Source organism: Longimonas halophila (genome assembly GCF_002554705.1).
Taxonomy (GTDB): domain Bacteria; phylum Bacteroidota; class Rhodothermia; order Rhodothermales; family Salinibacteraceae; genus Longimonas; species Longimonas halophila.
Genome location: NZ_PDEP01000005.1, coordinates 115343 through 230685, shown reverse-complemented (window position 1 = coordinate 230685; position 115343 = coordinate 115343). Strand labels below are relative to the sequence as shown.

General features: G+C 60.7%; 94 protein-coding genes and 1 tRNA gene (2 of these 95 running past the window's edge). 30 read left to right on the top strand and 65 right to left on the bottom strand.

All coding sequences use genetic code 11. The features are described 5' to 3' along the window. The 3 genes from otsB to CRI93_RS07220 all read left to right on the top strand — a co-directional run. Positions 1-455 carry the 3' portion of a trehalose-phosphatase gene (otsB, locus tag CRI93_RS07230; protein WP_098061956.1) on the top strand. 247 nt of this gene lie to the left of the window's left edge, so the window shows 455 of its 702 coding nt (coding positions 248-702); its start codon lies off the left edge, out of view; its stop codon occupies positions 453-455. 176 nt (positions 456-631) lie between these two features. After that, positions 632-1510 (top strand): sulfurtransferase, encoded by an 879-nt coding sequence (locus tag CRI93_RS07225; RefSeq protein WP_098061955.1) that lies wholly within the window; start codon positions 632-634, stop codon positions 1508-1510. A gap of 47 nt (positions 1511-1557) precedes the next feature. After that, on the top strand, positions 1558-2010 hold the full coding sequence (locus tag CRI93_RS07220) for a SufE family protein (protein WP_098061954.1): 453 nt from the start codon (positions 1558-1560) through the stop codon (positions 2008-2010). A gap of 1 nt (position 2011) precedes the next feature. On the opposite strand, the gene CRI93_RS07215 is transcribed toward CRI93_RS07220, so the two are convergent. After that, positions 2012-2674: an NUDIX hydrolase gene (locus CRI93_RS07215; RefSeq protein ID WP_098061953.1), complete on the bottom strand. Its 663-nt coding sequence runs from the start codon at positions 2672-2674 to the stop codon at positions 2012-2014. A 291-nt stretch (positions 2675-2965) separates the two neighbouring features. Next, complete coding sequence (locus tag CRI93_RS07210) at positions 2966-3412, bottom strand: Hsp20/alpha crystallin family protein (protein WP_098061952.1); 447 nt, start codon at positions 3410-3412, stop codon at positions 2966-2968. A 475-nt stretch (positions 3413-3887) separates the two neighbouring features. Between CRI93_RS07210 and CRI93_RS07205 the strand changes: the two genes are divergently transcribed. Next, a complete protein-coding gene (locus CRI93_RS07205) occupies positions 3888-4463 on the top strand; it encodes an outer membrane beta-barrel protein (protein WP_176521757.1) in 576 nt (191 codons plus the stop codon). Between the two features lie 289 nt (positions 4464-4752). Here the strand turns inward: CRI93_RS07205 and fahA are convergent, their stop codons facing one another. Next, a complete protein-coding gene (fahA, locus tag CRI93_RS07200) occupies positions 4753-6078 on the bottom strand; it encodes a fumarylacetoacetase (protein ID WP_425436967.1) in 1326 nt (441 codons plus the stop codon). 32 nt (positions 6079-6110) lie between these two features. Beyond that, positions 6111-7118, bottom strand: a complete 1008-nt coding sequence (locus CRI93_RS07195) for a hypothetical protein (protein ID WP_098061949.1) — start codon at positions 7116-7118, stop codon at positions 6111-6113. A 314-nt stretch (positions 7119-7432) separates the two neighbouring features. Between CRI93_RS07195 and CRI93_RS07190 the strand changes: the two genes are divergently transcribed. Together CRI93_RS07190 and CRI93_RS07185 are read left to right on the top strand one after the other, a co-directional pair. Further along, positions 7433-8701 carry a tetratricopeptide repeat protein gene (locus CRI93_RS07190; protein WP_098061948.1) on the top strand — a complete coding sequence of 423 codons (1269 nt, stop codon included), beginning with the start codon at positions 7433-7435 and terminating at the stop codon, positions 8699-8701. Between the two features lie 224 nt (positions 8702-8925). After that, on the top strand, positions 8926-10092 hold the full coding sequence (locus CRI93_RS07185) for a cystathionine gamma-synthase (protein WP_098061947.1): 1167 nt from the start codon (positions 8926-8928) through the stop codon (positions 10090-10092). Positions 10093-10351: 259 nt separating this feature from the next. Here CRI93_RS07185 and CRI93_RS07180 read toward each other — a convergent pair whose 3' ends face one another. After that, on the bottom strand, positions 10352-10981 hold the full coding sequence (locus CRI93_RS07180) for a porin family protein (protein ID WP_098061946.1): 630 nt from the start codon (positions 10979-10981) through the stop codon (positions 10352-10354). A gap of 274 nt (positions 10982-11255) precedes the next feature. Here CRI93_RS07180 and bshA point away from each other — a divergent pair, with 274 nt between their 5' ends. Continuing rightward, complete coding sequence (gene bshA, locus CRI93_RS07175) at positions 11256-12404, top strand: N-acetyl-alpha-D-glucosaminyl L-malate synthase BshA (RefSeq protein WP_098061945.1); 1149 nt, start codon at positions 11256-11258, stop codon at positions 12402-12404. Positions 12405-12520: 116 nt separating this feature from the next. Here bshA and mnmA read toward each other — a convergent pair whose 3' ends face one another. Next, positions 12521-13696 carry a tRNA 2-thiouridine(34) synthase MnmA gene (mnmA, locus tag CRI93_RS07170; protein WP_098061944.1) on the bottom strand — a complete coding sequence of 392 codons (1176 nt, stop codon included), beginning with the start codon at positions 13694-13696 and terminating at the stop codon, positions 12521-12523. 282 nt (positions 13697-13978) lie between these two features. Here mnmA and CRI93_RS07165 point away from each other — a divergent pair, with 282 nt between their 5' ends. After that, positions 13979-14359 carry a RidA family protein gene (locus CRI93_RS07165; protein WP_098061943.1) on the top strand — a complete coding sequence of 127 codons (381 nt, stop codon included), beginning with the start codon at positions 13979-13981 and terminating at the stop codon, positions 14357-14359. 66 nt (positions 14360-14425) lie between these two features. Here CRI93_RS07165 and CRI93_RS07160 read toward each other — a convergent pair whose 3' ends face one another. The 28 genes from CRI93_RS07160 to CRI93_RS07030 all read right to left on the bottom strand — a co-directional run bounded on the left by CRI93_RS07160 (position 14426) and on the right by CRI93_RS07030 (position 51168). Then, positions 14426-15025, bottom strand: coding sequence for a hypothetical protein (locus tag CRI93_RS07160; RefSeq protein WP_098061942.1), 600 nt, complete (start codon positions 15023-15025; stop codon positions 14426-14428). Between the two features lie 123 nt (positions 15026-15148). Continuing rightward, a complete protein-coding gene (locus CRI93_RS07155; protein ID WP_245850383.1) occupies positions 15149-16384 on the bottom strand; it encodes an N-acetylmuramoyl-L-alanine amidase family protein in 1236 nt (411 codons plus the stop codon). 51 nt (positions 16385-16435) lie between these two features. Further along, positions 16436-17062 carry a DUF1684 domain-containing protein gene (locus CRI93_RS07150; RefSeq protein WP_098061941.1) on the bottom strand — a complete coding sequence of 209 codons (627 nt, stop codon included), beginning with the start codon at positions 17060-17062 and terminating at the stop codon, positions 16436-16438. A 101-nt stretch (positions 17063-17163) separates the two neighbouring features. Beyond that, positions 17164-17832, bottom strand: coding sequence for a hypothetical protein (locus CRI93_RS07145; RefSeq protein ID WP_141491609.1), 669 nt, complete (start codon positions 17830-17832; stop codon positions 17164-17166). A gap of 87 nt (positions 17833-17919) precedes the next feature. After that, positions 17920-18582, bottom strand: a complete 663-nt coding sequence (locus tag CRI93_RS07140; protein WP_098061939.1) for a hypothetical protein — start codon at positions 18580-18582, stop codon at positions 17920-17922. 109 nt (positions 18583-18691) lie between these two features. Further along, positions 18692-19315, bottom strand: coding sequence for a sigma-70 family RNA polymerase sigma factor (locus CRI93_RS07135; protein WP_098061938.1), 624 nt, complete (start codon positions 19313-19315; stop codon positions 18692-18694). Positions 19316-19530: 215 nt separating this feature from the next. Then, positions 19531-21786, bottom strand: a complete 2256-nt coding sequence (locus CRI93_RS07130; RefSeq protein WP_098061937.1) for a sensor histidine kinase — start codon at positions 21784-21786, stop codon at positions 19531-19533. A gap of 188 nt (positions 21787-21974) precedes the next feature. Further along, positions 21975-22337, bottom strand: coding sequence for an FxLYD domain-containing protein (locus CRI93_RS07125; RefSeq protein WP_098061936.1), 363 nt, complete (start codon positions 22335-22337; stop codon positions 21975-21977). Between the two features lie 217 nt (positions 22338-22554). Continuing rightward, positions 22555-23685 (bottom strand): CAP domain-containing protein, encoded by a 1131-nt coding sequence (locus CRI93_RS07120; RefSeq protein ID WP_141491608.1) that lies wholly within the window; start codon positions 23683-23685, stop codon positions 22555-22557. 279 nt (positions 23686-23964) lie between these two features. Then, the gene (locus CRI93_RS07115) at positions 23965-24732 is read right to left on the bottom strand and encodes a porin family protein (RefSeq protein ID WP_098061934.1); all 768 of its coding nucleotides are present in this window, start codon (positions 24730-24732) and stop codon (positions 23965-23967) included. Between the two features lie 388 nt (positions 24733-25120). Beyond that, positions 25121-29146, bottom strand: a complete 4026-nt coding sequence (locus CRI93_RS07110) for an ATP-binding protein (RefSeq protein ID WP_176521754.1) — start codon at positions 29144-29146, stop codon at positions 25121-25123. 298 nt (positions 29147-29444) lie between these two features. Beyond that, entirely contained in the window at positions 29445-32141 is a 2697-nt protein-coding gene (locus CRI93_RS07105; RefSeq protein ID WP_098061932.1) for a valine--tRNA ligase, read from the bottom strand. A 181-nt stretch (positions 32142-32322) separates the two neighbouring features. Further along, positions 32323-33378: a serine hydrolase domain-containing protein gene (locus CRI93_RS07100; RefSeq protein ID WP_176521753.1), complete on the bottom strand. Its 1056-nt coding sequence runs from the start codon at positions 33376-33378 to the stop codon at positions 32323-32325. A gap of 119 nt (positions 33379-33497) precedes the next feature. After that, positions 33498-34055, bottom strand: a complete 558-nt coding sequence (locus tag CRI93_RS07095; RefSeq protein WP_098061930.1) for a hypothetical protein — start codon at positions 34053-34055, stop codon at positions 33498-33500. A gap of 100 nt (positions 34056-34155) precedes the next feature. Beyond that, complete coding sequence (locus CRI93_RS15355) at positions 34156-34299, bottom strand: cupredoxin domain-containing protein (RefSeq protein ID WP_176521752.1); 144 nt, start codon at positions 34297-34299, stop codon at positions 34156-34158. An 88-nt stretch (positions 34300-34387) separates the two neighbouring features. Next, positions 34388-34765 (bottom strand): hypothetical protein, encoded by a 378-nt coding sequence (locus CRI93_RS07090; protein WP_141491607.1) that lies wholly within the window; start codon positions 34763-34765, stop codon positions 34388-34390. A 43-nt stretch (positions 34766-34808) separates the two neighbouring features. Beyond that, positions 34809-35864: a hemin-degrading factor gene (locus CRI93_RS07085; RefSeq protein WP_098061928.1), complete on the bottom strand. Its 1056-nt coding sequence runs from the start codon at positions 35862-35864 to the stop codon at positions 34809-34811. Between the two features lie 19 nt (positions 35865-35883). Then, the gene (locus tag CRI93_RS07080) at positions 35884-36720 is read right to left on the bottom strand and encodes a heme ABC transporter ATP-binding protein (RefSeq protein ID WP_098061927.1); all 837 of its coding nucleotides are present in this window, start codon (positions 36718-36720) and stop codon (positions 35884-35886) included. 67 nt (positions 36721-36787) lie between these two features. Continuing rightward, complete coding sequence (locus tag CRI93_RS07075; RefSeq protein WP_342752080.1) at positions 36788-37855, bottom strand: FecCD family ABC transporter permease; 1068 nt, start codon at positions 37853-37855, stop codon at positions 36788-36790. A 163-nt stretch (positions 37856-38018) separates the two neighbouring features. Beyond that, a complete protein-coding gene (locus tag CRI93_RS07070; protein WP_098061925.1) occupies positions 38019-38852 on the bottom strand; it encodes a class I SAM-dependent methyltransferase in 834 nt (277 codons plus the stop codon). Between the two features lie 22 nt (positions 38853-38874). After that, complete coding sequence (locus tag CRI93_RS07065) at positions 38875-39759, bottom strand: heme/hemin ABC transporter substrate-binding protein (RefSeq protein ID WP_098061924.1); 885 nt, start codon at positions 39757-39759, stop codon at positions 38875-38877. A gap of 339 nt (positions 39760-40098) precedes the next feature. Further along, a complete protein-coding gene (locus CRI93_RS07060; protein ID WP_098061923.1) occupies positions 40099-40761 on the bottom strand; it encodes an HmuY family protein in 663 nt (220 codons plus the stop codon). A gap of 60 nt (positions 40762-40821) precedes the next feature. Beyond that, positions 40822-42942, bottom strand: a complete 2121-nt coding sequence (locus CRI93_RS07055; protein WP_098061922.1) for a TonB-dependent receptor plug domain-containing protein — start codon at positions 42940-42942, stop codon at positions 40822-40824. Between the two features lie 607 nt (positions 42943-43549). Then, positions 43550-45328 (bottom strand): PepSY-associated TM helix domain-containing protein, encoded by a 1779-nt coding sequence (locus CRI93_RS07050; protein ID WP_098061921.1) that lies wholly within the window; start codon positions 45326-45328, stop codon positions 43550-43552. A 263-nt stretch (positions 45329-45591) separates the two neighbouring features. After that, positions 45592-47997, bottom strand: a complete 2406-nt coding sequence (locus CRI93_RS07045; RefSeq protein WP_098061920.1) for a TonB-dependent receptor — start codon at positions 47995-47997, stop codon at positions 45592-45594. Positions 47998-48133: 136 nt separating this feature from the next. Continuing rightward, positions 48134-48643 (bottom strand): iron transporter, encoded by a 510-nt coding sequence (locus tag CRI93_RS07040; RefSeq protein WP_176521751.1) that lies wholly within the window; start codon positions 48641-48643, stop codon positions 48134-48136. A 344-nt stretch (positions 48644-48987) separates the two neighbouring features. Continuing rightward, a complete protein-coding gene (locus CRI93_RS07035; protein WP_098061918.1) occupies positions 48988-49785 on the bottom strand; it encodes a VOC family protein in 798 nt (265 codons plus the stop codon). A 144-nt stretch (positions 49786-49929) separates the two neighbouring features. Continuing rightward, complete coding sequence (locus CRI93_RS07030) at positions 49930-51168, bottom strand: FAD-dependent oxidoreductase (protein ID WP_098061917.1); 1239 nt, start codon at positions 51166-51168, stop codon at positions 49930-49932. 415 nt (positions 51169-51583) lie between these two features. Between CRI93_RS07030 and CRI93_RS07025 the strand changes: the two genes are divergently transcribed. Then, complete coding sequence (locus tag CRI93_RS07025) at positions 51584-52744, top strand: hypothetical protein (protein WP_098061916.1); 1161 nt, start codon at positions 51584-51586, stop codon at positions 52742-52744. Between the two features lie 356 nt (positions 52745-53100). Here the strand turns inward: CRI93_RS07025 and CRI93_RS07020 are convergent, their stop codons facing one another. The 5 genes from CRI93_RS07020 to CRI93_RS07000 form a co-directional block, all read right to left on the bottom strand. Next, positions 53101-53742 (bottom strand): carbonic anhydrase, encoded by a 642-nt coding sequence (locus CRI93_RS07020; RefSeq protein ID WP_098061915.1) that lies wholly within the window; start codon positions 53740-53742, stop codon positions 53101-53103. 129 nt (positions 53743-53871) lie between these two features. Then, on the bottom strand, positions 53872-54243 hold the full coding sequence (locus CRI93_RS07015; RefSeq protein WP_098061914.1) for a P-II family nitrogen regulator: 372 nt from the start codon (positions 54241-54243) through the stop codon (positions 53872-53874). A gap of 48 nt (positions 54244-54291) precedes the next feature. Then, the gene (locus tag CRI93_RS07010; protein ID WP_098061913.1) at positions 54292-56751 is read right to left on the bottom strand and encodes a DUF2309 domain-containing protein; all 2460 of its coding nucleotides are present in this window, start codon (positions 56749-56751) and stop codon (positions 54292-54294) included. Then, positions 56741-58162 (bottom strand): proton-conducting transporter transmembrane domain-containing protein, encoded by a 1422-nt coding sequence (locus CRI93_RS07005; protein ID WP_098061912.1) that lies wholly within the window; start codon positions 58160-58162, stop codon positions 56741-56743. The genes CRI93_RS07010 and CRI93_RS07005 overlap by 11 nt, the downstream gene beginning before the upstream one ends. Positions 58163-58430: 268 nt before the next feature. Beyond that, positions 58431-58799, bottom strand: a complete 369-nt coding sequence (locus CRI93_RS07000; protein ID WP_098061911.1) for a Na-translocating system protein MpsC family protein — start codon at positions 58797-58799, stop codon at positions 58431-58433. 266 nt (positions 58800-59065) lie between these two features. Here CRI93_RS07000 and CRI93_RS06995 point away from each other — a divergent pair, with 266 nt between their 5' ends. Beyond that, a complete protein-coding gene (locus CRI93_RS06995) occupies positions 59066-60571 on the top strand; it encodes an SLC13 family permease (protein WP_098061910.1) in 1506 nt (501 codons plus the stop codon). A 384-nt stretch (positions 60572-60955) separates the two neighbouring features. On the opposite strand, the gene CRI93_RS15115 is transcribed toward CRI93_RS06995, so the two are convergent. The 9 genes from CRI93_RS15115 to CRI93_RS06950 form a co-directional block, all read right to left on the bottom strand. Continuing rightward, positions 60956-61126 carry a nucleotidyltransferase domain-containing protein gene (locus tag CRI93_RS15115; RefSeq protein WP_141491605.1) on the bottom strand — a complete coding sequence of 57 codons (171 nt, stop codon included), beginning with the start codon at positions 61124-61126 and terminating at the stop codon, positions 60956-60958. Positions 61127-61214: 88 nt separating this feature from the next. Next, complete coding sequence (locus CRI93_RS06985) at positions 61215-61649, bottom strand: hypothetical protein (protein ID WP_098061908.1); 435 nt, start codon at positions 61647-61649, stop codon at positions 61215-61217. 872 nt (positions 61650-62521) lie between these two features. Beyond that, complete coding sequence (locus CRI93_RS06980; RefSeq protein ID WP_425436970.1) at positions 62522-64111, bottom strand: phytoene desaturase; 1590 nt, start codon at positions 64109-64111, stop codon at positions 62522-62524. A 242-nt stretch (positions 64112-64353) separates the two neighbouring features. Continuing rightward, the gene (locus CRI93_RS06975) at positions 64354-66273 is read right to left on the bottom strand and encodes a hybrid sensor histidine kinase/response regulator (protein ID WP_245850381.1); all 1920 of its coding nucleotides are present in this window, start codon (positions 66271-66273) and stop codon (positions 64354-64356) included. After that, complete coding sequence (locus CRI93_RS06970) at positions 66270-66728, bottom strand: response regulator (RefSeq protein WP_098061905.1); 459 nt, start codon at positions 66726-66728, stop codon at positions 66270-66272. Before CRI93_RS06970 ends, CRI93_RS06975 begins: the two co-directional genes overlap by 4 nt. Then, entirely contained in the window at positions 66721-68685 is a 1965-nt protein-coding gene (locus CRI93_RS06965) for a PAS domain-containing sensor histidine kinase (RefSeq protein ID WP_176521750.1), read from the bottom strand. Before CRI93_RS06965 ends, CRI93_RS06970 begins: the two co-directional genes overlap by 8 nt. A gap of 619 nt (positions 68686-69304) precedes the next feature. Further along, positions 69305-70507 carry a chorismate synthase gene (aroC, locus tag CRI93_RS06960; RefSeq protein WP_176521760.1) on the bottom strand — a complete coding sequence of 401 codons (1203 nt, stop codon included), beginning with the start codon at positions 70505-70507 and terminating at the stop codon, positions 69305-69307. Between the two features lie 92 nt (positions 70508-70599). Next, positions 70600-72195 carry a trypsin-like peptidase domain-containing protein gene (locus CRI93_RS06955; RefSeq protein ID WP_098061902.1) on the bottom strand — a complete coding sequence of 532 codons (1596 nt, stop codon included), beginning with the start codon at positions 72193-72195 and terminating at the stop codon, positions 70600-70602. Between the two features lie 167 nt (positions 72196-72362). Further along, the gene (locus tag CRI93_RS06950; protein ID WP_245850379.1) at positions 72363-73334 is read right to left on the bottom strand and encodes a glycerophosphodiester phosphodiesterase; all 972 of its coding nucleotides are present in this window, start codon (positions 73332-73334) and stop codon (positions 72363-72365) included. A gap of 243 nt (positions 73335-73577) precedes the next feature. Between CRI93_RS06950 and gyrA the strand changes: the two genes are divergently transcribed. Continuing rightward, positions 73578-76301 carry a DNA gyrase subunit A gene (gene gyrA, locus CRI93_RS06945; protein WP_098061900.1) on the top strand — a complete coding sequence of 908 codons (2724 nt, stop codon included), beginning with the start codon at positions 73578-73580 and terminating at the stop codon, positions 76299-76301. 133 nt (positions 76302-76434) lie between these two features. On the opposite strand, the gene CRI93_RS06940 is transcribed toward gyrA, so the two are convergent. The 3 genes from CRI93_RS06940 to lat all read right to left on the bottom strand — a co-directional run bounded on the left by CRI93_RS06940 (position 76435) and on the right by lat (position 83342). Then, a complete protein-coding gene (locus tag CRI93_RS06940; protein ID WP_176521749.1) occupies positions 76435-78324 on the bottom strand; it encodes a T9SS type A sorting domain-containing protein in 1890 nt (629 codons plus the stop codon). A gap of 245 nt (positions 78325-78569) precedes the next feature. Beyond that, positions 78570-81671, bottom strand: a complete 3102-nt coding sequence (locus CRI93_RS06935; RefSeq protein WP_098061898.1) for a S8 family peptidase — start codon at positions 81669-81671, stop codon at positions 78570-78572. 294 nt (positions 81672-81965) lie between these two features. Further along, the gene (lat, locus tag CRI93_RS06930) at positions 81966-83342 is read right to left on the bottom strand and encodes an L-lysine 6-transaminase (protein WP_098061897.1); all 1377 of its coding nucleotides are present in this window, start codon (positions 83340-83342) and stop codon (positions 81966-81968) included. Between the two features lie 172 nt (positions 83343-83514). On the opposite strand from lat, the gene lipA reads away from it, so the two are divergent. The 4 genes from lipA to ndk all read left to right on the top strand — a co-directional run bounded on the left by lipA (position 83515) and on the right by ndk (position 86328). After that, positions 83515-84492 carry a lipoyl synthase gene (lipA, locus tag CRI93_RS06925; protein WP_098061896.1) on the top strand — a complete coding sequence of 326 codons (978 nt, stop codon included), beginning with the start codon at positions 83515-83517 and terminating at the stop codon, positions 84490-84492. Between the two features lie 24 nt (positions 84493-84516). Beyond that, positions 84517-85104 carry a Uma2 family endonuclease gene (locus tag CRI93_RS06920; RefSeq protein WP_098061895.1) on the top strand — a complete coding sequence of 196 codons (588 nt, stop codon included), beginning with the start codon at positions 84517-84519 and terminating at the stop codon, positions 85102-85104. An 18-nt stretch (positions 85105-85122) separates the two neighbouring features. Then, positions 85123-85710, top strand: a complete 588-nt coding sequence (locus tag CRI93_RS06915; RefSeq protein WP_098061894.1) for a Uma2 family endonuclease — start codon at positions 85123-85125, stop codon at positions 85708-85710. Between the two features lie 183 nt (positions 85711-85893). Then, the gene (gene ndk / locus CRI93_RS06910) at positions 85894-86328 is read left to right on the top strand and encodes a nucleoside-diphosphate kinase (RefSeq protein WP_098061893.1); all 435 of its coding nucleotides are present in this window, start codon (positions 85894-85896) and stop codon (positions 86326-86328) included. A gap of 41 nt (positions 86329-86369) precedes the next feature. On the opposite strand, the gene CRI93_RS06905 is transcribed toward ndk, so the two are convergent. After that, on the bottom strand, positions 86370-86651 hold the full coding sequence (locus tag CRI93_RS06905) for a DUF3098 domain-containing protein (RefSeq protein ID WP_098061892.1): 282 nt from the start codon (positions 86649-86651) through the stop codon (positions 86370-86372). Positions 86652-86848: 197 nt separating this feature from the next. On the opposite strand from CRI93_RS06905, the gene dacB reads away from it, so the two are divergent. Both dacB and mreD read left to right on the top strand, forming a co-directional pair. Further along, positions 86849-88300, top strand: a complete 1452-nt coding sequence (gene dacB / locus CRI93_RS06900) for a D-alanyl-D-alanine carboxypeptidase/D-alanyl-D-alanine endopeptidase (protein WP_176521748.1) — start codon at positions 86849-86851, stop codon at positions 88298-88300. A 52-nt stretch (positions 88301-88352) separates the two neighbouring features. After that, the gene (gene mreD, locus CRI93_RS06895; RefSeq protein WP_098061890.1) at positions 88353-88838 is read left to right on the top strand and encodes a rod shape-determining protein MreD; all 486 of its coding nucleotides are present in this window, start codon (positions 88353-88355) and stop codon (positions 88836-88838) included. A 26-nt stretch (positions 88839-88864) separates the two neighbouring features. On the opposite strand, the gene dapA is transcribed toward mreD, so the two are convergent. From dapA to CRI93_RS06880, 3 genes are all read right to left on the bottom strand, one after another. Next, entirely contained in the window at positions 88865-89767 is a 903-nt protein-coding gene (gene dapA, locus CRI93_RS06890; RefSeq protein ID WP_098061889.1) for a 4-hydroxy-tetrahydrodipicolinate synthase, read from the bottom strand. Between the two features lie 63 nt (positions 89768-89830). Next, complete coding sequence (gene dapB, locus CRI93_RS06885) at positions 89831-90571, bottom strand: 4-hydroxy-tetrahydrodipicolinate reductase (protein WP_098061888.1); 741 nt, start codon at positions 90569-90571, stop codon at positions 89831-89833. A gap of 107 nt (positions 90572-90678) precedes the next feature. Beyond that, positions 90679-91854: an NAD-binding protein gene (locus CRI93_RS06880; protein ID WP_176521747.1), complete on the bottom strand. Its 1176-nt coding sequence runs from the start codon at positions 91852-91854 to the stop codon at positions 90679-90681. 176 nt (positions 91855-92030) lie between these two features. Here CRI93_RS06880 and CRI93_RS06875 point away from each other — a divergent pair. The 8 genes from CRI93_RS06875 (at position 92031) to CRI93_RS06840 (ending at position 100111) form a co-directional block, all read left to right on the top strand. After that, positions 92031-92103 (top strand) — tRNA-Ala (locus CRI93_RS06875). 287 nt (positions 92104-92390) lie between these two features. Continuing rightward, complete coding sequence (locus CRI93_RS06870; protein ID WP_098061886.1) at positions 92391-93059, top strand: ribonuclease H-like domain-containing protein; 669 nt, start codon at positions 92391-92393, stop codon at positions 93057-93059. A gap of 520 nt (positions 93060-93579) precedes the next feature. Beyond that, positions 93580-94524 (top strand): PLP-dependent cysteine synthase family protein, encoded by a 945-nt coding sequence (locus tag CRI93_RS06865; protein ID WP_098061885.1) that lies wholly within the window; start codon positions 93580-93582, stop codon positions 94522-94524. A gap of 30 nt (positions 94525-94554) precedes the next feature. Then, positions 94555-94983, top strand: coding sequence for a M67 family metallopeptidase (locus CRI93_RS06860; protein ID WP_098061884.1), 429 nt, complete (start codon positions 94555-94557; stop codon positions 94981-94983). Between the two features lie 99 nt (positions 94984-95082). Further along, entirely contained in the window at positions 95083-95376 is a 294-nt protein-coding gene (locus tag CRI93_RS06855; RefSeq protein WP_098061883.1) for a ubiquitin-like small modifier protein 1, read from the top strand. Between the two features lie 42 nt (positions 95377-95418). Beyond that, positions 95419-96591 (top strand): molybdopterin-synthase adenylyltransferase MoeB, encoded by a 1173-nt coding sequence (gene moeB / locus CRI93_RS06850; RefSeq protein WP_098061882.1) that lies wholly within the window; start codon positions 95419-95421, stop codon positions 96589-96591. A gap of 375 nt (positions 96592-96966) precedes the next feature. After that, positions 96967-99423 (top strand): BamA/TamA family outer membrane protein, encoded by a 2457-nt coding sequence (locus tag CRI93_RS06845; RefSeq protein ID WP_176521746.1) that lies wholly within the window; start codon positions 96967-96969, stop codon positions 99421-99423. An 88-nt stretch (positions 99424-99511) separates the two neighbouring features. Continuing rightward, entirely contained in the window at positions 99512-100111 is a 600-nt protein-coding gene (locus tag CRI93_RS06840) for a Crp/Fnr family transcriptional regulator (protein WP_176521745.1), read from the top strand. Positions 100112-100130: 19 nt separating this feature from the next. Here CRI93_RS06840 and CRI93_RS06835 read toward each other — a convergent pair whose 3' ends face one another. After that, positions 100131-101330, bottom strand: a complete 1200-nt coding sequence (locus tag CRI93_RS06835; protein ID WP_141491602.1) for a hypothetical protein — start codon at positions 101328-101330, stop codon at positions 100131-100133. Positions 101331-101447: 117 nt separating this feature from the next. On the opposite strand from CRI93_RS06835, the gene CRI93_RS06830 reads away from it, so the two are divergent. Next, positions 101448-103250 carry an ABC transporter ATP-binding protein gene (locus CRI93_RS06830; RefSeq protein ID WP_098061878.1) on the top strand — a complete coding sequence of 601 codons (1803 nt, stop codon included), beginning with the start codon at positions 101448-101450 and terminating at the stop codon, positions 103248-103250. 15 nt (positions 103251-103265) lie between these two features. Here the strand turns inward: CRI93_RS06830 and CRI93_RS06825 are convergent, their stop codons facing one another. The 5 genes from CRI93_RS06825 to CRI93_RS06805 form a co-directional block, all read right to left on the bottom strand. Continuing rightward, complete coding sequence (locus tag CRI93_RS06825; protein ID WP_098061877.1) at positions 103266-103727, bottom strand: hypothetical protein; 462 nt, start codon at positions 103725-103727, stop codon at positions 103266-103268. A gap of 382 nt (positions 103728-104109) precedes the next feature. Beyond that, positions 104110-105306: a DUF445 domain-containing protein gene (locus tag CRI93_RS06820; protein ID WP_098061876.1), complete on the bottom strand. Its 1197-nt coding sequence runs from the start codon at positions 105304-105306 to the stop codon at positions 104110-104112. A 57-nt stretch (positions 105307-105363) separates the two neighbouring features. Beyond that, entirely contained in the window at positions 105364-106293 is a 930-nt protein-coding gene (locus CRI93_RS06815) for an MlaD family protein (protein ID WP_098061973.1), read from the bottom strand. A 24-nt stretch (positions 106294-106317) separates the two neighbouring features. After that, on the bottom strand, positions 106318-107082 hold the full coding sequence (locus tag CRI93_RS06810) for an ABC transporter ATP-binding protein (protein ID WP_098061875.1): 765 nt from the start codon (positions 107080-107082) through the stop codon (positions 106318-106320). Positions 107083-107164: 82 nt separating this feature from the next. Further along, entirely contained in the window at positions 107165-107917 is a 753-nt protein-coding gene (locus CRI93_RS06805) for an MlaE family ABC transporter permease (protein WP_098061972.1), read from the bottom strand. 326 nt (positions 107918-108243) lie between these two features. Here CRI93_RS06805 and radA point away from each other — a divergent pair, with 326 nt between their 5' ends. Next, the gene (gene radA, locus CRI93_RS06800) at positions 108244-109611 is read left to right on the top strand and encodes a DNA repair protein RadA (protein ID WP_098061874.1); all 1368 of its coding nucleotides are present in this window, start codon (positions 108244-108246) and stop codon (positions 109609-109611) included. A 142-nt stretch (positions 109612-109753) separates the two neighbouring features. Here radA and groL read toward each other — a convergent pair whose 3' ends face one another. Both groL and groES read right to left on the bottom strand, forming a co-directional pair. Continuing rightward, positions 109754-111439 carry a chaperonin GroEL gene (gene groL / locus CRI93_RS06795; RefSeq protein ID WP_098061873.1) on the bottom strand — a complete coding sequence of 562 codons (1686 nt, stop codon included), beginning with the start codon at positions 111437-111439 and terminating at the stop codon, positions 109754-109756. Between the two features lie 123 nt (positions 111440-111562). Then, on the bottom strand, positions 111563-111853 hold the full coding sequence (groES, locus tag CRI93_RS06790; RefSeq protein WP_098061872.1) for a co-chaperone GroES: 291 nt from the start codon (positions 111851-111853) through the stop codon (positions 111563-111565). A gap of 161 nt (positions 111854-112014) precedes the next feature. Between groES and CRI93_RS06785 the strand changes: the two genes are divergently transcribed. The 3 genes from CRI93_RS06785 (at position 112015) to CRI93_RS06775 (ending at position 114136) form a co-directional block, all read left to right on the top strand. Continuing rightward, positions 112015-112488, top strand: a complete 474-nt coding sequence (locus CRI93_RS06785; RefSeq protein ID WP_098061871.1) for a DUF2085 domain-containing protein — start codon at positions 112015-112017, stop codon at positions 112486-112488. Between the two features lie 179 nt (positions 112489-112667). Beyond that, positions 112668-113183: a thioredoxin family protein gene (locus tag CRI93_RS06780; RefSeq protein ID WP_098061870.1), complete on the top strand. Its 516-nt coding sequence runs from the start codon at positions 112668-112670 to the stop codon at positions 113181-113183. Between the two features lie 50 nt (positions 113184-113233). Continuing rightward, positions 113234-114136, top strand: coding sequence for a histone deacetylase family protein (locus tag CRI93_RS06775; RefSeq protein ID WP_098061869.1), 903 nt, complete (start codon positions 113234-113236; stop codon positions 114134-114136). Positions 114137-114386: 250 nt separating this feature from the next. Here the strand turns inward: CRI93_RS06775 and prmC are convergent, their stop codons facing one another. Continuing rightward, positions 114387-115277 (bottom strand): peptide chain release factor N(5)-glutamine methyltransferase, encoded by an 891-nt coding sequence (gene prmC, locus CRI93_RS06770; RefSeq protein ID WP_098061868.1) that lies wholly within the window; start codon positions 115275-115277, stop codon positions 114387-114389. Beyond that, positions 115274-115343, bottom strand: the 3' end of a protein-coding gene (locus CRI93_RS06765) for an acylphosphatase (RefSeq protein WP_098061867.1). The gene runs 227 nt beyond the window's last position; only the last 70 of its 297 coding nucleotides appear in the window; its start codon lies off the right edge, out of view — the gene reads right to left on this strand; its stop codon occupies positions 115274-115276. The genes prmC and CRI93_RS06765 overlap by 4 nt, the downstream gene beginning before the upstream one ends.

The following is a 115343-nucleotide window of genomic DNA, read 5'->3' as shown; positions in this document are numbered from 1 at the left end:
ACGCCGATCCGCCCGCCTTCAACGAAGATACCCTGGCGGCGCTCTCGCAGATGCAGAGCAAAGTCCCCTCCGTCGAAGGGCTGCATCTGGAGTCGAAGCCGCCCACCTTTGCGGTGCACTATCGCCAGGCCCAAAACCCTGAAGATGCCCAGCGCCGCCTACAAGCCTGGGTCGATACGGCTCCCGAATTCCTGGAGGCCATCTGGGGCAAAAAGGTCGTAGAGCTGCGCCACCGCGAGCACACCAAAGGCCGCGCCGTCCGCGACATTGCCGCCGACCATCCCGACCGCGTTCCTATCTACATCGGCGACGATGTGACCGACGAAGACGCCTTCGAGGCACTCGCCGACATCGAAGGCGCTTGCACCATTAAAGTCGGCTCCGGCGACACCGTCGCCCAGTACCGGCTGCCCGATGTGGATGCCGTCGTCGCGTATCTAAAAAGCTATCTGTAGACCACTCCCGTGCCCGAAAGACGGAAAATACCTGCGTGTGTCGTGCCCTCGTTTTCGTGCGTGTAAACAAGCCGCAATACGTACGCGGTGCGGCCTGTCGCAGCGAACACGACCCCGCATCAAGGGTCTTACCTACCGCACCTGTACGCCTCCTTTCCCCAAGCTGCCTACCTGCCATGAGCACGTATGCTCACCCTGACGTCCTGGTTGATACCGACTGGGTTGCTGACCATCTCAATGATGACGACGTGCGCCTCGTCGAAGCCAACGAAGACGTGCTGCTCTACGATACGGGACACATTCCCGGCGCGGTAAAAGTCGACTGGCACACCGAACTGCAAGACCCGGTGCAGCGCGACTTTATTGACGAGGCCGCCTTTGCGGAGCTCTGCGAAACGAAAGGCATTGGCCCCGACACGACCGTCGTGTTCTACGGCGACAAAAACAACTGGTGGGCCTGCTACGCCTTCTGGGTCTTCCGTCTCTACGGGCACGAGTCGCTCCGCGTGATGGACGGCGGACGCAAAAAGTGGGCCGCCGAAGACCGGCCCCTCACGACCGACGCGCCCGACCTGCCCACCGTGTCGTACCCGGTGCCTGAGGCCCCCGACCTCTCCATCCGTGCGTTCCGGGGCGAGGTCCTGGCGCATCAGCAACAAGACGGCCCCATGGTCGATGTGCGCTCGCCTGAGGAGTTTCGCGGTGAGATTACGCATCTTCCGGGCCTGCCCGAAGAAAGCTCCATGCGTGGCGGACACATTCCCGGCGCCCGCAACGTACCCTGGTCGAACGCGGTGAATGACGACGATGGCACGTTCAAACCGCGCGAGGAGCTTGAAGACTTGTATCAGCAGCGCGAGGGCCTCAGCCCCAACGATCCTACCATTGCATACTGCCGTATCGGCGAGCGCTCCAGTCACACCTGGTTCGTGCTCAAGTACCTGCTGGGCTTTGACCAGGTCAAAAACTACGACGGCTCGTGGACCGAGTGGGGCAACCTTGTTGGTATGCCCATTGAAAAGGGAGACGCCGAAGCAGCCACGCCCGCTCAGTAGTCCCACCCGGATCCCCTTCGTGATCTCGCCCCTGTTCTGTCTTGATTATGGCTTCGTTTGAAGATATTGCCGCAGGCTTCCAAATGGTCGGTCGCGATGGCCGGTTGGAGCTGCTGTTAGAGTACTCCGACAAGCTACCGCCACTGCCCGAGGCATACCAGGAACTGCGTGAGGCCGGGCTGAACATGGTGCACGAGTGCCAGTCGCCGGTCTTTCTGCGTCCCGAGGTACGTGACGGCACCGTGCGCATCATCGCGGATGTACCCCGCAACGCACCCACAGCACGTGCCTTCGTATCCATCTTGCACGAAGCCTTCGACGGGGCTACGCCCGAAGCCGTTGCCGCTGCGACCGACTATCCACTGCGCGATCTGGGCCTGGCCAACTTGCTCGGCGCGCAGCGCACGCAGGGGCTCTCGGCCATCTACCAGCGCATGAAGCACGCCGTGGCCGAGCGCAGCCACACACCTATTGCTTCCGACTCCGCCGACAGCGCATAGCTCACGCCACCCGTCCGCTGAACTCGCCCGACGCCTGGCGCACCACCTGAAGGAGCTCAGCCAGCATCATCGCCGTAGCGCCCCACACGGCGTGCCCATCGACCCCGTAATACGGCACGTCTATGCTGCGCCCGTGGAGCGTCCACGGCTCTACCGTGCGCGTAGCCGGATCAAGCAAATGCGGGAGCGATGCGGGCAGCACCATTTCGACTTCGGCTTCCTGTGCGGTAAAGGTGGGCGCCTGTGCGCATACCGCTACGAACGGATGGACGCAAAACCCGGATGGCGGAATGTACAACGAAGTGAGCGAGCCCAGTATGGTAGATGACTCGGGAGGCAGTCCCACTTCTTCGTGCGCCTCACGCAGCGCGGTGTCGCACGGGACCTCGCCCGGCTCGCAGCGCCCGCCGGGAAAGGAGATCTGCCCAGGGTGATGCGGCAGATCGCTACGCCGAACGGTGAGCAGTACCACGGGCACACCGTCGGCATTTGGGTAGAGCAGGGCGAGCACACCTGCGTTCGTGCATTCGGTGGATTCAGTGGGTGGACGCCGGTGGCCCGCATCGTAGCGCGGAGCCATGGTCTGCTGGGCCTCCGGCCCTGGTAACCCATTACGGAGCTGGCTCTCTAACGCGGGAACAAGGCGGTCGAACGCAATCGACATGACGGGGATCGGGATGGATGAGCAAGTGGGCATGGGCTCTTGGCGCTCATGCCGCCGTTGGTATGCGTGGTATCTTGTGGGGGTCCGGTAGACACGGAGGTGCAGCGCACTGGCCTTCGCTTCCCTCTGAACCCAACAAAGCTGCCCCCACGCAAGGCCGCTATATACCCCAAACAAAAAAGCGCTCCGGCCGCCGTGAGGCCGCCGGAGCGCGTGTGGAGGCACTAAAGACGGATTCGAGGCAATCCGTCTACCTCCAGAACCAGGTGATGTGTGCGCGCTGAGATCCGGTTATTGGATCGCAATCTGACGCGGCTTGCTTTCTTCGGCCTTCGGTACCGTAATCGTCAGGACGCCATCTTGGTACGACGCTTCAATGTTGTCTTCCTGAATCGACTGCGGCAGCGTGAAGGAGCGGTGGAAGTGGCCGAAGGCGCGCTCCACGCGCACGTACTCGTCGCCTTCGTTGCGGGCTTCGTGGCGACGCTCGCCGCTGACCGTGAGCTGCCGCTCCTGCATGTTGATCTTCAGATCGTCTTTCGACAGGCCCGGCAGGTCGAGGCGGATTTCGTAGTTGTCGGGCGTTTCGACCATGTCGGTGCGCGGTGCCCACATGCGCGTGGTGCTCTCGGTGCGACTGTTTTCGTCGCTTGTGGGGAACAGGCGGTTGAACACCTGATCGATTTCGTCTTGGAGCGTGCGCAGGCTGCGGTTGGGCGTGCGGGTAATATTCGTCATACGAATCACCTCGTTCGGTTGTCTCTGTCTGTGATGTATATGTTGCAAGGGATGCAGAGCACTTCGCCTTCAACTCTGCATTTACCCACTTATGCAACCCCTGTACCAACCCGTCACAAGACGCTTCTACCGTACGTTTGGCTGCCAACACGACAGGCTCTGCGACCTGATCTGACAGCTTTTTAGTCTCCCCTGACAAGATGATAATGCCGTCTGACAACGTGTGTCAACAGTCTGACAACATGTAGATGACACCGCGGCAGGCAGGCTTTTTTTTGTTGCGACTCGGGCCAGTTGGTGGACTTGCACCTTCCGTGAAGGTTCGATATACTTGGTATATGGAGTGACGGCGCACCGTTCTCATGCCGTTACATCACTCTCGTACGATACCTTGCTATCGACTCTTCTTGTACTCATGTCCGATCTATCAAACGTTCGCTTACCCGCACTGCTCGTCCTGACCCTCTTTCTGTGCATGGGCCCACAAACCCCCGCTGCACAGGCGCAGTCCAATGACGCGTCATCTCGCTTCACGCTGGGCGCGGGCCCGGCGCTGCTTTCCACGGTCAGCGCTCCCCAGACAGGCACCTACCAGACCTATGGCGTGAGCGCTCGTGCCGAGATGCGTGTAGGGGAGTCGCTCTCTGTTGGACTTACCGGCGGCCTATTTCGTGCCACCGACCACCGCACACAAGGGGGGTTCACGCAGTCTGCATTTACCCGACGCGTTGTTACGGGCACACTGCGCGCGCAGTTTGATGTGTATGAAACGTCGGCTTTTCGAATCTATGGGATCGCAGGCGTTGCGATGCACCACGCCAACCAATCGGGGGAAATGCTCCTCATCAACGATGCTCCGCCGTACGGCACCAGCACGCGTCCGATTTCCGAAAGTAGACCCCGCTGGGGCCCTCAGATAGGCGGCGGCCTCGCGCTAATTCGATTTCCGGGCGCGCAGATCTATGCCGAGCCCACCTTCACTACCCTGCTGCCTGATGCCGACGACTTTGGGCGCGTTCAGCTGGATGTGGGGGTTCGCCTTCCGCTGTAGCAAACAGACGTACCGTAGTGATGTGTATATCTGTCGTAGCGTCACTGGAGACGCAAATGCGTCCTTGCTACGCCCGACAGCAGTACTTCTACATGACAAACGGGGCAGAGCCCCTGGATAGCGTGCGTCGCAAGGCAGAGCCATGCGACGAGGTGGGGCATGTGACAAGGACAAGCCCCCAAAACGACTACGGGCCGCTCGCCGAGAACACATCTCGGTAGAGCAGCCCGCTTTTCGTGTAGGCTATGATGGTGCCGTTTACCTGCGCGACAGCTTCGTGCGTTGCGTCTTATGCATCGAGCGGCTGCGCGGGCTGCACCACGCCCTCGGTGGTGCCGAGTCCGATACGGAAGCCGTTGCCCTGCGCCCAGCCGCGCATGATGACGCGATCGCCATCTTGCAGGAAGGAGCGCTCCGAGCCGTCGGGCATCTGAATCGGCTTGGTGCCGCGCCAAGCCAACTCCAGCATGCTACCGTAGCTATCTTCGGTGGGCCCACTGATGGTGCCTGACGCCATTAGGTCGCCCGGACGCGTGTTGCATCCGTTTACGGTATGATGCGCCAGCTGCTGCCGCATCGACCAGTACATGTAGTTGAAGTTGGTCTGGCTGATGGTGTGCGGCGCATCCATCTCGGGGGTTTGTAGCTGCACTTCGAGCTCAATATCGAAGTTGGCGCGGTCGTTCGGCTGCAGGTAGGGCAGCGGCTCCGGGTCTTGCTCGGGGCCGTCGGTGCGGAAGGGCTCCAGCGCATCCATCGGTACGACCCATGGCGACACGGTCGTGGCAAAGCTCTTACCCAGAAACGGACCCAGCGGTACGTATTCCCACTTCTGGATGTCGCGCGCGCTCCAGTCGTTGACAAGCGAGAGCCCGAAGATATGAGACTCGGCGTCTTTCGCCTGAATCGGCGTGCCCAGCGCGTTGCCGGTGCCCACGAAGAAGCCCATCTCCAGCTCGAAGTCGAGCAGCTGGCTCGGCCCGTAGGTCGGGGGCGCGTCGTCGTCGGGCTTGCGCTGTCCGCAGGGGCGCTGGATGGGCGTGCCACTTACCACGACCGAACTGGCGCGTCCGTGATAGCCCACAGGCAGGTGCAGCCAGTTGGGTTTGAGGGCATTCTCGGGCCCGCGAAACATGGTGCCGATGTTGGTGGCGTGCTCGCGTGAAGAGTAGAAGTCGGTGTAGTCGCCGACCTCTACCGGAAGCAGCATAGTCACGTCGTCTTGTGCATGCAGCACGCGACTGCGCAGCGATTCATCGTCGCGGAGGGTAGCGGTGTCGGATTTGAGCAGGTGATGCACGGTTGAGCGCGCCGCGCGCCACACCGGACGCCCCAGGGCCATGAATGGATTCAGCGTATCCGCATGAAACGGGTGATTGTCGGCGTCCAGCGCATCGTGGTCGAACAAGCCTGCTTCAGCCAGCGCCGCCAGGTCCACAACGTGGTCGCCAATGGCCACGCCAACGCACGGCTCAGCCTGTGCATCGGGCCGAAATATGCCGTAGGGTAGGTTTTGGATGGGAAATGGATGATCGCTGGGTACGTCGAGGAACGACGCATCCGAGGCAGGAATGGGTGTAGACGACATAGGCAGGGTGGTGTGTAATGAAGTCAATGAAACGAGGGGGAATGCTACAGTGCACAGCGCTACATCAGACTGAGCGCCCGCAGGTCCTCAACGGGTTCTACGAAGCTGCAGCTGCCAAAGGAGTGCGCAAGTGCAGCGCGGCTGTGCGAAATATCTTCAACCGAGGCGCTAAGCGGCCCCCACTGCATGCCTTCTTGGGTGAAGGTAAAGGTATCCGCATTCTCCTCGCGCAAAATCGCAGAGACCCCATCCACGTCCAGGTCGTGCTCGGCAGCCAGCACAGCCGCTCCAAACACGTTGAAGAAGCCGTGGCGCATCACCTCGTACTGCTCGTCGTGATGGCGCGCCGGGTGGTGGAGTCCCGCCGTTGCTTTGAAACGCACGCCTGCGTTGCGGCACGCTACGATAGCACGCGCCACCTGTTCGGTCGACGGAAAAAGCTCCGGCTCCATCCCACCGCACCGGATTTTCAGCCCCAAGATGCTCTGTTCCGGCACCGGCTGGTTGGCATTGGCGGAGGCGAAGGCAGGCAGTATCTGCGGCAGTTGGGATGCAGTCTGATCGGTCAGCGGCACCTCAAAGAAGATGTCGAGATGCGCAAGGCCATGCTGAGCGAGCGTCGAATCGACCGCCTCCAGAAAGCGCGCAACGGGCTCGGCCTCAAACGGGTCGAGCAGCGCCGTGGGCAGGCGCACCTCCATCACGTCGGGGCGCACGTGGCTGTTGTGGTCTTCGATGCACGTGTCGATGCGGTCGAGGTCGTCTGTAAACGCTTCCAAAAACGCATCAACGGTAGCGCCGCCCTGGCCAAGAACCGACAGCCCCACCGGCGGGTTGCTGGCGATGGCCTGGCGGAAGGGCCGTAGCTCGTCGAGCCGTTTGGTGGGAACGACGAAGCGGTTGAGCATCCAGCGCTCGGGCTCGGTGCGATAGCTTAGGAAGTTCTCCATGGCCTCGTGCAGCGGCAGGTCGGCAGGCGGAAACATGCCTGCATAGTCGACAATGCGCTGCAGGAAGGCCCGCAGGCCCGGCGCAATGAGGGTGTCATCGGTATGAGGAGCGTTCATGAGCAGTAAGAGAGCAAGTCGGCAGATGCGAGTGGGCTCTGTAGCGCGTGATGTATGTACGCGTAGCGCGCCCTTGTCGTTATCCGCAGTAAAGCATGGGGATCCCTATAAAAGCAAGCGCACCGCCCGCTCTGTAATCGGGTATAGTGGATACTTCACGAAGCTCTCCCGATTGGGTACTTGCAACTGCTTAGGTGCACGTATTAAATTGCAATGGTTCTTTACGGCGTCGTGAACGTCACGAAAGACGACACGTAGCATGGCGATATGTGTGACGTTCACCGGATTTCTACTCACGGTTTCCCAACCCCATTATGATTGTATCCCGTCGATATTCGTTTCATGCACTGCTATGCGCGGTCTTTTTGGCCGGAGCAGTGCTTACGGGCTGCGCCACCGGCGACCCCAACATTAACGAAGCAGAAAGTGCGCTGGAGGATGGCAACTATGAGGCCGCGCTGGAAAGTGTGGAGCGCGCTCTGGAAACAAATCCTGAAAATGCGCAGGCGTACCTGACGCGTGCCGACATCTATCAGGATCAGGCCACTGAGGCATCCGATCCCGAAGAGCGCGTTCGCTTGTACGAGCAGGTAGCCGAGGCTCAACAACAGGCCATTGAAATCAACCCGGAACTGGAGAGTGAGATTCAGGGCCAACGGCAGTTTGCATACATTGACCTGATGCAGCAGGGCGCGCAGAAGTTCAACGAAGCCCAGGAAGCGGGCGAGGAGGCGCTCTTTCAGGAAACGGCTTCGTTCTTTACGAGCGCCCGCCTCTTGGAGCCCGACTCCAGCGGAGCTTACATTAACGAAGCGTATGCGCGGCTGAATGCCGGAGAGCGCGAAGAGGTGATTCCGGTGCTGGAGCAAGGCATCGAAACGAGCCCTGATACCGTTGATGCAAACCTATATTCGATTCTGGGCAGCCTTTACGTTCAGAATGAGCGCTATGACGACGCAATCACGCTGCTTGACGAAGCCACCGGGTTCTACACCGACAACCGTGAGCTGCAGGAGCTGCGCTTGAATGCGTACACCGCCAGTGGCAATGTCGAGGAGGCGCTTTCGGCTTACAGCGAACAGGTCGAGGCCAACCCAGAGAACCCCATTTTCCGTTATAATTATGGCTCCCTCTTGCTCAATGACGAGCAGTACGAGGAAGCGGCCGCGCAGTTAGAGCGCGCCACCGAGCTTAATCCTGAAAATGGGGATGCGTTCTTTAATCTTGGAGCCTCGTACGTGAACCAGGCTGCGAACCTCGACGAAGAAATCTCTGAAATCGAGGAGCGTCTGCGCGAAGAAGAGCGCGAGGCAACCGAAGAAGAGCGCGAACGTCTCGAAACGCTCTCAGGTGAGCGTCAGGGGCTTATCGAGCAGTCGATTCCGCCCTTTGAGCAGGCCTACGACCTGCTCGAACCAAGCAGCCCAAACTATAGCACGGTCTGCCGTGAGCTGTACCGCTCGTACGTGCTTGTGGAGCGCACTGAAGACGCCGAAGAGCTGGAGTCGTGCTTCGACGATATCGACGAAACGCCGCCCGGCATGGAGTCATCTGAAGAAGAAAACGGATCAGGTGGTCAGTAACACGACCTACCTCATGTAATACTCTTACAGGCTGTGTAACTGGTCTGTGGCACAAGGCCCGAACCTTGAAGGGGTTCGGGCCTTTTTGTTGTGGAGTATCCCGGCACTATTTGTTCATCAGCAGATGCAGTCTGCGCTCCCTGCCCCCCAACGCCTCTGTTCGTCTTGTACAGCAACCGCCGGGATTTGCTGTCTCGCTCTACCCATCAACCTTGTTTTATCTTATGGCTTCCGATTCGTCGAATCGCGGGTTTGGCACCCATGCTATTCATGCTGGGCAGCAGCCCGACCCGTCCACAGGCGCTGTTATGACCCCGATCTATCAGTCGTCGACCTACGCGCAGTCCGCGCCAGGCGAGCATCAGGGATACGAATACTCGCGCGTATCTAACCCGACCCGTACCGCGCTGGAGGGCAACCTGGCTGCTCTTGAGGGCGCTGAACACGGCATCGCGTTTGCCTCAGGCGTAGCGGGCATCGACGCCATTATGAAGGGACTGCGCCCTGGCGATCATGTCATCTCGACCAACGATCTGTACGGCGGCAGCTTTCGTCTCTTTACAAAGGTGTTTGAGCCGTTTGGCATCAACTTTTCGTTTGTGGACATGACTGACCTCGACCAGATCGAGGCCGCGATCACCGACGACACGGCTATGATCTGGGCCGAAACGCCCACAAACCCGCTCATGCGTATTATCGACATTAGAGCGGTGTGCGAACTGGCCAATGCGCATGACATTGATGTGGCTGTCGACAACACGTTCGCCACGCCGTACCTGCAGCAGCCGCTCGACCTGGGCGCCGACCTCGTGCTGCACTCGGCAACGAAGTACCTGGGCGGACACTCGGACATTATCTTGGGCGCGGTGTGCACCAGCCGCGACGACTGGGCCGAGAAGCTGCGCTTTCAGGTGAAGAGCGCAGGCGCCTCGCCGGGCCCCATGGACTGCTTCCTGGCGCTACGTGGCACGAAGACGCTTCATGTGCGCATGGATCGTCATTGCGACAATGCCCGTGCCTTAGCGCTCTTTCTCGATGAGCACCCCAAGGTCGGGCGCGTCCGCTACCCGGGACTGGAATCGCATCCCGGCCACGACATTGCAGCGGAGCAGATGAGTGACTTTGGCGGGATGATCGCCTTCTCGCTCACCGACGACCGCATCGAAGCCGCGAAAACGGTGCTTTCCAACACCGATGTGTTCTTGCTCGCAGAGAGCCTCGGCGGTGTCGAGAGCCTGATTGAGCATCCGGCCTCAATGACACACGCGTCCATTCCCCCGGAGGAACGTGCCAAGATTGGACTTACGGATTCGCTGATTCGCCTCTCGGTCGGTATTGAAGACATTACCGACCTGCGTTCCGACCTGGAGCAAGCGCTCGACCGCATATAAACGGAGGCGCGCTCCATTACAAAAAAACCTGGAGGCAGCGGCTTCGAGCCCCCACAGCCCGAAGCCGCCAGTTGTGCACGTCGGCGTACTGCCCACGATGGGCGGATATGCATGCTTGAAACCGACCGTGCGAAATGAGCGCTCACACACGCCCTCCAGGAAACAGGTAGGCGGCTGGCCACAGCACGGGGCTTATGTGATGCGTATGGCCCCTGCCCTGCGCTGTGTGCCGCCTATATGTCAATATGTCAACAGCCCTTTAGAAAAATACATGCAGCCGGATGCTGAAGGCACTTAGCTTCGGGTCGTTCACGTCAACGTCGTTGCCAAAAACCTCAAGGTCATCGTCAAAGATCGACGTGACGCCGAACTCGTAGCGCAGCTCCGGTGTCAGGCGTACGCCACCCAGATTAAACTCGACCCCAGCGCCCACATTGCCCGACAGGTTCACGTCTTCGAGGTTATCTTCGAAGTCATCCCCAAACTCTCCACTTCCGTCACCAATCGGAAATGACACCTGCGGCCCTGCCATTGCGTAGGGCGTAACCAACGGCAACGCAAGACGGTACTTCAGATCAAGCGGAATTTCAATGGTACTAAGGTCAAGCGTAGCAGACTCTCCTCCTTGCTGTCCTGCAAACTCGTATTCGCCGACACGGCGGTAGATACCGCTCAGACGCAGGCCCAAGACGGCAAAATCACGGTTAAACGCGAGTCCTACATGGTAACCTGTTGAAGACTCAAAGGTAGCATCTTGACTCACATCGTCGAGGCTCTCGAAGTTGAGTCCGCCTACAATGCCCACTTGGGCGCTTGAGGCCTGCGGCAGGGCCATCCAACCAAGAGCAGCGATCAGAAGAAGGAATGTGCTATACCGAACGCGTTGCATATAACCAGTTGTTTTTATTAAGCAAGGGACAATTTGATTTCACGCCCTTCTACTGAATGCGTGAACGTAGCGTTTCTCATTGATTCACCTATGCAGACGCCCCCTTGAGCGATAAAGTAACGAGATGGGGCCGCCTTCTACGAAAGCTACCCTACGCGTCTCTACACGTGGTTCGCGTACGTGCAATTGATGCAACGGCATGCAACCTCACAAGAGCAGCCGATGTTGATGCACGCAGCACTGTCACTGCATCTGCTCATCCCCCCTTTGCGTTATGAACATTGGCATTACATGCTATCCGGTCTATGGCGGCAGCGGCGTGGTTGCGACCGAACTGGGTAAGGCCCTGGCCCAGCGCGGACACACCGTACACTTTATCTCATCGTCGCTGCCGTTCCGGCTCTCGCATATGGGCGGCAACGTCTACTTTCACGAGGTGAACGTGCAGTCGTATCCCCTTTTCGACTACCCCCCGTACACGCTCACGCTCACCAGCAAAATGGTCGATGTGGCCAAGCACAACGGCCTCGATGTGATGCACGTGCACTACGCCATTCCCCATGCCACCAGCGCGGTGATGGCGCGCGACATCTTAGCTGGACAAGGCCTCGATGTGCCAGTCATTACCACGCTGCATGGCACCGACATTACGCTCATTGGGCAAGATCCCTCATTTACACCGGTCGTTACGCACTCCATCAACAAGTCGGACGGCGTGACGGCGGTGTCGGAGTATCTGCGTACGGAGACGTACGATCACTTTGACGTGACGGGCGACATTGAGGTGATTCCAAATTTTATTGATATGGAGCGCTTCCACCGCCTCGACAAGGAGCACTTCAAACAAGCGCTCTGCCCCAACGGCGAGAAGGTGATCGTACACGTGTCGAACTTCCGCCCGGTCAAAAACGCAACGCAGGTGGTCGAGGTCTTCCACCGCCTGCGCCAGGATGACCTGCCTGTGCGCCTGCTGCTGGTGGGCGACGGGCCCGATCGTGCTTCTGCCGAACGCCGCGCTCGCGAGCTCGACGTCTACGACGACATCCGCTTTCTGGGCAAGCAAGATCCCGTCGAGGAAATCTTGTCGATTGCCGATGTCTTCCTGATGCCCAGCGGCTCGGAGACGTTCGGCCTGGCCGCGCTGGAGGCGATGGCCTGCGAAGTGCCGGTGGTGGCCAGTGATATTGGCGGACTGCCCGAACTGGTCGTGGATGGCGAGACGGGCTTTCTGTGCCCGCTCAACGACATCGATGCGTTTACCGAGCGCACCCGGCAGCTTCTGACCAACGACGAACTGCAGTCCACGATGGCCGCTGCAGCACTGGAGCGGGCTCGTGGCACCTTTCATGTCGATCAGATTGTACCCCAGTATGAAGCGCTATATGAGCGCGTCCGAGACCGGGTGACTACCGAAGCAGCGTAGCTCAACGACTGCTTAGCACCCGGCACCACGAAGAAACGCCCCGCATCTCCCAGCACAATTATGCTTGGGGGATACGGGGCGTTCTTCTTGGATGCGCACGTTAGGATGTGGCCGTATCAGGCGGCAGCCGGGGCCATAGCGTCGGTGTTGGCCGCGGCGGTTTCGGCTTCGCGTTCATCGGCGGTGCCCACCTCGTGAATCCAGCCGCCGCCGAGGACGTCTTCGCCCTCGTAGAGCACGATCGACTGGCCGGCGGTGATGGCACGGCGCGGCTCGGCAAAGGCTACGTTGAGCATGTCGTCATCGTCTTGCCAGGTGAGGCAGCCGGCGCCTTCATCGTTGTAGCGGATGGCGCCCCAGGCCGGACGCTCTTCCTTGAGCGACGGGTACTTGATGAGGTTGACCTCGCCCGCCTTCAGGGTTTGCTGCATCAGTTCGTCCTTGGGCCCCACGGTAATCGTGTTGGTGTCGGGATCGATGTTCGTGACGTAGACGCGCCTGCCCAGCGCCAGGTCGAGTCCGCGACGCTGGCCGATGGTGTAGAACGGGTAGCCGTCGTGCTGGCCAACGACCGTGCCATCGCTCAGCACAATGTCGCCCCCCGACACGCGCTCTTCGAGTCCGTCGACACGGTCGCGCAGGAAGCGTCCGTAGTCGTTGTCGGGTACGAAGCAGATTTCGTAGGAGTCGGGCTTGTCGGCCACGCTGTCGAGTCCGAAGTCGGACGCCATCTGGCGGATTTCGGGCTTCTCGTACGTGCCCAGCGGGAAGATGGAGCGCGCCAGATGCTCTTGCGGCAAGCCCCATAGCGCGTAGCTCTGATCTTTCTTGCGATCGAGGCCGCGCTTCAGCAGGTAGCGGTCGAGCTCCTCGTTGTGCTGCACGCGGGCGTAGTGCCCAGTGGCAATGTACTCGCAGTCGAGGTCATCGGCGCGGCGCAGGAGCGCAGCCCACTTGATGTGCGTGTTGCAGAGCACACACGGGTTGGGCGTGCGCCCGGCCAGGTACTCGTTGGTGAAGCGCTCAATGACCCAGTCGCCAAACTCCTCGCGGATGTCGACGATGAAGTGCGTAAAGCCGTGGCGCAATGCAATAGCGCGAGCGTCGTTGATGGACTCGAGCGTGCAGCAGCCGACTTCTTTGCCGCTGTTTCCACCTCCGCTGGTGGAGTAATCCCACGTTTTCATGGTGATGCCCACCACCTCGTAGCCTTGCTCGGCCAGCAGTACAGCAGTTACGGATGAGTCGACGCCGCCACTCATGGCGACCAGTACGCGTCCCTTTGCGCTCATGGTGTCTGTTGTTGCTCAATGCATCTGGATAGAATCCCTGAACGGCGCAGCGACTTTCTGCAGCAGTGCTCTTTTGTGCTGCGCCGAATAAGGAATAGAGGCAACGACCTGTACATCCGCCCGTTCCTATGCGGGCCTGGCACGGGTGCCCGTTCTGAACAAAGCTTAAGACAATATTCGCTTGTTCTGGCTATGGATAGCTCGCATCTTTAGAAGCAACTATCTGTGCTACTCTTTGAGCGAGTAGCCAACTCTCGGTCTTTGCACTGCACGCACTGTTTTATGTCCCGGACTACTGTTACCACTCCTCGTGCCCCTGCCGCTATCGGTCCATACAGTCAGGCTATCCTAACGGATGACACGCTCTACTGCTCGGGCCAAATTGCGATCGACCCCGACACGGGGCACATGGTGAACGGCTCTGTTGAGGAGGAGACGCGCCGGGTGCTCGACAACGTAGGCGCTGTTTTGCAGGGCGCCAGCATGACCTACGAGAATGTGGTGCAGTGCACGGTCTTCTTGACCGACGTAAACGACTATGCCCAGGTCAACGAGGTGTACGGGCGCTACTTCAACGAGACCCCGCCCGCCCGCCAGGCGGTGCAGGTAGCTGCGCTCCCCCGCAGCGCCCGCGTTGAGATTTCGTGCATCGCGGTGCGGTAGGAGCCTGCGGTAGAAACGCTGCGCCCGCTCCTCGCTCCCCCTCTACACCGACCGATCGCCGTGTTCTTAGCCGCTCACTTCTATGCGGTACGACACGGTGATCTCCACATCATCGCCCGTTCCAATAAGGGAAGGATCGTTGACTTCCAGTTCCAGCGTGAGCGGACTCGACCCATTCTGCACGATTGGGGTGATGTCTTGCTGTAGCAAGTCGAGCGTAACCTCGGGCTCGTCCGAGATGGGTCTGCGCTCGGCGACCGGCTGTGCGCTGGTGTTGGTACCGTAGTACACGCGCGCAGAACCCAGGTAGCTAAACACTTTTGGCTGTGCCCCAAGGCGCCCACCAGTCTCTGCTCCAAAGTTGCCCGTGAGTCGTTCCAGGCGGACGGAACGGATCCGTGCACTCACTACATCGCTGCGGCCCGTCCCAACAATTCCTTGAATTTGACTGTCCAAGTTGTCGCTGTTGGTGGAGGTGAGGGTAAGCGTGCCGTCCGTCACATCATCGGCACTAAACGGCTCGAATTCGAACTCAAACTCCACCGGGTCCGCGTCGGTGCCAATTACGATGGTATCTTCGGTGCCGGTGCCGGTATCGTCGCATCCCACCAGAAACAGGGTGGCTATGAGAAGCGCGCTGAGTGTGCCGTACGAAAATCGCATCATAGGGTTGATGTTGGGTCCGTGAAAGAAAATGTGCGTGCAACGCAGCTTCGGTATCAGTGCAACGCAGGGTTCAGCAGGATTCGTATCATCTTGCCCTGAAACGACAGCTCGTTGCAACTGTGCTTACTCGCCTGCTACAGGTGCCATGCCGCGTTCGTAGTGCGATTTGTACTCGCGCACGGCCCGAAAGATGGCGCTGGCCATGTAGGTCTGTCCTTGTTCGCTGGACAGGAAGTTGGCCTCGGACCGGTTCGACAAGAAGCCCATCTCCACAAGCACCGCTGGCATGGAGGCTCCCCACAGCACATAGAACGGGGCCTGCTTTACGCCCCGGCTGCGTCGATTTACCCGCTCTGAGAACTGGTCTTCAATCAGCCCTGCCAGGTCCTGGCTCTGACGCAGATAGGCGCTCTGTGTAAGCGTGGCACGTACCAACTGCTGATCGTCGTATTCGTCGTACACATCGGTGTTATCCTCGTACCGAATCACGCTGTTCTCGCGCTCCATAACACGGCGGGCCGACTCGGTTTTGGAGGGCCCCAAGAAGAACGTTTCGGTACCGTATGCCTGGCTCGACCCAGCCGCATTGGCATGAATCGAAATAAAGAGCTTGGCGCCGTGTTCGTTGGCAAATCGCCCGCGCTCTTCGAGTTCGATAAATGTGTCGTCGTCGCGGGTGTAAAGCACCTCAATGCCCAGGTACTCTTCCAGGTACCCGCCCAGTTTCTTCGATACAGCGAGCACGATCTCCTTCTCGCGCACGCCATTGGCCGTGGCCCCGTGATCCTGACCGCCATGGCCCGGATCGATGACAACCGTGTCCAGGCGCCAGCGCTGTCGTGCCGATTCGACCACCTCGCGCGCCGAGCGAGCCGCCTCCTCTGCTCTCTCCTCAGCCGACTGGGCCGTGGAGGTAGACAGGTTCAGCAGCAGATCGTCAGAAGCGCCGTCGCGGTAAGCATTGGCTCGAACGGTAGCGTCCTCAGTTAAGTGGATGCGAAGGGTAAAGTGGCCGTCGATGATTTCGGCACCCACCTGCGCGATGGGGCCGCCGGTGGGCAGTTCAACCGATTCAGCAAGTGCCGCGTTGTAGAGCGTCCACTCCACAACCGATGAATCGTTGGGCTGCTCGGGCATCGAGAACGCTTCGATGCGCTCGGTCGTCTGCACGCGCAGCACATGGCCTTGGCCATCCGACCGCTCAGCCAGTTCTACATCGCGAATCTGCACCTGTGCTGCAGCGGGAAGTGCAGTCCACACTCCGCCAATCAGTAGCAGCACCAAAACCCAATATCGAGAAGGCATCTGGGCGTCGCCATGCATCATATTGCCATGCGTTGATGAAAGGAGCATGCTCATGTGTGCGCGGGCACGGTGTGCAGCGCGAGTCCGCTTTCGCTGTACAGCCGTTCAGCTATGCAGCCGCGACTTCTTTTCGCCTACCTCAATTGGTACCGGGATCGTATTTTCGGGCGGTGGCAGCGGGCACACGTAGTCCGGATTATAATCACAATATGGGTTGAACGCCTTGTTGAAGTCCACCACAACGGTGTCATCATCGCGGAGGGGCGCGTTCAGGTAGCGACCCGAAGGATACGTTTCGTCTCCGTTTGTCGGATCACGGAAGGGAATCCACACTTCGCCGTCGAGTCCGGGCTCGCGAAAGACAAGCAGCCGCGTTGTATCCGCTAACGGCACGTTCACCTCCCCAATAACGACTTTGTCGACTGGTGGTCCTTTGTACTGCTGCACACGCAAGGTGTCCGTTACTTCCGTACGCTGCAGGGGCAACGTAAACCGATAGGCGGGGTCAACCTGGTAGTAGCGCAACCCCTCGAACCGACGGCGCGTGGATGCGTCGAGCACGGTACGATCGGCGTCGCGCATGCGCATATCGCGATCTAAGCGATGCTGCAATACCTCATTTTCATAAGCGGCTTCTTCGCTGAGCGTAGCCCCTTCGCATCCCACCAGCCCCACGGCCAGAAACAGCAGAAAGATGCCACGCCACGGCACTACAGGAGATCCGGCTGTCATACACACTCAATCTATTGCGTCGGTAAAAAGCTGTTTTTGTTGTATGAGAGCGTGCTTCGTAAGGTTGCCTACGTGCGTTCAGATTAACTCAGTTCGCTGCGTTACGGCGCATGATTGGCGTGGTTTGTAAGTTGCTGTACGCGTTGTTCAATCATTGCTTCTCGATGGGCCGCCCGCTGCTGCATACGCTGCTGCATGGCATCAACCTGTTGCTGCAACTGCTGGAGCTCGCGGCGGCGATTCGTTTGCTTAAGATCGAACAGCTGCGTGATCGTCTGGCGCAACGTGTCGAGATGCGCAGTGCGCTCTGGCCCTGGCTCCAACTGCCGAATACGGTAGGCCCGCTGCTCCGCCGCATGCTCCAGCGCATATTCGCGCTGCACGGACTCGTAGAGCCGTTGGCTCTGTGCACGCAGCATCTGCATATAGTCGGATGAAGGCGACAGCGAACGAGACGTCTTCGCCCTCGATTCGCTCGGCACTTCGCGCGTGTCTTCGGTGGCATACGACTCCTGATCCACCACTTCCAGCGTTGATTCGGTGAGGCGATACGGCTGCCCTTGAATTTCAACGACCGGCCGCTCCAGCCCGTAGACCTGATACTGCATCTGCACCTCGTCAAGGATCAGTCCAGACGGAAGCACCTCCTCCGGCACAGCCTTCCCATCGATGTATACCGTACTGTCTTGGATCTGTAACGTGCGATGGGGAACGGGCTGACTGTGGGCAGCAGGCACACGGGCCAGACTTGCTGTGATGAGCACGACCATGAGCATCAGCATTGCCCTCCCGTGCTTACCCAAACGCTGCAAAGGATGCTTTTGAAACGGGGCACACAGAACCATGAGAGCACGGGGCTACCGAGTAACGGAATGCGATACGGAAGAAAGAGGCGCCGAAGGATCCGACATACGCGTCTGCAGCACCGAAGCCTGCCGGTGCAGGGCTGCCCGCTCAGTGGGGGTATCCCACGCAGGCAGGTCGGCAGCCCCGATAGCGGCGCTGCCTTCTGGCCCCGAAGCCCAGGGCGCTCCATTTAGCAGAAGGACCGCCGCCAGCACGAGTGTCAACGCCCACGGGACGGCAGCGCCGTTTCGGACGGATGGTGAAGCCGTTGCGCTTGTTGGGGGAGTGGGTGCTGGGTTCTTAGCTGGGCCTTCAGAAGCAGAACGGGTGGAAGCAGGACGCTCAGCACGGCGGGCAGGCGGTACCGTCACCGTGCATCCGGCTCCTGCGTCGTGCTGCGGCACCCCGTCGCCACGTGTGAAGGCGTCTGCTTCATGCGCAGGTGCCGTGCTCGATGCCGCAGCCTGGCCGGCGTCTCCTACAATCTGGTCGACCACGGCGGCATCAGGGCGCGCAGGAGCCTTTGCATCCAGTTGGCGCTTGACCTCGTGAAAGGCGAACCACTCGTCGAACAGGTCGGGCCGATGGGTCAGCGCTTCCTCCATTTGCTCGGCCTCGACCTCGTCGAGTTCGCCGTACATGTATTGAAGAAGGCGGTTGGTATCGTTGCTCATAGCAGATGTAGCATGCACTCGTAGGAAGGCAAGAGAAAAAGCACCAACCCGGTTGTGCCAAATCCGAGATACACGGGCCGCACAGAACGCGCCCTCCGGACCCATACTGCTACGCCGAAGTCGGCCCCTCCATCGATCCAATCAGCGCAGCAGGAGCCACCTCAACCTCGTCGAGCATGCCTCGCAGGTTCTTAAGTGCGTACCGCATGCGTCCCAGGGCCGTGTTAATGGACACGCCTGTGAGCTCAGCAATCTCGCGAAACGTAAGATCGGTTTCCTGGCGCAGTAGCAGTACCTCGCGCTGCTCGGGAGCCAGACGCCGAATATACGTGTTCAGCACATCGCGTTGCTGCATGCGGTGCAGTTCAGCCTCTGCACTGGGCGTGTCGCTTTCGAGCGTATCCCAGAACGAGCGGCCGTCGTCCTCATCGCTCGACACATCCGACCATTTTTTCTGCTTGCGCAGGTGGTCGATGGTCGCGTTGCGAGCAATGCGCATCACCCAGCTCAGCCACTGCCCCTGGTGCGTGTACGAGCCCCGGCGGTCGTTCATCGCCTTAATGACTCGTTCAAACGTATCCTGAAACAGATCGTGAGCTATGGCCCGGTCGTGCACCATGCCCATAATGTATCCGAAAATCTGATCTTGGCGGCGCTCAATCAGCGTCCGAAACGCCTGTTCGTCGCCCGATTCTAAGTACGCCTCGACCAGCGCTTCGTCGGTTGGTTGCATAAGCTTGCGTCCGTCGCGTCAATGGGAGACTGTGCGGGCAGCAAGCACTACAAGGAACGAGCCACACCACGCGTTTATTGCCCAACGCCGTGTTTTGTGGAAGCGAAGCCCTGTAGCAGGGCACGCAGTGTCCATCATGATACGCAGCGCTGCCTTTCCTACTTGACACCTGCTCCGCGCCACGCATGGGCCATGCCCCACAGCACAGGCCCTCGTCATGCGCGTGAAGCTTCGTCGTGCTGCGACGGTGCCAGGGGCAGCCGGAGCGTAATGGTGCTGCCTTTTCCTTTAGCTGTATCGATATCGATGGATCCACCCAGGCGTTCCATTACGTGTTTGCAGACGGTAAGGCCCAGCCCGCTGCCCTGATGCGTGCGCGCCAGGCCCTCGCTCTCTTGCGCAAACGCCTGAAAGGCCCGTGGCACAAACGCCGGATCAATACCCGTACCTGTGTCCTCCACCCGAACCACGGCCTCGTCGCCCTCCGTGGACAGTCGAATGGTGATGCTGCCGTGCTCGGTGAACTTGATAGCGTTGTCGACAACGTGATGCAGCACGCGCTCCATAAGGTCGGGGTCTACGTGCACCTGCACCGGCGCCTCGGGCATCTGGATGTGCGTGGTCAGGCCCTTTTCTTCGGCTTTCTCACGCATCGAGGCGGTGTGCGTGCGCACCAGATCGGCCAGCGGATGCACCGCACGGCTGGGCGTAAGGGTGCCGGCTTCCAGCTGCGCCAGGTCGAGTAGCGAGTCGAGCGTAAAGAGCAGGCGCTTCCCGCTGCGCTCAATGAGATCGATGAAGCGGCGATACTTTGGATCCACAGCCTCGCGCAGCGTCGGCGTAAAGCCCAGAATGACAGTGAGGGGCGTGCGCATCTCATGCGTCATGTTCGAGAGCACCGACGACCGAAACTGCGCTACGTCCTCGGCTTTCTCTTTGGCATCGACCAGTGCGCGCCGGGCGGCCTCGCGCTGCGTAATGTCGGTGATGGCCATGACGGCACAGACGCGGTTGTCGATGTGGATACGCTGCATAGCACACAGCACGTCAATGCGGGTGCCATCGGGCTGGCAGAACGTCGTTTGCACGTTCGAGAGCGTGCCGGTATCGCGCAGGCGCTCGAAGGCGGCCTGGCGGTAGCTGCGGTCGGCCCACAGCGCCATGTCGTCGTCGGTGCGGCCTACGATGTCGTAGCGCGGGCGCTTCACCAGCGTGCAGAGCGCATCATTCACATTCAGATAGACGCCGTCATCCAGCCGTACAATGGCCAGCGGCGACGGGCTCATGCGGAAGATTTTCTGCATAAGCGTCTGCGTTTCCTGCGCCTGTACCAGCGCGCGCTTCCGCTCGGTGATGTCCACCAGACTTACCAGGGCGCAGTCGTTGCCATCCAGCGAAATAAGCCGCGCGCTAACCAGCACCGTGCACGACGTGCCATCGGCTTTTGTAAGTGTGAGCTCGCGGTCGTAGAGCTGTTCGTGCGTAAGTAGGTCGCGCGTGAGTTGGAGACGACGATGTTCGGGCACGCCCGTGCGTACATGGTCAATCTGCTCGCCCGCCAGCTGGGCCGCATCGAAGCCGGTAAGCGTTTCCATGCGCTCGCTCACCTCCAGAATCACCCCGTCGTGCAGACGGATGATAGCGGCTGCAGGCCCCAGGTGAAAAGCGGTATCGAAGAGGCCAAGCGTGCGCTCCAGGGTTTCGGACAGGCGCTCGCGGCCCGTAAGGTCGCGCACCGCAACCAGCGCCGCCCGGCGCCCCTGATGCACGATGGGCACCGATGCAGACTCTACAATCCGCTCTTCGCCCTGATGGGTACGCAGCGTATGCCGGGCAAAGTCGATCCGGCGCCCTGTGCGCACCTGCTGACGCCGCTGACTGACATGCTGCTTCTCTTCTTCGGGCAGATACGTCCAGATGGACGTGTCGATCAGGTCTTCGAGGCGGTCGACCCCGGTCATGGCCACCGCCGCCGAGTTTGCGTATTTGATGCGATCGTTGGAGGCCACGATGAGAATGGCATCCGGAAGCAGTTCTAAGAGCTCGCGGTGCAGTGGCTCCATATCGGGCCGGGCGGCGTGGACAGTGCGTCGTAGGACTCCGTTCAGGCATGGGCCCTCGCCGTTTTCCTCGCACGCGTCAGTGCACGGCCCCACGGTGCCGGTCCACGAATTGGAGGGGCCGTCGCGCAGCGCAATCGATACCGGCTCGCCGGTGGCACAGGCCTCGCGCAGGGCCGGTACCAGTTCGTCGTGGTTGCGCATGAGTTCTTCCACAACGTCCGCGTCGTGCGCCGACGCTGCCTCCACCTCCACCGGCCCCAAGGTGGCCGAGCTATCGCTGGTCACCTGCAGTTCCACATGGAAGGTGGCATCAGCCAGCGCGTGCAACTGTTGACGGTACGCTGCAGCCTGGGACTGAGCCGTATCGAGCTGTTGCTGTAAAGATAAGTGTGCATCAGGCAATTCCATACCGTTCCGGGTCGTAGAGTGTCTACACGCACCGCTTCAGAGCGCTTCTTCAGGGCGCGTGGGTGCTACACTGTACGCAGGCTATAGCACGTGGTGCACCGCTTTCGCTCCTCTTCCCAAGACGTTACGCCCACCTGCAACGCATTCCGCTCTACCCACCGGGCTCCATGTTCTGCCATGCACGTTACTTATGGCACCATTACACTGTTAACTCGCGCTTGCCCCACCGGGCCGTCGTGTGCCAGGGCCTGCGTGAACGACCGGCTGCCATTGGATGGAATGTCTTCTACCTCGATGTGCTGCGTGCCCATCTGCGCACCGGTTTCATCAAACAAGCTCACTTCGATCTGTGCAATCGGAATGTCTTCTGAGCCTGTGTTGTGCACATCGGCAGTAAACTCGCGTTCACCGTTCGGCTGCTCTACATAACGAAAGTTGCGGACCTCAATGTCCTCAGAACGCGACGATGCATCGCTCCCGCATCCTACCCCTATGCCACCAAGCAGCAGCAGGCTTAGCATAACGAGCGTTTGATTCAGCCGGGTTCGCATAACAACGGAGCACGTGTGTCGGAAAAATAGATACGTGCTCACAACGCGCTCCCGTACGCCATTGGTACCGCTCTGCTGGAACGCAGTCAGAAGATCACACAATATGGATACAACGCAAAACGTAAAGCGCTTTCATCATGGCTTATGATCGCGGATGCGGCTGTTAGGGCTTGTTTGCAGGCTGTTTTAGGGTGTGGTTTTGTGATCTTGCAGCAGGCTACCTCGAACACAAGGGAGGGGCCTCGCTGGGATCTTCTTCGCGTCCGAACCAGATAACAGCAAAGCCATCAACGACCCCCACGCCCATAGCCCGCCACGTAAAGTTGGTCCACTGCCCCCGGTTCGCCATCACCGCGTCATGCCCCAGACTTGCCTGCCATTGCTCCATGATCCGTTCGGCATCGGGCGGCCCGCTGTACGCAATCTCGTACCCGGTGCCGGTGTAATCGGTTAGCTCCGACGGCTTCTCCCACATGCACGAGGCATTGGCATGGTCGTCGGTGTAACAGCATGGGCTCCACGATCCCTCGTCGGACCAGCTGTGTAGGTTGCATTGGCTGTCTTCGTGCGGGGCTTCGTCGGCTAAGTCACGGACGTGGGTCTGGGCAACCTTGGTCAGTGCTCCCGACAGGGGCACCTCCGGCAGATTTTCGGAGGTGCGGTAGGAGCGCACCGATTCTATAAGCGCTTGCTCATCTCCAGACACGCACACGCGCGTTCGGCGCGAGGGCGTCCGGTCAGGCTCCTCTGCAGAGGCAACAGCTTCCTGGTCTGGAGCCTGGCATACATTGCCTTGGCACGTTTCATCTTCGGCACAGCGCCGTCCCCCACACTCGAACGAGCCCATAAGTCGCGGATCGCGTTCGTATCCTGCAACAGAACCAATCGACTGCCCAACCTCCGTCATAAACGCCCACACGCCTGCTCCCCGCCGGGGCGTCTCGTTCCACGCCACCCGTGTCCAGTCATCAAAATCAGACTGGCGCAGGTCTACCATTTCCCCGGCAATCTCGACGCGCCCTGAGTCCGTTGCTACAACGTTGAGCCGCACGTTCAGCGTGTCGTTCACGCGAATCGGCTCCGTACGCAGGTAGCCCGATGTGCGGTTTAACTCCTCGGTGGATACCTCGGCAACCTTCAAGGTGCGAACCACACGGTCAACCATTGCACCTGTGGATCCGGTCGAATCGGACTGCACAACGATGACGTTGTCGCCTTCCCACACCATACCGCCCTCGGCCAAGGTACCACTCCCTCGGCATCCCATATACACGAGCGCAACCAACACCACCGTCGCTGCACCCATCCACCAAGCTATTTGAAACGATGCGTATCGATTTTCTTTCATGCTATGCGTAGTTCTGTGTCGGGCAAGAAAACGAGCCTCGAACGAACGGAATTTGGCTACGCAGAGGCCCCTTCGTTGATAACCAGCGTCCAGGCCGGGCGACTGCGGTCATTCGTCGGTACAAAACATCCTCTCGGGCCAGCGATGCACCTACCCTTGCACTTGACCCATCAAGGAGCAGGTTGTCCCCAGGCATTTCTGGCCGAGAGGAAACGGACGGAGGCACAGGCCTCACATTTACATGTCTACACTACGTCAACACAAGAAATCTATGTCCTGCTAAAAGCCAATGCCCAGACTAATACGGAAGCCTTCGTTTGTGATGTCGGATGCTGCATCGTTTATCTCGTCTTCGTCGAACACCCCAGTCAGCCCTCGGGTGTAGCGCGCATCAAGCATGAGGAGAACAACCCCGGCTTCAATGTCGAGTCCAGCTCCTACGTGTGCCCCGACCTCGGTACCACTCACAAAATCGCTAATGTCGCGTGGGTCGGTGCCGGCCCGAGGTTCGTCGAACTCGGCATTCACGTTCACGCTCACCGCAGGCCCTGCAAACACAGTTGGCGTGATGGGACCGGCTACCGGAATCTGCAGCTTGGCCAGAATGGGAATCTCTACGTAGTCGAGCGCCAGGCTACCGGCTTCCACATTCGGGTCATTAGGAATGTTGGGAATATCGAAGCCTTTCTGGACATAAGCCGCTTCGGGCTGAAGCGCAAATGGGCCTGCAAAGTCAATCTGGACAAAGCCGCCAACGGCCATGCCTCTTCGTCGCTCGGTAAACTCGTCCGGAATTTCGAGCGCTTCGGCCAGGTCATCGGCCCGAAGATCAGCGCTGTGCACGCCGCCTTTAAACCCTGAGGTTATGCTGACCTGAGCGTGCACGGCAGGTGCAACACTCATGCTTCCTGCAATAATTAGAAGCGCGGCTGCACGTAGCACGAAAGCGTGCCAGGCGGTTGTGGATCTGCCTGATTGCTGTCGATCTGAAGGCGAGCGTTGGGCGTGTGACGAACCGGTTTTACCCGTTGTAGCCGAGTTGTGCATGACACGTCTGGGGGATCCGTGCAAAAGAATGTGCAAGTCGGCAGATGCCTACCGGTCGGTTACCGGTACTCTGATGGTGGACCCACCACACAACCAATCAGCGCCCGGAATGTCCAGCGCATCTTTGTCGCAGATCCGACATTTGCTGTCGTGTGTACGACAAACCCAGGCTCACGCCCTACTACGACGGATTACGAACCTGTTTGATTTCTTATTTTGGGTACTCCAGGAGTACTTCTTCCCTACGGTCAGGGCGCTGTGAGCGGCTCCGCTGGGCTGGGGACGAAGGTCATGCCTCTGGTGCTACGAATCTCTATCGTGGTCCTCGTTTCGCTCCAGCGGCGCTCGCTCTCGCCGTCAAACCAACCCCCAAACAGATTCTACGTCCTTATGCTGCACTGCCATTTACAGCTTCGGACGATGCGTGCGTATCGCGGTAGGCCGAGGGCGACTGCCCTGTGGCTTCGCGAAAAACTTTCGAGAAGTGCGATGGCGAGCGGAATCCGACCGCGTACACCACCTCAGCAATCGTCTCCGGATCCGTTTGTAGGAGCGTTTTTGCGTGCTCAATGCGGCGGTGACGGATGAACGCAGCCGGGGTCATGTCCACCGCATCTTTGAGACGACGTGTGCACTGCCGCCGACTTAGCGCCACTGCACTCGCCAACTGATCGACCGTAAAGTCGGGGTTGTCCAGGTGCTCATCTACGGCACCGGCAACCGCCTCCATAAACGGCAGGTGCTGCCGGTCGATGCTCGCGTTGGTGCTGGACAGCGACACCTGTTCTTCAAAGCGCGACCGCAGATGCTTGCGGGCGGCCAGGTGGTTGGCGATACGCTGCTTCAGGGCGGCCACGTCGAACGGCTTCGCGATGTAGGCATCGGCCCCGCAGCCAAGCCCCTCGCGTTTGGCTTCATTGCTCGCACGGGCAGTCAGAAGCAGCACAGGAAGGGTGCGCAGCTCCGCATCCTCCTTGATTGCGCGACACAGCGCAAATCCATTCATCTCGGGCATCATCACATCGGCCAGGACCAGGTCGGGCGCACGGTTCTGAATCATGGTCCACCCCTCCGCGCCGTGCTCGGCGGTGCGTACGTGCCAGTGTGGGGACAGCTCTTCTTCCAGGAAGCTGAGCATCTCGGCGTTGTCCTCGACCACCAGCACGGTTGCATTAGATTCCGATGCGGCGTCGTGCGCTGCCGGAATGCTGTTGGAGTGCACCTCGATCGCTGATGCATCCTCAGGATGTGCAATGTCGGTGCGTACGCTTTGAGGCGGTAAATGGGTGGTCGGATACAGGGGCAGGTGCACGATGAAGGTACTGCCTTCGTTGGGCGTGCTCTCCACATCAATGGTGCCGTTGTGCAGCGCCACCAGTTCGCTGGTCAGTGTAAGGCCCAGCCCCAGCCCCTCTTCGTCGTGCTCCTGCGCCCGGTTGCCCCGCTCGAAGCGTGCAAAGATGCGATCCTGCTCGGCCTCCGAGAGACCTGCCCCCGTGTCCGCCACCAAAATCGTGGCATATCCGGGCCGGTCGCCAGACGGCTCCACCCGCACCGTAACCGCTCCGCCCGACGGCGTGAACTTGAGCGCGTTATCTACCAGATTGCTCACGATCGTTTCCACCTTCTCGACATCAAACTGGCTTTCAAGTGGCTGCGCAGGCCGGTGAACGTCCAGATCGATGCTCTGCCCCTGGGCCCGCTCCTTAAACGCATCGGCAGTGCGTTGCACGAGGGCGGCCAGATCGCCCGGCTGGTGCTCTACCGACATACGGCTTGCCTGAAGCGTGGCCAGATCGAGGAGCTGGTCAATCAGACGCTGCACGTGTTCGGCATTACGTACCATGCGATGCACCTGCCGGCTGCCCAACTCCACCATGCCATTACTTACCTGCTGTAGCGCGCTTTTGAGGGGACTGAGCAGGAGCGAGAGCGGCGTCCGAAACTCGTGACTTACATGGGCGAAGAACCGGTTCTTGGCGTCGTCGAGCTCGGCCAGACGCTCGGCCTGGGCTTCGGTTTTGCGTTTTTCCTCGCGTAACTCCGTGGTGCGCTCCTGCACCATCTCTTCCAGCACCTGCTGATACCGCTGCAAGCGCCGAATCCGCCAGCGATAGGCGGCCCAGCCCAGCATTAGCAGTATGAGTGCGGCAAGCCCCTGCACGCTGCGCATCTCGTAGATGTACGCCGGAATCCGAAATGCATACGTGGCCGCCTCCCCAGCCAAACGGTCATTGAGCCGCGCCCGCACCTGAAAATGATACGCTCCCGGATCCAGATTCGTGTATCGCGTAAAGCCCTGCGTGGTTGTACTCCATGTGGTGTCCTGCGGTAGCAGTCGGTATTCGTAATACACGCTTTGGGGATCAGGAAAGTGCACGCCGGCAAACGAAAACCCGATGCTCCGGTCGCTTGCCTCCAGGGCTAAGTTCGGCGTAGCGGGCTGATTGTTCAGGTTCACCTCCAGCCCCGTGAGCAACGTGCGCGGGGGCTGTTCGGTCTGCCCAAGCACACGCAACGGCAGTTTGGTGATACCATGGGCGTGCCCAACATACAACGTATCGCGGGCTACGTGTGCTGCCATCACGTTTGAGGAGCGCAGCCCGTCGGCTTCGGTAAGCTGGCGCTGCACGGCACCGGTTTCTGCATCGAGCACGTACAGCCCATGCTGACGTGTGCTGGCCAGGGCCAGGCTGTCGCCCACTGTATCCACCTGCCACACACGCCGGTTGCTTAGCAGACGCTGCGCTGTGCCGCTGGCATCGATACGGAGCAACCCGCCGTCGTACACAAAAGTTGCCCACACACGCCTGGCAGCATCGGTTGTCATCTGCTGGATGTTGCTGCGTTCGTTGATCTCAAACCGGCTGGCTTCGGTCTGCGCATAGCGTGTCAGCGTCCCCAGCGTATCGACCACCTCGGCAGCAGGCAACTGTCTTCGCACAACCGTTGCTCCATCGCGATGGATGAGTGCCCCGCTGCGTCCAAGCGTAACGTCGTGCTGATAGGCAAGCGAGTCGGGCCATGTGGCCAGGGCCGTGGGGGCGCGGGTGGAGTCGGATGGATACCGGTAGAGGCCGTCTTCATGCAGAAAATAGCCCGTCCCTGTTGTATCCACCACGCCCTCCACAGCGTCATTTGTGCTACGCACCCGCGTCCACGAGCCGTTGGGCGGCTTGCGGTACCAGATGCGCGTTTCTGAGGCCAGGGCATGAAGCGTATCGGAGGCGCTTTGCACGCGCTGCCGCCACCCCACCTGGTCGTCTGGAGTCACGTGCTGTTCGGTATCATAGAGTTGAATCAGCCCGCTGCCGTAGGTGCGCGCCCACAGGTCGGTGCCCTGTGGCAGAAAATCCATGACGTTCTGAATTGGCGTCTCGCCGGACAGCGTGCTTTTGTGCTGCGCGTGCGGTGCGCGCAGGTACAGCAGTCCCTCGGGCGTGCCCACCCAGAGGCCGCGACGGGTATCCTGAAATACGCGGGCCATCAGCACATCGGGCAGTCCTTGTTGGGCACCGAGTGTGTCTTCGGGAGTCAGTGTACGCGCATCGTAGCGCGCAATGCGGCGGCCCCGTGTGGCGTAGACGTCGGTGCCGTGTACGGACAGATACGTAGGATCGCCCAGATCGGTAACCAGCGGCTCCTCCACCATGCGCCGTGTGCTATCAGGATCCATCCAGTACACGGCTTCGTCGTGGAGCGCAAACATACGCCCGTTCTCGGCGATGCGCAGCGTATACCAGTACGCACCGGGCTCGCCGGTGGCCCCCCCCGACACGAAGTCGACTGTGCCATCATCGTGAAGCACGCCGGGGCCGTGCCGCCCATCAACGATCCATGTAGTCCCGTTGGGATGTACATCCGCGTTGAAAACGCCGGCCCCGCTTGTGGTAGATTCCTCCTCATCGAGCGGAGTCTGAATGTCGTATCCATACGGCTGCCGTGTGGGGTCCTCGTCCTCCGGCGTCCACGTCCATACCGCTGTGCGCGTCAAGAATCGGGTGGTGTCGGGCCCGGGCAGGATGCGCTGAATTAGTTCATCGCCCAGTTCGACGACCTGCTCTACGCTATCGCCCCGCACGCGCACCGCCTCTCCCACCGAGGCCGCGACCCACACTGCACTGGAATCGGCAGGCTGAATATCACTCACGTACACCGTTCCGATCTCGTCGGGCATGGTCACCGAGCGAAATGTGTGTCCGTCGAACACCGAAAGACTGGTCTCGGTGCCGATCCAGAGCAGTTCGTTCTCGGTCTGCGCAAGCGCCGTAATAGCCCGATCGGACAAGCCCTCATAGGCTGTAAAGCGATGGTACGGAACGGTGTCTTGCGCGTAGGTTGCCGGTGCATACCCGCTCCACAGTGCAAACTGAAGTGCTGCACTAATCAGCAGGAGGCGTACGGCTATCGGCATAGCAGTGGGCACCGCCCCGTCGGTCCTCATGCATCAACAGATGCACACGGACCGCAAAGACGAGAACGGATGCGCAATGGGAAGGGGACATTGTGCGAATGCTCAGAACCTGTTTCTGGTCGTTCAATCTGGGGATGCGAGTGGCACTGGTAGGTGGATCGGCCCTTGCTATCCCCAAACCCAGCCAGGTTCTTGAGAAACATTCCGACCACACAATTCGGAATGATAACGTTTTAAACCTATTAATTCATGTCCTCGATTTCAACCCAGTGTCCCCTCCAATGCTGTATCTCGGGAGCTACACCTGCTCCAGGTCCGCCAGATTCGCACGCAGGCGCTCCAGTTCAGCGGTAGCATCGCGCTTTTTCTGACGCTCGCGCTCCACCACATCGTCCGGCGCTTTGGTGACGAACTGCTCGTTCTGCAGCTTGCCCTCCACACTCTTCAGGAAGCCCTCTTTCTCGGCGATGGTCGACTTCAGGCGCTCGCGCTCCTTGTCGAGGTCGATCATGCCTTTCAGGGGCACGAACACTTCGCTGTCTTCCACCACCACCGATGCGCTGGCCGTAGGCTTCTCCAGGTCGTGGCCCACCATCAGATCCGTGACGCGCGCCAGCTGCTCAAAGTAGTCCGGATACGCCCGCATCGCTGCGGCGCGCTCGGTGGCCGTTTCCGGCAGACTGATGACCGTGCGCACTTCGGTCCCGGCGCCCACGCCGTAATCGCTCTTGATGCTTCGGATGCCCGAAATCAGCTCTTGCAGGTGCGCAAAGGTGTCGTGTGTGGCGGCATCGTGCGGCACATCGGCAGCCTGCGGCCAGTCGGATACGATGCAGGCCTCGCCCTCCTCACGCGGACGCACCTTCCACCACAGCTCTTCGGTCACAAACGGCATGAAGGGATGCAGCAGTTGGAGCAGCGTTTCGAAGATGGATGCCGCACGCGCAATGACCTGCTCGTCCATCGACTCGCCATAGGGCGGTTTGATGAGCTCCAGGTACCAGTCGCAGTAGTCGCGCCAGAACACGTCGTAGACAATGGAAACGGCTTCGTTGAGCCGGTAGCGGCTGAGCGCGTCTTCAATGTCGTTGATAGCCGTGTGCATACGATGGAGCATCCACTGCTCCACCATTTCCAGCTCCTCGAAGTCGCGCGGATCGGTGTAGGTACGCGTGGGATGCCCCTGCGCATCCGTCTCCATGAACTGCCCGAAGACGTTGTAGGCGTTCCAGATCTTGTTGGCGAAGTTGCGGCCCATCTCGAACTTCGACGGTGCCAGCTTGATGTCCTGGCCCTGCGCGCAGAGCAGCGTGAGGGTGAAGCGCGTCGCATCTGCCCCGTACTGATCGACCATTTCGATGGGATCGATGCCGTTGCCGAGGCTCTTCGACATCCAGCGGCCCTGCTCATCTTTCACCATGCCGGTGATGAAGATCTCCGTGAACGGCGGCTGGCCGGTAAAGTGGTAGCCGGCCATCACCATGCGGGCGATCCAAAAGAAGAGGATGTCGTAGCCCGACACCAGCACGTCAGTCGGGTAGAACGTTTTGAGGGCATCGGTGTCGTCGGGCCAGCCGAGCGAGGCAAACGGCGCCAGCCACGAGGAAAACCACGTGTCAAGCACGTCCTCGTCTTGCACCATCTCCTCGTCGGTGTCGGGATGGTCTACGCTCACCACATAGCCGCGCTCCGGATCGGGATTGCCTTCGTCGTCGGTGTAGTACCACACCGGAATCTGATGCCCCCACCAGAGCTGCCGCGAGATGCACCAGTCGCGGATGTTCTCCATCCAGCGGAAGTACTCGTTCTCCCACCGCTTCGGGTGAAAGGTGATCGTGCCGTCGCGCACCGCTTCGATGGCGGGCTCAGCAAGCGGCTCCATCTCCACAAACCACTGCCGCGAGATCAGCGGCTCGATGACTGCGCCCGAGCGGTCGGAGACGGGTACGTTGATGGTGTGCTCTTCGACATCGACAAGCAGACCGTCGGCGTCGAGGTCGGCCACGATCTTATCGCGTGCCGCAAAGCGGTCGAGCCCCTCGTACGGCCCGCCGTTGGCGTTGATGGTGCCGTCGGGATTCATCACATTGACGGTGTCGAGATCGTGACGCTCGCCGATCTCGAAGTCGTTTTCGTCGTGCGCGGGCGTCACCTTCAGCGCGCCGGTGCCAAACTCGCTGTCGATGTATGCGTCGGCGATGATGGGAATCTCACGGTCGAGGACGGGCACGCGGGCGGTTTGGCCCACCAGGTGCTGGTAGCGCTCGTCGTCGGGATGCACCGCCAGCGCCGTATCCCCCAGAATGGTTTCGGGCCGCGTGGTGGCAATGGTCACGTAGTCGGGGTCGCCGTCGGTAACGAGCGGGTAGCGCACGTGCCAGAGGTGCCCGGCGCGCTCTTCGTTGTTGACCTCCTCATCCGAGAGCGCGGTTTCGTTAGCGGGGTCCCAGTTCACGAGGTAGTCGCCGCGGTAGATGAGGCCGTCCTCGTAGAGCTGCACAAAGACCTCCTGCACCGCCCGCGAGAAGTCCTCATCCATCGTAAAGTAGCTGCGCTCCCAGTCGCACGAGTCGCCCAGGGTGCGCTTCTGCCGCAGGATGATATCGCCATACTCCTTTTTCCACGCGTACACGCGCTCCACAAAGGCCTCGCGGCCCAGGTCGTGACGCGTCAGGTCGTCTTCCTCTGCAATCTTGCGCTCGACCACGTTCTGCGTGGCAATGCCCGCGTGGTCGAGGCCCGGCATCCAGAGCGTCTCGTCGCCCTTCATGCGGTGGATGCGGGTGAGCGCATCCTGAATCGAATCCTGCAGCGCATGACCGATGTGCAGCCGCCCGGTCACATTCGGCGGCGGCATCGTGATGCTGTACGACGACGCCTCGGGATCGTCGTTGGCCTTGAAAAAGTCATTCTCCTCCCAGTACCGATACCATTTGTCTTCGATCTGCGAGGGGTCGTAGACGGTAGAGGCAGGGCCTGTGTCCGATTCGGCCATGGGGATGCAGGGGTTGGTGAGCGGCAACGGCAGTGGATCGCATACGTGCGGGGATCGTGGGCGCACGCACAGCCCCCAATGTAGCACGCATGCGGTACAATGCGCAGTGTAGCGACGCAACCCCGAAGGGTTTCCCTCTTATTTTTACATCCGGATTGTATGCTCTGACCGAATATCCGCGCTACGAATCGGCCCGAGTGCGAGCGAGCAGGCGCGCGCACTCAAACGCGAATGCGTTGAACGACTGGAGCGGTACCGCCTTGTTCACCAGGATAAGGAGAGCTGTGTTGTGCTCCAGACTGAACCCGGCAAAGCTCCGGAATCCGCCTGTGCCGCCGTTGTGCCAGTAGAACGGGGTCCCATCGGCCAGCGTCTGGATGTGCCAGCCGATTCCGAGGGTGGGTCCTCCGGCCTGCTGGTACTGCACGTTGTGGGTAGCGCGCAGGGCATCGGCGAGCGGTGTTGCCTCTGGATCCAACTGGGCGCGTAGAAACCGTAGCATGTCGGCAGGGGTCGAGCGGAGGGCGCCCGCCCCAGCCAGTGCATCAAAGTACCAGTACGGGGTCGGCGCTCCGAACATGTCGTATCCCACAGCCAGATTGCTGGGAACGGAATCGGTGGGAGCGGGAAGCACTGTACGGTCAAGCTGGAGCGGCCCCAGAATGTGCTGATGCAGAGCCGCCGCAAGCGTGGTGTCTGCGTGTTGGGCAAGCGCCGTTCCCAGCAGCCCCGTTCCCAGGTTCGAGTATACGTACGATGTGCCGGGCGGAGAGGCAAGGCGGGCCTCCGACAGATAGGCGTACAGCTTATCTTCGGTGTAATCACCGTACGGATTGAACCGGTTTGCAGGCGCAAGATTATCGGGCAGGCGCGGCAGCCCCGCGCTGTGCGTGGCCAAATGGATAAGTTCAATCGAGGCATCATTGGCGGTGGGCACGTCCACAGAGTCCGGCAGATACGCGTCCACAGGATCGCGAAGTTCGACCGCGTTGCTTTCGACCTGCTGGGCAAGCAGCAACCCCACAAACACCTTGGTGATGGACCCAATCTCGAATTGCGTGTCTTCGTGCACCTGGGTACTGTCCTCATACGAGGCTACGCCATATGCACGCACCTGCTGGTCGACTCCGTTGAGTGTACCCACAACCAGCCCAGGCGCATTGGCATCAGAATAAAATGCCCGTGTCAGCGAGTCGAGCGGGGCTGTTTCTTGCGCGGTACTCTCGAATCCAGACATCAACACCAGGACGATGGCGCACAAGCTGCAGCGCAGCGCATATGATATGTGGGCTTTCATAGGCGCAATGGGTGCGTTGGCGTGTATGCGAAGGCGATGCTGTTAGGGCGCGGCGCGGCCTACCCCATGACGTAACTGATAAGCGTAATGTACAGCGCCAACAAGCCCGCTCCCCAGGCCATGCGTAAAGTTATCAGGTGCTCAAGATCTGCCCGCATTTTCTCAAAGCGCGTGTTCATTGTCTGCTCCAGCCCACTTATGCGGGTATCCATTGTCTGCTCCAGCCCACTTATGCGTTCATTCATTGTCTGCTCCAATCCATCGATGCGACCGTCTCCCCCCTCAATCCGGTCCGCAAGGCTGTCAATGCGTGATCCAAGCTTCGTCTCCACCTCGTCTATGCGTCCCCCGAGCTTCGTCTCCACCTCGTCTATACGCCCCCCAAGCTTTGTCTCCACTTCATCTATGCGTCCCCCGAGGCCATCGATGCGTGACCCAAGCTTCGTCTCCACCTCATCAATGCGCACCCCGAGCCTTGTTTCGAGCTGATCCAGGTCGTTTTTGGTGGCCAGCTCGGCATCGCTTTCGCTGAGGATCTCAGTGAGTCCTTCAGCCTGCTCTGTGTCAAACCCCAGTTGCTGGAGTCGCTTGGCTGTTTTGAGTGTGTCAATGGGCATAATTCTTCGTGTGCAATCCTGGAGGTTCACAGGCGTCTAACACGGCACTCCAGGGGCAAGTTCGCGCCTATGCTGCCGTTTCGTGGACTGCGCGTGGCACCTACTCTTCCACTACGACGAACGGATAGACCATGCCCTGCTCGTAGTGATCGGCGGGCTCTTCAAGATAGCAGGCAACGTCGTATGCACCGGCTTCCTCGAAGGTGTAGGTAATCGTGGCTACGCCACCGGGGGGGCTCACCATCGTGCGGTAGGACCTCGATCACGTCTTGCGCTTGTAAAACTGCGCTTATAGACCTGACAGGTTTCGAAACCTGTCAGGTCGTTTGTTTTCAGTCCAACGATTCGGACATGCCCAGCGTATCCGCCAGCAGCCCGTCCAGTTCGAGCATGGCCGCCGTGCCCTGAAGCAAGTCGCGCAACGCGGCAATGTCGTCGCTATGCACGCGCACCCCACTCTTGGGCGAACGCCCCGGCGCGGAGAGCCGCCACCACGACGGGACTGCGTCATCGATCTGCTGCATGGCCGTCTCAACGGCATCCGACAGGCACCGGAAGTCGCGCGGTGAAAGCACCAGCACGATGTCGTCGAACATGAGCTGCAATCGTCTGCAGCATGAACACTGGAAGATGGCGCCCCGATTGGTCGAAAAGAGATACGGCGAATCCGCCTCGCAGAACGGGGTGGGCGATGCGTTGAATCCGTGCATAAACAGATAGATATGGTGAACACGCGGTGTGAACAATGCGATCTTACGCCGGGGTGGCGGCCTGCTCGCGGACGATGGTGCGCCAGTCACTGCGTTCGGGCTGACCCGGCTTGCGCTTGCCAAAGAACCGCGCAATGATGCCGCCCTCCGCATCCAGCAGTTCGAGCGAGGTCACAAGCCCGTCGCGCGTCGGCTTCTCCACCACCCAGGCCTGCGCGATCGCCTCCTCATTCAGGTGCAGTTGGAAGCCGGGGTCGAGCACGTTGTACCAGGGCGGCGTGGCTTTTAGCGTGTTGACCGGCCCGGTGTGAATCTGGATACAGCCGGGGCTCCCCACAAACACCATGATCGGCGTCTTGTGCTCGGCAGCGGCCTGCAAGGTACTTCGCAGACTCGACGCAGGCACACGATGGGTAAACTGTCCCTCCGCCAGCCGCAGCGCTTGGGGACGGGCTACGTCGTACTCGCGCAGCAGCGGGAAGAAGTCGTGCGTATCCTCCAGGTCGGCCCACGCCGAGAGGAAGCCCTCCACATCAATCTCGGCATCGGGCGTTTCGGGGTCGTCGGATTCGGCGGGATCGACCGGCTGCTCAATGGACTGGTCGTCGTGGCGATGCGTTTCTACGAGCGCTGTGTAAGCGTCCAGATTGCTCTTGCGCGTTAGGAAGACCTTGTGTACGGCGGTGCCGCTTTTGTCGTAGAACTGCAGACTGCGGCGCAGGCCATCGCGTCCGCCGCTCCACGGTGTTTCGACGGCAAAGCCCAGTTGCCAGTGATCCATGAAGAGCCGCAGGTCGATGTCGTCGTTCAGCGCGATGCCCATGTTGTGGCTGTCGCTAAACGAGACGTCTTCGTACACACCGGTTTTCTCGTGCACAGCGGCGTCGTTGCGCGTCAGAGCCATCACCTCGCCCAGCGATTCGAGGTCGCGTAGCAGCGCCTTCCAGTTGCCATTTAGGCGCGTCACATGGTCGCCGCATCCGGTGGCCACGAGTTCAGCCTCGCTCACGCCCAGACGGGCAGCGGCATTGCGGATGCGCACGTTCGGGTGGTCGTCTTGAAACGCGTTCCAGCGCGATTTCAGGTCGGTTGCATTCATGTCAAGCAAAAATATAGAGTTAGTGGGATGCGAAGGTGTGCGGCGATGCCGTATGATCAGGCGCAGCACGCATGTCGCGCTCGGCTACGATGAGCGGACAGCCCTGCGTGGGGTGGTCGATCACACACACGGGGCAGCCAAACACGGACTGCACGGCGGATGGCGTGAGCACCTCGGCAGGCGCGCCGCTCTCGTACACCTGCCCGTCGCGTAGCATCACAACCTGGTCGGCGTACTGTGCGGCCAGGTTTAGGTCGTGCAAGATGGCCAGCACGCCCACGCCGTCTTGAGCGCGCTGTGCGGCGGTGGTGAGCACGCGGTGCTGGTGGGCCAGGTCAAGGCTGGCCGTCGGTTCGTCAAGCAGAAGGTAGCGGTTTCCGGAGGGTGGCGGCGTCCAGATCTGTGCCAGGGCGCGCGCCAGTTGCACGCGCTGCTGCTCGCCCCCGGAGAGCGTTGGGAACGAGCGCTCGGCAAAATCGGCGAGTCCAACCGCAGCGAGTGCAGATTCGGCAATCTGCCAGTCGCGGGCGGTTTCGGCGCCGTTCAGGTGCGGCGTGCGGCCCATGAGCACCACCTGCAGCACCGGAAACGCAAACCGCAGATGCGACTGCTGCGCCAGCACCGCCCGGCGGCGCGCCACCTCGCGGTTCGAGCAAGCTGCAAGCGGCTGGTCGTCCATCGAGACGGTCCCCGTGCTGGGCGTAAGCTCGCCGCTGGCTACGCGGAGCAGCGTGGTCTTCCCTGCGCCGTTGGGCCCAACGACTGCCGTGAGCGTGCCCGGCTGCACGGTCAGGTCAACCTGGTGGATAAGCGTGGACCCGCCGATCTGTACGGTAATGTCGGATAACGAAAGCATGTTGAATCCATACGGTTGGTTTAACGGATGCAGCGGGCAATGCGCTCGGTCGTTTCAGAGAGAGCTGTCACAGCGTGTAGCCCACGCCGCGCTTGCGGTCGCGCAGCAGGAGCCACAGGAAAAACGGCGCACCCAAGAGCGCGGTTACGATGCCCAGCGGAAGCTCGGCGGGCGCGACGATGGTGCGCGATAGCAGGTCGGCCCCCAGCAGCAGCGCGCCCCCCAGCAGCGCCGAGCCCGGGATGAGCACGCGGTGGTCCGGCCCCACGGCCAGACGCAGCAGGTGCGGCACCACCAGTCCCACGAACCCGATGACGCCGCTCACCGCCACCGCTGCGCCCACGACAAACGCCGCCAGCGCAATCACCAGCTTCTTGACACGCTCGGTGTCGATGCCCAGGTGCAGCGCCTCGCCCTCGCCCAACAGCATCGCATTCAGCGGACGCGCCATAAATGGAGCGGCGAGCATCCCGCCCAGCAGGCACGGCCCCACCACCGCCAGCTGACTCCACGTGGCGCCGCCCAGACTGCCGAGCGTCCAGAACGTGAGGTCGCGCAGTTGGTCGTCATCGGCGATGAAGATCATGAGTCCGGTGCCCGCGCCCGCCAGCGCGTTGATGGCAATGCCCGCCAGCAGCATCGTAGCCACCGAGGTGCGTCCGCTGCTCGTGGCCAGCTGGTATACCACCACCGTTGCTGCTACTCCGCCTGCAAAAGCCGCGATAGGAAGCAGAAACGCACCCAGCCACGCCGTCCATGCGCCCAGCACGGTCGTGCCCAGCACAATGGTAACGACGGCTGCCAGCGCGGCTCCACTCGATACCCCAATCAGGCTCGGGTCGGCCAGCGGATTCCGAAACAGCCCCTGCATCACCGCACCGCTGACGGCGAGTCCACCGCCTACGCCAATGGCCAGGAGCACGCGGGGCAGCCGAATCGCCGTGAGCACCAACGCCTGCTGCCGCTCGAACGCCCACGGAAGCGACACGCCGACGCGATCCGCAAGAATCGCAAGCACCTGCCCCAGCGTCATGTCCACCGCGCCGATGGCCAGGCTCGCGCCGGTGGCTCCCAGCAAGAGCAGCACGAGTCCGCCCAGCACCCGACGCCCCTTTTGCTGGTGTTGCTGGCGCATCGGGGTTGCTGCCTGCCCATTGGATGCAGCAGGGGCCGCATCGTGACGTTCAGCCGTCGGTGCTTCCGGTGCCTGAGCGGAACGATCCATGAGTGCGTGCGCGATTTATCTGTAACTGAATCACATCAACAGCGTGCGATGACGAACGTTGATCCTGTCCTGCTTATGAAGCAGCCTGTTGTTGATTGGCTTGAAATTGTATACGGACGAGGGTGCTCATGAAGCGGTTGCGCAGCGGCGGCATGAGTGCGAGCCAGCCGATGAGTCCCCAGCGTCCCCGAAAGCCCTGGGTGTAATCGCGCCGCTCGACTACTTCGATGCGGGGATGCCACGTCTCCAGCTCTGGAACGCGGGGATAGTCGAGCGCCCATGGCATCGGCGGGAACGCATAGTCGCCTGCTCCGACTGCGCCCTTCTGTGAGCGTTGCGAGAACCAGGTTGGAATCACATCAAAGGCCATTGCGCCTCTCGGGAACCGGTCGGCCAGCGTGCAAAGCAGCCTGCGCACGTCATCGGGTTCGAAGTACATGAGCAGCCCCCCGGCAACGAACAGAACCGGATGATCAGAATCGATTCTATCCATCCACGCCGGATCCAGCGCCGAGGCAGCAATCATCCGATGGCGGTCTGTCTCTTCCACAAATCGGCGGCGCACGGCAATTGCTTCCGGCAGATCGAGGTCGACAAACCGCGCTGTACCGTTGTCGATGCGCGCATGCATCGTGCTGAGGCCCGCGCCAAGATTCACGATCGTGGCGTCAGGATGGCGCGCCAGGATATCTCGCGCCCAGTCGTCGAACACTTTCGCCCGAATGGGATGTGTGATGCGTCCGTCGCCGAACTGCGAAAAGTCGTAGTCAATCTGCTCGACCATCCGAACGGCCAGATCGTCGCGCAGGATCGGGTCGGGCCGCTGCGATTCGATAGCGCGATTGTAAAGCGTCAGCAGGAGCGTCTCGGGAACGCCCTCCAGTTCGACGGGAGCTTTGGCAGGCATGGAAGTCAAAGGCGTTATTTCTCTATTCAGCCGATGCGGAGGCCGCCTCCAGTTGGGGATGCAGCTTCTCGGTGAGCGCGCGCACGGCGGTGCCCAAACGCGGACCAAAGCCGAGCAGAAGCAGATCGTCCATCGCCACAATGCGACAGTTTTCGCCTGCGGGGGTGAGTTCGATGCCGGGCTGTTCCAGCACACCCTCCACGCCGCCTACGCTGTCGAGGCCACGCGTGAGCATGAGAATCACGTCGGGCTCTGCCTCGACCACGGCTTCGGCGGTGAGCGGCTTAAAGCCGTCGATACCTGTGAGAGCGTTTTCCGCCCCCGCCAGTTCGATCATCGCCTCTGCCGAGGTGCCTGATCCGGCTACGTTCATCGTGCCGCTACCCCGTGCGTAAATGAACAGCACGTGCGGCGTAGCGTCGGCCTCCTCACGAAGCGTGCGAGCTTCTGAAAGCTGGCGCTCCATTTCTGCGATGAGCTCGTCTCCCGCATCCGCCCGACCAAGGAGTTCAGCCACGCGGCGGATTTTCTGCTTCGCGCCCTCGACGGTGGGCTCGTCGGCGATCGTCTCGACACGCACGTCGGCGCTGCGCAGTTGGTCGAGCACGGCGGGCGGACCCGTGCCTTCGAGCGCCAGAATGAGCGCGGGGTTGAGCGAGAGCACGCCCTCTGCGGAGAGCTGTCGGTAGTAGCCCACATCGGGCTTTTCGGTGGCGGCCTCTGGATAGACGCTGGAGGCATCGACCCCCACCACGCGCTCGCCTTCGCCCAGTGCATACACAATTTCGGTAACGGAGCCGCCCAGCGGCAGGATACGCTCCGCTTCGGTGTCTTGAGCGGCAGCGGTAGACGCACTGCCAAGGAGCAGGAGCGCAGTGCTCAGTAGAAATAGCGGGATGCGTTGCATAATTGGGTTGGCTATGCTGACTGATATCACGAAACCACATTCTGCTTATTGCACGGTGAAAAACGGCTTTTTTCGAACTTGCCGCCCGCCGAGTAGGAGATGGTTCGACTCTTACCGACTTCCGTCGATATTCGCTCACCATGACACTTTTGGGGATGGTTCACTTGTTCGTAGCCGCTGACGGCATCCAAGGCGCATTCATGGTCTTCAACACAAGCAAGTTGCTCATCCACAAGTCATCCTGACGCCTCCGGCGGAAGGATCTCAACGCCGTCCTCACACACCGGGCCTATGCGAACACCCAACGCCGGACTGCTCAACTGTGTGACCTGTGGCGCGTCATTCAAACGACGGTGTGCCATCGGTGCGCACCACGTAGTCGAAAGTGTAGTAGCGCGACGGATGCGCTTGGCGGTCGGCGGGCAGCTCCGGGGCGCCTTCGTAGTAGCTCTGGATGCGGATCTTCGCGTAGCCGTCGCCATCGGCGGTGCGGACAACGAGGGTACGGCCCGGAATGGGACGGACGTAGTTCTGCCCGTTGGCGTTGTAGTTGTACCATCCGTTGCCCGAGCCAGTGGGAATGGCCAGCGCCTCTTCGGTGTCGGGCTGCAGGCGCTCGGTGTCCACTTCAACAACGTTTTCGAAGGCCGCTTCGGCTACGTACGCCGCGCCGTTGCCCGGCCCGCTCGTGCCGCCGTTAATGCGAATGGTCGTACCTTGCAGCGCAATGTCCCACGCGGTCGAGTTGGAGTCGGCGCGTGCTTCGGTGCCCGATTCGAGCACGATCTCATTATCGCGCAGACTGAAGAACGTGTACTGGTTCAGCCCTTGCGGACGCCCATTTTCGCCAACGGTTACCGTCGGATCGGCAGGCAGGTCTTCAACGGTTTGCGTGTCCAGCTCCACAGGCTCCTCGGGAGCCGCCGGATTGCTGTCGTCGCACGCGCTGAGCGTAATCAGCAGCAAAGTTGCAAGTGCAAAAGAGGCAATTCGATTAAGCATGGTGGATACTACGGTTAGTTCAAGGAGAACAGATAGATAGCAGGATGCGCAGGCTAATGGCTACAGCGTAGCACGCATCCCCACAAACCAGGTGCGGCCCGAAAACTCGGGCGTGTACTGGGCATTGGTGTAGTCGGTCAGGTTGTTGGCGCCGACTTGCAGCGCCACGTCGTCAACAAGCGTTTGGGTGAGGGTCAGGTCGAGCATGGCGTGGCCGGGAGCGTATTCGGCATCGGTATCGACGATACCGTTGCCGTTCACATCCGAGAAGCCGTAGCGGCTGCGGTAGCGTCCGCGTACCGAGGCCGTGAAGCCTGCGGATTCAGCCCGCGCCGTAAAACGAACGGTGACCCGATGCGGCGAGCGGCCTCGCAATCCGGCATAGTCGCTGACCGGCACCGCCACATCGCGGCCTGCGTCCGTCCGCCGAAAGATGCGCCCGTCCTCCAGTTGGTCGAGCACGTCGCGGTCTTTGGCGTTGAGATAGGTGTAGCTGATGGCCGCGTCGAGCGCCGGGCGGGGCTGCCACGTCAGTTCGGCTTCAAGCCCCTGCGTAAAGACGCGTCCGCGGTTGAAGTAGGTAAAGATCTGCTGCCCGTTGGTCTTGCGCGCCACCGGCTGCGTGTCGATGAGGTCGCGCACTTCGTTGTGGTAGAGATTGGCATCGAGTGTAAGCGCGGCAGGGAGATCCACTCGCACCCCGACGTTGTAGGCGACCGAGCGCTCCGCATCCATCGCGCCACCCAGCGTAGATGGATCCTGCAGGAAAGCCGCGATCTCGTTGTTCGCCTCCAGACTGTCGATCCCGGCGCGCACCTCCTCCGCGCCGAACACGCTGTACCCGACCTCTGCATTGGTGAAGTTGAGGTAGAGCTGCCGAAAGGCAGGCGCTTTGTATCCGCTCCCCACCGACGCCCGCACGTGCAGCCCATCCATAGGGCGCACCAGCGCCGCCAGCTTCGGACTGATGCGCGTGGCGTAGTCGCTGTGGGCATCCAGGCGCGCACTCGGTACCAGATCAAGCCAATCGGTGGGCGTCCATTCGTCTTGCACGAAGACAAACCCGCCGGTGCGGCGGCCCGTCACGCGGTCGGCATCCACCGATTCGCGGATGTACCCTGCGCCTACGGTGGCCAGATGCGCATCCCCCAGTGCAGTCTGAAGCTGCGCCTCGCCCTTGCGGTATTGCTGGTTGAAGCGCGATCCGCTGCGGCGCGTGCCGTCGCTCTGCCCCACAAGACGCGTTTCGGTGCGATAGCCCGAGGCCACCGCGCTAAGCTCCAGCGTGGTGCCCGGACGCAGCGTGTGGGTGAGGTTCGGCGCAAGGCTCCAGTCGGTCTGCTCTCCAATGCTATCAAAGCGCTGCGTGTCGTTGCCCTGCACCTGCGTGATGCGCGACTGATCTTCGCGGGCCAAGCGACCGCGCACCTCCAGATCGGTGTTGGTGCTGAGTGCGTATCCGAGCGTGCTGCGCGCCACATAGTTCGTAAACGACGGCGTTGTGGGCGTGGCACTGGATGTCAGGTTGTAGCCGTCCGAGGCATAGCGGCTCATGAACGCCTTGCCGCGCCAGTCGCCGCGTGTGCCCGCCACGCGAATCGAGGCGTCGGACGTGTTGTGCGTGCCGTACTGCGCCTGCACCGTGCCCTCCAGCGGCGCACTCGGCTCCTTCGTAATGACGTTCACCACGCCCGCCAGCGCCTCGCTCCCGTAGAGCGACGACGACGGCCCGCGCACCACCTCGACCTGCTCCACATCGGCCACGGTAATGCGATCCAGGTTCAGCGTGCCCGCCGTCCGCCCAATCACCGGCTCGCCGTCAATCAGGATGAGCGTGTAGTCGGCATCAAAGCCCTGCACCTGCACGCCCGCGCCATGGTCGTAATTCAGCTGGATACCGGGCTGCTCGGCCAGAAGATCGGACAGGCGGCGCACCCCGCGGGCTTCAATCTCTCCCGCATCGATCACACTCGTCGGCACAGGCACCTGCCCCAGCCGCTTCTGACTGCGCGTCGCCGTCACCACCACGCGCTCCAGTTCGACCGGCGTGCCCCAGGCCGTGGTGTCAGCACGCGACGTATCGGGCGGTGCGTTGGAGACCGACTGCGCATACGCGCTGCTTGCACACAGCGCAGCTATCGCCCATCCCGACATCACCAGCATCCAGCAGACGTTTCGCATTTCGCTATCCTTATTTAGATTGATTCTAAATAACAATAGCTATGGTAGCGAATGCGCCTCTCTGATGCAAGCCCCCGGGCGTAGCTCATCTTACAAGATTGCGTGAATGATGCTGTTTGTGGGCGGTGCGCCCAGACGGTATGCGAGCGAGCTTGGGAAGGCAGTAGAGCTATGCGACAAGTAGATGGCGCGCGTTCCAGACCGTGAGAGCGTCTCGGGGGAGCAGGAGATTCCTCGACTTCGCTCGGAATGACATTGCAGAAAGGGGGTCAAGTGCACGCCCAAAGGGTGGCCCACCACTTGGCATGTACCCTGCATTATCTCACCATTCTGCAGCGCCTCCAGAGCGCGCGTCACGGGGTAGAGCCGCGCAGCGCGTGGATATGCTTTCCTAACAGGACTTACGCAGTTGCAACTCACGAATGTCATCTCGTCGCGAGGCTCTGCCTCGTGACGCCGTCGTTTAGGGGCTCCGCCCCGTCCACAGGCAGGAAATGACGCCCCTCGGGTCAAGTGCGTAACTCCTACCTAAATCAGAAGCGTTTTCGGTGCTGTCCAACGGGGGACCGTTGGACGCAGAAAAGGTTGTTGTCAGGGCGATCTGCGGCTATGACGCGCCCGGTGGGAGCGTGGCGCCGGGGGGCGGACTCGGCTGGGCGGCACGCTGGGCTTTGGCGATCTGTCTCTGCCGCTCGAACTGAAAAGCGCGCATCACCATCCACAGCCACACGAGGATGCTGCCCGCGGTAACGACAACGAATGCGCCAATGACCCACCACACGCCGCTCGGGGTATCGGGCCAGGGGGATGCGGAGCGCGCGGATTCCTGGGCAGCAGGCATCGCAAATCCTGCGGTGTATACGTTGTCGTCGTGGGTCGTTAGGCGGAGGCGAAGCGAGTCGCCAGGGGCAGCGCTGATCTCGGCTTGCGGCGCTCGGGCGGCTCCGCTCATGGGGATCGCGGTGCTCTCCGTATCCACCACCGAAATGTCGCGCACGTTGGGCATCCCCGCACTGCGAAAGCGTGCTGTAACGGTTGCCTCATCCCCACGGCAGGGCGCCTGACACCGCATATCCACCCGAAACGGTCCAGCTTGCAGGGTGCCTGCTTCGATCTCTGGACCGCGTTCCGGCGCGCGATCTTGGATGCCGGTGACGGTGCCGATGCTTACGATCACGAAGTACGCCAGCGTGAGCGCCGCCGCCCCGATGGCGCCGCGCAGCATGGGCATGGGCCCCCACCCGGATGGATCAGCGTTCTGTGCTTCTTTTTTGATGTGCGATCGGGGTCGCGAGCGCACCATCCAGAGGTAGGTGCCCGAGAGAATCGAGAAGGACAATACCAGCCCGAAGACCGTCCACGCCACCTTGCCCCCAAAGCCCGCAAAGTAGCCAAAGTGGAGTGGATCAGCCATGTCGGTGATGAAGGCGGCGGGACCCAGATCGCCGCTGCGTTGGACGCCCAGCACCTCGCCGGTGAAGGGATGCACGTGCACTTTGCTGGCGCGGTCGCGCGTGAGGGGGTTGCCTGCCTGTCCGTCGATGTACACCGCATCGCTCGGCGTGTGGGGCATGCGCACCGTGTGCACGGTAAGATCGGGAAAGGCGGCTTGGGCGGCGGCTACGTATTCGCCTGCTGGTAACAGTTCGGGGTGTGGGCCAAAGTCAGGCAGCGTGGCCTTGTCGACCTGTGGCAGCGGCTCGGGCTGCAGGATGTCGTAGCGCTCGTTGGCCAGTACCATGAGTTCGGCAAAGTAGAAGATGCCCGTGAGCGCAATGATCAGGGCAAAGAGCAGTCCCCAGATACCCGCACCTTTGTGCAGATCGGACCATCGGAGGCGCGGGCCGCGATTCCAGCGCAGCGTGACCATCTGCTTCAGCCAGCCCTTGTAGAAGAGCCATCCGGTGAGCGCGGACAGGAGCATGGGCAGGCTCATGAGCGTGACGAGGAAGATGCCCCGGTTGCCATCAAACAGGCGCCGGTGGAAGGTCCGGAAGAAGCGCTGCGTGTTGAAGAAGCTGGTGCTGCCTTGCAGCGCGCCGGTGTACGGATCGAGGTAGACCTTGCGCGTTTCGCCAGTGGGCAGCGACACATACGAAACAGCGGCGGCATGCTGGAACGACAGGTAGGCCGAGCCGGGGGCGTACACGCCAAGGTTCTGCCCATCGGGAAAGGCCTCGGCCACCGTGTCGTGCATGGCCGTCCAGTCGATGGGCGCATCTCGGGGTTCGACCTGCTGGTCGGGGTTGATCCAGCCGTCGATCTCGTACGACAGCGTAGCTACCGTGCCCGAGAGGCAGATCACGAAGAGGAGCAGGCCCAGGTTGAGACCCATCCAGCCATGCAGCCGAAACAGTGTTTTGCGCCAGTTGCCGAGCCCGCTCATAAACGATTTAAAAACAGAATGTAATGTCAATTCGTGCTGAGATAAACGGACACCACCGGGGATGCAAACGATTCCGCCGAAGTTAGGCAAGTCCTCCTGTTTAGCCGTATCTGCTGAACGCCGAGGAGATGTTTCGACGCGCTTCACCCCGAAAGACGTCGGGGCTCCGCTTGCTCAACATGACAACAGGTTGGGAGGAACGTTGACACTGCAATAGTACTGTCCTGATTGCTCGCTACGCTCTGTATCCCCCAAACGAATGCTTAAAACGTGTAGCCTACTTTCAGGAGCGCCGAGCGCGGCTCGCCGGGGTAAATGCGCCCGAAGTTGTAGCCGCCGGTCCAGTAGGTTTCGTCGAACACGTTGTTCAGCGTGGCGGTGATTTTGAAGTTATTCACCGTGTAGAAGGCCGTGGCATCGGCCACGAAGTAGCCGGGCAGTTGCAGGGTGGATTCAAAGGTATTGCGCTCGGTGACGAAGTGGCCACCGCCGCCAAATCCGAGTCCGGCAAACGGACCGTCGGAAATCGTGTAGGTGCCCCAGAAACCGCCCATATGTTCGGGCGCATTCTCCTTGATCTGGCCTTCGTTGGCCGGGTCGGCGGCCTCAATGATTTCAGCACGGTTGTAGGCGTAATTCGCCGTGAGGCGCAGCCCGCTGACGGGCTCCCCGGCCACCTCCAGCTCCACGCCGCGTGAGCGCTCTTCGCCGCGCTGTTCAAGCAGATTGGGATTGCCCGAATCGTTGGCGCTTACGAGCACGTTTTCTTTCGTGATCTGGTAGGCGGCAGCAGTGGCCGAGAGACGTCCGTCGAAGAACATGCCCTTGGCCCCGGCTTCGTAGAGGAAGCTGGTTTCGGGGTCGAAGGGGCCGCCCGCCTGCGGATTCACCAGCGAGCTGGCTGCCTGTGGCTGAAAGCCTTTCGAGAATGATCCGTACAGGTTCACATTGTCGGTCGCGCTGAAGACGAGTCCGGCCCGGGGCAGCCAGGCGGTCTGCTCCACGGTTTCACCGCCGCTGCTTTCGGGCAGCAGGTCGCGGTACCACTCGTGGCGCAGCGATACGAGCGCCTGCCAGCGGTTCCACGACACCTGATCTTGCACGTAGGCGCCGTAGGTGCGGGCACGCACCGGCTCCTCCAGCCACGGCTCCGAAAACCAGTTGGCTTCGTACGTGGCCGGGTTGCGCCCCTCGATGGTGCGCACCGGATCCGTCAGGCTGAAGTTGCCCACGTTGCCGCCGGGCGTTTCGGTGCCATCGGGCAGAATGAAGTTGTCGGCCCCGCGCGCGCCCCACTGCGTGCGGTTGTCGTCTTGCTGCAAGAAGTCGAACCCGGCCAGCGCCTGATGCTCCACAGCGCCGGTTTCGGTGTCGAGGGTGAAATAGTTTGTCACGTTATCCACCACCCGCTCCTGTTTGCGTTTGATGAACGCGAGTTGCAGCGTGGTGGGGTCGTTGGGCAAAAAGACGTTGCTCGTGCGGTGCTCCTCCAGGTCATGATCATAGCGGAAGCGCATGTACGAACTGTTGAACGTGAGCGCGTCGGTAAATTCGTGGCTGAGCGATGTGGTGACGTGAAAGTTAGTGTTGTTCATGAAGTCGCCCGGCTGACTCAGTGAGAAGTCGATGGGCGTAGAGGTGAGGTCGTCGGTCTGGTCGAAGATGGGCTGGCCGCGGTCGAGGCGCGTGTTTACATCGGCGTAGACGAAATCGACATTTACGCGGGTACGGTCGCTTGGGAGAAACGATACCGAGGGCGCAATAAGAATGGACTCGTTGAACTGAAGCGTGCGGAAGGTATCGGCGTTTTCGTATCCCACGTTGAGACGGTACAGCACACTGCCGTCATCGGTCAGCGGACCCGTGAAGTCAGCCGTAGCGCGGTAGGTGTCGTAGCTACCCAGCGTAAAGTTGATGCTCTGGCGCTCGGAGGCCAGCGGCTTTTTCGTGACCATGTTGATGGTGCCGCCGGGATTCGTGTTCGCAAAGAGCGCTGAGGCCGGGCCCTTGAGCACCTCCACGCGCTCGATGTGGGGCAGAATCGGGTTCGTCCAGAACGAGAACCCCGCTTTGAGCCCGTTCAAGAGCCGCGCATCGCTCGACCCGGATCGGAAGCCACGTGCGGTGTAGTCGTTATACCCGGAAAAGGTGTTGACGCCCGCTACGTTCTTGAACACCTCGTTCAGACGGTACGTCTGCTGGTCGTCGAGCACCTCTTTGGTGATGACCGAGACCGACTGCGGCACGTCAATGAGCGGGGTGGCTGATTTCGTAGCGACAAAGCTGTAATCGCCTGCGTAGCTTTGCGCTCGGCGGCCCACCACTTCAACGCCCTGTAGTTCGATATCAGCGGGCGTAAACTGGAGGGCGACGCTGGCGGTCTCGCCTGCGTTTACCGTTATCTCCTGGCGTATCGTTTCGTATCCCACAAAGCTGGCGCGCAGCGTGTAGGTGTCGGCAGGCACATCCGAAAGCATGAACGCCCCGTCGGCGTTGGTGGCTGCGCCGAAAGCGGTGCCTTCAAGGCCAATGTTCACCCCGCTGAGCGGCTCCTCGGTCGTTGCATCGACGACGGTGCCCGTAATTTCGCCGGACTGCGCAAGGACGCTTGTGGTCATCCATCCGAGCACAAGAAATACGAGGCTGGCGTAGCGTATCGCGTGGGTCATGCGTGATAAGGTGGGTAATTTAAAAAGCGTCGTGTAGAAGTTATAGTTATCTGAACTTCATCCAGATAACAATCTGTACGCAGCTATGTGCTGGGCAACACACGCTGCATGGGTGGGTGGGTGACGTTCAGCGGTGCTACCGTCGCGTAGCCGCTGCGATCTCCTCAAAGTCAAGCCCCTCGAACGTAAACGACTGTGCTTCGAACAGCGGCGTGCCGTGGGCATCGCGCCAGCTCTTGTGGAAGGCGAGTTCCGTCTCCTCGGGCGGACGCACATCGAACGTCACGGTGTACGGGTCGGTCGGCTCGCCCGGCAGCGATACGTTGCGGGCGTAGTGCATGGCATCGCCGAGCGTGACGTGCGGAATGAGCGACACGGTTTCGGTATCGCCCGTGGCTTCGTTGGTAATCGTGGCAAAGAAGTGGAGATAGGCCACGAATCCCCCCCGCGTTACGCCTTCGGGCACGTCCATGCTCTCGTCGGTCGCCCAGGTCGTGAGCACTTCGAGATGCACATCGGTTTTATCTTCGGCCAGGTTCTGGTCGTGCGGCGTTACGTCGTCTTTGGGCGCGCCCTCAAACACAAGCTGAATACCGGGCTCGATGACCTCTTCGCCGATGATCATTTCCTGAGCCTGTGCAGGCATGCACAGCATCATCAAAAGCAAGAGGGATGCACAGATCGTCCGTTTCATGGCATATATCGGTTGGATTCGAGAGAGGAGCACTCGGGCAGAGCGCTCTATCCTTATTTAGACACGATACAAATAGAGAATTGAGGCTAACCCATGCAAGGGTCGAACGCGAACTTTGGACGCTCTTCACGTCTTGATAGGCGGCATCCCACTACACATCAACCGGCACCGCATACACTTCGACGACGGGCGGCATGCATTCCGATCACCGCCGGAAACACCTCTGGAAAATCGAGTGCATCCATCTTCCACTGAAACATGAGGGCCTTTCATATCCCACCGAAACCGCCTTTGGGCTATACAACCTGCCCCACCACCGCTTCCATCTGGTCGAGCACGCGCTGGGTAAAGAGCGCCACAAGCCGACGCCGCACCTCGCGCTGATGGTCGAGATAGAACGCGTACTCGTCTTCGGTGAAGTGCCCCGCCACAAGTCCCACAAGCGAGCGCTTCAGGCGGCGGTCTTCTTTTAGGAGATTCCGCACCTTCGCCTCCTGGTCGGCAGGGTCCATTTTCGCAAAGCCCGTATTGTATTTCTGGAGGTAGCGGGCCACCGTTGTTAGGATGAGCGGATTCTGCAGCTTGCAAATGGGACGCAGCGTGCGGCTCTGGAGCTGCTCCATCGGGCGCTGCTCCTCGGTATCGACGGGTACATACGGGCGGATGCGGAGCATGGCATCATCCCGGGCATCGGCGTCCAGCCCCCACAGTTCGGACGTGGCCAGTTCGACGCTATTCCCTGCCGGATCGCGCACATACAGCGAAACGGCGCGCTCGTGATGCGGCCAGGTAGCCGTGTCTTCGATGGGAATATCGTGTGCGGCAAAGCGCTCCCGCCACGCCTCCACCTGACAAAAAGGAATTGCCAGCGCAACGTGTCCGGGTCCGTCAGTCCCGTGGGCAGGCAGCGATTCGGTTTCGCGCGTCACCTCGGCGATGAACACATGCACAATGCCGCGTCCACACCGGAACGAGAGATGGCGCTCGGGCTCATCAAACACCACGGGCAGGTTCAGCACCGTGCTGTAGAAGTGGCGGGCAGCCTCCAGATCCGAGGCATACAGACTGGTTTCGAGGACGTGGGTGGGGCGCATGGGTGGGAGCCGTCTGAGAGAACGAGAAATGACCTGTCTATTCTCCTGAACCGCCCTCGCAGCACGTAGATTCGTGACACATCTGCACAGCCGTGTCCGTCGCGGACCCCGCATCTCGCATTTGTGCCATCGGTGGCATTCAAGTCATCTCCGCAGGGTAGAGCCATTCACAACGACATCAGCATCGGTGGGCCCTTGCGCATCGTAGCGCGCTACCAGCGCGTCGAGGTGCGCTGGGTCGTTGGCCCCCGGCAGGGCTTGCGTAGCCGTCTGGCACTCCGCATCTACTCCGAGCTTTTGGCAGACACGATCGGCAACGGCTTCTGCCATCTGACGGTAGGTGGTCAGCTTGCCGCCAACAATGCTGAGGAAGTTTTCCACACCATCGCTGGCATGGTCAAGCACAAAGAATCCTCGGGAAATCCCGCGCCGGTTGCTCTTTTGCTCATCGGGGGCATACAGCGGACGCACGCCCCACCACGTACGGACCACAGCGGCTTCTGCAACCGGGGGCAGCATCTTGGCACACTCCTGGACGGACTTCTCGACTTCCCAGTCGGCCTCCTCGTACGTGTCGGGGTCGGAGACGGAGACGCTTGTTGTACCGAGCACCACCTCACGTTCGTGGGGAACGATGATGTCGCCATCATCGGGATCGCGGCACCGGTTGAGGGCAGGGCCAAGCGCATCATGCTTTACAGAGATCATGACGCCACGTGATGGAGCCATCTCAACGTTGACACCTGCCATCGCAGCCACCTGTCCGGCCCAGGCACCTGTCGCATTAACGACATACTGTGGCGCCACTGTTTTACCCACACTGCCCCCCAACACAGCCTGGGTGACGCGTCCGTCTTCAACCATGAGGCGTTCAAGAGGCGCATGGGGGTAGACCGCGCCTCCATGTGCCTCGGCATCGGCGGCGTTAGCTGCACCAAGACGCGAAGGATAGATTACTCCGTCGGGCACCCACATGGCGCGCTCAACGCGTGGAGAGAGTCCTGGTACGGCACGCCGGGCTTCGTTGCCGTCGAGCACCCGCGTCTCAATACCGATAGACTCGCACGCAGCCCGCTTGCTTTCGAAGTAATCCGGATCGTCCTCCGAAAGTTGAACAAACAGCCCCCCTGTATCGCGGATGCATTCTCCAGCAATTGCACGGAGTACCTGGTTTTCTTCAATACACTCTTCAGCGCCTATTTGGTCGGCCTCGGCGTAGCGGGCTCCGCTATGGAGGAGTCCATGAGAGCGGCTGGATGCTCCGCTTGAGAGTCCATTTCGCTCTGCAAGCATGACGTCAATGCCGCGAAGTGCAAGGTCGCGTGCAATGCCCGTGCCGGTGGCACCGCCGCCAATAACGAGTACGGTGGGAGAGTCTTTCATCAGAAGAGAGGGGACTAAATGCATGGGCATGTGAGCGACCCAAAGACAGCTTCGAGCCGGTGTTTAGAATCCTCTCGAAGAGGATCAACTTTGATCTGGTTGCAACTTCAAGAGCCCATGTTGTTCGAATATAAATCGATATAAGACAGGCCTTTTACACATTCGAGGATTCTTGCGGGCAGGAAGTCAAGCTGCCGAGGCGAGAAGAGTCTGATCTGGCAAATGTCTCGCCGCCTTCGTTCCTTGGAAAGCACGCTGTAGCATCCGTATGCCTCACATGACACAACAGCCCGTGCCGGGACGCCCCCTCATGCGATACCTATTCGCAGTTCCTATTGTATTCTGCATACTTGCGGCGGGGTTTAGCGCCTGCACCGCACCAGATACGACGTCTCTTTCGCTGGAATCGGTCGCGGTGGCTCTTGAAAACAACACCTTTGCACCCCGCCTTTCTGTGGATGCGGAGGATCGCCTGTTGCTTTCGTATCTGGAGGACACCGAGGAGGGACACGCACTGAAGTTTGTCCGTCATGATGGACGTGAATGGACGGCCCCACAGACGGTGACTGAAGGAACCGACTGGTTTGCGAACTGGGCCGATACGCCGGGCGTGCGTCCGGTGGGGGACTGGCTTTTTGCACACTGGCTCGTGCGCAGCGGCCCGGTGGCCTATCACTACAGCATTCACGCCGCATGGTCGGACGACGGCGGGGCTACGTGGAGCGATCCGTTTGTGCTTCACGGCGAGGAGCGACCGGCCGAGCACGGCTTTCTCTCCTCCGTCGTGCTCAACGATAGCACACTGGGCGTTGCGTGGCTGGACGGCCGCCGTACTGTTTCTGAGGAGACGAACCCAAACGACGAAGCAACCCACGATTCGCACACCAACTCGGGGGCAATGAGTCTGCGTTGGGCACGCCTGAAACCGGGCGAGACGCGCCTGAGTCAAGATATCGAGTTGGATGCGCGGGTCTGCGACTGCTGCATGACGGCCTCGGTACGCGAGGGCACAGACGTCCGCATCTTGTACCGCGACCGTACCCAGGCCGAGGTCCGCGACATTGCATCCGCGCGTGTTACTCCAGCGGGACATCAGAATGAGGGCCGGGTGGCTGCAGACGACTGGCAGATGCCGGCCTGTCCGGTGGAAGGCCCAGCGGTTGCCCGGCGCGGCACCACCACCGATGCCGTCTGGTTCACGGGCAGCGAGAGTACACCCAAGGTCTTCTGGGCCTCGGCCCGCAACGATTCAGGCGATTTCGGCGCGGCCACACAGATCGATCAGGGCCACCCCGCCGGTCGCGTCGGAGCTGTGGCGGTTGACACGGATCGGACGCTGCTTACCTGGGTCGAAGCTGCCGACGCAGGCGCTTCATCGGGCCACATCATGGCGCGCCTGGCACATGGTGAAGAGGCATCCGCTGCTTCTAATCTTGTGCCGGTGACTACCGGACGAGGGAGCGGGTTTCCTGTGCTGGCACGCACCACCAACCACGTGTGGCTGGCCTGGACCGCGGTCTCTGACGACACCCGGCGCGTTCGCATCGGGCGCGTAGCGGGCGTGGGTCAGGAGTAGACGAGCCGGAGGACGTACGCGGTTGTAACTCACACCCGTCACCACGTCGCGGGGCTCTGCCTCTTGACGTGGTCGTTTAGGGGCTCTGCCCCGTTCTTCGCGCTGGAAGAAGATGTTTTGGTAGCGGTTCAACGCTAAGTGCTGGAAGAAATATACCGGTAGCCGAAGACTGGAAGCACCCTCGGCACAGACGTCTCCGGAGCGGCTGGCAGGGCGAACGGGGGCCGTTCGCCTCAGAAGCAGATGTTTTTTCGTTCACCCGTTCATCCTTCGGTCCATCCACACACCAACGATGCATGTGTCTGTTTAGCCCACTCGTCGCATGGCTCCGCTGAGCTGCGAGGAAACGGCCCGACCTATGCATCCCCCGAAACCGACAATGGTTCATTGATCCGGTAGATAGCCGGTACCTGGTCAGGGCCGTCGACCTCAACGCCCAGGTTGTGGATTTTGCCGTTGGCAAGCTGATAGATCCAGCCGTGAATGGTTATGGCGTGTCCGCGCTGCCAGGCTTTCTGCACTACGGTGGTGCTGGCAATACCTTCCACCTGGTCGATCACGTTGAGCTCGCAAAGGCGGTCCCACCGCGCCTGGTCGTCAGCGATGCCGTCAAGTTCGTCGTGATGCTCGTGGTAGCATCGCTTAATGGGGCGCAGCCAGTTATCGATGAGGCCGTGGTCGGTGTGCTCCATTGCGGCTTTCACACCGCCGCACTGGTAGTGCCCACACACTACGATGTGCGGCACCTGGAGTACCTCCACCGCATATTGCAGCACCGAGAGGCCGTTCAGGTCGTCGTGGTCGATGCGATTGGCGATGTTGCGATGCACAAACAGATCGCCCGGATGACACTCCACAATCTCGTTAGCGGGCACGCGGCTGTCGGAGCAGCTAATCCACAAGAAGCGAGGCGACTGGCCGTGGGCGAGATCGTCGAAGAAGCCGGGCTCGTGTTCAGCCGCCCATTCCCGGTTACGCTGGAGCAGTTCGTTAGGCATAGCAGCAGGGAGACAAACCGTAGAGGTTGACATTACAAGTGCTTGTTACGCCCCGCTATGGCAATTTGGTTCGCCTTACGGGCCGTGCACTGGTATGCCGGGGCGCAGACGCCCTCCGCATCTGTCCTGCTACTGCTCCGAGGCCTTCCCCACAAACTTCTTGAGACGCACCACTTCTGTATCCGATACGAACATCACGCCAGAGCTTTTCTCAAAGAGCGGCGTGAGCCCGTCGATAATCGTCTGGATCTTGCTCTCATCGCTCACCGCAAAGAACATGACAAGGCTCGCCTCATCATTGAACAGCAGGTTTCCCTCGTGAAAGCCGCTTGTGCCCTTGCCCGCAACATTGCGGTGAATGGTGTAGCCGCTCACGCCCGACTCTTCCAGCAGGTCTTGCACAAACGTCTCGCGCTTGCCTTTTACGATGATCTCGATCTTCTTGAGCGGGTGGAGCGAGTGCTCCGTGCGCCAGTTGGGTTCGTTGTTGGTAGCATCCATTGTATATCGTTGTATCTGTGTAAAGAGCTGTCTGGGGGATGCGCGCACTCATACAGACATAGCGCGCTCGGGCTCCGATACTGAAGCTGCGTCTTCGGTTGTGGATGCGGAGGGCTCGGATTCGTCCTGCCACGTCCCACCCGGCTGGTAGCGGCACACTGCATTATTCTGCTCAGGATCCATCACCGCGAGGGCCATCCATTCGTGATCAAAGAGCATGCGCAGCTGAGCATTGCGATTCAGGATGCGCTTCACGCGGTCTACCGGTGCTTGCACCACCGCCATCAGCCGTAGCGGATGGTGGTACGGCGTGGTGTCATCGCTCTGAAGCGATTGCAGCGGCAGCCCCGTCATCAGGTCGCCCCCGTTGCCCTGCCACACGCCAAAGTTACCCACCACGTTCTGCGTAATCTTCGAGCCGCTGCCGTACACGGCGTTATCGACCGTCGAAAAGTAGTACTGCGTGTTAATCCACTCGCCCACCACAAGCGGTCCGGTCATAATTTGCGCGAGCGCGGTACCATTTGCATCCGCCTGCCAGTCGTAGGCATGCAAGAAGGCACGACCTTCAAGGTTGCATTGCGATGTAAGCGCACGCCGCCCAATAATGAACGCCGCATTGCCCGAAAGCCCCCACTCCGGACGCGCCTCGGCCCAGTCGACCGCGCGGCGCTCTGTATCGGCAGTGCTCCGTTTCAGATCGGCACCGCGTAGCGTGGGGGCACGCTCGGCAGTGGCGTGGTCTTGCGCCGTGTTCAGGTCGCGCTCCAACTGCGCTACGATCTGCGCCTGTGTGTCGGTGAGGGCGGGCGTGGCAAAGAATTGTACCGCGTCGGTGGTGGTGTTGTGCTGCGCGGCCAGGAAGACCGTGTCGTCCGGGATGTCGATGCCGCGCTCGCGCAGAGCAGCGCGCACCTCAGACTCGTTGCAAATGGCCGCCAGCACCCGCGCATTCGGTCCGCCCGGATGCCCCGCACACGCGCCGCAATCCAGGCTCGACTGATACGGATTGTTCGCCGTCTCACTGCCATGCCCGGTAAAAACCACGACCGGAGCAAACCGGTCCCAGCCCATCAGCCGAAAGGCCGCCTCGGCGTAGGCCGCCTTCTCCTGCACGGCAAGTCCTACCGGCAGCCCATCGGGGGTGTCAGCCTCGGGTGTGCGGTCGAGCGTCAGGTCGCAAAAATCATCGGGCTGGGGGATGCGCGCGGTCCACGCTTCGCGTCCGGTGCGCAGCCAATTGGGCACAAGCGTGCGTGCCGCCAGCGCCGCCCCGAAGAGCCCGCCCGACGCCTCTACAAAACCAAACGCCGCCGCAATGTTCTGCTTGAGCGACTTCACAAGCGAGCGTCCCGCCTGCGCCCACGCCTGCCACCGGTCGTGCGTGGCTGCATCGCCGGAATCTGCCGTGGGGGTTTCGCGGATGCGGTGCTTCGGGTCTACAATCGGCGGACACAGCTCAACGCGGGCGTCGGTGCCATGCGCTTCGTACTGCATTGGCAGCCCAAAGAACCCGGCATAGCCAAAGGTTTCGTACGGGCCGGTCTCTTCAAGATGGCGGCGGATCACCTCCGAGCGCACGTCAATGCAGAACACAAGCTGTGCATTAGGGCGGGGGGATGCAGAAGCCTGTGCTGTGGTGGAAGCAGCAATCTCAAGATCAGATAGCAGCTGCTCGCGATAGGTGGCTTCCCACGCCTCCAGCCAGGGCGCGGCCCGCTCCGCATATTCGTCGTCGTTTGGTGGACGCCTGTTCGCTGCGGACCGCTCGTTGTTCGGGGTAACAGATAGGCCAAGGGCACGGGCGGTATGAAGGCGGGCGGCCAGGTAGCCAATCAGCGTAATCGGATGCGCGGCCTGCCAAGCATCATGCCGGGCCTGTACTCGCCACTTGATGAACGCCGCCCATCCCGGAAGCGCCGTCAGATGATGTTGCAAAATCGCCTCCCACTGCGATTCCGGATGCCCGTCCAGGCCCGCAGCCAGCGCATCTACCGCACGCTCTGGCAGGGTGCGCAGGGAAGCGCGGTTCGGAATCTGAGTGTCGTACGGCGCCACCTCGCGCCAGGCGGCGTAGAAGCCTTTCTCGCGATGTGGCATAGACCAGGCGGCCTGCCCCTGATCCAAGAACACCGCCAGCCACTTCGCCATGATGCGATTCAGCGGGTCATCGGCGCGGGGGGCAGGGCTTTCCGAGCGGATTTCGGCTCCCTCCAGTTCGGCCAGCAGCGTCTCGAGGGGGCCCGTTTGCTCGTGGGCGCGCAGGCGCTCCTGCAGGTGGTCTGGGTCAATGGCACCGGCATTCCAGGCATAACGCAACTGATTGGCACGGGGGTACCCGCATCCGTCGAAGAGCGCACGGGCATGCCGCACCGCTTCGTTGAACGGACGATCTTCGAATCCGGCCAGCGGATTAGCCGCGATGTACGACTGCAATGGCCAGCAGCGCCCCAGCACATTGGCCGCGTTCTCAACACGGGCGCGCAGGGCAGACAGGTCAGTGGGCATGGTAGTCGGAGCGACGATTGGTGAGGGTAGCAGATGCGGGTTGCGACATGTTGAGCAGCGCCGTGTAGAGGCGCGGGCGCTCGCGGTGCCATCCGCGCTCGGTGGCTACATATGCCAGCACGAACAGCATACCTACGATGCCATGTACAATGGAGGCCTCGGCAGGCACCACCGCCATGGGCAGGTCCACCGTCAGCGCTGCAATCCCGTTGTACACGCCAGCGTACAGCGCAATCGCAGGCAACACCACAAGCGGCAGCGCCACGGCACGGGCAAGCGGCCCCAGCGCGGTTGTGCGCAGCACCGTAGTTCCCGCATGCAGCACGGCCAGCACCACCACGAGCGTAAGCAGCAGCCCGCCATCGGGCACGGCCACGGATTTGCCCGTAAGCCACGCAAAGAGCCCGCCCCCGACGAGCCCCGTGAAGAGCGCGATCGCAAGCGTACCCCCTCCTGCCGCCGACGAGGATGTCTTCGGAGGCTGCTTCGCCGTCACGACCGATCCCGACGCCAGAAAGAGATACGCCTTGTAGAATCCGTGCAAGATGAGGTGGGCAATAGCTGCCGCAAAGAAGCCGAGTCCGCACTGCAACACCATGAATCCCATCTGCGCGACGGTCGAGCAGCCGAGCTGGCGCTTCACATCAGCCTGAATGAGCATCCAGGCCTGGGCGAGCAGGGCGCTGAGTGCGCCCACCGCGACAATGGCGAGCATTACCACAGGCAGCCCCGCCACAACGGGAGCAAAGCGCGCCAGAAGCAGTCCCCCGGCGTTCACAAGCCCGGCGTGCATAAAGGCGGATACCGGGGTCGGGGCGGTCATGGAGGAGAGCAGCCATCCATGAAACGGGATGAGTGCCGACTGTATCATGGCAGCGCCCACCAGCAGCACGGATACACCTGCGAGTACGCTGGTGGGAAGCATGTCAGTGTGCAAAAGCGCCTCCGAGATGGTGGCCGTCTCGGTGTATCCGGCAATCAGTCCCAGGGCCGCCGCCAGCAGGGCGCTTCCACCAAGGAACGACCACCGGGCTCGGCGCGCCGCAGCCTGAGCTTGCGGCCACCCCCGAATGAGTCCGATGAGATCGGCCAGTAGCCAGCCCATGAGGGCCCAGCAGGCGGCGAAGAGCGCCAGGTGGTTCGCTGCGGTGAGCAGCAGCACCACAAGCGTCAGCGCCAGCAGTCGTCCGTAGAAGCGCAATTGGTGGAGGCTCCCGTCCATGTAGCGCCGCGCATAGCTGTGCACGATGCCACTCACGAACGTCACCACCGTAGCCATGATGAGCGTGAGCCCATCGATACGAAGCAGATCGCCCCACGCGGTATTGAGACCCACGGTGGCGTGCACCCCGAGCGCCCCAAGGCTAACGGCAAAAAGCATCCAGACCAATCGTGTACTGAGGGCGGCCATGCGACGTAGAGTCTGTTCGTTAGGGCGAAACGTGGCATAGGCCCAACGCAAAAAGCCGACCTGCAACACCACGAGAGCAGTGCTGAAAGTCGGCGTGCAATCGTTGCACCTGCTCGCAGAGAGCCTGTGCGCGGCTTGGGCCTACAAAATATGTAACGTGCAGACGCAACTCGCCCCAGGGGCGCTTTGCCTCCACACCGATGTCAACGTTAACGGGTGGACACGATCCATGCAAGTCCACCTTAGGGACTTACATGAACTTCACGCGTCAGTCGAAGGTTGCTTCCAGATTTCCATCGAGGCTGAACACGAAGATGCGCTCGCCCGTGCGGGCGCTGATGTCGGTGTGCAGGCTCACCACCTCAACGCCGGTTTCCTCTTCGACCAGGGCGCGCAACTCATCGCTGGAGCTTTCGATGAGCCGCGTGCGCATCTGCTTGATAAGCTCCACGCCGCCGTTTTCGTGGCTGAGCTGCCGCTCGGCGGGACTCAAGATGCCTTGCAGTTGCACCACCACCATATTTTCAACGACAAACGTGCGCGCCTCTTTGGGTCCGCGTCCCAGATACTCGCGCTCGAACTTCGTAATCGCTTCAGTAACAGCCGCTTCGACCTGGCCTTGGGTGCGATTGGGCATGGTATACAATCGTTAATGTAGCTGAAAAAGCACACGCACGGCGTCGTGAACCCCAGCCCGCACTTCGTGATCCAGCATCGGAGCGAAGGCGTAGCTCCGCCTCCGAAACGCGGGTAATTGTTCAGGCACGATCCCTCGAAGCTGAGTGCGATGCTGGGGCGAGCACCGGGCTTCGTATCCCTCCCTAAAAGACATGGCTCCCTGCAACGCCCAGAGCGCTCCATCATACAAGCGCATACGCTCTTCACACCCGATGCTCGTCCCGTATGCCTGATGCTGATTCCGCTTCTTCTGGCCCCGATTCGTACGCGTGGCGGCAGCGTGCGGGACTGGTGGCCGGACCGGGGGCCCTGGCGCTGATCCTTTGGCTGCCTGCCCCTGGCACACTCGACCCTGCCGGATGGCGCACCGCGGGGGTAGCGCTGCTCATGGCCCTTTGGTGGATCACCGAGGCCCTGCCCATTCCCGCTACGGCACTTGTACCCGTAGTGCTCTTTCCGCTGCTCGGCATCGGCTCTGTGAGCGATGCAACCACGCCCTACGCCAATCCGCTCATCTTCTTGTTTTTGGGCGGCTTCCTGATTGCCATTGCGATGCAACGCTGGGATTTGCACCGGCGCATTGCACTGCGCATCATCGCCCAGGTCGGCAGCGGTCCGCAGGCGCTTGTGGGCGGATTCATGGCGGCGTGCGCGTTCCTCAGCATGTGGATCAGCAACACGGCCACCGCCATGATGATGCTGCCTATTGGCGTGTCGATGGTAGCGCTGGCGCGGTCGGGCAAAGACGCATCGCAGGAGCAGGTCGACACCTTCGCGGTCGTACTGATGCTGGCCATTGCCTACGCCTGCAACATTGGCGGCATGGGCACACTCATTGGCACGCCCCCCAATGCGCTGCTGGCGGGCTTCATGAACGAATCGTACGGCATCGACATCGGCTTTGCGCAATGGATGGGCATTGGGCTCCCCCTCGTTGCCGTGGGCCTGCCGCTGACCTACGTACTGCTAACGCGCATCCTGTTTCGGGTGGATGCGAAGGCGATTGCCGGAGGCAAAGATCTGGTGCAGCGCCGCCTGGCGGAGCTCGGCTCCATGACCCACCCGGAGCGGATGGTTGCTGCTGTATTTAGCAGCGTGGCGCTCCTGTGGATGACCCGCCCTCTGCTGGAGGCGTGGGTGCCCGGCCTTACGGATGCGGGGATCGCAATGGCGGGCGGTTTAATTCTCTTTGTGCTGCCTGCGGACTGGCGCACGGGCACCTTCGTGCTCGACTGGGAGTCGGCGGAGGAGCTCCCCTGGGGCGTGCTCATTCTGTTTGGCGGCGGCCTCTCGCTGGCGCAAGCGATCGAATCGACCGGACTGGCCACGTGGCTCGGCGAGGCGCTGGGCGTTATTGGTAGCTGGCCGCTGCTGCTCGTGGTCGTGCTCGTCACCACCGCGATCATCGGACTCACTGAAATCACGAGCAATACGGCCACGGCGGCGGCCTTTCTGCCGATTATGGCGTCGGTGGCCGTAGGCATTGGCGAGAATCCGTTCTTGCTGGCGGTGCCGGTGGCGCTGGCGGCAAGCAGCGCGTTTATGCTCCCGGTGGCCACCCCACCGAACGCCATCGTCTTTGGCAGCGGCGACGTAAGCATCCCGCAGATGGCCCGCGCGGGCATCCTGCTCAACCTGCTCTTCGTGGTGCTGATTGCGCTCGTCACCTACACGCTGGGTCCGCTCGTGCTGGGCATTGAGTTGGGGACGTTGCCCGGGTGGGCGGGGTGAGTGGGGAACGGCCTACGGTCAACGGCAACTCACTGTTGTGCTGCACCGTCAGCTTCATTTTCTTTCCGCCCTCCGTCCCACCAGTGCCAGCAGAATGCAAGTGCCACGCCCCAAACTAAACTATTTAGTATGAATGGCAGTGCGCTCAGAGGAAATCCGATTGCGCCCGGTGACCACATCTCCAGTAGGGGACGGGCGATCGGTAGCGACATAACCGTCCACGATGCCTCAACAACGCCCTCGTAGAAGGAGCGTGGAGCTGCTGGATCTGGCGCGTCAAACCTGCGCATTACGGCAGCGAAGTCGAGCACAAGGACAACGAATTGCGCAGCGAAGTGTATAGCGCTCAAACCGAGAATGCGCCCCATCGAAGGCATCGAGCGGTCAGGTTGAGACATACGGTAACGAGATGGCCATGAAGCTGTCAACGGACTCTTCTCCTGACACAAACTCAATCAGAAGGTCCACATCACTTTCGGGGGCGGACTCGCCTTGCTGCAAGGAGCCGAATAGACCAATGCGCCCCAGATCTTGTTTGGTTTGAACAGTAGCCATAGCAGTATGGGGAAACCAATTTCCGAAAACAGCACAAGCCCGTCGTCGGCTGCAATAGGGGTTATGCAGGCTTGATGACTGGGGCGCACTATTCTTTGACGGTAAACGTACTGGAGTAGCCGGTTTGATTTTCTCCCTCCAGACCGATCCGGTATGTAAGTTTCCCTCGGTACTTCCCTTGCTCTGATATGCTATTGGAGAAGCGAAATGTCTCTCCCGGTTCGGCAACGGACTCGAATCCGATTTCGTAAATGGCTGGACAAATTGTGCCATCGTGCGATTTCCAAGACTCATCATAACGCTGGATCCCGGAAATTAAGTACGGCCCGCAGAATTGCACGAAGAGTGATTCGTCCGACTCATTCGTAACAGAAAAATCAGCCTCCTGATCAACCTGATACTGATTCTTCTCGGATCGAATTTCAATCCTCGAACTCTTTTCCGCAGAGCCGAAAAGATCGCACCCAGTGAAGAAAATAAAAATGAGAGGGAGCAGGAAATAAGTACCATAGCGACCTATCATAGCGTGTACGATCTTGATGGTTACCGACTTGGAAGAAAATCGCAGATCCTTTCCTGAACTTGGCGAGAACAAAAATGTCGATGATCTTAACATAGGGGTTACACCTGTGTTTCTTAAGATGACCCGTATCCCTGCTCTGCATAGCGATCAAAGCTCACCGGCAAGAGCACGCCGGGCATACCTGCTCTGAGATGCGTCCCTGCGCTGGCGAAGTACAGGGGGGCGATGTCTTCGCTCTCGTTGTGCGGACGGAGTTGTTGACGGGCTGATGGTACGTCGTGCCGAGGCGTCCCCACAGTGATAGTTGGAACCCTGAGCCGCGTAGCTCGTGGACCTTCACAGCTACGGTTCTGGGATTTATTAAGCGGTCCCGTACCGTAGTCACGCCCCGAAGTCTTATCAACTGTCGGGGCATTTTTTATGTGGGTAGTGCACTTGGAACCTGTTTTGATTTTTTACTTTGGGCTCCGAGCGGCTCCGCTGGACTGCAAATTGTCCCTAATCTCGGCCCGTAGCCCCGGCTACGAACCTCGATTGGGGTCCAATTTTCGCCTCAGCGGCCCTCGCTCTCGCCGTCAAACCAAAACCCAAACAGGTTCTTATTCACGTCATGGGCGTTCAGCAACCTCAACAGTTCGCTGAATTCGGTCGGAAACTGGATCGTAAGCATAGTTGATCTGGCGGCTTTGTTCTAAGGCGACGCAACGCTCTTGAGGCGTTCTCGACAGCCAGTGCGCTTTGTCTTCCTTCTCCGCCTCTGAAAAAGATGAAACCGAGAATGTTGGAGCGTATTGGTGAACCAACGACACGTGCCGCCACAGCACACGCTGCGACGGCACGAGGAACGTTGTCGATAACACGCTTATGTTCGGCTACGCGACCGCCGACGTTTTCTTCGGATGCACGGGGCGCAGCGCACCGGGGTCGGGCACGATGCTGTCGAGCACGCGCGCGGTGGAGAGCACGCCGGGCATGCCTGCTCCGGGATGCGTACCCGCGCCCGCGAAGTACAGATGATCCACATCTTCGCTTTCGTTGTGCGGACGGAACCAGGCGCTCTGCTGCAGCACCGGCTCTACACTGAAGGCCGCGCCCTTCAGGCTCTTGTACTCCATCTGAAACTCGCGCGGCGTGAGCATGCGGGAGGTCACGAGGTGCTCGCCCAGGTCGGGCATGACCGTTTCGGCCAGGTAGTCTTCGACCGACTGCCGGTACGGCTCGGCCTGCACGCGCCAGTCCACGCCGCTGTCGAGGTGCGGCACCGGACTGAGCACGTAGAAGGCATCGTGGCCGTCGGGTGCCATCGACGGGTCGGTTTTGGTGGGACGATGCAGGTAGAGGCTGAAGTCGTCGGCCAGCTCCTGCTTGTTGAAGATGTCGTCGAGCAGGCTCTTGTAGCGCTCGCCCATCAAAATGGTGTGGTGCTCAATGTCGTCGTACTGCCGGTCGGTGCCGAAGTACCAGACGAACAGGCTCATGGAGTACTTCATGTTCTCCACGCGCTCGTCGGTCCACGTTTTGCGATCCGACGGGTGGATCATGTGGCGGTAGGTGTATCCCACATCAGCATTCGACACGACGATGTCGGCGTCGATAACTTCGCCATTGCTCAGGCGCACGCCGCTGGCGCGTCCGCCATCCACCAGAATCTGCTCCACATCGGCGTTGTAGCGCTGCGTGGTGCCGTCGAGGCCGTCGATCAGGTTCGACATGCCGCTCACGAGCGATCCGGTGCCGCCCATGGCATACCACACGCCCCACTTGCGCTCCAAAAACGCGATGAGCGTATAGATGGAGGTGGTGCTGAACGGATTGCCGCCCACAAGCAGCGGATGAAAGGAAAGCACCTTGCGCACTTTCGGGTGCTCCACATACTTGGAGACGAGGCTGTACACGGTGCGATGGCTCTCCAGCTTCATCATCGCGGGCACGATCTTGAGCATATCGCTCAAGTTGTGGAACGGCACGTGGCCCAGCTCCTCAAAGCCGATCTCGAAGATCTCCTCGCTCTTCTCCAGGAAGCGCCGGTAGCCGTCGACATCGGACGGGTTAAACTTGCGGATTTCGCGCTCCATGGTGTCGGAGTCGCCCGAGTAGTCGAAGTGCGTGCCGTCGTGAAAGCGGATGCGGTAGAACGGATCGACGGGCACGAGCTCCACATCATCCTCCAGAGATTTTCCGCAGAGCGACCAGAGCTCCTCAAACAGGAAGGGCGCGGTAACCACGGTGGGCCCCGCATCAAACGTAAAGCCGTCTTGCTTGAAGACGCGGGCCCGTCCGCCCGGCTGGTCGAGGCGGTCCAAGAGCGTTACGCGGTAGCCGCGCGCGCCCAAACGAATGGCCGAAGCGAGTCCGCCCAGCCCTGCGCCAATAACGACGGCGTGGGGGGCGTTGGGGCCCGGCGAAATGGGTTGAGTGGAGGTGTTGATCGCGGCATCGTCACGATGCACGAGGCGGTTCATCCAGGACATACTCAGGCGGGGCTATGGGATCAGCAGGGTGCGCCCCTGTGGGACGCGAAGAACGGTTACATCATGCGAAACGGCAGGCTGTTTTGTGCAGTTCGCCCAGCCGCGCGGTAAAGCGTCCAAATGTTGCAATAACCCGGCCCTGTAGGAGATGCATGCGAACGAGGATCGGGGCACATGCCTGCGTATCCCCCCTTAATTTTTCGCAGCCTGTAGATGCACGGGCAGCGTGCTGCCTACCCGACTTTTGTGGACGTGTGTAGCACCTCGTGCAGAGCGGCGTAGAGCTTCTCAGCGGTGAAGGGCTTGGGCAAGAACTTGCGCGCCCCCGACTCGAGGGGGCCATCGGCTTCGCTGTCTGAGGCCCCGCTTGCCGCAATGATAGGCAGCGCAGGATACTGCTCGTGCAGCACATCGATGAGTTCGTGGCCATTCATGTTGGGCATACGCAGGTCGGTGATGACCACATCAACCGCATCACTGTAGTCCTCCATCAGCTCCAGCGCCTCTTCGCCGTCGGCAGCCACAATGGCGCGGTAGCCTGCGCTTTCAAGGGTCTGCTGCGCGGTATCGCGGATGAACTCTTCGTCGTCGACAATGAGTACCACCTCGCCCTGTCCGTGTGCATCGCCCGAATCGGGGGCCGACTCGGCTTCCCCATTCTCGGCAATGGTCACAGGTAGAAAGATGCGAAACGTGGTGCCTTTGTTCTCTTCGCTACGCACATCGATGAAGCCGTCGTGGCTCTTTACAATGCTGTAGGCGGTGGAGAGGCCCAGCCCGGTGCCTTCGCCCTCGGGCTTTGTGGAGAAGAATGGCTCGAAGATCTTGTCGAGCGCGTCGTCAGGGATACCGGTGCCGGTATCCGACACGGTAATGCGTACGTACGGCCCCGGCTCGGCGTCGATGTTGCGGCGGGCGTCTGACTCGGACAGGTCAACGTTTTCTGCTTCGATAGCGAGGGTGCCGCCGTCGGGCATGGCGTCGCGGGCGTTCACGCTCAGATTCATGAGCACCTGTTGGATCTGCGTGGCATCGCCCACGATGGTGTCGAGGGTACCGTCGACCTCCGTGTCTACTGTGATGCGATCGGGAAAGGTCTCCTGGATGATCTTGTCGACCTCGTCGATGATGGCTCCCGGATCGAGGGTAACGCGCTCGCCATCAACGCCGCGGGCGAACGCGAGCACCTGGTCGACCATGTCGGAGCCGCGCTCGGCGCTCTTCTGGATCATTGAGAGGGTGCGTTCGACTTGGCCGTTGTCGTCGAAGCGCTGCTGCAGCACCTTTACCCCGAGCAGAATAGGCACGAGCAGGTTGCCCAAATCGTGCGCAATGCCTCCCACCAGGCGCCCGATGCTTTCCATGCGCTGCGAGCGCAGAAACTGCATCTCCAGTTGCTTACGCTCGGTAATATCGGTGTTGATAACAAGCACCGACGACGGCTTCCCTGCATTGTCACGCACGAGCGTCCAGCGGCTTTCCACAACGAGTTCGTCGCCGTCTTTGGTCTGCTGGCGCAGCTCGCCCGTCCACTCGCCTTTCTCTTCGATGGTTGCGAAGCATTCCTCCAGCTTTTCGCGCTGTTCTTCGGTGTAGAGGCGCTCGCGGGCGGCCTCTCCAAGCATCTCCTCAGCCGACCAGCCCGTGAGGCGCTCGGCGCTTTTATTCCAATAGACGACCGTGCCGTCCATGTCGTACGCGATGATGGCGTCACGCGCTTTGTCGAGCAGGGCGGCTTGCTCGCGGATGCGCTGATCGGCATGGGCACGCTCCACAGCATATCGGATCGAGCGCTCCAGAAGCGGCGCGTCGATCTCCTCTTTCGAAAGATAGTCGGCCGCCCCTGCTGCCATTGCCGTGAGGTCGATCTCCAGGTCGCCCTGGCCTGTCAGCAGAATGATCGGGGTACGGCCCCCCTGTTCATTGACGGCATGCAGCAGGTCGAGCCCGGTGTGGGCTCCCAGCCGGTAGTCAACCAGGCACGCGTCATACTCGCTCGACAAGATGGCATTGAGCCCCTCGTCGTAGCTGGCCGCCCAGTCCAGGTTGCACTCGATGCTTTCGGCTCGCGACAGCAGTGCCTTTGTGATGACGTAGTCGTCCTCATCGTCTTCAACGAGGAGTACATCAATCACCTCTGTGGTGGTCATCATTCGGTTTCTTCGTACTGCGGGGGAAGCTTCACGATTTCGAACCAGAAGTCGCCCAGTGCCTGAATGGCATCAGCGAGTCCGTCGAACGTAACGGGCTTGGTCACAAAGGCGTTCACGCCCAGATCGTAGCTTTGCAAAATGTCTTGCTCAGCCTCCGAGGTTGTAAGCACAATAATGGGGATGCGGCGCAGGGTCGGATCCGACTTAATGAGCTTCAGCGCCTCGCGCCCGTCCATGCGAGGCATGTTCAGGTCGAGCAGAATAAGGCCAGGACGCGGGGCATCCTCGGGGTCGCTGTACGGCCCTTCGTGACGCAGATACTGCATCAGCTCTTCGCCGTCTTCGACCATTGAGATCGTGTTGGCCAGGCGGCTTCGCTTTAATGCTTGGCGCGTCAAGAGCCGGTCATCGGGGTCGTCCTCGGCCAACAGGATACGAATACTTTCGTCACTCATCCAGGATCGTCTCTGTCGTGGATTGGTCATGCTGAGTAGGCGCCGGAGGCGCGTCGTTAGAAGAAGGCGTTCGGCGTACGGGGAGCCACACAGTAAACGTCGTGCCTTCATTGGGCACGCTCTGCACGGCAATGCTGCCGCCGTGGCGCTCCACAATACGTCGGCAAATGGCAAGCCCCATCCCCGTTCCTTCGTACTCGCTACGCCCGTGCAAGCGCTGGAACGGTGTAAAGATACGGTCTGTGTATTTTGATTCAAAGCCGATCCCGTTATCGGCTACGCGCACCCGGCACACCTCGGTGCAGTTGGCCTGTACAGGGACATTTCTGTCGAGCGCATCGAGGCTAACGACTGCCGTGGTCACGTCAATTTCGGGCGGGACCTCAGGCCGATGAAACTTGAGTGCATTCCCGATCAGGTTTTGCAAGAGCTGACGGATCTGCGTGGCATCGGCCTCAATGGTGGGCATGTCGTCAACACGTACAGTTCCCTCTACGTCGTCGATGCGCATGCTCAAGTCGTTGAGTACGTTATTGACAACCGCGTTCAGATCAACATCTTCGAAGGGGCGTGCCCGTGTGGTGATCCGCGAGTATACAAGCAGGTCTGAGATGAGCTGCGACATGCGGCGCGATGCGTCTTCCATGCGCTCCAAGTAGTGGCGTCCTGTCTCGTCGACCTTGTCGCCGTAGTCCTGTATCACCAGGTTCGAAAACGCGCTGATCTTGCGCAGCGGTTCTTGCAAGTCGTGCGAGGCAATGTACGCAAAGTCGCGCAGGGCGCGGTTGCGCTGTTCCAGCTTTTCATTGGCGACGGACATGGCCTGCGCAGCCTCGCGGCGCTCTGACACGTCGCGCAGGGTAACGGCGATACCATCCTCTATCTTCACGGCCATCACCTGGCACCATGTCATCCCGCCCTCCGTATCCGCCAGACGCAGTTCGTCTTCGTACGGCTGGCCGGTGCGCACCACATCCACAAACGCCTCGAACAGTCCTTGGTCGGCGTGCTCGGGGAGCAGCTCCAGCATCTGTGCGCCCACCATTTCTTCGGTAGATACCTTGAGCAGCTTTTCGCCTTGTGGATTCACCAGTACGCACTCGAAGTCGACGATCGTACCCCGCGTATCGCGCAGGGCGGTCCACACCAGAATCCCGTCGAGCGAGCTGGTCAGCACGCTGGAGAGGACATCGCGCGACGTTTGCAACGCTTCGTCTTTGAGCTGCTCGTTGGTAATATCCTCAAAGCAGACAAACACACCGTACGGATCGGCTTCGTCGAGTTCAAAGAGCGGGCGTGCATTCACGCGGATCCAACGGGGCGGGGCATCGGGCGGGTAGATGCCCATAACCTTGCCCATTACGGGCTTACGCTCGTAGTACGCGACCCAGAACGGAAACTCGGTGTTAGCCAGCGGCGTGCCGTCGGATCGCAGGCCGTTCCACTTGTCATCGCTAAAGCGCGAGCCGATGATTTCAGAGCGCGGGCGCCCAAAGATTTCGGGCACGGTGTCGTTACAGTCGCGAAAGACGCCATCGCTGTCCATGAGCAGCGCGCCTTCCTGGATGGTGTCGAGCAACGTATCGAACCGGGCTTCGACCTGTTGACGTAAGCGGTCGGTGTGGCGCTCGCTGGTACGATCGGTCATGTAGAGCATGGCCCGCTCGGGCGGCGCCTCGACCTCATCGGCGGGCTGCATCGGGCGCATCGTCCAGTCGACCCAGCGCGGACCGGCTCCCACGAAGATGATGCGCCGCTGGGTGCCGCGTAACGTGCGGTTCTCGCGCAGGCATCGCGTAATAAGGTCATGCCAGGCTCCCTCGGCATCGTCGATCAGGTCAAATAGCGGGGCCGCGGCATCGGCTTGCGGCGCCAGCGACCGAAACGCACGGGTCCACCCCTCACTCTCGGCATGAATGTGGCCTTCTGCATCCACCAGAACAATGGGGGCTGGCATCGCGGCGATGCATGACGAGAAGGAGCTATGCATCATCATGGGCATGTACAAGCAAAAGGAGACTCTACAGCGCTAAATCAGGCGGCTTGCAGGAGTCTATCTATGAGTATTTTCGTGGGCCACAGCATCGCCGGTTTCGGCATCGGGAGGTGCTTCTTCTGCAGCGTACATTTCCTTATGTGGAAAAGCTGCTTTCATTCACACAAAACGCTGCGGCAGACCGGCTCGCTACCGCCTCGGCTGAAGACTACAGGTGCAGTCCGCACGCCTGTGGGCATGCAGGGGCATGGTAAGCCGGGAAACGCGTCCCGTGTACACACCGCGCAACGGCTGCTGCGTCGAGTATAGCAAACAGCCACATGCCAACTGTGGGGGATGATAAGCCGACTCGGAAGATGTAACGCAATGATTGCAAGTGTTACACGCCTTATGTAAGATACAGGGGGCGTCCGTTAGAAGCAACTCGGCGCGGGGCGCTGCTGGGGGCATGTATGCTGAGGCGTGCCTTTCTTCTCCACCTGCCCGTGTCTTTCTCGTTCCCACGTAGCGTGGCTCCTCCTTGCCTGTCTCCTGCATTACATGATAGGGAATGCGCTGTTCGGTCAATGCGCCGTATGGCTTACTGCCCCCGTGCGGCACGATCATGTTCAATGTGCGCTTTGAGATCGTCGAAGGTGTCGCCCCCGTATTTTTCGAGCAGCGCCTCGGCAAGCGTCCATGCCACCGTGGCCTCGGCCACGGTCGAGGCAGCGGGCACGCTCGTAATATCGCTACGCTCATAGCGCGTGGGTTGTGCTTCGCCCGTGGCGGTGTCGACCGAGTCGAGTGGTTTAATGAGCGTGGGTATGGGCTTCATGTAGCCGCGCACCACAATGGGCATCCCGTTTGTGGTACCGCCTTCGAGCCCGCCCGCGCGGTTCGTGCGGCGCGGATACTCGTCGCCTTCGCCCGGCAGAATGGGATCGTGCACCTTAGAGCCCGGACGGCCTGCGCTGCGCACGCCATCGCCGATTTCGGCGGCTTTCTGCGCCTGGATAGAGCAGATGGCCTGCGCAAGACGTCCGTCAAGGCGGCGGTCCCAGTGCACGTATGAGCCTAAGCCGGGCGGCACGCCGGTGGCAATGACCTCGTAGGTGCCGCCGAGCGAATCGCGGTTGGCTTTAGCCTCTTCGATGTGCTCGATGCACCGCTCGGTCATAGCGTCGTCGAGCATACGAGTGGCGCTGTCGTCGGCCTGCTCGTAGACAGCGCGAGCGCTGCCGTCGCCTTCAATGAGCAATTCGACGCGGTCGTACCAGGCGTCGGGGCCATCCCAGCCCACCTCGCCGATGCGCGTTACGTGGCTACCCACCTCAATACCCAGGCGGCGCAGCAGCGCACGCGCCACCGAGCAGCACGCTACGCGCATGGCCGTTTCGCGGGCGCTGCTGCGGTCGATGACGGGACGCATGTCGTCAAAATTGTACTTCTGCATCCCGGCCAGATCGGCATGTCCGGGGCGAGGAAGCGTAACCGGTTCAACGCCTTCACCATCTCCTTCGATGGCCATCTTCTGGGGCCAGCCCGCTTTATCTTTTTTGTAGGCGCCGTTGTCGATGCGCATGGCAATGGGACTGCCCAGCGTTTTCTCGAACCGGATGCCTGAGTAGATATGCACCTTGTCATTCTCGATTTTAGAGCGTCCGCCGCGTCCATAACCAAGCCAGCGGCGCGCCAGATGCTCGTTGATGTCGGCAGGGGCCAGAGGGATATGGGCGGGCATGCCTTCGACAATGCCAATGAGCGCTTCGCCGTGCGACTCGCCAGCGGTAAGGTATCGGATCATGGGGGTGGGACCAATCAGCAGAAAAATGGGGACGGCCCCGGTGTATTCGCGGGACCTGTTTGCATCTCTCTTTACAGATGAGATGCGGGTTAGGGTCGTTCAATTTCGTAGAAGGCGCCGGTGCCGTCGCGACGCTGCGTGCGCACCAGCACACGATCTGACGTGCTGCTCTCAAAGCGGCGTTGGGCATCGGCAGCATCGGCCACGGGTTCATCTGCGACATGCGTGAGGACCACATCGCGCACGAGCCCCGCCGTGTGAGCGCGGCCTCCGTTTTCGACAAACACCACGTAAGCACCTTCGTCAACGCCGAACGCAGTGCGGTGTGTGTCGCTCAGCGCGCGCAGCCCGATGCCCCAGGCGGGTAAATTCGTCGTAGCATCGGATTCGGGCGGAGAGGAAGGCGGATTCGTAGGGCCGGGTGCATCGGGAGGGCGATTCGTGCTATCGGCTGGACCTTCAAGATCAGCCATCCACTCCTGGTAGGCCATTGCGTCGCGGCCCATCAGGTTAACACGTTTCGTTTGCATGGCGCCGTCGCGCCAGATGCGCAGTTCCATGCTCTCGCCGGGACGGCGCTGCGCCACCGCACTTTGCAGCGTATTCGGCGCGTTGATGGGCCGCCCGTCGATGGCGAGCACTACATCGCCGTTCTGCAACCCCGCGAGGTCGGCAGCTCCGCCGGGCCGTACAGTGCCCACGTACACCCCTTGAATGCGGTCCATGCGAAGGCGCTCAGCGCGCTCGGCGTCGACCTCTTCGATGCTCACGCCCAGGTAGCCGCGCTGCACCTCACCAAACTCAATCAGATCCGTTACCACACGCTGCATCAGCTGCGTGGGCACGGCAAAGCCGTAGCCTTCGTACGATCCGCTCTCCGTGGCAATGGCGGTGTTGATGCCCACAAGCTCGCCGTTCAGGTTCACGAGCGCCCCGCCCGAGTTGCCCGGATTGATCGCCGCATCCGTCTGAATAAAGTCTTCGATGCTAAACGTGTCATCAATAATGTCGACCTGGCGGCCCAGCGCGCTTACGATGCCTGCGGTTACGGTCGAGGTCAGGCGGAACGGATTGCCCACGGCCACCACCCAATCGCCCACCCGCAGGTTGTCGGAATTGCCCAGCGGAGCGGTGGGAAGCGGCTCGTCGGCATCCACCTTGATAACGGCAAGGTCGGTAGACGGGTCGGTGCCAATGACGCGCGCCTCATACTGTCGTTTGTCGGGCAGCGTTACGCGAATGGCTTGCGCCTGCTCAACCACATGCTGGTTGGTTACGATGTGCCCCTCTGCACTCAGAATGACCCCACTACCTACGCTCTGCCGCATGCGCGGCGGCATGAAGCGCTCCATGTCGCCATCGAACTGAAACGTACGCTCTTCACTGCGCTGCGACTCAATCTGAATGAACACGACCGTAGGCCGCACGCGCTCAGCCACGCGCCGAAACGCCCCATTGAGGTCGCGTAGACTGGGGTCGGCAACGGGCGTCGCTGCGCTATCGTTGGCAGAGGCCCGCGGGAGGGCGACTGTATTCCCGCCCAACTCGATGCGCGGACGCAGCTGCCGGTCGGGCCCCAACGGCTCGGGCGCTGTTACGAGCATGAACAGAATGCCTGCCAGTAGCCCCACGCTTACCAGGCCCAGACCAATGGCAATTTGAATGGCACGACGCGACACAGGCATAACAGCAGGAGCTTCTGCAAAAAAGTACGCTCTTGATTCTACAGGAATGTAGGAAGCGTACGCGAAATCCACCCACTCTATGAAGCGATTGTTTCGCTTCGTTTCATTCACACACCGCATCGCTGTACGACGGGTCGACCTGTGGCATGCTGTGAAGGCCTGCGTATCTACTCGCTACGCAGTCGCATGGCGCGGTCCGGGTAGTCCGTGATGAATCCATCCCCCCCCCAATTCACAAGACGGCGCATGACTGTCAGGTCGTTGACCGTCCACGGAATAACCTGCATACCGCGGGTGTGAGCGGCTGTAACGAGGGCCGCGTCGACCAGTTGGTAATCGGGACTGTAGATATGGGGTACAAAGCCCAACGTTGTTAGGTTTTCAGCAAGTCCGGCATCGCCTTCTTGCGCAACGAGCAGTGCCAGCCGAAGGCCCGGAACGGCCTCTCGGGTGTAGCGCAATGTGCGCGGGTCGAATGACTGCACCGTGGTTCGGGGGGATACCTCGGCATCCTCAATCACGTCAATCAGATGCTGCGCAAACACATCGGGCGACGGGTGAAAGCGCCCCTCCCATGCCGGACGGCTTTTCGTTTCGATGTTGTAAAACACTGGTTCCCGCCCGGTGTCTTGCACAAACGCTTCGGCACGTGCAATCACATCATGCAGCAGTGGCTTGGCTGCAGGTTCGGGCTCTTGCTCAGGAAATGCTGGATGCTGCCGCTGTCCGCAGTCGTACGCGGCAATCTCCTCGTATGTCATGCGGTACAGATTGTGCTGCTGCGCCGTGCCTTCGGGAATAGGCGTGCCATCGGGGGCCGTGCAGATTGCTGCGTTCATCCACGGCTCGTGGGATACGACAACTTGCCCATCGGCACTGATGACGACATCCAGCTCCAGCGTAGGTACGCCCTGTTCGAGTGCATACTGAAACGCAGGCCACGTATTCTCGGGCCGCCGTCCACGCGCGCCGCGATGGCCTTGCACATCGAGTCCGGCAGGCGTGCGGACCGTATCGGGACGATGCGGGGCGGAGGAGCCGGTGTCGGGCATAGCAGCAGGGACGTTGGGAATGTGCAGGGCCGCAGTGCCCAGCATCCCCAGCAAGGTAACGAGCAGCGTACTTCGAATCCAACTCATATTTCAGCGTGTTGTGGCTCTATGATGTATGTGTGCACGACAGCGCGCACTTCGCTCGCGTGCATGAAGAACCCCTAAGACCTTGCATGGATGCCATTCCCCCGTGCCCAAAGGTAGCTATTTCGCTACACGGTCTGTATATTGCTGTGCTTGCCATACACGCCCGTTTAGAGTGCGTTCATCGTGCTTGCAATGGGGCGGCAGGCCTTTTCTTTTTGAGACGAGTATACAGGCTACTGGAGTATGGAAACCGACGACAGCCGCATCATCCCCATCCAGATCGAGGAGGAGATGAAGTCCTCCTACATCGACTATTCGATGTCGGTCATTGTGAGCCGTGCCTTGCCCGACGTGCGCGACGGTCTGAAGCCCGTGCACCGGCGCGTGCTGTACGGCATGCATGAGCTCGGGCTTACCGCCGGCGCCAACTACAAGAAGTGCGCCCGTATCGTAGGGGAGGTGCTCGGAAAGTACCATCCGCACGGCGACTCATCGGTCTACGACACGCTGGTGCGCATGGCGCAGCACTTTTCGATGCGCTACCCGCTCGTAGACGGCCAGGGCAACTTTGGCTCGGTTGATGGCGACTCGGCAGCAGCCATGCGGTACACCGAGGCGCGCATGGTCAAGATCGCCGAGCGCATGCTCGACGACATCAAGAAGGAGACCGTTTCTACGCAGGAGAACTTCGACGGCACCCTCGACGAGCCGACCGTGCTCCCTGCGGCGTTCCCGAACATGCTCGTGAACGGGGCCGACGGCATTGCGGTGGGCATGGCGACGAAGATTCCGCCCCACAACCTGGGCGAAGCGATCGACGCCGTGGTGGCTTACATCGACAACCCCGAGATCGATATCGACGGGTTGATGGAGCATCTGCCCGCGCCGGACTTCCCCACCGGCGGTATTATCTATGGATACGCGGGCGTGTACGAGGCCTACCACACCGGGCGCGGACGCGTCATTATGCGGGCCAAGATGCACGAGGAGGAGATCCGCAAAGGCCGCATGGCGCTGGTCATTACGGAGATTCCGTATCAGGTCAACAAGAGCACGCTCATTGAGCGCATTGCGAAGCGCGTGCGCGACGAGCGCATCGAGGGCATCTCAGACCTGCGCGACGAGAGCGACCGCGACGGCATGCGCGTTGTCGTGGAGCTGAAGCAGGATGCGGTGCCGCTCGTTGTTAAGAACCAGCTCTACAAGCACTCGCGCCTGCAAGACACCTTTGGTGTAAACATGGTGGCGCTCGTGAATGGGCGTCCGCGTGTGCTGAACCTGCAAGAGGCTGTGCACCATTATGTGGAGCACCGCCACACCATTGTAAAGCGGCGCACCGAGTACGACCTCGACAAGGCGCAGCAGCGCTCGCATGTGCTGGAGGGCCTGACGCGTGCGCTCGACAACCTCGACGCCGTCATTGCGATCATCCGCCACTCGCCCGATACCGCCGATGCCCGCGAAAATCTGATTGCGGGGCGCTATCCCGATCCACTGACCCGCGAGGAGCTCGACGAATTGGGCTTGCCCGCTGCGCATCCCATTGACCGCGAAGAAGACACTTCTATTGCCTCACGCCTTTTGGGCGAGGGCTACGACAACCTGACGCCACAAGCGCCGCCGCAGGCCTGGCTCACCGAAGAGCAGGCCAATGCCATCTTGCGCCTGCGCCTGAGCCGGCTGACCGGACTCGAACGCGAGAAGATCGTGGGCGAGTACCGCGACATCATGGAGGAGATCAAGCGCCTGCATACCATCCTGAACGACCGCAGCGAGCGGATGGCGCTGGTGCGCAGCGAGCTGCTGGATGTCAAGGACTCCTTTGACGACGAGCGCCGCACCGAGATCGACTACACCGGCGGCGGCGACATCATCATCGAAGACCTGATTGAGCGCGAGCACGTGGTGGTTACCGTTACGCACCAGGGGCTCACCAAACGGACCAGCGTGGATACGTACCGCGCCCAGGGCCGTGGCGGCGTAGGACTCCGCGCCAGCGGCACCCGCGACGACGACTACATTGAGCACCTGTTCGTGACGCATTCGCACGACATGCTGCTCTTCTTTACCGATCACGGCCAATGCTACTGGCTCCGCGTCTTCGAAATCCCCGAAGGCAGCCGCACCGCCAAAGGGCGCTCCATCCGCAACCTCATCGAAATTGCCCCCGACGACCGGATTCGCGCGGTGCTCTCCGTCAGCAAAGAGGACTTCGAAGACGAGGACTTCCTGAACAGCCATTACGTGCTGATGGCTACGCGCAACGGGCAGGTCAAGAAGACCGTGCTGGAAGCGTTTAGCCGTCCACGCTCGAACGGGATCATCGCGATCTCGATTGACGACGACGATGCACTCATCGAGGCGGCGCTTACCGGTGGTGAAAACACGGTCGTCGTGGCGTCGTCGGGCGGCAACGCGGTGCACTTCCACGAAGGCGATGTGCGCGACACCGGACGTAACACGCGCGGCGTGCGCGGCATACGCCTTGGCACGGACGAAACGCTTGTGGGCATGATCTCGGTGGATCCCGATCAGGACTCGGCTCCCGATGTGTTTACGCTCTCGGCCAAGGGCTACGGCAAACGCACTGAGCTGGACCGCTATCGCGTGCAGGGACGCGGCGGTAAGGGCCTCATCACGCTCAACAAGACGAAGCGTACGGGGCCGCTGGCTGCCATCAAAGGCGTGCACGACGAGCAGGACCTGATGGTGATTACGGAGAACGGCATTATGATTCGCACGAGTGTCGACGAGATCAGCACCATGGGCCGCAACACGCAGGGCGTGCGCGTCATCAACCTGAAGAAGGATGACACCATTGCGGATGTGACGCGGGTGGCGCTTGACGACCTGGAGGACGCAGAGGCTGATGACGCGGAGACCACCAACGCGGACGGCGACGAAGCCGACGACGAAGCGCCCGATGCTGCCGCGGCGCCGTCTGCTAATGGGCAAGCGACGGATTAACAGACTATCCGGATGGGACTGCCGCAGGCGTGCCTCGGGCCTGTGCTTCCCTCCAGCATACTACAACGAAAAGCACCGTCACGCGCAAGCGTAGCGGTGCTTTTTGGTTTGATATGTACGTGACGCCGTGTGATTAGCGGACCAGCGCTACGCGGCGCGTTTCCGTGAAGTCGCCGCCGCTAATGCGCACGAAGTAGGTGCCGCTGGCCCACCGGCTACCGTCGATCGTGACGGTGCGTGCCACGTCTTCGCGCAGGCCCACGCGGTTGCTGTAGACGCGCTGGCCGATGGTGTTGTAGACCTCTACATCGACCGACTGCGCCGACTCGGCCGTGACGTCGAAGCGAAAGGGGCCGCTGGTCGGATTCGGGTAGGCTTCGGTAAAGACCACGGGGGCGTCGAACGGAATTTCGGCCTCAACGGGCTCGCTAAACAGGACGTTTCCTGCGTCGTCGGTGGCGCGAATGCGATAGAGATACTGGCCTGCGGCCTGGTTCTGAAACTGTGCGTCTGTACCGCTCATGGGCATGTCCGAGATGACCTCAAACTCGGCATTATCGCGACCTACGCCTGCTGCCCGCTCTACCTCAAAGCGAAAGTTGGAGGCGTCGGGGGGAAGCTGCCAGTTTACAGCGACCGGCGCGCGGCCCTGACTGTTCGGCGCTCCCTCTACCGCAGCAGCAATGTTGTAGGCATTGATTTCGACAGGACCGGTGGTGATCGTGACATCAGAGGGGGTCCCGTCGTTGCGTATCCAGCTCAACTCAAACGTGTAGCGGCCCATCGGCAGGTCCTCTACCGGGAAGACAACCCGCGACCCGGCTGATCCGGCGGTCAGGCGCTCCTCGCCAAAGGCTTCGCCGAAGCGGCGGGTGGTGATGATGTACTCGTCGATTTCGCTGGCATCGGGGCCGGTATTCCACGACAGCGTAGCATTGCCCGATTCGGAGCGTGCTGCGGCTTGAAAGGCAAAGACCGTGGACCCAACCGACTGCAGGCAGCCCTCGTTGAGCGTCCATCCCAGGTCGGCCAGCAGACCGCACATATTGGGGCCGGGCACACGCGCCACCTCGTTAAAGCCGACTTGCGGCGTCATAAGCGCGTTGGGGTCGCCTGCGGGGTACGCGGATTCGTCGAAGTGAGCGATGCTGGACCCGCCCTGATACGGGTTTGGCGCGTACAACTGGGCAGGCACCGGGCCAGTGCTGGTTTGAGCGGCCAGATCGGTGGTTTCTCCGGTAAAGAAGAGCGCGTTGCTGGCGAGCGCATCACCAAGCGCGGTCGAGGGATTCGGGTAGAGGGATTCGTTGAGGACCGAGTTAAACGTACCAGGTGGGTCTTCGTGTACGATGCCTGTTGACAGAATGCCAGGCACGCCGGGCAGTTGTTCGATGCCCAGCGAGCCTTCGCCGTTCTCAACGCCGCCCAGGTTCAGGAAGTTAAGACCGTGCCCAATTTCATGTAAGATGACGCTGGTAAAGTCGATTTCAGCGGGACCGGGCTCATTTTCACCAAAGTGCCAGTCGTTGCGCCCGCTGTTTACGTTTACGATGATGTCGGGCTCGCCAGGGTTTTGATCGCTCCCCAGCAGCGCATCGGCCAGCGCATCCCCAATGATGAAGCTATTATTGTTGTTGTCCGTCAGTTCGTACAGGAAGCGAGGCCCGGCCGAGGCGAGCGTGTTCGCATCCTGGCTCTGATACGAGGCGTCGATGCGAATCTCAACGGGGGTGCTGATGTGTGTCCGCCAGACATCGATGGCGCGCTGGAAGGCCTCTTGCGCCTGGGGGGTGAAGCCTGCCCCGTAGTTTACCGTGATGTTGGCCTGCTCATTTTTCGGCACGACCGTGTCGGACACCAAAAAGGTCTCCATGTTACGGGGGTCGTTCTCGATGCCGCACACTTCGTTGTACGACATGACCTGCTCAAACGGAATCTGGTTTTCCACACGCAGGTCACGATCTGGAGCAAGCTGCGCCTGTGCATCTGGGGGCGAGGTGGCGGCCCATACCACGATGAGCATGAGGCTGCAGAGCAGCGCCTGAACGATTGAGGCACGCCTGCGCGGGGAGAGAAACAACGGCATCCGACTACGTTTCTTTTCGGGTGGATACTAAAGCACGATGCTTGCTCCCTGACTTTGATATCAGCAGAATACAAGCAGCTGTAAAGTATGCGCTATGCTGTTAAACTGCAATCGCTCTGGAATACCGGTGTTTGCATGCAGCCCCTAACGGGACCGCGTGCCTCACCGTACCCCCAATAAGGTTATCGCACTCGGGTAAACGACCGCTGCGCGGTGAACGTCTCCCCTTCCACGCGCATCATGTACCACCCGCTGGCCATTTCTGAAGGGTTCACCTCCAGTATGGTGGGGCGATCCGCCTGCACCGGCCCCTGATACACCGTGGCAACGCGTTGCCCTAACACATTGTACACCGTGGCCGTTACGTCTTGCAGAGCCCCTACCGTAAGCGTGAAGCGTGTATTCGAAACGCTGGGATTCGGATACGGGGCCGACAGCGAATACGTGCTACGCAGTTGCACGTGTGTGGTGACCGGCGCATGCACGGTTTCAGTACCGTCAAGGTCGATCTGGCGAAGCCGAAACGCATGCGGACCTGCAGGTAGTGCATCGGTCTCGAACTGATAGGTGTGTCGTGCAGCGGTTGTACCGTGCCCTTCCACAACGCCTACTCTGTGAAACGAGGCGGTGCTGTCTGCCCCAGGCCGATGCTCAACAACAAATCCACTGTTATTGGTCTCAGAGAGCGTTTCCCACCGTACCACCACCCGGTCGTTGTGTACCTGTGCGCTAAAGTCGGTCAACTCAACGGGCAAGGTGCTATCGTCTCCGGCACTTGTAGCAACCTCGGCACGCACCACCAGATTGCCGTCTATGGAATGCCACGTATGGCCTTGCTGACGCTGTGAACGTCCGGTCGCGGTAGAAGCTGTTTCGGCAACCAGCGTAACCGTGTCGCTGGATGCCTCGGGTTGGATAACGACGTGGTAGTCGGTATCGCGCGTAACGGGCACGCAGTCTTGTAGGCTTACGTACTCGGGCGTAAAGGGCATCAGCGCACCGGGTGGTATTGCAACGGGTGTGCGAAGCGGCTCCCCCGGCTCCCCGTTGTCATCTGACCATATTTGCACATGCAGCGGAGCCGTTAGTTGATTGGCCTGTGTGCCATGCGCCAGCGTGAGATATACACCGGTCACACATCCGTTTACGCTTGGCGATAGACGAAGCGCAATCGCATCGTTAGCTGTGGCGCCTACCGTTACTCGCTCCATGTCGTTGAATGTCCAGGGCGCTTCGTAGTGCATAAGCATGCGCTCGTTCGCACTCTGGTCGTGCGCCGTGCCTGTTAGAGCTGCCATTGCACGTGCTACATCCAGCTTTCCTGCTCCAAAAGCAGCGTTAGGAAGCGCCCCCTCGTCCGCCACTGCAGCATCCACGCGGGCCGTTTCCATAAGCAGGGTTCGCACCGCTTGGGCCGTCAAGGTGGGGTCTTCTTGCAAAAGCAGTGCTATACTTCCTGCTGTTATCGGTGCCGATACGCTCGTGCCCTGCATGAGATGATGCGTACCTCCCGTTATTCGATACGCTTCCAGTGGCATTTCCATATCGGACGACGTTGCCGACATCATGCGCTGGCCCGGGGCTGCAAGCTCCGGCTTGATGCGGCCATCGCGGGTCGGTCCCCGGCTGCTAAACGTAGCAATGCGGTCGCTTCCGTCATAGCTTCCACTAACGGCGCGGCCCGTGCCGTTGAGGTCGGTCCAACGCCAGCGGTGTGCATACGCCCCAACGGTAATCGCACTTGCGGCAGTAGCCGGCGCCCCCACCGTTACCGCATTGCTTCCTGTACGAAAGCGCCCCGGTAACGTCTTCCAATAGGTCCAGGCATGATACGTGAATGCTCTTTCGTCATGGTTGGATACGTCAATCGTCCAGGTTCCGGGCACAGGTGGACGATCTACCACTCCGTCGAACACTTCGATGTTGAGCGGACGATCGCCGTTATCGTATCCGACATACGAGTCGATGTATACATCGCCATCGGGGGTGCTTTCGTACACGTACCCGTTCTGATCTGCATCGACCTCCAGCTGAACCGTATGCCCGCTGGGCGAAGTCACGGTGACGGCTACGGCGGGTTGGCCATCCACCCATGCGTTCACAGCCATCGCATCGTCGTAGGTGTGCGGGCGTGTTTCGTACGACTCAAGATCCCAGTGATGGGTCTGCTCTGTACCTGGCGCTACCGTAGCCGACACATGCTGCTTCTGTGCAGGATCGCCTGAATTGCCCGCTGAAGCGACAGCCACGCGTCCAGGAGCCGTTCCGGGCGGTCCGCCTTCCGGTGTCGTAAAGTCATCCACGATTTGCGCCATTGTACTGGTCCCATCGTGCGGACCGTAATCGGTGCCAAAGCTAAGATTGACCACCACGGGTCGGCCCTGCTCCTCGCCAACGCGGTCGCAATATTCGAGCGCATCGGCTACATTAACGGTTGGATACCAGCCATCGCCCGCCTTTACGACAATAAGATCGGCTTTGGGCGCAACGCCCTGATGTTGAGGCGTTGTTGCATGCCCGGCCTCCACAAGCGCCTGTCCGGTACCGGCGAGCGTACCGGCGATGTGTGTTCCATGACCTATCGTATCGGTCTGTTCAACTCCACCTGCAGCAATATCAGCAGCCGTGTACTCACGCCCAAAGTTGAGCCCGTTCATCGTGCCCGACCGATCTGCAGGAGTCCTGCCTGTTGACTGGTCGGTCTGATCCCACAGGTACGCGATCCGAACATTGCCATCTGCGTCGTAAAAATCTCGGTGCGTTACATCAATGCCGGAGTCAATAATGCATGCCATTACCCCTTCTCCCTGATAGGCGGTCTCATTCAGTCCGCCATGGTTCAGAAAGCGCCCCCCGACCTCCGCTGCTGCTCCATCGTTGTGGGGATAGACCCGTGGAGCCACCTCAACCCGATCAACTATGGGCGACTCAGACAATTGCCGTAGCGCTGCCACCGACAGGCGCGCCGTGGCAATCTGCCCATGCACCGACTGTACGGGAATGCCCATGCGGCGCAATGCATCAGCGTTTGCTGTGTGTATAAAGGCCTGGTATGCAACTGTACCGTCGGCGCGTTCCACCTGGGCTTGTTTCAGGGATAAGGGCATAGCCACAGCCCCCGCCTGCATATCGGGGCCGTCTTGGGCCAGTAGGTACTGGAACGCACTCTCCAGACGATTCATGCTCTGCAGTTGCGCAAAAGCAGCCCCCACCGCCGATCCGCTAAAAAGCAATACCAAGAAAGTAGCTACCAGATAGTACGAGACTGTTTTTTTAAGTAACATAACGCTATATGGCTTAGTTATGGATATCTTTAAGTTGCCCCTTAATCAACACCAAGATAGATTTGCCAACTTTATCTTTTTTAATACCAAAAATTAGCTGGTTCAAGATGTCGACCCTCGCCTATATTTTATAGCAAACAGTATTCCGATGTGACACCATCGTAACTATCCCTCACAAAAAACCCCGTTGAATGGGACAAGCGCCCATCCAACGGGGGTATTATTGTACAGCAATGTATTTTACGCAATCAGAACCCGTACAAAATGCCAGGAACGGATTGTTTTTCCGCCACCCTACATTTCATATTTTCCCATTGATGCTACAGCTGTTAGCGCCCGGTCGAGCCGCTCTATGCCCTCATCGATCTCGTCGGGGGTGATAGTTAGGGGCGAGCGGAAGCGAATGGAGGATTCGCCACATCCCAGGATGATGACGCCTTCCTCAAAGCAGTGCTCCAGCACCGCATCCCGATGCGCTTTGGTGGGCAGATCGAATGCACACATCAGACCCCGTCCACGCACGTTCGTGATTGCTTCGTGTGTATCTGCAAGGTCATGCAGTCGGTCTTGCAGGTGATCGCCTGCGTGGGCTGCGTGATCGACCAGTTCGTCTTCTTCGATGATTTCGAGGATGCGATCGAAGCGCACCATGTCGACCAGGTTGCCGCCCCAGGTGGAGTTGATGCGGCTGGGCGTTTCAAACACGTGGCCGTCAACCTCGTCGAGCTTGCGCCCGGCCAAGATGCCGCACACCTGCGTCTTCTTGCCGAAGGCCATAATGTCCGGCGCTACGCCAATGGCCTGGTGCGCCCAGAACTGGCCGGTGATGCCGACTCCGCTCTGCACCTCATCAAAGATCAAGAGGGCATCGTTTTCATGCGCAATGTCTTTCAGGTCGCGTAGGAACGAGGTGCGAAAGTGGTTGTCGCCGCCCTCGCCCTGAATTGGTTCCAGAATGACTGCAGCAATCTCGTCGGGGTGCTCATGGAAGGCGCGCTTGGCCTGCTGTAAGGCCTGCTTCTCCTTGTGCGCCAGGCGCTCCTCTTCCGCTTCATCGATCGGGAAGTGCACCTTGGGATTGGTGATGCGCGGCCAGTTGAACTTGGGGTAATACATTGTTTTCCGCGGATCCGCCGTGTTGGTGAGCGACATGGTGTATCCGCTACGCCCATGAAAGGCCTGGTCGAGATGCAGCACTTTGTGCCCAACCTCGCGCCGGTAGCCCTTCTGAAAATTCTTGCGCACCTTCCAGTCGAAGGCGGCCTTCAGCGCATTCTCGATCGCAAGGGCCCCACCCGAAATAAAGAACGTGTATGGCAGGTAGTTGGGGATGCCCACGCGGCTAAACGTATCCACAAACCGCGCCATGTGCTCGGTCATCACGTCCGAGTTGGTAATCTTGTTGAGCGCTGCATCCATGATGCGCTTCCGAAACGACTCATCGTGCGCCAGTTTTGGATGGTTCATTCCCAGCGGACTGGACGCGTAGAAGCCGAACAGGTCGATGAAGGAGGCATCGCCCGATTTGTCTTTGAGGCGCACGCCCTGACTCTCGTCCATATCGAGCACCATGCGCATCATACCCTTTGTGAGCATGTGGCGCGAAAGCACGTCGCGCACGTCGTTCGGTCCAATGGGATGTACAGCGGTTGCTACGTCTGCTTCAGTCATACAGGAAGGGGCAATACGTCAAGCGAAATCGGTGAACACTGGAAGGGCTTTTCCCTCGGCGGGAGCCGTTGCATTCAGAGGAACGCCCTGTTAGGTGTTTCGTTACGTGCAAAGCAGCAATTCTTTCCCTGCTGCGTTCCGCAAAGCCTCATGTAAACCCCACTCTTAGTGCATGTCGGACTCCGGTGCAACGTCTCCCAAAACTCCTGACGATCTTCAACTTCGCTCTGTCGAGAAAGAAGAACTCGCTTCCTCGGGCGACGGCGACTCTGGTTTTTTTGAACTGCCTGTCGTCGAAGACACCAACAAAAACAAGCAAGGCAAACGCCCCGACTGGCTCCGCGTGAAGCTGCCGCAAGGCAAGGAGTTCAAGAAAGTGCGTAGCATCATCGACGAGCACGACCTGCACACCGTGTGCGAGAGCGCCAACTGCCCCAACATGGGCGAGTGCTGGAGTGCCGGCACGGCTACGTTCATGATTCTGGGCAACATCTGCACGCGCTCGTGCGGGTTCTGCGCCATTAAGACGGGCCGCCCGCAAGACGGCCTCGACTGGGACGAGCCCCGCCGCGTGGCCGAAGCTGCCGATCTGATGGGCGTACAGCACGCGGTCGTCACCAGCGTGAACCGCGATGAGCGCAAGGATGGCGGCGCGCCCATCTTTGCCGACACCATCAACCGTCTGCATGAGCTGGGCTGCACCGTTGAAGTGCTCACGCCCGACTTCCGCGGCATCCGCGAGGCATGCCAGACGGTGTTTGATGCACGCCCCGACATCTTCAACCATAACATGGAAACCGTGCCGCGCCTCTACCGCCGTGTGCGTCCACAAGCCGACTACCAGCGCTCGCTCGACGTGCTGCAATGGGCCAAAGAAGACGGCTTACGCACCAAGAGCGGCATCATGGTGGGCCTGGGCGAAGACCCCGAAGAAGTCCTGGAACTGATGGACGACTTTGTGGAGATCGGCCTCGACGTGATGACCATCGGACAGTACATGCAGCCGACGAAGATGCACTTGCCTGTTGAGGACTGGGTGGAGCCGGAGACCTTTGCCTGGTACAAAGAGGTGGGCGAGGCAAAAGGCATTGAGCATGTAGAAAGCAGTCCGCTCACGCGCTCGTCGTATCACGCCGAGAAGCACGTGTAACTGCACGAAAGTCCGCCTTCTGCCATGCCCGTTTCTGCACCCGCCACCCTGCCAGAGCCAACGCTCTATCGCTTTTCGGTGAGCGACTACCACCAGATGGGGGAGGCCGGTGTGCTGGGACCGGACCTCAATGTCGAATTGCTGAACGGCCATATCTATGAGATGTCGCCCATCGGAAGCCGGCACGCTGCGTGCGTCGATCGACTCAACCGTCTTTTCATGCGTGCGGTCGATGACCATGCCATTGTGCGGGTCCAAAATCCGATCGTGCTTCCGCCCGACTCGGAGCCAGAACCCGATGTGGCACTGCTGAAACTGCGCGACGACAACTACGCCTCTCGCCATCCACGTCCCAACGAGGTGATGCTCGTGGTGGAAGTAGCCGACGCCTCGCTCCCGTTCGATCAGGAGGTGAAAGTGCCGCTGTACGCGCAAGCAGGCATCCCTGAAGTCTGGGTTGTGGCGCTCGACGAAGATCAAGTGCACGCGTATCGCATGCCCGAATCGGGCCGGTACCGCGAGCAAACGACATATGAGCGCGGCGACAAGCTACTGCTTCCGCAGCCGCTCGGAGATCACACTATTTCTGTTGATGCGGTTCTACCTTCGTAAACGAAAGACGGCGCTGCCATGCCTGTTGCTGCTCCGCCCGTTTCGGAACCTGCTCCGCTTCGCTTTTCGGTGAGCGACTATCATCGGATGGCGGAGGCGGGCGTGCTGAGGCCAGACCTCAATGTTGAACTACTGAACGGTCACATCTACGAAATGTCGCCCATCGGAAGTCAGCACGCTGCGTGTGTGCGTCGTCTCACGCGTGTGTTTTCAGCACACGTTCATCCCGAGCAGGCACTCGTCAGCGTGCAAAACCCGATCGTGCTTCCGCCCGACTCGGAGCCAGAACCCGATGTGGCACTGCTGAAACCGCGCGACGACGACTACGCCTCTCGCCATCCACGTCCCGAAGACGTCTTGCTCGTGGTGGAAGTAGCCGACTCCTCGCTTCCGTTCGACCAGGAGGTGAAGGTTCCACTGTACGCGCAAGCAGGCCTTTCTGAAGTGTGGGTCGTGGCGCTTGATGAGGACCGCGTCCACGCGTACCGGATGCCCGAGTCTGGCAGCTACCGTGAGCACGCCCTCTACGAGTGCGGCGACGAGATTGCACTTCCACGCAACGACATCGCGGCGGCGTTGGCTGTGAGCGATGTGCTGGGCGTATAGCAATCGCATCCCCCAGAATGCACACAACCCCCTCCTTCACACAACTTCGCCCGGTGATTCATCGGACATCAACACCGCATGGGGCAACCCGTCGTACGGAATGCGTGATTTGCGGTCGGCATCGTTCATATTGGCACGACCGCCGCGTTACGTTATCTCTTTCGTACTAACCTGCTCCGCTACATGGCTACCGAACGCACCCTTGCTATCCTCAAGCCCGACTGCGTCCGTAAGGAACTGATCGGCACCGTACTTGCGCGCATCCAAGACGCCGGGTTCGCCGTGCGTGCGCTGAAGATGATCACCCTCTCCAAGCGGGAAGCCGAGGGCTTCTACGCGGTGCACGAAGACAAGCCGTTCTTCGACGAACTGACCGACTTTATGTCGAGCGGTCCGTGCGTGCCGGTCGTGCTTGAAAAAGAAAATGCAATTGCCGACTTCCGTACCTTGATTGGCGCTACGAACCCGGACGAAGCTGATGAGGGCACGATCCGCGCCGACTTTGCGGATTCGATTTCAACCAACATTGTACACGGCTCCGATTCCGTTGGAAACGGCCAGAAGGAGGCAAGCTACTTCTTCGCCGAGCACGAAATCGTGGCCAACCGTGCAGCGTAATGCTGTTTCCGGCAACGCCCCCTCTTGCTCTGGAGAAACTCCTACGCGCTGGCGTCTGAGTCGTCGCTGTCCGCAGCAGACGGCGGCTCAGGCACATCAGCATCGCTGGGCCGCCACAGCAGTGCGTAGATAATCTCGGCGTATCCGCCCATAATGAGGAGCGGACTTACGTAGAGCGAAAGTACGCCATCGAGCGCGCTCTCCATATACATGAGCAGAAACCCAATGGCAATGGCCGCTACGCCTGCTCCAAGCAACTGATAGTTGGTGCGGCGCAGGACAGGTGGAGCCGGGCGGCGGCGCGAGCGCGAAGTGCGAGGCATAACAGCGCAGATTCATATCGACATAAACAACAGACATGCGCCCCAACCTTGCGTAGGCTGTGCAGTTCCGTGCAAGGAAGTCCGTGTCGGGGACCCGCTTCCGTTAGCCTGGGTATGAGAGGAATGCAGCTTTTTTGTTGCTCTGTTCCTTGTTGCGAGTTTGTTGGTTCATCATGATACGCTTTTCTGGCTTTGCGATGCCTCCTTGGCGTGCCCTCGTGCTCACCATGCTTCTGCTGGTGGGATGCACCGGCCTGGCGCACGCACAACAGACCGACGCACCCTCAGCACTCACTGCTGAAATTGATCGGCTGCTTGACACGCACACCGCTTCGTCGCCCGCCTTCTGGGGCGTGCACATTGTTGATGTGGAGAGCGGGGCCGTGCTGTACAGCCATCAGGGCGACCACCGGCTGATTCCAGCCTCGACCCAGAAACTTCTTACCACGAGCGCCGCGCTTGACCGGCTGGGCAGCTCATACCGGTACGAAACCGAACTGCATTTCAACGGCACCACCGAAGATGGCGTGATGCGGGGCGACCTGACGCTACGCGGCTCGGGCGATCCTACGTTTGGAAGCGATGAACTGCGCCGTGCGGACCCGTTGCAGACCTGGGCCGAGCAGCTCGCTGAGCAGGGCGTAGAGCGCATTGAAGGGCGGCTCATTGGTGATGCCCGTCAGTTCGACGGGGTGGCCTACCCCGAGGGCTGGGACATTGGCTATGTGACGCGGCAGGCCAGCCGTTACATTGGCACAGCCAGCAGTGCGCTATCGTACAGCGACAACGTCATGTCGGTGCAGATTCGGGCGTCCGAACCCGGCCAGCCCCCCGAGCTACGCGCCTACCCCAACGATGCCGTCACGCTCCGTAACGAGGCCACGACCAGCAGCCGATGGCGCGGAAATGCGCTCCAGTTCGACCGCTCGTTCGAGTCGAACACGATTCGGCTGCACGGCTCCGTGGCCCGTTCGTATATTGGCACCGTGAACGTGCCCGTTACCGAACCGGCTGACTTTGCGATGCGCAGCCTGGTGTTGGCCCTCGAAGAAGCAGGCATTACGACGGATCTTACCCGCGTCGATGCAGACACGCTTGGCACGGTGCCCGACCGTGGCACGCTGCTGTTTGTCTCGCTTTCGCCGCCGTTGGCAGACATCATAGCGCTCATCAACAAGAAGTCGAACAACTTTTACGCTGAGCAGGTCTTGCGCACCATTGGGTGGGGCGGCTCCGTGGAGGGTGGAGCACAGCGCATTCAGCAGCTGCTCCGCCGCGCCGGCGTAACGCGCTTTCCGGCAGTGCATGACGGCTCAGGGCTCTCCCGGCGCAATCTGGTAGCGCCCGCTACGTTCACAAACCTGCTGCGCTACATGGATTCGCATCCCGAAGCCGAAGCGTTTAAGGCCTCACTGGCTGCAAGCGGCGAACGCAACACCACGATGGAATATCGCCTGTCGCGCTCCCCGATACGTGCAAAGACCGGATCGCTACGATATGTGCGCGCGCTCAGTGGCTATGCGGAGCGCCCCAATGGCTCGCGCGTGGCTTTTTCAATGATGGCCAACAATTACGAGGGTAGCTCCTGGCGCGTGCGCCGCACAATGGATGAGATTGTGAAAACGCTTACGGAGTCCACTGTACTGTAGCCGTTCGTACCCGCCGCCCCCGTCGCTACGCTTTCGCATCCTTTTACCTGCCATGTCTGCACAACTGCGCTACTTTGGGGTTGGGGCTGGACTGGTCCTGGCGCAGTGGCTGGTCCTTCAGCACCTGTCGCTGTGGGGCGCGACACCCGATGTGGTGCTTCTATTTCTGGGCTGGATGGCCCTGCACATGCGGCGCCACACGGCGGCTGGGGCCGGCTTTGCACTGGGCACAGCGCTCGACATCGCCTACGGCACCTGGGGACTGCACATGATTGTGAAGACCATAACTGGCTTTCTTCTCGGCAGCATTCCCGTTACCGAAGAGCGCAACGCTGTGCTCATCCAACCCCGCCAGGCCTTTCTGGGCGGGCTTGTGCTTACGCTCATGCACAACGGACTCCTCGTCATTCTGCTGGCGCTACAGGCGCAGACCACGAATGCCTTTCTGGTGAATGCGCTGTGGCTCGGCTCGTCGGCATACACGGCGGTGCTGGGCACCATTGCCTCCATCCTGTACACCAGCAATAGCACGCGCTGAGCACAAACATCCTGTCTGGAGCCGCCCTACAGAATGTCGATGTGCGGAGCAAAGGCATCCAGCACGCGGCGCCGCACTGCTGACTCCGGATCGAGCGGTTGCATAGGCAGACGCACATGCTCGCTGATAGTCCCTGTAGCCGCCAGCACCGTCTTTACGGGTACGGGATTCGTAGCGTAGAAGCATGCTCGCATGGCCTCCAGCAACGCAAAGTGCTGCTTCTGCGCCGATGCCACCTCGCCCGCCAGCGCAGCGTGAGCAAGCGACGCAAAGGCGTCCGGCAACGCATTACTGATGACCGACACTACCCCGTCGCCTCCCAGCAGCGTGACCGGCAGCGCCATCTCATCATCGCCCGCATACACGGCAAATCCGCTGGGGCGATGCGCCAAGATATCGGTGATCTGCTGCAGATCGCCTGAGGCTTCCTTGACGCCGACCACCTGCGGCACCTCCTGGGCGATGCGCAGCGCTGTCTCGGCCGTAATGTTGAAGCTCGTCCGACCCGGTACGTTATACAGCACAATGGGAAGCGCGGTCGCCTCGGCAATAGCCGCGGTGTGCGCCACAAAGTTGTCTTGCGAGGGTTTGTTGTAGTACGGCCCCACCACCAGGAGGCCATCGGCACCCGCCTGCTCGGCCTCTTGCGAGAACGTGATGCTCTGCGCCGTGCTGTTTGTACCGGTCCCCACAATGACCGGCACGCGCCCATGAGCCGCATCTACCGCCCAGTCGACCAGCTGGCGGCGCTCTTCATGCGTTACCGTCGGGTTCTCGCCCGTGGTGCCCAGCACCACGAGCGCATCCACTCCGCCGTCAATCTGCGTCTCAATGAGTGCGCGAAAGGCAGATTCGTCGAGTTCTCCGTCAGCAGTAAAGGGCGTTACCAGCGCAGGAGCCGCGCCACGAAAGAGCATGTCGGTTGGCATAGTCAGAACGTAGATGTCGGAAGAAAAAGAATGAATGCGCAGTGCGTGCGCAGCAGGCAGACGCTACCCGTCGAGCAGATGGTCGAGCATGTCGTTGAGGGTATAGAGCCCGGTGCGGCCCGGCAGCCACTCCGCCGCCGCCAGCGCACCCGCCGCGAATCCCGCCCGGCTCTTAGCCGCATGCGACAGCCGAATCTGATCGTACGGACTGTCGAACGCCACCGTGTGCTCCCCGAAGACCGCCCCAGCCCGCGTGGACGTGACGTGCAACGCGTCCGGATCGATGCGGCTGTGCTGGGCTTCTGGATCGATGTGGGTTTTGCGATCCAGCGCGTTCAGTACCACTTCGCCCAGCATCTGAGCCGTGCCGCTGGGGCTATCTACTTTTTTCCGGTGGTGCACCTCATGCACGAACGCATCGTAGTCGGGGAGCGCGTTCATGAGCGTGGAGGCCGACTGCACCGCCCGGCGCAACACAGCCACACCAATCGAGAAGTTTGGCGCGTAGAGCAGTGCCGCCTCGTGGGCTTCGACCTGTGCACGCACGCGGTCGAGCGCGTCGTACCACCCCGTAGTGCCCACCACCGCCGGAACGCCTGCCTCCACATACCGCTCGATGTGATCCAGAGCCAACGCCGGAAGCGAGAAGTCGACCACCAGATCGGCAGACGACAGCGCGTCGGGCGGGGCCTCGGTAAGTGGCATATCGGCGTCGAACGTGGGGCCAATGGTGTGCTCGGCAGCACGGGCTGCATCAGCGACAGCTGTGCCCATCTGACCCGTACCCACCAGTGCAATCGTCATGATACTTTTTCAATTGGAGAATGTCGTGTTCGGAAGCGCTTTAACGGAAGCATGAGGGCAGAGTGCCGACCGGGCCTGCTGTGTCCTGTGGCCCTCCTTAGCACTGCCTACGAGGAGCGCACCGGTCGGTTTGTGCGAACTGAATCGTAGGGCCCTGGCGGCGCGAAGTCATCGCGAAAGAGCGCCTCGGTGAGCATATGCCCAGATACGTTGTCGAGTGAGCGGATTTCGTCGGCTCCGGCACGGCGCAGGTTCTCAGTCATGTCGTTGGCATCAGCGCGAACAACGATAGTCAGGTCGGGGCACAGGCTGCGGGCAATGAGGGTGGTAAACGTGGCGGTGGTGTCGTTCCCAAGAGTAACAATGAACGCATCCGCCTGCGTTAATCCAGCTTCTTTGAGGACCTGCGGCGTTCGGGCATCGCCCACCACATCAACACCCGGCTGGTCTTCGATATCGAGCACGGTGATCGTAGCCTCGGTATCCTGAAGCGTCGTGTAGGCGGCCTGCCCCGCCTCTCCGTAGCCCGCAATAACAACAGCGGCAGACGCCGGGCCGGATTCGCGGGCCGACACCCCCAATTCAGTGCCTACCAGCTGGCGGGGCGAGAGCACCGTGTCGGCTCCTGCAGCCCGATGGTAGCGGGCCAGCGCCACGTCTTTCACAAAGGTAATGACCGTGCAGGCTGCGTGAGCCTCGCGCGCGGCCAGTGTGATGCTGGCGTTTGCGTCGTCGGCCACATCGGCCACAAGCGCGCGGGCCGTGCCAATATGCACCCCGTGCAGCGCAGGGACCGATTCGGGCGAGCCTGCAACGACTGTGTATCCCTCTTCGTGCAACTGCCCAGCCTCTTGCTTGTCGGGCACCAACAGTACGTACGGATGGTCTTGAGCCACAAGGTCTTGGATAAACACCTCGGTGCGGTCAGTATGCCCGCAGATCACGACATGGTCTTCAATATCAGGATGTGTTGTGGGAGCACTGGGCTGCAGCGTCTGCTTAAGCCACGGCACCACGAAAATGTCGACTGCACTCAGAATAAACCCAATGCCCGTGAGCTGCATCACAATCACAAACAAGTTCATCTGCAATGTGCCCCAGGGCGCATCTTCGCCGTATCCGGTCGTGGTAAACGACTGAATGACAACCTCCAACGCCTGATACCATGCCCTCGGGCGCTCTTCCAGATGCGTCATCCCCAGAGTGTACACCGACGTGAACGCAGCCGTCGTCAGCGCAAGCGCTACCGTGTAAAAAAGAGCGCGGCGAGCCAGCGGGGTCATGCGATCAGATGCAACATGTAAAGCAGTCCACGGACCCAGTTGTATCTCTCGTACATGCACACCGTTGCCTTGCCCCCGCAGCACTGTGTGGAATGTACATGAAAGGGCCCGCCTATTGCTCCATACTGGAACCTCCATCTCCGTGCGCAATAGCACACGAACGTAATTAACGATGCGGGGCCATAGCTCAGTTGGTAGAGCGCTTGCATGGCATGCAAGAGGTCCGGGGTTCGAATCCCCGTGGCTCCACACCCGCCCGATGGCCGCCTGGCTGTCGGGCTTTTTTGTTGGACGCATGTCGTCTCAACGCATTGTAGCGCTTCAAAAAGAGCGCTTTCTGTGCGTTCTTCTCACCCCCATCGCGGCTCCTTCCGAATAGAACATATTTAGGGGGAAAGTCCCGCTTCGCCTCCCCGTGGCATTCTCGTCCGGATCTGCCCACGCTTCCGCTGGCCCCGTGGTGGCACTTTTGTCGTGCAGTGGCTACCTTACCCGTCCGGTTCGCCCTCTGCTCTTGCCCAACCCCTTCTACTGCTATGCAATTCGTTGCGTGGGACATCGAGACCTGCCCGTTTCCTGTCGACTCGTTTTCTGAGGCGCAGCGCTCGCGCTTTGAGGAACGCCTTGCCAAGCGCCGCTCCAAACGCCCCGATGAAGACGAAGACGATGCGGCTCGCCTTGTGCGTAGCCTGCACCCGTTGCTCGGGTGGGTCTGCTGCATCAGCGCCGTGCGCGGTGCCGTGGGTGAAGCCCCCAACCGCCCCAAAAGCTGGACCGCCGCCTCGCCTGAGGAGGAGCCCGAACTGCTGGAACGCTTCTGGGACGACATTCAGCACATCTCGCGTAATGCCCCGACCATCCGGTGGGTCACCTTCAATGGCAAGAAGTTCGATGTGCCATTCGTCGAAGCCCGCAGCGTGCATCATGGCGTTACACCCGTAAACAGCGCCCTGCTCGACACCTACCCGTTTAACGATGCCCCCCACCTCGACCTGATGGGCCTCTGGCCCATGCCCATGCGCCTGCACGAACTGTGCGAGCTGCTCGACGTCGACTCCCCCAAAGACGAAGGCGACGGCAGCGCCGTGGCCGACCTCGTAGCTGCCGGCGACATTAACAAGGTAGCGCGCTACTGCGAGAAAGACGTTCAGGCTGCCTACACATGTGCCCAGAAGGTCTGGCCCCTTATTCAGGCACGTAAGTAACGCAGTGTGCGGGTTTTCCGATAGTCCTTTCGGATTGAGCATCCCCCTTTGTCGCCACGCGACATTTCCCTCTTCGCGAAGGGGGAAAGGCCCGAACAGCGTGAGGGAATGGGGGATGTCAGGACCGCGCATTCTACCACAAGGCAAAGACGGCGCTGCGCGGTGAGAAACGTGGCATAAGCGCCTGTTGGACGTGCATCAGCATGCCCCTACCTCCCGTTAAGCCACTTCCCCACTCTGCGTTACCACACACAATGTGTCGCATCCGTAATGCCTGTTCGTATGCTTCATGCACGGGAACGGAGCATTGGGCCGCACTTACTACACTTTAGTTATTCGCTGTACGCCATGTAACGAACACCGCGCCATGTGCATCTACCCTCCCTGTCGGCCTTGTTGTTGGGACTGGCCGGAGGGCGGCGGGTGCGGTGCATGATGGATTTTAACATCGCAATCGTGCTGCACACGCCTCTCCGGCCCTGGCTGCGAGAGGCTTTTTCTATTGATGTCCTTGCCTGTTATGACCGCTTCGTCCCCTTTTTCTCCCGCAACGGATACGCGTCCGGCTCTGCTCGATGCTATCGGCAACACCCCGCTGCTGCCGCTGCGCCAAATTGGGCACGACCTGCCCGACGGCGTAACGCTGTGGGTGAAAGCTGAACACCTGAATCCCGGCGGCTCGGTGAAGGACCGCCCCGCCCGCCATATGATCGAAGACGGACTCCGCACCGGCGCCTACCAGCCGCATCATACCCTGATCGACGCCACCAGCGGAAACACGGGCATCGCCTACGCCATGATTGCCGCTGCGCTGAACCGCGAGGTGGCACTGGCCCTGCCCGAAAACGCATCCGCCGAGCGCAAGGCGGTGCTGCGTGCGTATGGAGCCGAACTTATCCTGACTGATGCGATGGAGGGCACCGATGGCGCGCAAGCCCGCGTGCAAGAACTCGTAGAGGCGCACCCCGACCGCTATTTCTACCCCGACCAGTATAGCAACAACGCCAACTGGCAGGCCCACTACGACACCACCGCGCCCGAAATCTGGACCCAGACCCACGAACGCGTAACGCACTTTGTGGCCGGACTCGGCACCACGGGCACCTTCACCGGCGTGGCGCGTCGCCTGAAGGAATACGACGACGCCATCACCTGCATTGCGATGCAGCCGGATACCGCGCTGCACGGACTCGAAGGGCTCAAGCACCTGCCTACCGCGCATACGCCCTCCATTTACGACAGCAGTTTGGCAGATGCCCAGGCCACCTGCTCCACCGAAACCGCTCACGCCATGACCCGGCGCCTGGCTGCCGAAGAGGGCCTCCTCGTAGGACCTTCAGCAGGGGCCAACGTGGCCACGGCACTCCGCCACGCCCACACACTCGATGCCGGACACATCGTCACCATCCTGTGCGATACCGGCACGCGCTACCTCAGCGACGATCTGTGGTCAGATGCCGCATAGCCTGCTTTTTTCCAAAGCCTCCTGCGATCTATGATTACCTCTCCCGATGTCCTTCACGCCATTCGTACCCACGGCGAAGCGGGCTATCCCGAAGAGATCTGTGGCTTTCTGCTGGGCCGCATTCAAGACGGCACCAACGTCGTAACCGCTATTGAGCGCGTCGATAACGAGCAAGATGCCAACCGTGAGCGGCGCTATCTCATTCCGCCCGATGCGTTTCGGGCCGCGCAGCGCACGGCCACCGAGCAGGGCCTCGACATTGTCGGCATCTACCACTCGCACCCCGACCACCCGGCTCAACCGTCAGCAACCGACCTGGAGCAGGCTACGTTTTCGGGCTACACGTACGCCATCGTGTCGGTGGATGACGGCACGGCTCGCAACGTAACGGCGTGGCAGTTGGCGCCCGACCGCTCCCGCTTCACTGAAGAGCCGATTCGCACCGAAGCCCCTGCCTAAACGCCTGCCCCCGTATGTTCTATGGGATGCCCCGCCTTCGCATCCCCCCAAAACCTGTTGCAAACTACGCTACCGTTCCATACACTCCCAATTTTTCTGATGAGCACGCCTACCGTCACCCTCCACATTCCAACCCCGCTCCGTAGCGCCACCGATGACCAGGCCACCGTCAATGCCACAGGCGATACCGTGCGCACTGCGCTGCAGAACCTGGTGGAGCGCTACCCCGACCTGAAGAGCAATCTGTACAACGACGACGGCGCGCTGCGCCAGTTCGTGAACATCTATGTGGATGACGAGGACATCCGCTATCTCGACGGCCCCGACACCGCCCTCACCGACGGTGCCGACGTCTCCATTGTGCCCTCCATTGCCGGAGGACGCTCTCGCTGACGCTGCGTGCTGTGTCTTTTCTTCCAATAGCTACGATCTGCTATGCAAGCTGACAAACAGACCGCGACGCTCTCTTCGGATGAGCTGCGCCGCTACAACCGCCACCTTACGCTGCCCGAATTCGGACGCGAGGGGCAGGAGGCGCTCAAGAATGCCTCCGTATTGCTCGTAGGCGCGGGCGGACTCGGCTCCCCCGCAGCCATGTATCTGGCCGCTGCGGGTGTGGGCCACATTGGGCTGGTGGACTTTGACCACGTGGAGGCCTCGAATCTGCAGCGCCAGATTCTGTACGGCACCAGCGACGTAGGGCGCCCCAAGCTCGACGCCGCCGAGGAGCGCCTCAACGACCTGAACCCGCACGTCGAGGTTACGCGCCACGCCGTACGCCTGAGCAGCGAGAACGCGCTCGACATTGTGGATCAGTACGACGTGGTGGCCGATGGCACCGACAACTTTCCGACGCGCTACCTGGTGAACGACGCTTGCGTGCTCACGGGCACGCCGAATGTGTACGCCTCCATCTTCCGATTCGAGGGCCAGGTCTCCGTCTTTGCCACCGAAGACGGCCCCTGCTACCGCTGCCTCTACGAAGAGCCGCCGCCCCCCGGACTGGTGCCCTCGTGCGCCGAAGGCGGCGTGCTGGGTGTGCTGCCCGGACTCGTGGGCACGCTGCAGGCTACCGAAGTCATTAAGCTGCTTACGGGCATCGGCGAGCCGCTGATTGGTCGGCTGCTCATGATCGACGCGTTGAGCATGAACTTCCGCACGCTGCGCGTCCGCAAAAATCCGGATTGCGTAATTTGCAGTGACAACCCCACGCAGACGGAACTGATTGACTATGAGGCGTTTTGCGGGATTCCCGATGCCAATGAATCAACCGATGACGACATGGCTGTCCCTGAAACCACTGTCCACGAACTGAAGCAGGCTCGCGACAGCGGCACGGCACCGTTTGTACTCGACGTGCGCAAGCCGCATGAAGCCGAGATCGCCTCGATGGATGCCGACCAGCTCATCCCCGTCGACGAGTTGCCCGACCGCCTGAGCGAGCTAAACGCCGATGCCGAAACGCCTCTTGTGGTGCACTGCCGCTCGGGCGCCCGCTCCGAACGCGCTACGAAGTTCTTGCGCCAAAAGGGGTACAACGCCTCGAACCTGAAAGGCGGCATCTTGGCGTGGAGCAAGGAAATTGACGACAGCGTGCCGACCTATTAAACGGAATGTGCAGGTTTTCTCCTCCTTTATTGATCGTCTTGTGGAAGCATACGCAATCCTAACATCCCCCATTCCCTCACGCTGTTCGGGCGTTTCCCCCTTCGCGAAGGGGGAAATGTCGCGCCGCGACAAAGGGGGATGCCCGCCCCGAAGAGACAATGGGAAAACCCGCACACTGTGTTATTAAGCAAATCGGCGCGGCCACGCGTCGGACATCTGCCCACACCTTCGTTTGCGTGTGGCAACACAACGCGGCGTCCTGCATGTACAGGGTGCCGCGTTGCGCATGTATTTGCCATAGTCCCCGTTTCTGTGGATTCCCTTTTTCGTCTGACGTACAGGGTAAGACTCCTTCTGAGTCTGCTTGCTGGAGCCATGCTATGTAATCTTCTGATTGCAGAGCCCGCCCAGGCGCAACAGCGTCCGGTGCTTACCACCGAATCACTCGACGACCAGCCCGTTATTCGGGAGGTGCGCATCACCGGGAACGACGCCATTCGCACCACACGGCTACGCCAGCGCATCCAAACGCAGGCTAACCGGCGCGTCCTTAGCATCCCCGGTTTTACATGGTGGCGGTGGGTGTATCAGTTTGGGGATACGGTGGGCGGGCGCGTGGGCGATGCGTTTCGCGCAAGTGGCGAGGCGCCCGCCTACCTTGACCCCGGCCTGGTCGACAACGATGTAGAGCGCCTGCGCGTGTTCTACGAGCAGCAGGGCTTTCGCGACGCCCGTATCAGCGCTGATGTTGTTGAGGGAGACGATAGCGACCGCGTTACGGTGCATTTTCGCATCGACGAGGGGCCGCCCACGTACCTTCGCTCGCTGGAGTATCGCGGGCTGCAGGGCCTGCCCGAGCCCGTGCAGGCCACTATCGTTAACGAGTCGGTCTTCGACGATGCGACCCCAACCGATGAGAACCCGTTCAAGCTGGCTATTGCAAACCAGCGCTACGAAACGCCGCTGCTACTCGAAGAGCGCCAGCGCGTGCTCCGTGCCCTGCGCAACGGCGGGTACGCGGCCGTTTCGCGCGACTCGATTCGCGCTCTGGTCTTCACCCCGCAGCCCGACTCGTTCGACGTGCGCATGCGTGTGCGCCCCGGGCGCCGCTATCGCTTCGGCGATGTGCAGTTCACGGTTGAAGGCCCCCTTTCTAACAGCAGCACGCGCCAGCCTACGGTAGATGTGCCTGTTGATAGCAGTGCTGGCTACGCGCCCACCGTGGCGGCTACGATTCGCAACGAGGAGCGTCTTAGTCCCAGCCTGCTCGAGCGGGCGCTGCAGTTTACCCCGGGCGACTACTACAGCCAGGAGCAACTGCTGGCTACAAAGCGACGGCTGGAAGGTACCGGTGCGTTCACGTTCACCAATCTGACGCCCCAGCTTAGCGACTCGCTGCGTCCGGCCCCCGATGGCGAGGCGTTCGTGCCTATCCAGATTGAGACGCGCACCCGCGAACGGCATCAACTTCGGGCCGAAACGTTTGCACTTCAGCGCGAGGTAGTGAGCGATGTGGAGAGTGAATTGGGCCTGGGCGTAGGCCTCACCTACGAGAACGCCAACGTGTTGGGCGGGGGCGAGCGATTTCAGATGCGCACCGCCGCCTCCGTCGCCACCAACCTCGATTCGCTGACCTCGGTGCAGCTTGAAGCCGAGCCCTCGCTCACACTGCCTTACCTCGTGTATCCGTTTGGCGGCCTCGACGACTGGTTCGATCTGGTGGATACCCGCACGCGCCTCTCGCTCAGCGGTCTCACCGCGCGCCGCGACGACCTGCGCCTGCGCATTCGCGCGCGTCTGGGGGCGCAGCTCCGGCTGGAGCTGGACCACACCGAATCGCTCAGTTCGTTCATCGACGTGGTCGACCTTACCATCAGCAACCCCGACACGCTCGACCAGTTCAGCGAGCGCTTCTTAGACCGCGTCCTTGGGCCCGGCGATGGCACGGGCATCACCGACCCGGTACAGCGCCGCCAGATCATTGAGGACTACACCGAACCTCAGTTCAACAGCGCGCTGCGCTATACGTTACAGTCGGCCACGGCAAACCCGCTGCGCCGTCGCCAGGGCCACGTGTACGAAGGCGCATTTGAGATCGGCAATGTGCTCCCACTGGCACTCGACTGGTTCGCGTTCTCGCCCGGATCGCTTACCAGCACGGTGCCCGGCTTTGGCGGCCAAACGCTGCTGTACCGTCCATACCTACGCGGTCAGGTCGATCTGCGCCGATACATCCCGCTGGGTAGCGGGCGCTCTACGCTGGCTCTGCGCGCGTTCGGCGGCGTGGCGCACCCGTTTGGCATCCCTGATGTCGTGCCCTTCGACCGGCGCTACTTTAGCGGCGGCGGGACCAGCGTGCGTGGGTGGGGCCTGCGCGAACTCGGCCCCGGCAGCACCACGCTCTTAGCACCTGGCACCCAGACGCAGCCCAGCGCCAACGGCGATGTCGCCAACATTCTGGGCGGCGACATTAAGCTGGAGGCCAACATCGAGCTGCGCACCCGCATCATTCGTCAGCTGCTGGCTGCCAACTGGCTGCTCACAAGCTTTGTAGATACCGGCAACGTGTGGTTCGGCCCACGCAACCCGGGCCTGGCCACCGCGGCCACCGACGACCAGCCCGCACGGGCCAGCGGACGCTTCCGTCTGGCCACTGCCCCTCAGGAACTGGGCGTAGGCGCGGGGCTTGGGTTGCGCATTGCGTGGGAGTTCTTTATTGTGCGGTTGGATCTGGCCTACCGTATGCACGACCCTTCCCCGCTGAATGACGACGTGTTTCGCAACGGATTCCGCGACCCGCGCCTCCATTTTGGCATCGGCCACGCGTTTTAGCCGTCGCTATAGCTGTTCAGGGGGATGCCCTTGCACGGCATTCTATGCATCATCTTCGTCCGCTCTCCTCTGCCGATTTCTTTTCGTCATGCCTATCATCCGCACGGTGCAACGCGTTTCCAAGCGGCTCTATCGCCAGCTCTCTGCGTCAAGGCCCGACACGGAGGTCGAGCGCATTCGGAACGTGCTGGCAGAGGTCCCGGTCTTTGAAACCTGCGCCGCACGCACGCTGCGTGTCATGGCCGAAGCCATGCACCCGCGTACCTACCGGCCCGGCGAGGTGATCTACTACGAACACGACCCCGGCCTGGGCCTCTATGTGGTCGAGAAAGGCCAGGTGCGGCTGTGTGCTGACTGGAAAGACGAGCGCTTCGACATGCGGATGGCCGGGCCGCATACGCTTTTCGGGGCCCTTTCGCTCATGGGCGACTTCCGACGCATGGAAACCGCTGAAGCCGTCACCGCCGTAAAGGTGGCGGGGTTCTTTCGGCCCGACCTGAGCAGTCTGTCGCAGCGCCACCCCAAAGCCGCGCTCGACATCCAACAGGCCCTGCTCCGCTTTATGGCCCAGCAGTACGCCGCTCTCATAGATGTGATCGGCGACCGCGATGGCCGCGAGGTGGCCTTGCAGTGCTACGCCGATGCCTCTTCTCAGGTGCTTGATCATGCCGCCTCAGACGATTCTTAGCCTTGTAGCATGGTACATGCTACGGCAGCACCTCTTCCTTAACCTGTCCGACCCGCCAGTGCGACTCAAAATCATGGTCGGGATGCGCAAAGAAGAGGTCGCCCGTCTCTTGGTCAACAGCCAGCAAGCGCGGCGTGTCTTCTATTTCGAAAAGCACCTCGCCCTCTGTTGTTACCGCAGCCAATACTCTATTCAGTTGCCGTTCGCCTTGGTCGTCAAAATACGAATTGGTGAACTGAACCAGTAGCGTTTCACCGTTGAGCCAGTAGAGCGTGTTGGAGAGGGACCGGCGTGCCAGTTCCTCCTCCCACTCATCGCGCGCAGGCATCTCCTCGGTCTGCTCGACCTTCTTAAAGCTCGAGAGAGTCGGCTCGATTTCGTCGAGAAGGGTCCCGTCGATGTCGAGGAGTGTAATGTTATTAGAGAAAAGAAAACCGACTGCAATCTTTCCTGCATATACGTCAACCCTCACAATCGGCGAGATGTCGTATAGAAACCCCGCATGGCTTCCAAACGCACCGGGCAAGGGATAGAAGCTCTTTGTCACTTCGCCAGACGAAGGGTCCAGGTGATGCAGGAAGTTCGGTGTGCCTTGGCGCCCATTCGCCGAGCCCACGAACAGCACATGCCCATCTACAGGTAGAGAGGCAACATCAAAGTCGCCAGATTTCGCGATGTGCGTATGTCGCTCTAACGGGTTGCCATTCTCATCTACAAGAGAAAGCGATCCGTTTCCCTTGTTGGGAACGAGAATGGTATCTTCGCTCATTCGCAGTGGGGTCGAGGGGAACCAGCCCCCCCCAGGTGCTTGCGGGTCATCTGCGCCGAAGTAGTTGAGCAACGTCCCATCACGCGCATATTCCCGCACCTGATTTTCTCTGGTGTCGCTGATTAGAAATCTATTATCTTCTACCCGAACATTGACCCGGTCGGTAAGGACCTCCTCATTTTCTTCCAGCGTGATTTCACCGGTCCAATTGATGACATCGGTTAGTTCTTGAGCATATGCCTCAGGAAGTATACTGAATAAGACGAAAAGTACGATAAAGTATGTGATTCGCATGGGTTGATCTTGATCTGGTTGTGCTACGTGACAGTCCGTACTCGAACTATATTTTGTTTTCAACAAAGAAGCAACCCTGGATTTTGAGTCGAAGTTGGTATAACCCAACGTTAAAATCCTGAACAGTGCCGATGGTATGACTGCAGCCTCACTCATCCTCCACATGCCGCAATCCTGATACATTTCTTTGGGGGATGCCTACGTGTTGGATCCCTATAACCACGCAGCGGTTCAGCACCGATGCGCTCTTTATCGTCTGCTCCGGCTGCACGCATGGGTCCTCTTTCCACCCTCAACCACTACTTCTGGAAGTACAAGTACCTGTTTATTCCGGGCTTGCTGTTCACCATGATGTCGGCAGGCTTCCAGATTGCCGTGCCCATGGTGGTGCGCCAGGCCATCGACAGCATTCCCCGCTTTGTGCGGCTCTACAACGTCTTTGAGCACGGCACGCTGCAGAGTAGCCTCTATGTCTACTTCTTTAGCGGGATGCTCATCTTTGCGCTCGCTATTGTGGCACTCACCGTCATCAGTGGCATCTTCAAGTTTCTGATGCGGCAGACCGTGGTGGTGGCCTCCCGGCATATTGAGTACGACCTGCGCAACGAGCTGTACGATCACCTGCAAAAGCTCTCGCCCGCGTTCTATCAGCAGTACTCCACCGGCGATGTCATTACCCGCTCGACCGACGACATCGAGAAGGTCCGACGCTACATCGGGCCGGCCATCATGTACGTCACGCGCTCGCTGATGATGGTGCTCATCGCGGTGTCGGTCATGTTCGTGATCTCGCCGCGCCTTACGCTGTACGCCCTCGCGCCCATGCCGCTTCTGGCCGTCGCTGTGTTCTTCATGGCACACATGGTGCATACGCGCAGCGATCGCCTGCAGCAGCAGTACTCTACGCTTACCAGCCGCATTCAGGAAGCGCTGGCGGGGATGCGCGTGCTGAAAGCCTACACGCGCGAGCCGTCTGAGTCCAAGGCACTCAACGAAGAGAGCGAAACCTACAAGTGGCGCAACCTGGACCTGGCACTCGTCGAGGCGGCGTGGCGTCCGGCGTTTCTGCTGATTGTGGGCATGTCCACCATCATCGTCGTCTGGATGGGCGGGCAGATGGTGATGGACGGCGCAATTACCATTGGCAACATCGCCGAGTACATCATCTACGTGAACCTGATGACGTGGCCCGTCGCCTCGCTGGGTTTTGTGATTACCATGATTCAGCGCGCCTCGGCCTCTGTCATCCGCCTGAACAAGATTCTGGATACCGAGCCCGCCATTGCCGACAGCGACCAGACGAACCCCTCCATTAGTGATCTGAAGGGCGAAGTCACCTTTCGCAATGTGTCGTTTCAGTATGAGGATGAGGAGGTACCTGCCCTCGACCGCATCCACTTCGAGCTTCCGGCAAACGGCACACTTGCGGTTGTCGGACGCACCGGCGCAGGCAAAACCACACTCGTCGAGATGATTCCACGCTTCCTGGATCCCGATTCCGGCACGGTCGAGATCGACGGACACGACGTGCGCTCTATTCCGCTCGATACGCTGCGCGAGCACATCGGCTATGTGCCGCAAGATGTGTTTCTGTTCAGCGACACCGTGGCGAACAACATCGCGTTTGGCGCGCTCGACGCCGACCGCTCGGCCATCGAAGAGGCGGCCCGCGAGGCCGACCTGCTCGGCAACGTACAGGACTTCTCGGATGGCTTTGACACCTATGTGGGCGAGCGGGGCATTACGCTGTCGGGCGGACAGAAGCAACGGACTTCCATTGCTCGTGCGCTCATCCGCAACCCGCGCATCCTGATCTTCGACGATGCGCTCTCTGCTGTCGACACGCGCACGGAGCAGCGTATCCTGAAGCGCCTGCGCAAGCGCAAGGGCAACCAGACGCTCATCATCGTCACGCACCGCATGTCGGCGGTGAAAGACGCGGACCTGATCTTAGTCATGGATGAGGGCCGCATTGTGCAGAAGGGCACGCACAAGGAGCTGATCGACCAGGATGGGCTCTACGCCACGCTCTGCCGCAAGCAAGAGCTGGCGCAAGAGATCGAGTCGATGGGTTAAGGCATCGGCTCGTCATTACGACCAATCCACTGCCGCCCGCTCGTCGTCGTGCAGGCGCTCGGGGTCGATGGCGTCGTTGAGATGCGCCATACGGTCGTGGATGTCGAGCGGCAGCGGCGTGTCCGCATTGGATTCGGCGAGCAGCGCCTGGTACAGTGCCAGCGCCCGCACATGGCTGCGCAGTGCCGCCTCAAACTGCTCCTGACGCCGCATCAGATCGCCCTGATGGCGCAGCAGATGGGCCACCTGCAAGGCCAGATCGATGGAGAGCGTGCCTCGCGTTGTGCAGTGCGCAATCGCATCCGACACCGGGCGCTCGCGCAACGGAAGCGTACCCGGGTCGGTGAGGTCGTCGAGCGCCTCGGCAATTTCGCGTTGCGCTTCATCCGTACGCCCGTCGCTGATGAGGGCCAGCGCCTGCGCAAGGGCCTCGGTCATCTGCTGAATCTGCCGCATCAGGACATCTTTGTGGATCATGGTGCATGGCTATGATAGGAGAATAGCGGCTCAGAACCTGTTTTGATTTCTTATTTTGGGCACCCCAGGAGTACTTCTTCCCTACGGTCAGGGCGCTGCGAGCGGCGTCGCTGGGCTGGGGCCGAAGGTCATGCCCCTGGTGCAACGAGCCCCCGATCTCGGCCCGTAGCCCCGGCTACGAACCTCTATCGTGGTTCTCGTTTCGCTCCACCGGCGCTCGCTCTCGCCGTCAAACCAAAACCCAAACAGGTTCTCAATGCGAAGTGATCTGATTTCCACTCGGACGGTGCCAGACGTCTGAAAGATCGCTCGATTGCATGCCGGGTGCTGTCGGAGCATCTGTTTGTGGTGGCACCGCGCCTGCGAATGTTGCGTGCCTCGCTCAGGAGCCAGGCACCGCCGTATCTGCTTCTGAACTTTGCGGGCGTGCCGCAGCCTCCGTATCCTCCTGCTGCTGCCAGCGATAGAGCAGCACATCCAGCAGCGCGACGCTGCCCCCCAGCGACCCCAGCACCACAAGTGCCGGACCAGGTGCCCAGATGATCCACCCGCCCAGCATGCCCAGCACGGCGCCCAGATACTTGATGTACGTGAGCTGCGTGTTGGTGGTGCGCTTCAGAAGGCGCTCCAGCTGCTGCTCGTCGTAGGCGCGCACCTTTTCCAGAATGATGCGATCGATGGGTACGTGCTGAATCAGGCGTGAGAGCAACAGCGTGCTGGCCGCGTCGATGGAGCGTCCGTGCAGGCGCAGGTAGCCCGGCACGCGCTCGGCAGTCGACACCATTTCGCGAGCCAGACGCGGCGCGGCCTGCGGGAGTTCAGCCAGCAGAGCTTCCACATGCTCCTCCACCAGATCGGGACGTAGGCTGCGCACGGCGCGAAGCATCCAGCCTGACATCCCGGGGATGTTCTCACGTTCCAGTGCGTTTAGCACCGCGGTGCGCAGTCGCTCTTGGGTGGCGGGGGCGGCCAGCACCTCGCGCAGCGTGGTGCGCAACCAGCGCGTGGCCGCGGCCTGAAACGCCGGGTCGTCTATTAGATCGCGTGCAACGGTGGTCGTGGTTTCGCGGAGGCGCATGGGCCACTTGTTAGCCCGCAGCGTATCCTGCAAGATCTCGGCATTGATGAGCTCATCGGATACTGCTTGAGCCAGCCGGTGCGCCACGTACTCGCGCTGTGCGGGTACCAGCCCTTGCCCAATGAGGGGGCGCTTTTCGCGCGGCTGAAACAGCATGGTGATGGCCAGCCAGTTGGTGCCGAACCCGATAAGGCCACTCACACACACAATGCGCAGCAGCCCCTCGGCAGGCAGCGTAATGGCGCCCACCTGCCACACGATACCATTGAAATCCCACACGAACGAGGCGGCAAACCCGATTGCCAGCAGCACCGGCACCACGCGCAAAATAGGCAGCCAGCGGGCATGGGCGCTATCGTTTTTTGGCGGGGCCGGTGGCGGCTTGTTGGAAGCAGGCGCCGAGGTGTGGCGCAAGAGGTGGCGGAGGAGCGAGCGTGTGCTACGCTCGGGGGCGCTGTCCTCGGGAGCTGCGCTGCTATGTTCATTCACCGGAGAAGCCATCGCATCCCTACGCCCATACCGAAAGAAGCCTTGAGGATAGTACGCATCACTGCAGGGCTAAAACATGCGCACGAGTGTCATGTCCTCAAGGTAGCGCTGCGGATTCTCTTGCAGATCACGCAGCAGCCGGTTCATCTGCACCGAGGTGGAGTCCAGATTATTGTACAGGCTGGGATCGTTAGCGAGGCGTCCCAGCGTACCCTCGCCGCTGTTGATTTTCTCAGCAAAGGAGCCCAGGGCTGCTGTTGTGCGCTCCAGGTTCGCCAGGTTCTGCTCCAGGCGGGTCAGGTTTTGGTTTACGCGCTGCACGGTAACGCCGAGCGAATCGCTATTTTCACTGGTGAATGCCTCGAGATCGGCAGTGAGCGCCTCCAGGTTTTGGATAGCCGAGCGCAGCGTCTCTTCCTCGCCGCCCGAGACTGATTCGAGCGTAGTGGCTACGTTGCGCAGCGAGGCCAGCGTCTGCTGCAGGTCGCCCCCTTCTTCCATCTGGCTAGCCAGTGCCTCGGTTGCCCGCGAGGTGTTGCCAAGCACCGAGTCCACCTTCGAGGTCATTTCAGGACCCTGCTGCGTAAGCTGGTCGAGCAGCCCCGGTCCGCTGGGGGTGTCGATGATGCTGCCTGGCTGCAAGGGTGGGTTCGAGGAAGGGCCCGGTCGGATCCCCAACCGTACGCCACCAAGCGCAGAAAAGCCGCGCACCTCGGCCATAGAGCCCTCCGGAATCAGCACATTCTCGTTTACGCGAAAGCGCACACGCACCGTTTCCTCATCTTGCTGCAACTGCACCGACTCAACCGTGCCTACGTTCACGCCGCTTAAGCGCACCGGGTTGCCTGCCGAGAGGCCACTCACGTTTTCAAAGTTGGCCGTGAGCAAGTAGCTACTGCTCAGAATGGGCAGATCTTGAAAGTATCGGACGCCTACAATGAGAACGACCACGGCCAGGACGATAGAGAGCCCGACCTTGACTTCGTTGCTGTAGTTCATGAACACGTGTTGAGCATGGGCAGATTACGAGGGGGAAGAAGCGGTAGGATGCGTACCTACGTGATACTCGCTGGCAGTTACAAATGAGTCGAGCACCGGATCGTCACGGTTGTGGATGGCATCAATCGGTCCAACCCAATGAAGACTTTTGCCATACAAAAAGGCCGCCCGATCGGCGATGTTGAAGACGGAGTGCATGTCGTGCGTGACCACCACGCTGGTCACATTCATCTCTTCAGCGAGCTGCTGAATCAGCTCGTCGATGGTGTTGGAAGTTTTAGGATCGAGCCCGCTGGTCGGCTCATCGTACAAGATGTACTTGGGCTCCAGCGCAATAGCGCGGGCCAGAGCGACGCGCTTTCGCATCCCTCCAGAAAGCTCAGCGGGTTTTTTCGGTCCCACGTCGGGCATGCGCACCAGTTCAAGGCACTCGGCCACACGCGCTTTGATTTCGGCAGGCGAGCGCGACGAGAAATATTCGAGCGGAAACGCCACGTTCTCTTCTGAAGTCATCGAGTCGAAGAGCGCACCGCCCTGAAACAATACACCGAAATGCTTTCGCACCTCGCGCAGGCGCTCGTACGGCACCGAGCAGATGTCTACGTCATCAACCAGCACACGGCCCCTATCGGGCGAGAGCAGGCCCACGATGTGCTTCATGAGCACGCTCTTGCCCGAACCGGATTGCCCGATGATCGCAAGCGTTTCGCCCTCGTGAATGTTGAGCGAGACATCTTCGAGCACATCCAAGTCCCCGAAGCTCTTGTGCAAATGTTCGATCTGAATCATACGGGATGCCGGGCCTGAGAACACATGCAACAAACGAGTCGCAAAAGCGCGAGGAAGCCTTGTTGAGGCGCTACGGGTCCAACTACAGAAGCAGCACAGCCAGCGCCAGATCAGCCAGCAATACGAAAACGCAACTCTGCACAGCGGCTTCCGTGGTGCTCTGGCCTACCCCCTCGGCCCCGCCCTGTGTGTAGTAGCCCTTGTAGCAGGCAATGGAGGTGATAATGAACCCAAACGTAATGGATTTGATCAGCCCAAAGTACGGGTCGAACGGCTGGTAAAACTGGCGGGCCCCTTCAATGAACTCAGTCGTGCTGAGCAGTCCGGCTGCTTCTGCAATGCCGAGCCCGCCACCAATGCCAATCAGGCACGCAAATATGTACAGTGCTGGAAACATGACAACCCCCGCCAGCACGCGCGGCAGAATAAGGAAGCTGATGGAGTTGAGCCCCATTACCTCCAGCGCGTCAATTTGCTCGGATACGCGCATCGTACCCAGCTCGGCGGCAATGCGTGCGCCCACACGCCCCGCCAAAATGAACGCCGTAATCACCGCCGCCAGTTCCAACATCATGGATGGCACCACAATGGAGCCAATGATGGTGTTGGGGACGAACGAGGTCTGCAGCTGATATGCCGTTTGCACCGTAAGCACAGCCCCAGTGAAGGCAGCCGCCAGCGCTACAATCGGGATCGACTCTACGCCAATCCGCACCATCTGCGTGATGAAGTTCGTCCAATAGGTGCGTACCTCGCGAACTGATGCAAAGGCGCGTCCCATTAAAATGAAGTACGTCCCAATCGCATGAAGCGGGGCAAGCAGACGGTCAGTCACCAAGAATACGCAATCAGCGAGTAGAATACGAAGCTGTTGGCTACAAGCTGTCAGCTACAAGCCGCAAACGCCCGCGTTCAAGCCCGTGCTTAAAACACAAGGAACGCCAGCACGGCACAAGTCGACACAACAGCAGTAGGTGCATGCCACGCGTGCCAGAATGGTTCCTGTTTGCTCTGTTGCATGGACAGGCTCCCCTAAATGCAGAGCGTACCATCCATCGGTCCCAAACAGGTGCTGAGCCGGATAGGTGTCCTTTCATTCGGGGATGCTCGCGGACCTGCACGCGCTGTTCATGGGCTTGCTCGCACACTTCGTTACACCGTATGGCATCATCTTCACGGTACGTTTGTCAAGAATGCGGCCACGCTGCCCACAAGTGGATGGGCAAATGCCCCGGATGTGGCGCGTGGAATACACTCGTTGAGGAGAAACCCGAGTCTGATGTCAAGGCCCGGGTGCCCAAGTCGACCTCCTCTTCTAACGGACGCACGTCGAATCCCCCCGAACCCATTACCGAGGTGGCCCTGGGGCCAGAAACACGCCTGCAAACGGGCATGGTCGAGTTTGATCGCGTGATGGGCGGCGGCATTATGCAAGGCTCGTTTAGCCTGATTGCAGGCGACCCCGGCATCGGGAAGAGTACGCTTATGACCGAGCTGGCGCGCTTTATGCCCGAGCGCACCATTTTGTACGTGACGGGCGAGGAGTCGAAGCGGCAGGTGAAGCTGCGCGCACAGCGTCTGGGCGTGGATACCGACCGGCTGCTGCTCCTGGCCGAGACCAACGTGGAAGCCATTGGGCAGGCAGTGCGCTCGTGCGAGCCCGACCTCCTCATTGTCGATTCGATTCAGACGATCTTTCGTCCGGATCTGAGCAGCGCGCCCGGCTCGGTAAGTCAGGTGCGCGAGAGCACCGCCTCGCTCCTCAAGATGACGAAGGAAGACGAGTTTTCGACGTTTCTGGTGGGGCACGTCACCAAAAAGGGGACGATTGCGGGCCCGCGCGTGCTGGAGCACATGGTCGATACGGTACTCTACTTTGAGGGCGACCGCCACCATGCGTTTCGCATCTTGCGCAGCGTGAAGAACCGCTTTGGCGCAGCGAACGAAATTGGCGTGTTTGAGATGCGCGAGTCGGGGCTGCACGAGGTGCCGAATCCGAGCGAGATCTTCCTATCGGAACGCGGCTATGGCGTAAGCGGCTCGGCGGTGATCTGCTCGCTGGAGGGCACGCGTCCCATTCTGGTGGAGGTGCAGGCTCTCGTCTCCCCCAGTTCGTACGGCACGCCGCAGCGCACCGCCACCGGCTTTGAGTACTCGCGCTTGCAGATGCTCCTGGCCGTGCTCGAAAAGCGCATCGGACTCGCGTTTTCCGACCACGACGTATTCATCAACATTGCGGGCGGCGTGAAGCTGAACGAGCCTGCCGTGGATCTGGGCACAGCCGTGGCGGCGGTGTCCTCGTTCCGCGACGTACCGACCGATACCAACGCCGTGCTCATTGGCGAGGTCGGACTCGGCGGCGAAATCCGCACCGTAAGCCAGCTTGGCCCGCGCCTGAAAGAAGCCGCCAAGCTCGGGTTCGACCGTGCCGTGGTGCCTGCCAACAACCTGGACTCTACCACCGCTCCCGACGACCTGGACGTAATCGGCGCCAAGACGCTGCAGGATGCGCTGGATACGGTGCTGTAGCATGTAACAATCGTCGATTCTCGAAGACAGGCGGCGAGGCGCATAGAGTCATACAGGCCAACAAAAAAGCGGCGGCTCCCCAAAACTGGGGAGCCGCCGCTTAGCGTTCAGTCGGTTCGCGCGGTGTGCGCGAAACGGGGGCTTACATCATGCCACCCATTCCGCCCATTCCGCCCATGCCACCCATTCCGGCCGGCATGCCGCCGCCTCCGGGGGCGCCACCGCCACCGCCGCCGTTGTCGCCGTCGTCTTCGTCTTCGCGATCGGCGATTACGGATTCGGTAGTGAGCAGCAGACCCGCAACGGATCCGGCATTTTCGAGAGCGCTACGCGTCACCTTCGTGGGATCGAGGACGCCCTGCTCAAGGAGCGGGCCGTACTCTTCGGTGCGTGCGTTGAAGCCGTAGTCGCCTTCGCCTTCTTTCACGCGCTGTACCACGATGGAGCCTTCAAGGCCCGTGTTCGACGCGATCTGACGCAGCGGCTCTTCGAGCGCACGGCGCACAATCGAGACACCAATCTCTTGATCCTGGTTTTCAACGTCAAGACCGTCGAGAGCGTGCAGAGCGCGCAGGTACGCAACGCCGCCGCCCGGCAGTACGCCTTCTTCAACGGCAGCACGCGTGGCGTGGAGCGCATCTTCAACGCGCGCCTTCTTCTCTTTCATCTCCGGCTCGGTCGCCGCGCCTACGTTCAGCACCGCAACGCCGCCCGAGAGCTTCGCAAGGCGCTCTTGCAGCTTGTCACGGTCGTAGTCCGACGTGGAGCTGTCGATCTGCTGACGGATCTGGTTGGCCCGGGCGTTGATTTCTTCTTCGGAGCCCGCTCCGTCCACCACCGTGGTGGTATCCTGATCGATGGTGATGCGGTTGGCCTGCCCGAGATAGTCGAGCGTCGCGTTTTCGAGGCGATAGCCCTTCTCTTCGCTGATAACGGTTCCGCCCGTCAGCACCGAGATGTCTTCGAGCATCGACTTGCGACGGTCGCCAAAGCCAGGCGCCTTCACAGCCGCGACCTTCAGCGTGCCACGCAGCTTGTTCACCACGAGTGTGGCGAGTGCTTCGCCTTCAATGTTTTCGGCGATGATCAGCAGCGGATTGCCTGTCTGCGACACTTTTTCAAGCACCGGCAGCAGATCCTTCATGTTGCTGATCTTGTCGTCGTAGATCAGCACATAGGCATCTTCGAGGACCGCCTCCATGTTGTCGGAGTCGGTTACGAAGTAAGGCGAGAGGTAGCCGCGGTCAAACTGCATACCTTCGACCACATCGAGGTGCGTTTCGATACCGCTGGCTTCTTCTACGGTGATCACACCGTCTTTGCCGACACGGTCAAACGCATCTGCGATCAGCTCGCCAATGGCGTCGTCGTTGTTGGCCGAGATGGTTGCAACCTGCGCAATGCGACCCTTGCCTTCTACCGGGTTGCTCTGCTTCTGCAGGTCGGCCACAATGGCTTGCACGGCTGTTTCGATGCCGCGCTTCAGATCCATCGGGTTCGAACCCGCCGTTACGCTCTTCAGGCCGGTGCTCATGATGGCCTGCGCGAGCACGGTTGCCGTGGTGGTACCGTCACCAGCCACATCCGAGGTCTTCGACGCGACCTCTTTGACCATCTGGGCGCCTACGTTTTCGAGCTTCTTCTCAAGCTCGACTTCTTTCGCAACCGAAACACCGTCTTTCGTGACGGTCGGTGCGCCAAATGATTTCTCAATAACAACGTTGCGTCCTTTCGGGCCCAGCGTCACCTTTACGGCGCGGGCGAGCTTGTCGACGCCTGCCTTCAGCGCGTTGCGCGCTTCAGCATCAAATACAATTTGTTTAGCCATAGTGTGAGTTCGAGTGGTTATTTAAGGGAATGCGGGGAGTGCGGGGCCGCCTGCAAGATCCGGCGGCGTGCAGCGGGATACGCGAGAATGCGCCTCGGCTGCGGTTGAGCGGTCGGCGTCTACTTAGTCTTCCACGACGCCAAAGATATCGCTCTCGCGCATGATGAGGAAGTCTTTCCCGTCAAGGGTGACTTCGGTGCCCGAGTACTTGCCGTACAGCACTTGGTCGCCTTCGGCTACGGTCAGGTCAATCTTGTTGCCGTTCTCGACGCGACCGGGGCCGATGGCCACTACGGTGCCCTTCTGCGGCTTCTCTTGGGCCGAGTCTGGAATGTAGAGACCGCTGTCAGTCTTTTCTTCAGCAGGTTTCGGCTCGACGACCACGCGGTCGCCCAGCGGTTGAATCTTTGCCATAATGGGGTTGGGTTTGGTGAGCGGATAACATGCGAGTAATTGTCACTTCAGTGCTATTAGCACTCGCTGGTGATGAGTGCTAACAAGCCAATCTGCTGAACCATACCTCCCATAGGGTGTTCCGTTTTCCCGGGTTGCTTTAAGGTAAGATCATACGTGATATGCCACGTAACACATCCTCATTATTTGACCCGATGCCAGGGAGGCGTTGGATACTAATCCCAGCCCTGGCCGGGGGGCTCGTAACGCTTTCGGCTCTGCCTCCGTGGCTGCCGGTCTGGGCCCAGACCGTGGTCATGGAGGCGTTTGCTCCGGTGTGCCATCAACTACCCGAGCGGAGCATGCACATGTCTGGCACGGCGCTCGCGGTGTGCGACCGTTGCCTGGGTATCTACATCGGTGCTGGTGCCGGTGCCGTCGTGGCCCGGATGGCGGCAGGATTCGAAGCGCACGCGTCGCCGTGGGTTGTGCTCGGCATTGGGATCGTGCCCGCTGGTGTCGATTGGCTGGGTCCGTGGCTCGGGCTCTGGATCAATACGCCGAGTTCGCGCCTCCTTACGGGCCTCTGGCTTGGCGGGGCTGTAGCCTGGATGGTGGTCCGGGCTATCCGCTCAGCCTCCCGCCGTACCCGTTAAGAGACATGCGTTACAAAGGATGCACAGGGCCGTACCCATTTCCCGTATTCCGATACCGCCATGCCACCTGCTTCCATTCCTGTACAGGAACCCTGCGATGCAGCCACCCATCCCACACGCACGGGACGTTCTGAACCCGACGGCCCTGCACTGGCTCTGCCCCTCATGCTTCCGGCTCCATGACTACTGCGTTTCGCCTCCCTCTTCTTCTGCTTGTGGTCCCCACGCTTCTGCTCGCTGCCCCAAGCCACGCCCAATCCGATACCGATGCCTGGGTCGATGAGCTGCCTGTGTACACGATGGCAGATGCATTTGATGCCGCCGCTGCCGAAGATAAGTTCGTCTTCGTGTACGTGTATGCGCCCTGGTGCCCCTACTGCCAGCGCATTGAGCAAGACGTGTATACCGACGCAGACGTACAGCAACTCATGAACGAGCACTTCGTGATGGTGCGTGTAAACGGCGACGACCCGGAAGAAACCCATCAGTTTCGGGGCGAGTCGGTGACTGCTCCAGCAGTTATGGACACGTTAGGTGCACGCGGCTTTCCAACGCTTGCCTTTATGGAACCCTCGGGCGAGATCATTGGGACGCTGCCGGGCGCGGTGGAACGCGACGATTTCATGCTGCTCATGCGCTACGTAGGCACCGGCGCCTTTCGCGAAGAGTCGCTCGACGCCTTCGCAGGCGAGTAGTGTTGCCTTGGTGCTTGTGCTCTTCTGCCTCTACGCCCCCTCATTGCTCAATGCGTGTTAGCTACCAAGATGGCTACTACGTGCCGCTGCCCGAAGGCCATCCGTTTCCGATGGGCAAGTTTCCGGCGCTGCACGACCTGCTGCTCCGTGAGGGACTGCTGCATCCCCGCAAGGTCGTAGCCCCGCGTCAGGCCGACTGGGCCGACTTGCAACATGTGCATACTGCCGAGTACCTAAACGCACTGGCAGCAGGCACGCTCTCCGACCGCGCCGAACGTCGCATGGGACTCCCCTGGTCGGAGCGGCTCGTCTATCGCTCGCGGGTGGCCGTGCAGGGCACCCTCAACGCAGCTATGATGGCACTCGAAGACGGCGTAGCGGCCAACCTGGCGGGCGGCACCCACCATGCCATGCCTGGTCATGGCGAGGGCTTCTGTGTGCTCAACGATGTGGCGGTGGCCATCCGCGTGCTGCAACAAGCGTGCTGGATTCAGCGCGTCTGCATTGTGGATCTGGATGTGCATCAGGGCAATGGCAACGCGGCGTTCTTTGCCGATATGCCCGAGGTCTACACCTTCTCAATGCACGGCGCCAAGAACTACCCGTTCAAAAAGCCGCCCTCCACGCACGATGTGCCGCTGCCCGACAGCTGCTCCGACACCGCCTACATGGAGGCGCTCACCACACATCTGCCCGCAGTGCTCGACGCGGCCCAACCCGACCTCGTGTTCTATCTTGCAGGCATCGATGTGATGGCAGGCGACCGTTACGGACGCCTGTCGCTCACACGTGCGGGCCTGCATCAGCGTGATGGCTATGTGCTGGAGCAGATCCATCAACGCGACCTGGCGGCGGTGCTTCTGCTTTCAGGGGGATATGCGGAAACCCCTGCCGCCACGGCTGATCTGCACGCGATCATGCATCGCGAAGCCGCACGGGTGTACGGGGCGTGACCTTACCAGTAGTTAAGCAACGTACAACAATAGACACTGCCCATCCACTACGGACGCAGGAGCGTCCCTACGTGCATCCAACGGGGGACCGTTGGGTGCAGGAGAAAAAGTAGAGGGTCTCGTGCTATGTCTCCCAACTTGGGTTATCTGCGAATTGGGTCGTCTACCAAGTGTCAACACCTCTTCCTGGGGCGAACGGTCTCCCGTTCGCCCTTTCTTCTGGAGCAACATACGGCGAAGAGATGCGCGTCTACGAGCGCCGTCCCCACACCATGCGCGGACGCCCCGCCCAGTCGTTGTTCTGGTGTACGTCGGTCCACCCGTGCATGCGAAAGAGGCGGGCCACATCGTCAGCGCCATCGGCATGCGTTTCTACGAGCAGATGGCCACCGGGGCGCACGGCGGTGTATCCCCACTGGGCCAGCGCGCGGTAGAAGCGTAGCGCATCGGGACCGGTGAAGAGCGCTTCGGGCGGGTCGTAGTCGCGCACCACCGCGCTGAGCGTGTCGGCTTCGTGATCGGGTACGTACGGGGGATTCGAGATGAGCAGATCCAACGCGTTGGGCACGGCCGCAGCAGCATCGGGCGCGTCCATGTCGAAGGAATGCCATGCGATGTCAAGGCCGAGCGCCGTCCCGTTAGCGCGTGCCACATCGAGTGCCGCCTCCGACACATCTCCTGCGGCGACCTGAGCATCTGGGCGTTCATGCTTGAGCGCGCAGGCGATGCATCCGCTGCCCGTACCCGCATCGAAAATGCGCGGCGCCTCCACGTTGGCAAGGAGCGCCAGCGCCTGCTCGACCACGGCTTCGGTCTCGGGACGCGGAATGAGCACGTCGGGGCTGACCTGAATGCGCAGTCCGTAGAAGTTGGTGTGGCCCAGCACATGCTGGAGCGGCTCGCCCTGCACGCGCCGTGCCACAAGCGCTGTGAACTGCTGGCGCTGGGCCTCGGTGAGCGGAGCGCGCGCATCAGCAGCCAGCTGGGTGCTCGACTGCCCCCGTACCTCGGCCAGAAGCCATCGCGCCTGCTGATGGGCCCGCCCGTCGACGGCCTCAAGATGCTGGGCCGCCCAGTGCAGCGCCTCATGCACGGCACATCCAGCCGAGAGCTCCGAATCCTCTGAAGACGATGTGCTCATGCGTACCGCACCTCAAACTGGTGGAACGTGTCGGTGGCTGCTTCCCATTCCGCCTCGACCGATTCG

What these genes read in the sequence shown, in the direction of transcription:
- CRI93_RS07225 (WP_098061955.1), top strand. Translation starts at nt 632, where the DNA reads ATGAGCACGTATGCTCACCCTGACGTCCTGGTTGATACCGACTGGGTT.
- CRI93_RS07220 (WP_098061954.1), top strand. Translation starts at nt 1,558, where the DNA reads ATGGCTTCGTTTGAAGATATTGCCGCAGGCTTCCAAATGGTCGGTCGC.
- CRI93_RS07215 (WP_098061953.1), bottom strand. Translation starts at nt 2,674, where the DNA reads ATGTCGATTGCGTTCGACCGCCTTGTTCCCGCGTTAGAGAGCCAGCTC.
- CRI93_RS07210 (WP_098061952.1), bottom strand. Translation starts at nt 3,412, where the DNA reads ATGACGAATATTACCCGCACGCCCAACCGCAGCCTGCGCACGCTCCAA.
- CRI93_RS07205 (WP_176521757.1), top strand. Translation starts at nt 3,888, where the DNA reads ATGGGCCCACAAACCCCCGCTGCACAGGCGCAGTCCAATGACGCGTCA.
- CRI93_RS07195 (WP_098061949.1), bottom strand. Translation starts at nt 7,118, where the DNA reads ATGAACGCTCCTCATACCGATGACACCCTCATTGCGCCGGGCCTGCGG.
- CRI93_RS07190 (WP_098061948.1), top strand. Translation starts at nt 7,433, where the DNA reads ATGATTGTATCCCGTCGATATTCGTTTCATGCACTGCTATGCGCGGTC.
- CRI93_RS07185 (WP_098061947.1), top strand. Translation starts at nt 8,926, where the DNA reads ATGGCTTCCGATTCGTCGAATCGCGGGTTTGGCACCCATGCTATTCAT.
- CRI93_RS07180 (WP_098061946.1), bottom strand. Translation starts at nt 10,981, where the DNA reads ATGCAACGCGTTCGGTATAGCACATTCCTTCTTCTGATCGCTGCTCTT.
- bshA (WP_098061945.1), top strand. Translation starts at nt 11,256, where the DNA reads ATGAACATTGGCATTACATGCTATCCGGTCTATGGCGGCAGCGGCGTG.
- mnmA (WP_098061944.1), bottom strand. Translation starts at nt 13,696, where the DNA reads ATGAGCGCAAAGGGACGCGTACTGGTCGCCATGAGTGGCGGCGTCGAC.
- CRI93_RS07165 (WP_098061943.1), top strand. Translation starts at nt 13,979, where the DNA reads ATGTCCCGGACTACTGTTACCACTCCTCGTGCCCCTGCCGCTATCGGT.
- CRI93_RS07160 (WP_098061942.1), bottom strand. Translation starts at nt 15,025, where the DNA reads ATGATGCGATTTTCGTACGGCACACTCAGCGCGCTTCTCATAGCCACC.
- CRI93_RS07155 (WP_245850383.1), bottom strand. Translation starts at nt 16,384, where the DNA reads ATGAGCATGCTCCTTTCATCAACGCATGGCAATATGATGCATGGCGAC.
- CRI93_RS07150 (WP_098061941.1), bottom strand. Translation starts at nt 17,062, where the DNA reads ATGACAGCCGGATCTCCTGTAGTGCCGTGGCGTGGCATCTTTCTGCTG.
- CRI93_RS07145 (WP_141491609.1), bottom strand. Translation starts at nt 17,832, where the DNA reads ATGGTCGTGCTCATCACAGCAAGTCTGGCCCGTGTGCCTGCTGCCCAC.
- CRI93_RS07140 (WP_098061939.1), bottom strand. Translation starts at nt 18,582, where the DNA reads ATGAGCAACGATACCAACCGCCTTCTTCAATACATGTACGGCGAACTC.
- CRI93_RS07135 (WP_098061938.1), bottom strand. Translation starts at nt 19,315, where the DNA reads ATGCAACCAACCGACGAAGCGCTGGTCGAGGCGTACTTAGAATCGGGC.
- CRI93_RS07130 (WP_098061937.1), bottom strand. Translation starts at nt 21,786, where the DNA reads ATGGAATTGCCTGATGCACACTTATCTTTACAGCAACAGCTCGATACG.
- CRI93_RS07125 (WP_098061936.1), bottom strand. Translation starts at nt 22,337, where the DNA reads ATGCGAACCCGGCTGAATCAAACGCTCGTTATGCTAAGCCTGCTGCTG.
- CRI93_RS07120 (WP_141491608.1), bottom strand. Translation starts at nt 23,685, where the DNA reads ATGAAAGAAAATCGATACGCATCGTTTCAAATAGCTTGGTGGATGGGT.
- CRI93_RS07115 (WP_098061934.1), bottom strand. Translation starts at nt 24,732, where the DNA reads ATGCACAACTCGGCTACAACGGGTAAAACCGGTTCGTCACACGCCCAA.
- CRI93_RS07110 (WP_176521754.1), bottom strand. Translation starts at nt 29,146, where the DNA reads ATGCCGATAGCCGTACGCCTCCTGCTGATTAGTGCAGCACTTCAGTTT.
- CRI93_RS07105 (WP_098061932.1), bottom strand. Translation starts at nt 32,141, where the DNA reads ATGGCCGAATCGGACACAGGCCCTGCCTCTACCGTCTACGACCCCTCG.
- CRI93_RS07100 (WP_176521753.1), bottom strand. Translation starts at nt 33,378, where the DNA reads ATGTCTGGATTCGAGAGTACCGCGCAAGAAACAGCCCCGCTCGACTCG.
- CRI93_RS07095 (WP_098061930.1), bottom strand. Translation starts at nt 34,055, where the DNA reads ATGCCCATTGACACACTCAAAACAGCCAAGCGACTCCAGCAACTGGGG.
- CRI93_RS15355 (WP_176521752.1), bottom strand. Translation starts at nt 34,299, where the DNA reads ATGGTGAGCCCCCCCGGTGGCGTAGCCACGATTACCTACACCTTCGAG.
- CRI93_RS07090 (WP_141491607.1), bottom strand. Translation starts at nt 34,765, where the DNA reads ATGCACGGATTCAACGCATCGCCCACCCCGTTCTGCGAGGCGGATTCG.
- CRI93_RS07085 (WP_098061928.1), bottom strand. Translation starts at nt 35,864, where the DNA reads ATGAATGCAACCGACCTGAAATCGCGCTGGAACGCGTTTCAAGACGAC.
- CRI93_RS07080 (WP_098061927.1), bottom strand. Translation starts at nt 36,720, where the DNA reads ATGCTTTCGTTATCCGACATTACCGTACAGATCGGCGGGTCCACGCTT.
- CRI93_RS07075 (WP_342752080.1), bottom strand. Translation starts at nt 37,855, where the DNA reads ATGCGCCAGCAACACCAGCAAAAGGGGCGTCGGGTGCTGGGCGGACTC.
- CRI93_RS07070 (WP_098061925.1), bottom strand. Translation starts at nt 38,852, where the DNA reads ATGCCTGCCAAAGCTCCCGTCGAACTGGAGGGCGTTCCCGAGACGCTC.
- CRI93_RS07065 (WP_098061924.1), bottom strand. Translation starts at nt 39,759, where the DNA reads ATGCAACGCATCCCGCTATTTCTACTGAGCACTGCGCTCCTGCTCCTT.
- CRI93_RS07060 (WP_098061923.1), bottom strand. Translation starts at nt 40,761, where the DNA reads ATGCTTAATCGAATTGCCTCTTTTGCACTTGCAACTTTGCTGCTGATT.
- CRI93_RS07055 (WP_098061922.1), bottom strand. Translation starts at nt 42,942, where the DNA reads ATGCGAAACGTCTGCTGGATGCTGGTGATGTCGGGATGGGCGATAGCT.
- CRI93_RS07050 (WP_098061921.1), bottom strand. Translation starts at nt 45,328, where the DNA reads ATGAGCGGGCTCGGCAACTGGCGCAAAACACTGTTTCGGCTGCATGGC.
- CRI93_RS07045 (WP_098061920.1), bottom strand. Translation starts at nt 47,997, where the DNA reads ATGACCCACGCGATACGCTACGCCAGCCTCGTATTTCTTGTGCTCGGA.
- CRI93_RS07040 (WP_176521751.1), bottom strand. Translation starts at nt 48,643, where the DNA reads ATGCCTGCACAGGCTCAGGAAATGATCATCGGCGAAGAGGTCATCGAG.
- CRI93_RS07035 (WP_098061918.1), bottom strand. Translation starts at nt 49,785, where the DNA reads ATGCGCCCCACCCACGTCCTCGAAACCAGTCTGTATGCCTCGGATCTG.
- CRI93_RS07030 (WP_098061917.1), bottom strand. Translation starts at nt 51,168, where the DNA reads ATGAAAGACTCTCCCACCGTACTCGTTATTGGCGGCGGTGCCACCGGC.
- CRI93_RS07020 (WP_098061915.1), bottom strand. Translation starts at nt 53,742, where the DNA reads ATGCCTAACGAACTGCTCCAGCGTAACCGGGAATGGGCGGCTGAACAC.
- CRI93_RS07015 (WP_098061914.1), bottom strand. Translation starts at nt 54,243, where the DNA reads ATGGATGCTACCAACAACGAACCCAACTGGCGCACGGAGCACTCGCTC.
- CRI93_RS07010 (WP_098061913.1), bottom strand. Translation starts at nt 56,751, where the DNA reads ATGCCCACTGACCTGTCTGCCCTGCGCGCCCGTGTTGAGAACGCGGCC.
- CRI93_RS07005 (WP_098061912.1), bottom strand. Translation starts at nt 58,162, where the DNA reads ATGGCCGCCCTCAGTACACGATTGGTCTGGATGCTTTTTGCCGTTAGC.
- CRI93_RS07000 (WP_098061911.1), bottom strand. Translation starts at nt 58,799, where the DNA reads ATGCCCAATCGCACCCAAGGCCAGGTCGAAGCGGCTGTTACTGAAGCG.
- CRI93_RS06995 (WP_098061910.1), top strand. Translation starts at nt 59,066, where the DNA reads ATGCCTGATGCTGATTCCGCTTCTTCTGGCCCCGATTCGTACGCGTGG.
- CRI93_RS15115 (WP_141491605.1), bottom strand. Translation starts at nt 61,126, where the DNA reads ATGGCTACTGTTCAAACCAAACAAGATCTGGGGCGCATTGGTCTATTC.
- CRI93_RS06985 (WP_098061908.1), bottom strand. Translation starts at nt 61,649, where the DNA reads ATGATAGGTCGCTATGGTACTTATTTCCTGCTCCCTCTCATTTTTATT.
- CRI93_RS06980 (WP_425436970.1), bottom strand. Translation starts at nt 64,111, where the DNA reads ATGAACCGCCTCGTGCATCGTGACGATGCCGCGATCAACACCTCCACT.
- CRI93_RS06975 (WP_245850381.1), bottom strand. Translation starts at nt 66,273, where the DNA reads ATGATGACCACCACAGAGGTGATTGATGTACTCCTCGTTGAAGACGAT.
- CRI93_RS06970 (WP_098061905.1), bottom strand. Translation starts at nt 66,728, where the DNA reads ATGAGTGACGAAAGTATTCGTATCCTGTTGGCCGAGGACGACCCCGAT.
- CRI93_RS06965 (WP_176521750.1), bottom strand. Translation starts at nt 68,685, where the DNA reads ATGCCAGCCCCCATTGTTCTGGTGGATGCAGAAGGCCACATTCATGCC.
- CRI93_RS06955 (WP_098061902.1), bottom strand. Translation starts at nt 72,195, where the DNA reads ATGCCTGTGTCGCGTCGTGCCATTCAAATTGCCATTGGTCTGGGCCTG.
- CRI93_RS06950 (WP_245850379.1), bottom strand. Translation starts at nt 73,334, where the DNA reads ATGAGTTGGATTCGAAGTACGCTGCTCGTTACCTTGCTGGGGATGCTG.
- gyrA (WP_098061900.1), top strand. Translation starts at nt 73,578, where the DNA reads ATGGAAACCGACGACAGCCGCATCATCCCCATCCAGATCGAGGAGGAG.
- CRI93_RS06940 (WP_176521749.1), bottom strand. Translation starts at nt 78,324, where the DNA reads ATGCTCATCGTGGTATGGGCCGCCACCTCGCCCCCAGATGCACAGGCG.
- CRI93_RS06935 (WP_098061898.1), bottom strand. Translation starts at nt 81,671, where the DNA reads ATGTTACTTAAAAAAACAGTCTCGTACTATCTGGTAGCTACTTTCTTG.
- lat (WP_098061897.1), bottom strand. Translation starts at nt 83,342, where the DNA reads ATGACTGAAGCAGACGTAGCAACCGCTGTACATCCCATTGGACCGAAC.
- lipA (WP_098061896.1), top strand. Translation starts at nt 83,515, where the DNA reads ATGTCGGACTCCGGTGCAACGTCTCCCAAAACTCCTGACGATCTTCAA.
- CRI93_RS06920 (WP_098061895.1), top strand. Translation starts at nt 84,517, where the DNA reads ATGCCCGTTTCTGCACCCGCCACCCTGCCAGAGCCAACGCTCTATCGC.
- CRI93_RS06915 (WP_098061894.1), top strand. Translation starts at nt 85,123, where the DNA reads ATGCCTGTTGCTGCTCCGCCCGTTTCGGAACCTGCTCCGCTTCGCTTT.
- ndk (WP_098061893.1), top strand. Translation starts at nt 85,894, where the DNA reads ATGGCTACCGAACGCACCCTTGCTATCCTCAAGCCCGACTGCGTCCGT.
- CRI93_RS06905 (WP_098061892.1), bottom strand. Translation starts at nt 86,651, where the DNA reads ATGCCTCGCACTTCGCGCTCGCGCCGCCGCCCGGCTCCACCTGTCCTG.
- dacB (WP_176521748.1), top strand. Translation starts at nt 86,849, where the DNA reads ATGCCTCCTTGGCGTGCCCTCGTGCTCACCATGCTTCTGCTGGTGGGA.
- mreD (WP_098061890.1), top strand. Translation starts at nt 88,353, where the DNA reads ATGTCTGCACAACTGCGCTACTTTGGGGTTGGGGCTGGACTGGTCCTG.
- dapA (WP_098061889.1), bottom strand. Translation starts at nt 89,767, where the DNA reads ATGCCAACCGACATGCTCTTTCGTGGCGCGGCTCCTGCGCTGGTAACG.
- dapB (WP_098061888.1), bottom strand. Translation starts at nt 90,571, where the DNA reads ATGACGATTGCACTGGTGGGTACGGGTCAGATGGGCACAGCTGTCGCT.
- CRI93_RS06880 (WP_176521747.1), bottom strand. Translation starts at nt 91,854, where the DNA reads ATGACCCCGCTGGCTCGCCGCGCTCTTTTTTACACGGTAGCGCTTGCG.
- CRI93_RS06870 (WP_098061886.1), top strand. Translation starts at nt 92,391, where the DNA reads ATGCAATTCGTTGCGTGGGACATCGAGACCTGCCCGTTTCCTGTCGAC.
- CRI93_RS06865 (WP_098061885.1), top strand. Translation starts at nt 93,580, where the DNA reads ATGACCGCTTCGTCCCCTTTTTCTCCCGCAACGGATACGCGTCCGGCT.
- CRI93_RS06860 (WP_098061884.1), top strand. Translation starts at nt 94,555, where the DNA reads ATGATTACCTCTCCCGATGTCCTTCACGCCATTCGTACCCACGGCGAA.
- CRI93_RS06855 (WP_098061883.1), top strand. Translation starts at nt 95,083, where the DNA reads ATGAGCACGCCTACCGTCACCCTCCACATTCCAACCCCGCTCCGTAGC.
- moeB (WP_098061882.1), top strand. Translation starts at nt 95,419, where the DNA reads ATGCAAGCTGACAAACAGACCGCGACGCTCTCTTCGGATGAGCTGCGC.
- CRI93_RS06845 (WP_176521746.1), top strand. Translation starts at nt 96,967, where the DNA reads ATGCTATGTAATCTTCTGATTGCAGAGCCCGCCCAGGCGCAACAGCGT.
- CRI93_RS06840 (WP_176521745.1), top strand. Translation starts at nt 99,512, where the DNA reads ATGCCTATCATCCGCACGGTGCAACGCGTTTCCAAGCGGCTCTATCGC.
- CRI93_RS06835 (WP_141491602.1), bottom strand. Translation starts at nt 101,330, where the DNA reads ATGAGTGAGGCTGCAGTCATACCATCGGCACTGTTCAGGATTTTAACG.
- CRI93_RS06830 (WP_098061878.1), top strand. Translation starts at nt 101,448, where the DNA reads ATGGGTCCTCTTTCCACCCTCAACCACTACTTCTGGAAGTACAAGTAC.
- CRI93_RS06825 (WP_098061877.1), bottom strand. Translation starts at nt 103,727, where the DNA reads ATGATCCACAAAGATGTCCTGATGCGGCAGATTCAGCAGATGACCGAG.
- CRI93_RS06820 (WP_098061876.1), bottom strand. Translation starts at nt 105,306, where the DNA reads ATGGCTTCTCCGGTGAATGAACATAGCAGCGCAGCTCCCGAGGACAGC.
- CRI93_RS06815 (WP_098061973.1), bottom strand. Translation starts at nt 106,293, where the DNA reads ATGAACTACAGCAACGAAGTCAAGGTCGGGCTCTCTATCGTCCTGGCC.
- CRI93_RS06810 (WP_098061875.1), bottom strand. Translation starts at nt 107,082, where the DNA reads ATGATTCAGATCGAACATTTGCACAAGAGCTTCGGGGACTTGGATGTG.
- radA (WP_098061874.1), top strand. Translation starts at nt 108,244, where the DNA reads ATGGCATCATCTTCACGGTACGTTTGTCAAGAATGCGGCCACGCTGCC.
- groL (WP_098061873.1), bottom strand. Translation starts at nt 111,439, where the DNA reads ATGGCTAAACAAATTGTATTTGATGCTGAAGCGCGCAACGCGCTGAAG.
- groES (WP_098061872.1), bottom strand. Translation starts at nt 111,853, where the DNA reads ATGGCAAAGATTCAACCGCTGGGCGACCGCGTGGTCGTCGAGCCGAAA.
- CRI93_RS06785 (WP_098061871.1), top strand. Translation starts at nt 112,015, where the DNA reads ATGCCACGTAACACATCCTCATTATTTGACCCGATGCCAGGGAGGCGT.
- CRI93_RS06780 (WP_098061870.1), top strand. Translation starts at nt 112,668, where the DNA reads ATGACTACTGCGTTTCGCCTCCCTCTTCTTCTGCTTGTGGTCCCCACG.
- CRI93_RS06775 (WP_098061869.1), top strand. Translation starts at nt 113,234, where the DNA reads ATGCGTGTTAGCTACCAAGATGGCTACTACGTGCCGCTGCCCGAAGGC.
- prmC (WP_098061868.1), bottom strand. Translation starts at nt 115,277, where the DNA reads ATGAGCACATCGTCTTCAGAGGATTCGGAGCTCTCGGCTGGATGTGCC.